General features: G+C 38.3%; 90 protein-coding genes, 3 rRNA genes and 4 pseudogenes (2 of these 97 only partly in view). 82 read left to right on the forward strand and 15 right to left on the reverse strand.

The genetic code is table 11. The features are described 5' to 3' along the window. The 13 genes from EHR_RS05720 to EHR_RS05780 all read left to right on the forward strand — a co-directional run. On the forward strand, nucleotides 1-1,083 hold the 3' portion of the coding sequence (locus EHR_RS05720; protein WP_010721013.1) for an ABC transporter substrate-binding protein. The gene continues 372 nt to the left of window position 1, outside the view; the window shows 1,083 of its 1,455 coding nt (coding positions 373-1,455); the start codon falls outside the window, past its left edge; the stop codon is at nucleotides 1,081-1,083. Between the two features lie 223 nt (nucleotides 1,084-1,306). Beyond that, a complete protein-coding gene (locus EHR_RS05725) occupies nucleotides 1,307-1,921 on the forward strand; it encodes a YesL family protein (protein ID WP_010721012.1) in 615 nt (204 codons plus the stop codon). Beyond that, the gene (locus EHR_RS05730; RefSeq protein WP_010736994.1) at nucleotides 1,914-3,641 is read left to right on the forward strand and encodes a sensor histidine kinase; all 1,728 of its coding nucleotides are present in this window, start codon (nucleotides 1,914-1,916) and stop codon (nucleotides 3,639-3,641) included. Before EHR_RS05725 ends, EHR_RS05730 begins: the two co-directional genes overlap by 8 nt. Nucleotides 3,642-3,645: 4 nt before the next feature. Further along, entirely contained in the window at nucleotides 3,646-5,094 is a 1,449-nt protein-coding gene (locus EHR_RS05735) for a response regulator transcription factor (protein ID WP_014834426.1), read from the forward strand. A 186-nt stretch (nucleotides 5,095-5,280) separates the two neighbouring features. Then, nucleotides 5,281-5,916 carry a DUF998 domain-containing protein gene (locus EHR_RS05740; protein ID WP_010721009.1) on the forward strand — a complete coding sequence of 212 codons (636 nt, stop codon included), beginning with the start codon at nucleotides 5,281-5,283 and terminating at the stop codon, nucleotides 5,914-5,916. Nucleotides 5,917-6,048: 132 nt separating this feature from the next. After that, entirely contained in the window at nucleotides 6,049-6,789 is a 741-nt protein-coding gene (gene truA, locus EHR_RS05745) for a tRNA pseudouridine(38-40) synthase TruA (RefSeq protein ID WP_025480461.1), read from the forward strand. 192 nt (nucleotides 6,790-6,981) lie between these two features. Continuing rightward, on the forward strand, nucleotides 6,982-7,794 hold the full coding sequence (gene msrA / locus EHR_RS05750) for a peptide-methionine (S)-S-oxide reductase MsrA (RefSeq protein ID WP_010736998.1): 813 nt from the start codon (nucleotides 6,982-6,984) through the stop codon (nucleotides 7,792-7,794). A gap of 241 nt (nucleotides 7,795-8,035) precedes the next feature. Then, nucleotides 8,036-9,028 (forward strand): aldo/keto reductase, encoded by a 993-nt coding sequence (locus EHR_RS05755; protein WP_014834427.1) that lies wholly within the window; start codon nucleotides 8,036-8,038, stop codon nucleotides 9,026-9,028. Nucleotides 9,029-9,194: 166 nt separating this feature from the next. Next, nucleotides 9,195-9,755 carry a DUF1003 domain-containing protein gene (locus EHR_RS05760; RefSeq protein WP_014834428.1) on the forward strand — a complete coding sequence of 187 codons (561 nt, stop codon included), beginning with the start codon at nucleotides 9,195-9,197 and terminating at the stop codon, nucleotides 9,753-9,755. A gap of 280 nt (nucleotides 9,756-10,035) precedes the next feature. Further along, complete coding sequence (locus tag EHR_RS05765; RefSeq protein WP_010721003.1) at nucleotides 10,036-10,356, forward strand: PTS sugar transporter subunit IIB; 321 nt, start codon at nucleotides 10,036-10,038, stop codon at nucleotides 10,354-10,356. A gap of 15 nt (nucleotides 10,357-10,371) precedes the next feature. Beyond that, nucleotides 10,372-10,689 carry a PTS lactose/cellobiose transporter subunit IIA gene (locus EHR_RS05770; protein ID WP_010721002.1) on the forward strand — a complete coding sequence of 106 codons (318 nt, stop codon included), beginning with the start codon at nucleotides 10,372-10,374 and terminating at the stop codon, nucleotides 10,687-10,689. Between the two features lie 34 nt (nucleotides 10,690-10,723). After that, nucleotides 10,724-11,977: a PTS sugar transporter subunit IIC gene (locus EHR_RS05775; RefSeq protein ID WP_010721001.1), complete on the forward strand. Its 1,254-nt coding sequence runs from the start codon at nucleotides 10,724-10,726 to the stop codon at nucleotides 11,975-11,977. A 271-nt stretch (nucleotides 11,978-12,248) separates the two neighbouring features. Next, nucleotides 12,249-12,716, forward strand: a complete 468-nt coding sequence (locus tag EHR_RS05780) for a GNAT family N-acetyltransferase (RefSeq protein WP_010737001.1) — start codon at nucleotides 12,249-12,251, stop codon at nucleotides 12,714-12,716. A gap of 297 nt (nucleotides 12,717-13,013) precedes the next feature. On the opposite strand, the gene EHR_RS05785 is transcribed toward EHR_RS05780, so the two are convergent. Beyond that, nucleotides 13,014-13,325: a YrhK family protein gene (locus tag EHR_RS05785; protein ID WP_014834429.1), complete on the reverse strand. Its 312-nt coding sequence runs from the start codon at nucleotides 13,323-13,325 to the stop codon at nucleotides 13,014-13,016. A gap of 27 nt (nucleotides 13,326-13,352) precedes the next feature. Then, nucleotides 13,353-14,486, reverse strand: a complete 1,134-nt coding sequence (locus EHR_RS05790) for an alcohol dehydrogenase catalytic domain-containing protein (RefSeq protein WP_010737002.1) — start codon at nucleotides 14,484-14,486, stop codon at nucleotides 13,353-13,355. Nucleotides 14,487-14,774: 288 nt separating this feature from the next. Here EHR_RS05790 and EHR_RS05795 point away from each other — a divergent pair, with 288 nt between their 5' ends. Continuing rightward, nucleotides 14,775-15,620 carry a hypothetical protein gene (locus EHR_RS05795; RefSeq protein WP_014834430.1) on the forward strand — a complete coding sequence of 282 codons (846 nt, stop codon included), beginning with the start codon at nucleotides 14,775-14,777 and terminating at the stop codon, nucleotides 15,618-15,620. 127 nt (nucleotides 15,621-15,747) lie between these two features. On the opposite strand, the gene EHR_RS05800 is transcribed toward EHR_RS05795, so the two are convergent. Both EHR_RS05800 and EHR_RS05805 read right to left on the reverse strand, forming a co-directional pair. Next, a complete protein-coding gene (locus EHR_RS05800) occupies nucleotides 15,748-17,442 on the reverse strand; it encodes an oleate hydratase (protein WP_010720996.1) in 1,695 nt (564 codons plus the stop codon). A 53-nt stretch (nucleotides 17,443-17,495) separates the two neighbouring features. Continuing rightward, nucleotides 17,496-17,624: a hypothetical protein gene (locus EHR_RS05805; protein WP_010720995.1), complete on the reverse strand. Its 129-nt coding sequence runs from the start codon at nucleotides 17,622-17,624 to the stop codon at nucleotides 17,496-17,498. Nucleotides 17,625-18,297: 673 nt separating this feature from the next. On the opposite strand from EHR_RS05805, the gene cas9 reads away from it, so the two are divergent. From cas9 to EHR_RS05835, 6 genes are all read left to right on the forward strand, one after another. After that, nucleotides 18,298-22,308: a type II CRISPR RNA-guided endonuclease Cas9 gene (cas9, locus tag EHR_RS05810; protein WP_010737004.1), complete on the forward strand. Its 4,011-nt coding sequence runs from the start codon at nucleotides 18,298-18,300 to the stop codon at nucleotides 22,306-22,308. Further along, entirely contained in the window at nucleotides 22,290-23,156 is an 867-nt protein-coding gene (cas1, locus tag EHR_RS05815) for a type II CRISPR-associated endonuclease Cas1 (RefSeq protein WP_010720993.1), read from the forward strand. Before cas9 ends, cas1 begins: the two co-directional genes overlap by 19 nt. Then, nucleotides 23,153-23,497, forward strand: coding sequence for a CRISPR-associated endonuclease Cas2 (gene cas2 / locus EHR_RS05820; protein ID WP_010720992.1), 345 nt, complete (start codon nucleotides 23,153-23,155; stop codon nucleotides 23,495-23,497). Before cas1 ends, cas2 begins: the two co-directional genes overlap by 4 nt. Then, on the forward strand, nucleotides 23,487-24,146 hold the full coding sequence (csn2, locus tag EHR_RS05825; RefSeq protein ID WP_010737005.1) for a type II-A CRISPR-associated protein Csn2: 660 nt from the start codon (nucleotides 23,487-23,489) through the stop codon (nucleotides 24,144-24,146). The genes cas2 and csn2 overlap by 11 nt, the downstream gene beginning before the upstream one ends. Before the next feature lie 618 nt (nucleotides 24,147-24,764). After that, nucleotides 24,765-25,136 (forward strand): DUF1622 domain-containing protein, encoded by a 372-nt coding sequence (locus EHR_RS05830; RefSeq protein WP_010720990.1) that lies wholly within the window; start codon nucleotides 24,765-24,767, stop codon nucleotides 25,134-25,136. Next, nucleotides 25,126-25,485: a DUF1622 domain-containing protein gene (locus EHR_RS05835; RefSeq protein WP_010737006.1), complete on the forward strand. Its 360-nt coding sequence runs from the start codon at nucleotides 25,126-25,128 to the stop codon at nucleotides 25,483-25,485. The genes EHR_RS05830 and EHR_RS05835 overlap by 11 nt, the downstream gene beginning before the upstream one ends. Before the next feature lie 234 nt (nucleotides 25,486-25,719). Here EHR_RS05835 and EHR_RS05840 read toward each other — a convergent pair. Continuing rightward, nucleotides 25,720-27,149: pseudogene (locus EHR_RS05840) on the reverse strand (helix-turn-helix domain-containing protein). 494 nt (nucleotides 27,150-27,643) lie between these two features. Here EHR_RS05840 and tdc point away from each other — a divergent pair. The 4 genes from tdc to EHR_RS05865 all read left to right on the forward strand — a co-directional run bounded on the left by tdc (nucleotide 27,644) and on the right by EHR_RS05865 (nucleotide 35,211). Then, a complete protein-coding gene (gene tdc / locus EHR_RS05850) occupies nucleotides 27,644-29,476 on the forward strand; it encodes a tyrosine decarboxylase (protein WP_010720987.1) in 1,833 nt (610 codons plus the stop codon). A 315-nt stretch (nucleotides 29,477-29,791) separates the two neighbouring features. Beyond that, nucleotides 29,792-31,222: an amino acid permease gene (locus tag EHR_RS05855; protein ID WP_010737008.1), complete on the forward strand. Its 1,431-nt coding sequence runs from the start codon at nucleotides 29,792-29,794 to the stop codon at nucleotides 31,220-31,222. Nucleotides 31,223-31,238: 16 nt separating this feature from the next. Next, the gene (locus EHR_RS05860; protein ID WP_010737009.1) at nucleotides 31,239-32,558 is read left to right on the forward strand and encodes an amino acid permease; all 1,320 of its coding nucleotides are present in this window, start codon (nucleotides 31,239-31,241) and stop codon (nucleotides 32,556-32,558) included. A gap of 109 nt (nucleotides 32,559-32,667) precedes the next feature. After that, a complete protein-coding gene (locus tag EHR_RS05865; RefSeq protein WP_010737010.1) occupies nucleotides 32,668-35,211 on the forward strand; it encodes an HAD-IC family P-type ATPase in 2,544 nt (847 codons plus the stop codon). A gap of 137 nt (nucleotides 35,212-35,348) precedes the next feature. Here EHR_RS05865 and EHR_RS05870 read toward each other — a convergent pair whose 3' ends face one another. After that, the gene (locus EHR_RS05870; protein ID WP_010737011.1) at nucleotides 35,349-36,803 is read right to left on the reverse strand and encodes a global transcriptional activator MafR; all 1,455 of its coding nucleotides are present in this window, start codon (nucleotides 36,801-36,803) and stop codon (nucleotides 35,349-35,351) included. 256 nt (nucleotides 36,804-37,059) lie between these two features. Between EHR_RS05870 and EHR_RS05875 the strand changes: the two genes are divergently transcribed. From EHR_RS05875 to EHR_RS05990, 23 genes and pseudogenes are all read left to right on the forward strand, one after another. Continuing rightward, nucleotides 37,060-37,659, forward strand: coding sequence for an NUDIX hydrolase (locus EHR_RS05875; protein ID WP_010737012.1), 600 nt, complete (start codon nucleotides 37,060-37,062; stop codon nucleotides 37,657-37,659). 95 nt (nucleotides 37,660-37,754) lie between these two features. Next, nucleotides 37,755-38,206 (forward strand): annotated as a pseudogene (locus EHR_RS05880) (MarR family winged helix-turn-helix transcriptional regulator). A gap of 13 nt (nucleotides 38,207-38,219) precedes the next feature. Continuing rightward, nucleotides 38,220-38,744 (forward strand): GNAT family N-acetyltransferase, encoded by a 525-nt coding sequence (locus tag EHR_RS05885; RefSeq protein WP_010737014.1) that lies wholly within the window; start codon nucleotides 38,220-38,222, stop codon nucleotides 38,742-38,744. A gap of 13 nt (nucleotides 38,745-38,757) precedes the next feature. Then, entirely contained in the window at nucleotides 38,758-39,468 is a 711-nt protein-coding gene (locus tag EHR_RS05890; protein WP_010737015.1) for a B3/B4 domain-containing protein, read from the forward strand. A 288-nt stretch (nucleotides 39,469-39,756) separates the two neighbouring features. After that, nucleotides 39,757-40,113, forward strand: coding sequence for a VOC family protein (locus EHR_RS05895; protein ID WP_010720978.1), 357 nt, complete (start codon nucleotides 39,757-39,759; stop codon nucleotides 40,111-40,113). A gap of 102 nt (nucleotides 40,114-40,215) precedes the next feature. Further along, nucleotides 40,216-40,476: a hypothetical protein gene (locus EHR_RS05900; protein WP_010737016.1), complete on the forward strand. Its 261-nt coding sequence runs from the start codon at nucleotides 40,216-40,218 to the stop codon at nucleotides 40,474-40,476. 229 nt (nucleotides 40,477-40,705) lie between these two features. Beyond that, nucleotides 40,706-42,019: an NCS2 family permease gene (locus EHR_RS05905; RefSeq protein WP_010737017.1), complete on the forward strand. Its 1,314-nt coding sequence runs from the start codon at nucleotides 40,706-40,708 to the stop codon at nucleotides 42,017-42,019. A 266-nt stretch (nucleotides 42,020-42,285) separates the two neighbouring features. Continuing rightward, nucleotides 42,286-43,911, forward strand: a complete 1,626-nt coding sequence (locus tag EHR_RS05910) for a glycoside hydrolase family 13 protein (RefSeq protein WP_010737018.1) — start codon at nucleotides 42,286-42,288, stop codon at nucleotides 43,909-43,911. A gap of 63 nt (nucleotides 43,912-43,974) precedes the next feature. Beyond that, nucleotides 43,975-44,439, forward strand: coding sequence for a LytTR family DNA-binding domain-containing protein (locus tag EHR_RS05915; RefSeq protein ID WP_014834434.1), 465 nt, complete (start codon nucleotides 43,975-43,977; stop codon nucleotides 44,437-44,439). Nucleotides 44,440-44,537: 98 nt separating this feature from the next. Then, the gene (locus tag EHR_RS05920) at nucleotides 44,538-44,954 is read left to right on the forward strand and encodes a DUF3021 family protein (RefSeq protein ID WP_010737020.1); all 417 of its coding nucleotides are present in this window, start codon (nucleotides 44,538-44,540) and stop codon (nucleotides 44,952-44,954) included. Nucleotides 44,955-44,957: 3 nt separating this feature from the next. Beyond that, nucleotides 44,958-45,395 carry a hypothetical protein gene (locus EHR_RS05925; RefSeq protein WP_010737021.1) on the forward strand — a complete coding sequence of 146 codons (438 nt, stop codon included), beginning with the start codon at nucleotides 44,958-44,960 and terminating at the stop codon, nucleotides 45,393-45,395. Between the two features lie 403 nt (nucleotides 45,396-45,798). Continuing rightward, on the forward strand, nucleotides 45,799-46,233 hold the full coding sequence (locus EHR_RS05930) for a MarR family winged helix-turn-helix transcriptional regulator (RefSeq protein ID WP_010720971.1): 435 nt from the start codon (nucleotides 45,799-45,801) through the stop codon (nucleotides 46,231-46,233). Nucleotides 46,234-46,312: 79 nt separating this feature from the next. Continuing rightward, nucleotides 46,313-47,419 carry an NADH-dependent flavin oxidoreductase gene (locus EHR_RS05935; RefSeq protein ID WP_010737022.1) on the forward strand — a complete coding sequence of 369 codons (1,107 nt, stop codon included), beginning with the start codon at nucleotides 46,313-46,315 and terminating at the stop codon, nucleotides 47,417-47,419. A gap of 35 nt (nucleotides 47,420-47,454) precedes the next feature. Beyond that, the gene (locus EHR_RS05940; protein WP_010737023.1) at nucleotides 47,455-48,132 is read left to right on the forward strand and encodes a type 1 glutamine amidotransferase domain-containing protein; all 678 of its coding nucleotides are present in this window, start codon (nucleotides 47,455-47,457) and stop codon (nucleotides 48,130-48,132) included. Nucleotides 48,133-48,477: 345 nt separating this feature from the next. Beyond that, nucleotides 48,478-49,299: a hypothetical protein gene (locus EHR_RS05945; RefSeq protein ID WP_010737024.1), complete on the forward strand. Its 822-nt coding sequence runs from the start codon at nucleotides 48,478-48,480 to the stop codon at nucleotides 49,297-49,299. Nucleotides 49,300-49,620: 321 nt separating this feature from the next. Then, entirely contained in the window at nucleotides 49,621-50,214 is a 594-nt protein-coding gene (locus EHR_RS05950) for a hypothetical protein (protein WP_010737025.1), read from the forward strand. 223 nt (nucleotides 50,215-50,437) lie between these two features. Continuing rightward, nucleotides 50,438-51,733, forward strand: coding sequence for an FAD-dependent oxidoreductase (locus EHR_RS05955; protein ID WP_010737026.1), 1,296 nt, complete (start codon nucleotides 50,438-50,440; stop codon nucleotides 51,731-51,733). Continuing rightward, nucleotides 51,723-53,183 (forward strand): helix-turn-helix domain-containing protein, encoded by a 1,461-nt coding sequence (locus EHR_RS05960; protein ID WP_010737027.1) that lies wholly within the window; start codon nucleotides 51,723-51,725, stop codon nucleotides 53,181-53,183. The genes EHR_RS05955 and EHR_RS05960 overlap by 11 nt, the downstream gene beginning before the upstream one ends. A gap of 112 nt (nucleotides 53,184-53,295) precedes the next feature. After that, on the forward strand, nucleotides 53,296-54,792 hold the full coding sequence (gene glpK, locus EHR_RS05965; RefSeq protein WP_010737028.1) for a glycerol kinase GlpK: 1,497 nt from the start codon (nucleotides 53,296-53,298) through the stop codon (nucleotides 54,790-54,792). Between the two features lie 14 nt (nucleotides 54,793-54,806). Continuing rightward, entirely contained in the window at nucleotides 54,807-56,630 is a 1,824-nt protein-coding gene (gene glpO / locus EHR_RS05970; protein ID WP_010737029.1) for a type 1 glycerol-3-phosphate oxidase, read from the forward strand. Further along, nucleotides 56,631-57,347 carry an MIP/aquaporin family protein gene (locus tag EHR_RS05975; protein WP_010720960.1) on the forward strand — a complete coding sequence of 239 codons (717 nt, stop codon included), beginning with the start codon at nucleotides 56,631-56,633 and terminating at the stop codon, nucleotides 57,345-57,347. It abuts the gene before it with no gap. Between the two features lie 511 nt (nucleotides 57,348-57,858). After that, nucleotides 57,859-59,757 (forward strand): endonuclease MutS2, encoded by a 1,899-nt coding sequence (locus EHR_RS05985; RefSeq protein ID WP_010737030.1) that lies wholly within the window; start codon nucleotides 57,859-57,861, stop codon nucleotides 59,755-59,757. A gap of 203 nt (nucleotides 59,758-59,960) precedes the next feature. Next, a complete protein-coding gene (locus EHR_RS05990) occupies nucleotides 59,961-60,509 on the forward strand; it encodes a CDP-alcohol phosphatidyltransferase family protein (protein ID WP_010737031.1) in 549 nt (182 codons plus the stop codon). Between the two features lie 141 nt (nucleotides 60,510-60,650). On the opposite strand, the gene EHR_RS05995 is transcribed toward EHR_RS05990, so the two are convergent. Together EHR_RS05995 and EHR_RS06000 are read right to left on the reverse strand one after the other, a co-directional pair. Continuing rightward, nucleotides 60,651-60,962, reverse strand: coding sequence for a DsrE family protein (locus tag EHR_RS05995; protein WP_010737032.1), 312 nt, complete (start codon nucleotides 60,960-60,962; stop codon nucleotides 60,651-60,653). Nucleotides 60,963-60,974: 12 nt separating this feature from the next. After that, nucleotides 60,975-61,235: a metal-sensitive transcriptional regulator gene (locus EHR_RS06000; RefSeq protein WP_010737033.1), complete on the reverse strand. Its 261-nt coding sequence runs from the start codon at nucleotides 61,233-61,235 to the stop codon at nucleotides 60,975-60,977. Between the two features lie 169 nt (nucleotides 61,236-61,404). On the opposite strand from EHR_RS06000, the gene EHR_RS06005 reads away from it, so the two are divergent. The 6 genes and pseudogenes from EHR_RS06005 (at nucleotide 61,405) to EHR_RS06030 (ending at nucleotide 69,743) form a co-directional block, all read left to right on the forward strand. Then, nucleotides 61,405-61,716, forward strand: a complete 312-nt coding sequence (locus EHR_RS06005; protein ID WP_010737034.1) for a rhodanese-like domain-containing protein — start codon at nucleotides 61,405-61,407, stop codon at nucleotides 61,714-61,716. Beyond that, complete coding sequence (locus tag EHR_RS06010) at nucleotides 61,717-63,372, forward strand: FAD-dependent oxidoreductase (RefSeq protein WP_010737035.1); 1,656 nt, start codon at nucleotides 61,717-61,719, stop codon at nucleotides 63,370-63,372. A 75-nt stretch (nucleotides 63,373-63,447) separates the two neighbouring features. After that, nucleotides 63,448-65,583, forward strand: coding sequence for a HelD family protein (locus EHR_RS06015; protein WP_010737036.1), 2,136 nt, complete (start codon nucleotides 63,448-63,450; stop codon nucleotides 65,581-65,583). Between the two features lie 292 nt (nucleotides 65,584-65,875). After that, nucleotides 65,876-66,385 (forward strand): hypothetical protein, encoded by a 510-nt coding sequence (locus tag EHR_RS06020; RefSeq protein WP_010737037.1) that lies wholly within the window; start codon nucleotides 65,876-65,878, stop codon nucleotides 66,383-66,385. Beyond that, a pseudogene (locus EHR_RS06025) lies at nucleotides 66,385-67,700 on the forward strand (glycosyltransferase family 2 protein). The gene EHR_RS06020 and the pseudogene EHR_RS06025 overlap by 1 nt, the downstream one beginning before the upstream one ends. Before the next feature lie 171 nt (nucleotides 67,701-67,871). Further along, a complete protein-coding gene (locus tag EHR_RS06030) occupies nucleotides 67,872-69,743 on the forward strand; it encodes a glycosyltransferase (RefSeq protein ID WP_010737040.1) in 1,872 nt (623 codons plus the stop codon). Between the two features lie 63 nt (nucleotides 69,744-69,806). Here the strand turns inward: EHR_RS06030 and EHR_RS06035 are convergent, their stop codons facing one another. Further along, nucleotides 69,807-70,685, reverse strand: a complete 879-nt coding sequence (locus EHR_RS06035; protein WP_010737041.1) for a cation diffusion facilitator family transporter — start codon at nucleotides 70,683-70,685, stop codon at nucleotides 69,807-69,809. A gap of 294 nt (nucleotides 70,686-70,979) precedes the next feature. Here EHR_RS06035 and EHR_RS06040 point away from each other — a divergent pair, with 294 nt between their 5' ends. Then, complete coding sequence (locus EHR_RS06040) at nucleotides 70,980-72,437, forward strand: NAD-dependent succinate-semialdehyde dehydrogenase (protein WP_010737042.1); 1,458 nt, start codon at nucleotides 70,980-70,982, stop codon at nucleotides 72,435-72,437. 75 nt (nucleotides 72,438-72,512) lie between these two features. On the opposite strand, the gene EHR_RS06045 is transcribed toward EHR_RS06040, so the two are convergent. After that, nucleotides 72,513-73,469, reverse strand: coding sequence for a glycosyltransferase family 2 protein (locus tag EHR_RS06045; RefSeq protein WP_002317103.1), 957 nt, complete (start codon nucleotides 73,467-73,469; stop codon nucleotides 72,513-72,515). A 171-nt stretch (nucleotides 73,470-73,640) separates the two neighbouring features. Further along, nucleotides 73,641-73,994, reverse strand: a complete 354-nt coding sequence (locus EHR_RS06050) for a PepSY domain-containing protein (RefSeq protein WP_002317104.1) — start codon at nucleotides 73,992-73,994, stop codon at nucleotides 73,641-73,643. A 198-nt stretch (nucleotides 73,995-74,192) separates the two neighbouring features. Here EHR_RS06050 and pepA point away from each other — a divergent pair, with 198 nt between their 5' ends. From pepA to ytpR, 4 genes are all read left to right on the forward strand, one after another. Then, nucleotides 74,193-75,272 carry a glutamyl aminopeptidase gene (gene pepA / locus EHR_RS06055; protein WP_010720947.1) on the forward strand — a complete coding sequence of 360 codons (1,080 nt, stop codon included), beginning with the start codon at nucleotides 74,193-74,195 and terminating at the stop codon, nucleotides 75,270-75,272. A gap of 415 nt (nucleotides 75,273-75,687) precedes the next feature. Beyond that, nucleotides 75,688-76,008 (forward strand): thioredoxin family protein, encoded by a 321-nt coding sequence (locus EHR_RS06060; protein WP_010737043.1) that lies wholly within the window; start codon nucleotides 75,688-75,690, stop codon nucleotides 76,006-76,008. 29 nt (nucleotides 76,009-76,037) lie between these two features. Further along, nucleotides 76,038-76,505 (forward strand): universal stress protein, encoded by a 468-nt coding sequence (locus EHR_RS06065; protein WP_002317107.1) that lies wholly within the window; start codon nucleotides 76,038-76,040, stop codon nucleotides 76,503-76,505. A 308-nt stretch (nucleotides 76,506-76,813) separates the two neighbouring features. Continuing rightward, the gene (ytpR, locus tag EHR_RS06070; protein ID WP_010737044.1) at nucleotides 76,814-77,419 is read left to right on the forward strand and encodes a YtpR family tRNA-binding protein; all 606 of its coding nucleotides are present in this window, start codon (nucleotides 76,814-76,816) and stop codon (nucleotides 77,417-77,419) included. A 57-nt stretch (nucleotides 77,420-77,476) separates the two neighbouring features. On the opposite strand, the gene EHR_RS06075 is transcribed toward ytpR, so the two are convergent. After that, complete coding sequence (locus EHR_RS06075) at nucleotides 77,477-78,763, reverse strand: S1C family serine protease (protein WP_010737045.1); 1,287 nt, start codon at nucleotides 78,761-78,763, stop codon at nucleotides 77,477-77,479. Nucleotides 78,764-79,215: 452 nt separating this feature from the next. On the opposite strand from EHR_RS06075, the gene rlmH reads away from it, so the two are divergent. The 15 genes and pseudogenes from rlmH to EHR_RS06150 all read left to right on the forward strand — a co-directional run bounded on the left by rlmH (nucleotide 79,216) and on the right by EHR_RS06150 (nucleotide 97,225). Further along, nucleotides 79,216-79,695, forward strand: coding sequence for a 23S rRNA (pseudouridine(1915)-N(3))-methyltransferase RlmH (gene rlmH, locus EHR_RS06080; protein WP_002317110.1), 480 nt, complete (start codon nucleotides 79,216-79,218; stop codon nucleotides 79,693-79,695). Nucleotides 79,696-79,744: 49 nt separating this feature from the next. After that, on the forward strand, nucleotides 79,745-80,593 hold the full coding sequence (locus EHR_RS06085) for an LEM-3-like GIY-YIG domain-containing protein (protein ID WP_010737046.1): 849 nt from the start codon (nucleotides 79,745-79,747) through the stop codon (nucleotides 80,591-80,593). An 875-nt stretch (nucleotides 80,594-81,468) separates the two neighbouring features. Beyond that, nucleotides 81,469-83,115, forward strand: coding sequence for a glycosyltransferase family protein (locus EHR_RS06090; RefSeq protein ID WP_010737047.1), 1,647 nt, complete (start codon nucleotides 81,469-81,471; stop codon nucleotides 83,113-83,115). 568 nt (nucleotides 83,116-83,683) lie between these two features. After that, nucleotides 83,684-84,379, forward strand: a complete 696-nt coding sequence (locus tag EHR_RS06095) for a DUF4767 domain-containing protein (protein ID WP_010737048.1) — start codon at nucleotides 83,684-83,686, stop codon at nucleotides 84,377-84,379. A 302-nt stretch (nucleotides 84,380-84,681) separates the two neighbouring features. Continuing rightward, nucleotides 84,682-86,322 (forward strand): glycosyltransferase family protein, encoded by a 1,641-nt coding sequence (locus tag EHR_RS06100; RefSeq protein ID WP_010737049.1) that lies wholly within the window; start codon nucleotides 84,682-84,684, stop codon nucleotides 86,320-86,322. A gap of 457 nt (nucleotides 86,323-86,779) precedes the next feature. Beyond that, nucleotides 86,780-87,523 (forward strand): annotated as a pseudogene (locus EHR_RS06105) (Tim44 domain-containing protein). A 361-nt stretch (nucleotides 87,524-87,884) separates the two neighbouring features. Beyond that, nucleotides 87,885-88,202 (forward strand): PTS sugar transporter subunit IIB, encoded by a 318-nt coding sequence (locus EHR_RS06110; protein ID WP_196763502.1) that lies wholly within the window; start codon nucleotides 87,885-87,887, stop codon nucleotides 88,200-88,202. A gap of 6 nt (nucleotides 88,203-88,208) precedes the next feature. After that, the gene (locus EHR_RS06115) at nucleotides 88,209-89,492 is read left to right on the forward strand and encodes a PTS sugar transporter subunit IIC (RefSeq protein WP_211213180.1); all 1,284 of its coding nucleotides are present in this window, start codon (nucleotides 88,209-88,211) and stop codon (nucleotides 89,490-89,492) included. A 14-nt stretch (nucleotides 89,493-89,506) separates the two neighbouring features. Beyond that, nucleotides 89,507-89,854 (forward strand): PTS sugar transporter subunit IIA, encoded by a 348-nt coding sequence (locus EHR_RS06120; RefSeq protein WP_010720932.1) that lies wholly within the window; start codon nucleotides 89,507-89,509, stop codon nucleotides 89,852-89,854. Between the two features lie 10 nt (nucleotides 89,855-89,864). Next, complete coding sequence (locus tag EHR_RS06125) at nucleotides 89,865-91,310, forward strand: glycoside hydrolase family 1 protein (protein ID WP_010737052.1); 1,446 nt, start codon at nucleotides 89,865-89,867, stop codon at nucleotides 91,308-91,310. Nucleotides 91,311-91,423: 113 nt separating this feature from the next. Beyond that, nucleotides 91,424-93,322, forward strand: coding sequence for a BglG family transcription antiterminator (locus tag EHR_RS06130; protein ID WP_010737053.1), 1,899 nt, complete (start codon nucleotides 91,424-91,426; stop codon nucleotides 93,320-93,322). A gap of 337 nt (nucleotides 93,323-93,659) precedes the next feature. Further along, entirely contained in the window at nucleotides 93,660-94,598 is a 939-nt protein-coding gene (locus EHR_RS06135; RefSeq protein ID WP_010720928.1) for a 2-dehydropantoate 2-reductase, read from the forward strand. A gap of 13 nt (nucleotides 94,599-94,611) precedes the next feature. Beyond that, complete coding sequence (locus EHR_RS06140) at nucleotides 94,612-95,664, forward strand: PTS sugar transporter subunit IIC (protein WP_010720927.1); 1,053 nt, start codon at nucleotides 94,612-94,614, stop codon at nucleotides 95,662-95,664. 262 nt (nucleotides 95,665-95,926) lie between these two features. Continuing rightward, entirely contained in the window at nucleotides 95,927-96,844 is a 918-nt protein-coding gene (locus EHR_RS06145; protein ID WP_010737054.1) for a hypothetical protein, read from the forward strand. Nucleotides 96,845-96,946: 102 nt separating this feature from the next. Further along, a complete protein-coding gene (locus EHR_RS06150) occupies nucleotides 96,947-97,225 on the forward strand; it encodes a hypothetical protein (RefSeq protein WP_014834436.1) in 279 nt (92 codons plus the stop codon). 59 nt (nucleotides 97,226-97,284) lie between these two features. Here EHR_RS06150 and EHR_RS06155 read toward each other — a convergent pair whose 3' ends face one another. Both EHR_RS06155 and EHR_RS06160 read right to left on the reverse strand, forming a co-directional pair. Beyond that, nucleotides 97,285-99,489, reverse strand: a complete 2,205-nt coding sequence (locus tag EHR_RS06155) for a GH92 family glycosyl hydrolase (protein WP_071859334.1) — start codon at nucleotides 99,487-99,489, stop codon at nucleotides 97,285-97,287. Next, the gene (locus EHR_RS06160) at nucleotides 99,437-100,483 is read right to left on the reverse strand and encodes a GntR family transcriptional regulator (protein WP_010737057.1); all 1,047 of its coding nucleotides are present in this window, start codon (nucleotides 100,481-100,483) and stop codon (nucleotides 99,437-99,439) included. The genes EHR_RS06155 and EHR_RS06160 overlap by 53 nt, the downstream gene beginning before the upstream one ends. 154 nt (nucleotides 100,484-100,637) lie before the next feature. Between EHR_RS06160 and EHR_RS06165 the strand changes: the two genes are divergently transcribed. From EHR_RS06165 to EHR_RS06175, 3 genes are read left to right on the forward strand one after another with little or no spacing between them, the layout of a single operon-like run. Then, on the forward strand, nucleotides 100,638-101,939 hold the full coding sequence (locus EHR_RS06165; RefSeq protein ID WP_010737058.1) for a glycoside hydrolase family 125 protein: 1,302 nt from the start codon (nucleotides 100,638-100,640) through the stop codon (nucleotides 101,937-101,939). Between the two features lie 10 nt (nucleotides 101,940-101,949). Next, nucleotides 101,950-104,631 (forward strand): alpha-mannosidase, encoded by a 2,682-nt coding sequence (locus EHR_RS06170; protein ID WP_010737059.1) that lies wholly within the window; start codon nucleotides 101,950-101,952, stop codon nucleotides 104,629-104,631. Nucleotides 104,632-104,634: 3 nt separating this feature from the next. Continuing rightward, entirely contained in the window at nucleotides 104,635-105,495 is an 861-nt protein-coding gene (locus tag EHR_RS06175; RefSeq protein ID WP_010737060.1) for an ROK family protein, read from the forward strand. Between the two features lie 102 nt (nucleotides 105,496-105,597). On the opposite strand, the gene EHR_RS06180 is transcribed toward EHR_RS06175, so the two are convergent. Beyond that, nucleotides 105,598-106,452, reverse strand: coding sequence for an RluA family pseudouridine synthase (locus EHR_RS06180; RefSeq protein WP_010737061.1), 855 nt, complete (start codon nucleotides 106,450-106,452; stop codon nucleotides 105,598-105,600). 207 nt (nucleotides 106,453-106,659) lie between these two features. On the opposite strand from EHR_RS06180, the gene EHR_RS06185 reads away from it, so the two are divergent. The 6 genes from EHR_RS06185 to rrf form a co-directional block, all read left to right on the forward strand. After that, entirely contained in the window at nucleotides 106,660-108,831 is a 2,172-nt protein-coding gene (locus EHR_RS06185) for a PBP1A family penicillin-binding protein (protein ID WP_010737062.1), read from the forward strand. 65 nt (nucleotides 108,832-108,896) lie between these two features. Continuing rightward, nucleotides 108,897-109,238, forward strand: a complete 342-nt coding sequence (locus EHR_RS06190; protein WP_010720913.1) for a YlbF/YmcA family competence regulator — start codon at nucleotides 108,897-108,899, stop codon at nucleotides 109,236-109,238. A 246-nt stretch (nucleotides 109,239-109,484) separates the two neighbouring features. Next, nucleotides 109,485-109,697 carry a hypothetical protein gene (locus tag EHR_RS06195; protein WP_010720912.1) on the forward strand — a complete coding sequence of 71 codons (213 nt, stop codon included), beginning with the start codon at nucleotides 109,485-109,487 and terminating at the stop codon, nucleotides 109,695-109,697. A 635-nt stretch (nucleotides 109,698-110,332) separates the two neighbouring features. Next, nucleotides 110,333-111,891, forward strand: a 16S ribosomal RNA gene (locus tag EHR_RS06200). A 346-nt stretch (nucleotides 111,892-112,237) separates the two neighbouring features. Further along, nucleotides 112,238-115,151: ribosomal RNA gene (locus EHR_RS06205) — 23S ribosomal RNA — on the forward strand. Between the two features lie 93 nt (nucleotides 115,152-115,244). Next, nucleotides 115,245-115,343 (forward strand): 5S ribosomal RNA (rrf, locus tag EHR_RS06210) (it continues 17 nt past the right edge of the window). Together the 16S, 23S and 5S rRNA genes form the textbook arrangement of a ribosomal RNA operon.

The raw sequence follows: 115,343 nt of genomic DNA on the forward strand, positions 1-115,343 counted from the left end.
GCGTATGATTCTTTAGATGAAGCGTATATCAAAGGAAATTTAGTTAACGGAAAATTGTATGCCTTTCCAGTAAATGGCAATGTGTTTGCCCAACAAGTGTTGACTTTCAACAAGCCGTTATTAGATAAATACAATTTATCGATTGATGGGATCGAATCTTATCAGGATGCGGAAAAAGTGTTACAAGAATTCCATAAAAAAGACCCAAATACAGCTGCTTTTGCGATTGGACAAGGATTTAAGGTCCAAGGAGATTTCGATTATCCATTAGGGAATACATTACCATTTGCGGTTGATTTGAACGGCGATGACACTAAGATCATCAATCAATACGACAACAAAACGTTTATCGAATTATTACGTACGATGCACAGCTGGTATAAACAAGGATTGATTCCTAGCGATGCTGCTACTAGTAATAAAGATTACCCACTTGAAGGGAATACTTGGTTAATGCGTGGCGAAACGCAAGGACCATACGATTATGGCGATACGATCTTGACTAATGCAGCGAAACAAGAATTGGTTTCAAAAGCAATCACTGTTCCATTGAAGTCAACTGGACAAGCACAAATGGCCAACTTTGTCGTATCAAATACCTCTAAAAACAAAGAAAAATCAGTTGAATTTTTAGGTTTATTAAATAGCGATCCAGAATTATTGAATGGTTTAGTTTGGGGTATCGAAGGCGAAGCATGGAAAAAAGATGGCGATGACAAGATCAAATTATTAGATGGGTACCAACCAAACATGCACATGTCTGCTTGGAATACCGGTAACAATGAAATCTTATACACACAAGATACGATCACAGATGAAATGATCGCTGAAAGAGATAAATCAATTGAAGAAGCAAAAACTTCTCCAATCTTAGGCTTTAGTTTCAATACAGATAGCGTAAAAACAGAACTAAGTAATATCTCAAATGTCATGAATCAATACCTAGATGGATTAAATACTGGGACAGTTGATCCTGATGAAACATTACCAAAACTAAAAGATGCTTTGAACAGAGCAGGTTATGACAAAGTATTAACAGAAATGCAAAAACAATATGATGCATTTCGTAAGGAAAGTAAATAATTCAAGAAACTGAATCAGTTTCTAGAAAGAAGCAGAACTTTTTCCGAAATTTGCATGTCGAATTTTTGGAGAGTTCTGCTTTTTGATTAGTGTCCGAAGAAATGAAAGATAAGCAACCAAGTAGCTAAAAGTTCATTAGGATTTTTATCAAACTGGTTCTTTTACTTTTTTACTACTCTTGTATAATGAAAGGGAATACAATATTTTTTATGGAGGGAATCGCATGTTAGGTAAAGCACTAGAAACATTATTTATCAGAGTGTGGGTGGTCATGAAATTAACTTTTTATTTTTGGATCTATACACTGATGGGAGCCATCGTATTAGGGATTGGACCTGCTTATAAAACAGTCAACGAATTGTTTTATCTTTATGGTTTTGAATATAAAGAGATTACGTTTAAGCGAGGGTGGGAAACATTTAAACAAACATTTGTCCGTGGGAATGTGTTGTTTGGTTTATTTTTAGCGGGGACATTTTTGCTTGGCTATAATTTATACTTATCTGTTCAAATTCAAGGAATCCTTTTTTTGATTACTGATTTTATCCTGATTTTTAGTTTACTTTATATTTACTCCACTTATCAGTATAGCTTGATTTTAGATAGTGAATACGAAATTTCGATTCCTAACCTACTTAAGTTAAGTTTTGTTTCAGGCTTTTCCAGTTTTTCGACCTTTTTGAAATTGTTGATTGGCGGAGGCATTATTTTTTGGCTAACTTGGAATTATAAAGGACTGATTCTCTTTGGTGTGATTGGCTTATTGACTGTTTGGAATGGGCTGGTAACCAAACAATGGCGGGAAAAACTGGATATGCAGTTAGAAAGCTATGAATAAATGGCGTATTTTATTTTCACAAGGAACACTTCTGAATCGTCTTTTCCGAAAATATGCGCTCGTCCTGATTTTATTAACAACGGTGGCGACTGCTATCATCAGTGTTCATACGTGGGTACAAACGCAAGAGCAAGCCAAGCGAACGACAAGTGAGGCGTTACAAAGTACCAGTCGTACACTGAACGATAAAACGACACTAAGTAAAATCATTAAAGACCAATTGTTGGGGAACTCTGATAAAATCGAGAATGCGACTACTTATCTGACAAAACCGATCAATGAATATTTGATGTACGCTTATGATCAACAACAAAAAACGACCGATTTTGTCTCTTTTCCTTATCTAATGAGAGATATTTATGTCAGCTATGAGGAAGTCAGCTCCGTCTATGTTGTTTTCAGTCAATTGCCTGAGTATCTGGAATCTTCTAGAGCAAATAAAGGAGGGGTGATTAAAAGTGGTACGCCTAAATTGACAGATGCTTTTTATATCAAAATGTCGATCACGCAAGGTGGAAGCGAAGTCGGGAGCATGTTTGTCGGTTTTGAAAAAGCGGAATTGGATGCGGCATTAAAGAGTTTGAATACCTTTAGCGGCTTATCATTGTATATGATCTCTGGTACCACCAACCGTTTATACACATTCCATGATCAAGGAATGACAAAGGATAAACTAGCAACCCAAGAACAATTGATTACAACCAGCCTTCAAGAAAATTCCACTTTGCCACTGATAAACCTTGAAAAAAATAATTTCATCCAGTACCAACAATTACCCGATGATTACCGGATATTGGCTACTTTAGATCGTTCGATGGTTAGACGAGCGGTTATCCAAGATTTAACACCATTGATTTTCGGTGTATTTCTATTAGATGTCAGTCTGCTATTCTTTTTATACCAAACCTTCAAGCGCTATTCGCAACAAGTAGATCTCGTGATGGATGCAATGAATGAAACGGCCAAAGGTAATTTGGAGACGCGGATCGATACCACCCAAACGGAATATGAATTAAAAGACCTTTCTATAGGGATCAATGAGATGTTGGATAGCATCAACCAATATGTTGAAGATATCTATAAATTGGAAATCAAACAGCAAGATGCCCACATGCGTGCATTACAAGCACAAATCAATCCTCATTTTCTCTATAACACGTTAGAGTATATTCGGATGTATGCGTTAAGTGAAGGCAGCGAAGAATTGGCAGATGTGGTGTATGCTTTTTCGGCCTTGTTGCGAAACAATACTAATCAAGAAAAGACGATCAGTTTAAAGGAAGAACTGGACTTTTGCGAAAAATATGTCTATTTATATCAGATGCGTTACCCCAACCGGATCGCCTATCATTTTTCCATTGATCCATCATTAGCAAGTATCGAAGTACCGAAGTTTGTGATTCAACCATTGATCGAAAATTATTTTAAACATGGGGTCGATTTTACACGTTTTGATAATGCCTTAAGCGTGAAAGTGTTTCGTGAAGGGCAACGAGTCCAGATTATTGTGAAGGATAACGGCAAAGGGATCACACCGGAACGCTTGGCAGAGATCGAATCAAGATTGGCGCATCCTAAAGTCGAATTGTACCAATCGATTGGATTGCAAAATGTGAATGAACGTTTGCGTGCTAGTTTTGGACATAGTTATCAGATGAAGCTAAGTACCAATCAAGAAGGAGGATTGTCTGTCACTATTACATTTAAAGAAAAGGGGTAGGAACATGTACCGAGTGTTATTAGTCGACGATGAATATATGATCTTGGCAGGGTTGCAAAAAATTGTTGATTGGGCAAGTTTGGGATTTCAGGTAGTCGCAACGGCAGAAAACGCGATGCAAGGATTGTCTGTTTTAGAAAATCAATCCATTGATTTAGTTATAACAGATGTCACGATGCCCGAAATGAATGGTTTAGAATTTATCGAGGCGGCTCAAAAGGAACATCATGCGTTTGAATTTATGATTCTTTCTGGTTATCAGGAATTTGATTATTTAAAAAGTGGGATGCAATTAGGGGCCATCAATTACTTGATGAAGCCAGTTAATAAAACCGAACTGATTGCTAGTTTAACCAAAGTGAAGCAGCAATTAGATCATCAAATTGAACAGAAAAACCAGCAAGAAATCTATCAAGAAGTCCTTTTTAGTCAGTGGCTCAATGAAGAATTAGATAAAGTGAGTGAAGAAGAGATTTTAGACAAAATCGGAGGGAAACAACGAAGAGTTTTACTCGCTCAAGTGTCTAGATCCGTCGGGAAATCAGTGAATCAGTGGCTGAAAAACCACCAAGAACTTTTTTATTATCAACGAAACTTTGGAGACATGGAACGCTTTACTTTGTTGCTGGAAGAAGCGTCAGTTTCTGCATTTTGCCGCTTCATTCAAGAGAAGAGTATGGAAGAAAACTGGTTGATCAGTATTGGAGATGAAACAGCAGATCCCGATAAGATCCCTGAGAGTTATCAATATGCCAAAGATAATTTACAACTGCATCAATTTTACGGTGAAAAAGATCAACATATCTTTTTTGCCGAACAAGAAGCAGCGAAAGAACAGGCAATTGATTTTTCTTCGTTTAATCGTGTGTTAAAAAGCGGGCAATTGGCTAGTGCCCAACAAATGATCACTCAATTTTTTGACCAATTCCAAACTGCTGTGATGACACCGGATGATATCCGTCATTTTAGTTTTTTGTTGTTTATGGATATCCACCGGGAATTGATTCGGCTAGAAGACGATGAATATTTAAAAGGGATTCAACAGATCAATCAAGCAAAAACAGTCCAAGAACTGCATCAACTCTTACTATCTTTGATCAAGGAACAGCAAAAACAAGTCCGATATAGCGAGAATGTCGAACGAGTGATGACGATCTTACACGAACACTACCGAGAACCTTTAACCTTGAAAGAAGTTTCAGAAAGCCTGCATTTGAATGTGATGTATTTGGGGCAATTATTCAAAAAAGAAACGAAAAAAAGTTTTTCAACTTATTTAAATCATCTCAGAATGGAACAAGCGAAATGGTTGCTGCTGCATAGCAATCAAAATATCAATGAAATTTCTAGTGAGATCGGCTACAACAAAACAACCTATTTTTCAAAGTTGTTCAAAAAAATCGTCGGCAAGTCACCAAAAGAATATCGTGAAAAGAATGGAATGATCGTATAAAATCAGCTACTGTGGTTCAGAGGAAAGTGCTCATTACCCTCATCAAGTAAATCCAAGGTGCTGCATGTCTTGAAGCTTGTTTAAATTAGTATAATTCGGTACAATTTTTCTAGATGATGTCTAGAATTTTGAAAGAAAGCGAGCATGAAACTTTCTTTTTTCTGGTTGGTGAAAAGAGGATGCAGGATGGATTTTTTACGTAAATATGGATTTTATTTTTTATTGTCAGGAGTAGTAAGTGATTTTCTGACGCCGTATGTTTTAGGGATTTTTTATCCCAAACTTAATCAAATGACTGCTGTGATCAGTCTTTTTGGGGATGTTGGTAGTCCCGTACGAAAAGCATTTTTGATTTGGTCGGTCATATCTGGCTGCTTGTATGTTTTGGCAATGCCAGCGTTATATCAAGCTTTTGTTACTACTTCAAAACCACTTGCTTTATTAGTGACAGCTGCCATCGGTCTATATGGTGTTACAGATTGTATTTTTACCGGGTTATTTAGTGTGGACACGAACGAAACTTCTTGGAATTTTTCGACTTGGATCCACAATCTTGGTTCAGGGATTGGGTATGGTGGATTTATTTTGTTCCCTTTATTTGTTTTCTTATTGTATCGCAAAATGGGCGATGCACAATTAACTCAATCGTTTTTTATTTTACTAGTTGCCAGCTTGGTTTTTGCAGGAATTTATGGCGCAGCACGTATTCCCGGATTAAATCAATTGCCGGTTTTGAATCAGTTAGGTTTTTGTCAACGGATCAGTTTCTTCTTTAATTATTTACCAATTGTGTGGTTAAGTATCTTACACATTAGGGCATAGCGGACTGTAGCCCTAACTAAATGCTGGAAATTCGTAAAACTGATTGAAACCACAGGACAAATGTGTCAGACTAAACCTTGACCGCACATCGTGATGTGCAAATGTATATCGTAGGGGAGTCTAATGAAAGACATGAGAAATATCAAATTAACGATCGAATATGATGGGAAACGTTACTCAGGCTGGCAACGTCTGGGAGATGACGATAAAACGATCCAAGGTAAAATCGAAGCAATCATCTCACAGATGACTGGAGAAAAAATTGAGATCATTGGATCGGGGCGCACGGATTCTGGGACACATGCCAGAGGACAAGTGGCAAACTTTAAAACGACTTCTCAAATGAGTCGTAATGAAATGCTAACTTTTCTCAACCGCTATTTACCAAGAGATATCGTGATCAAAAAAGTGGAAGAAATGCCTGAACGCTTTCATGCTCGATACAATGCGACAGGGAAAAAATATAGCTATTATGTGTGGAATAATCCCATTCCAACTGTTTTTGAACGAAATCATAGTTTCTATTTTCCGCAAGAACTAGACCTGGAAAAAATGAATGAAGCTTGTCAAAAACTAATGGGAAGTCATGATTTTATCGGGTTTTCTGCCTTGAAAAAATCAAAAAAATCAACAGTTCGTACAATTCATGAACTCTCAATCGAACAAGAAGGCGGCATGTTGCACTTTACCTTTGTGGGCAATGGCTTTTTGTATAAGATGGTTCGGATCTTGATGGGTACACTCTTGGAAATCGGTACAGGAAAGTTACCTGTTTCGGCGATTGATGATATTTTTGAGAATAAAGTAAGACAACAGGCAGGAGAAACCGTGCCGGCACATGGTTTATTTTTAGACGAAGTGTATTACCAATAAACATTCATATCAAATAGAACAAACTGAGAGAGTCGTTTGATTGCCTGTAGTAGGCAAAAGAATGGCTGTTTCAGTTTTTTTGAGTAGCCTACGCTCGCCCATGACTCCTCTAAGCGGTCTATTCGCAATTTCGCTAGTTTCGTGATACATTCAGGACGAATTTACATATTTGACCAAGAAGTGAGGGGAAAAGTGGTGGAGCAAGAGCTAGCAGAATTATACAATCTCATTTTAAACCCTAATACCCGTGAATGGGAACGGACATTGTTGATCCAAGCGAAAAACCAAGTAGGGGAAAGAAAACAAAGAAAAGAAATCCTTGAAATGATTGAAGTCTCTTTACGACCACTAGCACTTCGGGGGAATTTGACGCCTGACGTCATGGACTTTTATTTGAAGATCACCCATGATCCGATGGGACAAGTGTCTTACGACTTTGCGAAACACCAGATCATCGATGAAAGCTATCAAGAAAAAGCCGTCTTTGCCGGGGGCTGTTTCTGGTGCTTAGTCGAACCGTTTGAAACACGGCAAGGGATTATTTCCGTGTTGTCCGGATATACTGGCGGGGAGGTCGAACATCCTAACTATGACCAAGTTAGCAGTGGCACGACTGGGCATGTGGAAGCAGTGGAGATTATTTTTGATCGGCGAATGATAAACTATGAAGAACTATTAGCGATTTTTTGGCAAGTCACCGATCCAACAGATGCCTTTGGACAGTTTCAGGATCGTGGGAATCAATACCGCTCCATCATTTTTGTAGAAAATGAAGAACAAAAAATACTAGCAGAAAAATCCAAGCAACAAGTGATCGCTTCGCATCAGTTTGCGGAACCAATCGTCACACAGATCAAGCCAGCAACAACTTTTTGGCCTGCTGAAAATTATCATCAACAATTTTACAAAAAACAACAAAAACGTTATAAGAAGATCAAGAAGTCTCATCAACAATTTTTATTTTTTAAGCGGGCAAAGAAAAAATGGTCTGGAGGAGACGAATAAGTACACTTATTCATTAGCAGTCACCTGATTCCATTACTTTCTTAGGGACATTTTCCCAATGAGCCGACGATTTTTCTTGTGGCAAAAAAAGATTCCTGTTAGCAATTCACCATTGATAAGCGTATAATTCACATAGAACAATAGTTATCAACAACGAAATATCACATACGCAGATTAGGAAAAAGAAGTGGTAAACCATATTTTTTTGAAAGCGTATACTTTTTTAGGAGGAGAAGAATATATGTATGTAGCAAATCAGCAGCGATACGAAAAAATGACGTATCGAAAAACTGGAAAATCTGGGTTGAGATTGCCTTTGCTGTCTTTAGGATTATGGCAAAACTTTGGTGATTATGATCCTATAAGTAATCAACGGGAAATTTTACGTGGTGCCTTTGATATGGGGATCACACATTTTGATTTAGCCAATAACTATGGTGGTCCAGCAGGAGCAGCAGAGAAAAACTTTGGTCGGATCTTTAAAGAAGACTTTCAAACGTATCGTGATGAAATGATCATTTCAACCAAAGCAGGTTATTACATGTGGGAAGGACCTTATGGGGAATGGGGTTCCCGTAAATCGATCATTGCTAGTTGTGATCAAAGCCTCAAACGGATGGGGTTAGATTACGTAGATATCTTTTATCATCATCGTTCTGATCCAGATACACCTTTGGAAGAAACGGCAGAAGCGCTTATGCAATTAGTTCGTCAAGGGAAAACACTGTATATTGGGATCTCCAACTACAACGGGGAAGACACGAAGAAAATGTCTGCTATCTTACGTGAAATGAACGCTCCATTTATTATCCACCAAATGCGTTACAATATGTTTTCAAGAGAGTTATTAGAAGAAGATTTAGCACCTGTTTTAGAAGAGACAGGTCTGGGAGCTATTACTTTTAGTCCTTTAGCGCAAGGGTTATTAACTAAACGCTATTTACATGGGATTCCAGAAGATTCTCGAGCCCATCGTAAAGAAATTCCTTTTCTATCAGAAGATCAAGTGGCACCTACATTGGGTAAGATCAAGCAATTACAGGATTTAGCTGATTTGCGTGGACAGACATTAGCACAAATGGCTTTAGCATGGAATCTACGACAAGAGTCAGTGACCAGTGTGCTTGTAGGCGCTAGTCGACTTAGTCAATTAGAAGAAAGTGTTCGGATGATGGATAATCTTTCCTTCTCACCTGAAGAAGAACAGAAAATTGAACAAATCTTAGGACACTAATGAAAGCTGTTTTTTCCTTTTTCTCAGAAAAATAACGTAAAGGAGGAGTGGCCATGGCTCATCAAGATTACGTTCATCTGAAAACAATTGATACAGATATTCGTTCATTTATTTTACAAAAAATAAGAAACTGACCATAGAGTCCCAAATCCCTTTTATTACCTTTATGAATTATCATTTTGAGTATATAAAAGAAAAAATCATTCAAGACCAGAATGAAACAAAAAAAATTAATCAAGAAATGCTAGAGCAGTTGAAAAATAAGCAAATAATTAGTCAAAATTTAAATACAACGATCAATCAAAAAGCGACTTTTGGTCAAAAATCAGCAGATGCAATTGCCAAGTTTGGTGGTAGTTGGCCGTTTATATTTCTCTTTGTAGTGATTTTAGGTAGTTGGATCTTGTTGAATACGTTACATTTTTTGGGGCTATCATTTGATCGATATCCGTTCATTCTTTTGAACTTAGTGCTTTCTTGTTTAGCTGCTATCCAAGCACCGATCATTATGATGAGTCAAAACAGACAAGCAACTAGAGATCGGATAGCAGCCGACCATGATTATCAAACAAACCTAAAAGCTGAGTTAGAAATTAGTTTGTTGCATGAAAAAATCGATTATTTGATGTCACAGCAATGGCAACAAATGCTAGAATTACAACAATTACAAATTGAGTTATTAACCCAATTAAACAAAAAATTTCAAGAAACGACCAAAAGTGAATAGTAGGACAAGCAGATGAAAAATAAGCTGGAATTCGCTCAAAGGAGTCATTTTTGCGAAACTACGGCTTATTTTTTTGATACCATGAATTAGTTACACAAATTTATCAGAGAAATGATCAACGTTTGCACACTAATTTTAGTGTGCAAAGAAAAAAGAAGTGTGCATCTATACAGTGTCCTCTTGAAAGCGTTAGCACGACAAGGGATTAAAGCGCTTTAAAAGTTGGCACGGTAATTGCTTTATATAAAAGTGTAAGATACAAGAAAGGGAAGTGTAGAAAATGGAAAAGAAAACAATCATGCTTGTATGCTCAGCTGGAATGAGTACTAGTTTATTAGTAACAAAAATGCAAAAAGCGGCAGAAGAAAAAGGAATCGAGGCTGATATCTTTGCAGTATCTGCTTCAGATGCAGACAATCAATTAGAATCAAAAAATGTAGACGTTTTACTTTTAGGTCCACAAGTACGTTTTATGCAAAATCAATTTGCTGAAAAATTAGCACCAAAAGGAATTCCTCTAGATGTAATCAATATGCAAGATTACGGTATGATGAACGGTGCCAAAGTATTAGAACAAGCAGAATCATTAATCAATAAATAATGGAGGAAACCAACAATGCAAGAGCAAAAAAATCTTGAAGCAATCATGGGTTTGATCATGTTTGGCGGAAATGCAAAAAGCGATGCAATGGAAGCGATTGCTGCAGCGAAAAAAGGAGATTTTGAGTTAGCTGATGCAAAAATCAAAGATGCAGAAGAATCTTTAGTGCAAGCTCATCACTCTCAAACAGAAATGTTAACACAAGAAGCACAAGGTAATCATATGGAAGTGACTTTATTGACGGTTCACAGCCAAGATCATCTGATGACTTCGATTGCATTTACAGATTTAGCAAAAGAAATCATTGATTTATATCGACGTTTAGATGCTTAAAGTAAACTGGTGAAATAGAAAAGAGGAAAGAAACATGGATAAATTTGTTGCATTTATGGAGAAACATTTTATACCTGTGGCATCAAAAATTGGTGCTCAACGTCATTTAGTAGCGATTCGTGATTCATTTATGGTCAGTATGCCTTTGATGATTTTAGGTGCGTTAGCAGTAATGATCAATAACTTGCCTATTCCTGGTTTCCAAGAATTAATGAATAAAATTTTTGGTGGCGAAGCTTGGAAAGGATTTGGCGCAGCTGCTTGGAATGGTACATTTGCGATTCTTTCAGTTTTGATCGCCTTTCTACTTGCTTATCATTTGGCAAATGGTTATCGTAAAGACGGCGTTTCTGCTGGAGTAATTTCTTTAGGTTCATTCTTCGCATTAGGCGGAGCGTTGGGCATGAGCTCAAACGGTTTATTTATTGCAATTATTGTTGGGATTATTTCAACAGAAATCTTTGTTCGTTTAAGTGGAAATGAAAAATTAATCATCAAAATGCCTGATGGCGTGCCACCAGCTGTAGCTAAAGCCTTTGCTTCATTATTACCTGCAATGATCACGATCTCATTCTTTGCTTTGATTGCTGCGATCTTTGCTGCATTTGGTGTAGATGATATCGTAGGCGCGTTTTATACAATTGTCCAAGAACCATTCATGGGACTAGCCAATTCTTATCCTTCAGCTTTGTTGTTAGCATTCATTACACCATTCTTATGGTTCTTTGGATTACACGGAGCAAACATGGTAGACCCTTTGATGCAAACAATCAATGCACCAGCAATCGAAGCGAATGTTAATGCGATTGCTGCTGGTCATAGCGCACCATACATTGTAAACAAACCTTTCTTTGATAGCTTTGTCAACTTAGGTGGTACAGGGGCAACATTAGGTCTGTTGCTAGCAATTTATTTAGTGGGACGTAGAAATAAACCTTATATGGTTGTTACGAACTTGTCGATCGCACCAGGTGTTTTCAATATCAATGAACCAACAATGTTTGGTTTACCAATCGTATTGAACCCAATTATGTTTATTCCGTTTATTTTAACCCCAATGGTTTTAGTATCTGTTGCTTATTTTGCTACTGCTACCGGACTAGTTCCAGCTGCAACGGTGATGCCACCATGGGTAACACCACCAGTAATCGGTGGGGTATTAGCAACAAAAAGTATCGCTGGCGGTGTCTTAGCTGCTATCAACTTAATCTTATCTGTCTTGATTTACCTACCATTTGTGAAAGTAGCGACAGTTCAAGAAAAAAGAAAAGAAGCATTAAACGGCTAAAAGCACATAAAAGAAAGAAACAGCACATACAATCAAAAGTAGCTATTCTTTAGTGAAAAGATCTTGTTTCGTTTAATGAGCGATCAAAAAAAACAGTTGTCTGACAGAGGTCATGATAACTGTTTTTTTTGGATAAATGGCTCAAGGATAGCTTTCTTTTTTCTTAGTGAAAAAGAAGGATAAAAGGAGTTTTTTTTGGAGTTTAAAAAAAACCATTTCGATAACAAGCGTGCTATAATAGTGCAAATGTATAGGGGAGTGAAAGGACGAAATGAAAGGTTATGAGTTGGTTAAGATCAGAGAAAGACCTGAATGGTTGGAACAGGCAGCGCAATGGTTTACGTCAAAATGGCATCTTCCGCTTTCCTTTTACCAAGAGAGCATGGAAGATTCTCTTCAATCATCTAACGCTGTTCCTCAATGGTATATAGTCGTGACGTCAGAACAAAAAATTATCGCTGGAGCAGGGGTCATCGCGAATGATTTTCATGATCGTCCAGATTTGACTCCGAATGTTTGTGCGTTGTTTGTTGAAAAAGAATATCGTAATCAAGGAATTGCCAAAGAGATTTTATCATTTATTCGAAAGGATATGGGGGCGCTTGGGATTTCGCAGCTCTATGTAGCGACTGACCATACAGGTTTTTATGAAAGATATGAGTGGGAATATCTGACGACAGTGCAAGATAATGAAGGGATCCCGGTTTATTTATATCAACTAGCGATTTTTACAACGTGATCGGAGTTGATTACTCAAAAGGGTTCTTTGTCTGATCAGTAATCTTTTGTTTCTGGTGAGCAATGCCAAGAAAAATCGGAAATTGTTTTTTGATGCTATTTTTGTTGGTATATTGGTTATTCGAGTATTATTTAGTGGACGGTACTATTTTTTAGCTTCAAAAAAATTCCAGGAGCAATAGAAAGTTCTATCAGTCCTGGAATTTAGAATGGTTGATTTGTTGGAAAAGCATGAATGAGCTCGCTATCCTAAATAGGCGTTCCGTCTTTTTACCGAAAAATTAGGAAGCTTTCTTATTCATTCTTTTTTTCGCTCTTTTTTGTTTTTTTTCTCGTCATAGATGAAGACATTACGTACTATTTTCAAAATAGGTCGTGCAGTCAAAAAGATCGCTCCTACTAGATAACAATAGGTACTATAACGGTCTGGAATATCTGTTAACAACGCTACGCTTCCAAAAATATAAAAAATCCCTGTCAATAAATCAACTGCAAGAGACAATAATGTATAGCGGTTCTGGAAATAAAGACGAAAACGTTGTCCAGCAATTTCGATATCTTCTTCTTTCCCAATATCTATTTCATGGCTTTTTCGTTTTATTTCTGGCATCTCTCACTCACCTATCTGTGAACAAAGCTAAGGTTTCAAAACAACTTTGATATTTTTATCTTCTTTTTTGTCAAAAATCTCGTATGCTCGGGCAGCATCAGCTAAAGGCATCGCATGTGTGATGATTTGGGTTGGATCGAACAGACCCGCAGCAATCATCTCGTAAATTTTAGGCATCAAATGAACGATCGGTGCCTGACCATGCTTCACTGTGATATCTCTCATGAAAAATTCTTGTAGTGGGTACGAAGAAGCCGGGGTCATATAAACACCAGTGATTTGTACGGTTCCAAATTTTTTGACAGCTTGCGCAGCCATTTGGATCGGTGAAATCGTCCCGCTTTGCAAACTAACGAGATTCTTAGCTTTTTCTTTCACTGGTTCCAAGCCATCCATCCCTACACAATCAATGATGACATCAGCGCCACCTTTTGCTAATTCGTAAAGTTCTTTCCCAGCAGACTGAGTATCTTCTAACAAATAAGTTTCTACATGATTGTAACGAGCGGCTTTATCAATACGATGTTGGACCGGATCGACAGCAATCACGCGCTCTGCTCCTGCCATAGCGGCAAATTTTTGTGCAAACAATCCAACTGGTCCTGAACCTAAGACCACTACAGTGTCGCCTTTTTTTACGTTGGCATTTTGAACGCTCCAATAAGCAGTTGGAAGGATATCCGATAAGAAAAGGACTTTTTCGTCTGCAAGATCATTGTCAGGTACGATAAACGAAGTGCTATCAGCAAATGGTACCCGAAGATACTCAGCTTGACCACCCCAATGGTTCCCGTTTAAACGGCCAAAGCCAAATAAACCACCATAAAGTTGATCTGGATTTGAGCGATCACATTGACTTTCCATCTCATGGGTACAGAAATGACAATGCCCACAACTAATATTAAAAGGAATAACGACCCGCTGACCCTTTTTTAGTTTTTTTACTGCAGGACCTACTTCTTCAACAATCCCCATTGGTTCATGACCAACGACATATCCTTTTTCTAAGACAGCCTCCCCATGATGATAGAGGTGAAGATCCGAGCCGCAAATCGCAGTAGCGGTAATTCGAATAATAGCATCTGTCGGTTCCACGATTTTTGGATCATCTACGTTTCTGATTTCCATTTTTTGGTTTCCTTGCCAGGTAACAGCTTTCATGAAATAAAACTCCTTTCTTCAAACCCTATAACATGTCATTTTTTGAACGAACAGCTAATTTCATTCTAAAGGAGGAGCTGGCTTTTGAGTAGTGAAACGCTTTTAGTAAAGGGAAAATCGTTTTAAAATAACTTGTGTATTATTTGGTTTACATTGAGAAGCTTTATAGTTAGAAGTATAATTAAATTATGTTGATTTCTTAGGTTAAGTAAATAACAGATTAAAAAATAGATCAAAAGGGAGGTTATTTGTGATAAAAGAAAAAAGGGAGAACAAATCAGAAAACTGATGGTCACATTTGCTTGTTCAGTGACTTTGTTTGTGATTATTTCCGTAGGAATCATTCAAGTGACGTTTTTTGATCAGGCGTATTTACTCGGTCAAATCGAAAAAACAAAGTATAGCGAATTGGTCCTCGCAGAAGCTGCTCAGAATTTTCGGAAAGAAAACACAGAAGAAAGTGAATTTTCAGAGGTCGTTGCAACGGCACTTTCACCACGTTTTGTCGAAGAAGCCCTTCGACCATTTATCCAACATACATATGAAGAAACAAATTATGAGCTAAGAGACAGCAATGAGGTGAGTGAGATAATTGCTCAAGCGGTGGCTACAGTTGCAACAAAAAAACAACTGACTATCGATAAAGAGGAGAAAAATAAAATCGAGACAATGATCTTTATTTACATGTATCACTTCCAAAGTGCATTAGGTGATCGATACTTGACTATTTTTATCGAAAACATCGTGTCTGCTCGAAAAATAGTGGTACCTCTTTTTTACATCTGTCTGGGTCTATTGGCGTTTTGGCTAGTCTATTTATATCGGTTAATTAACAAAACACCCTTTTCTTTCCTACGTTATGGTATGTTTATTTTGGGAACAACTGGAAGTATGTTTTGCGTTTTAGCAGGATTGCTTTATATACAAGACGTTTTACATAATATAGCTTTTCATTCACAAGCGACTTTACAATTAATGACACATTACGTGCAAGATCTACTGCTGTATCCAGCGATTATTGGGGGCATTCTTTTGTTTTGTGCTGTATTATTCGGTGGGGGAAGTAAGCTTCTGCAGAAACGGCAAAATAAAAAGTGGCTGAAAACTGGAAGTAGTACCTTAAAAAAAGCCTGAGATAATAGCTAAATAAAAATCATTCGTTGAATGATGAAATACTAAAAAACGACTGTCACTCCCGTTACTAGGAAGTGACAGTCATTTTTTGTTGCGGTTGTTCCTTGTTGCTACCTTATTGCATCGATCATTCAAACATTTTCTTAGCAGCACGCATCAATGTAGGAATATCTTTGTCATATCTTGGAGTTTTAACAAGACGTGACATTGGAATACCAGCAAAATGGAAAGCAGCGATCTCGCCAGAGCGTACGGCACTTTGTTCCGTAAAGATCATTTGATAAGGTTGTTCGACAAATTCTCCAGTAAATGCCAAGTTCGTTGAGTGTTGAGGAATCACTTTTGGTCGGTCGCTTTTTGCTCGATTATTAAATAATGCAGAAGCATAAGGCATATACACAGGAATATTATTCACAACGCTATCAAAAATCTCGGTTTCCTTCGTTCGAATATTTTCAGGACCAGGATCGACTTTCGAAAGTTGTCCGATCAATTCTTCTAACATTTCTTTCCCAGTCATCTTGATATATTGCTTATCCACAAATTCTCCACGACGTCGAGGGTATAAGAAATATCCCCAAATGACGGTTTCGTTTGGTTTTTGTGAAGTAAAATGTGGTTGGTGATGAACGACGATCGACATATTGACATCTTTTTGTCCGAGTGGTGTGATTGGTGTAGTGGAGATAAATGAATTCAATGCATTACCAGGGACTTGTGTCGTGATCCGAGTAATTTCATTTAAAAGCAAATGGTCCTTAGTTGTTAAAGTGAAACTGACCCATTCGCTGGCATCACGATCGGCAAAAAATTTGTCAGGGTTACCTAAATTATAGAAACGTTCACTGGCTTTCTTCCACAAGCTAGAAGCAGCACCATAATCCATATTTTCAACAGCTGGTGTATCGTAGTCACCTAGTGTAGCCGAATCAGTAATTGATCCGTTAGTGAAAAGCACACCCGTATCACCATCAACCACGACGTGTTCTTCCTCATTGGTTAACGTGTTGATCATTTTTAAGCCAGTCACTGTAATTTCATCTTGCATCGGAGTTTCTTTGAATTCCCAATCGACTACGCGGCGGTTCAAAATGATTTGACATCCTTGGTCTTTTAAATAATTGATCAATGGCAACATGATACTTTCATACTGATTGTAGCGAGTTCGGTTTACTCCTACCAAATGTTCGATTTGTGTAAATTCATAAATCATTTGATGCATATAGCGACGAAGTTCTTGGGCAGAACTACGAGTACGAAAAGCAAAAGTTGTTTCCCACATAAACCAAAAGTTTGTCTCAAAGAAGTGAGGATCATCTTTGAAGTATTCTTCAATTGTGACATTATCTAATTTTTCTTCTTCTGAATCAGGCATGGCGATCAGCTTAGTCAATAACAAACGATCTTTATTGTTAAATCCTAGTTTGCCACCGTCAATAATCCCTTTTCCGCCTTCCATCAAACGTGCTTTATCAAATGTTCGGTGTTTTGCATCAAAATCTCTAGTATCTTCAGCCGCAGTCATTCCTGGTTCGGTGACAGAGGGGATTCGGCTTAAGAGATCCATCAAATCCACGTATGTTCGATAATTGAGCATACGTCCACCACGGGCGATATAGCCCTTTTTGTTTTCTAAGGGATGATTTTTATTCCAATATTCATCGACAACGGTATCCGTTGGGGCACCATCATTGGAGCCATGGTCATCTAAAGAATAAAACGTAATCTGATCACCACGCCAGTTTCCTTCTTGAATCAAATAAACAGCAGCTGCCATATTGGCGATTCCAGCGCCAATCATTATTGCTTTACTTTTTCTCATTGTGATTCCTCCAGTATTTTACAAGTGAACAGTCTGACGATTCGTTTCTTTGACTAGATCGATTCAAATTCATCATACAAATGACGATCATCTTCTAACAAGCCTGTCTTTTTACCAAGATAAACAGCACCCAATGTTAATATGCCTAGTCCAATACCTAGTTTGATCCATTTTTTACTCATAAGATGTTCCTCCTTTGTTTTTTCTCTCGTCCTTCTATGTAAAAGGATAGAACCTTTCATTCTAATTGCCAAATGATAGGGTAATCAAATATCCAAACTTTGGACAGATTGAACAGAGTGTCTAATTTTGAGCAAAAGTAAGTCAATGGAATCGAAAAGTTGGTCAGCTGAAAAAATGGAAAGCTTGGGAAGAAAATAAAGATTGGCAGAAAATCTGGAAAGAATGGTTTGCCAGATAGCAATGAAAGGATATGTAAGAGGTTTGTGTTATTTTATATCTGATGAATCATTAGGTAATTAGAATTATTTTTTAAAAAAAGTTTCATTAGATTTGATTTTAAAATCAAAATTCTAAATAAAATGCTTTCAAAAATAAAAATCGCATAAAAATTTTGTGTTATAGTAAAACTGTTAAAAATTCTATATATAACAAAAAAGGCAAAATAAAAAAGCACCGAGACAGTGCTTGCTTTAAAAGCTGATAACGGACAATGCCTTATTTTAACTCGCTATGTTGATTTGAATGCTACCAACAAATTGATTATAGCATAATACCAAAGAGTTACAAGTAGAAAAAGAAAATCACTTTGTCTAACTATTCATGATGGTTGGCAATTGTAAAGAAGACAACTTGCTAAGTTGTGTAAATGTTAAAAGAAGGGATGGATAGTGAATGACAAAGGACTATACGATTGGTTTAGATATAGGAACCAATTCTGTGGGCTGGGCGGTACTAACAGATGATTATCAATTAATGAAAAGGAAAATGAGCGTTCACGGAAATACTGAAAAAAAGAAAATCAAAAAAAATTTTTGGGGCGCACGATTATTTGATGAAGGTCAAACAGCGGAGTTTAGAAGAACTAAGCGAACGAATCGCCGAAGATTGGCTCGCAGAAAATATCGACTCAGCAAATTACAAGATCTTTTTGCTGAAGAACTCTGCAAACAAGATGATTGCTTTTTTGTACGTTTGGAAGAAAGCTTCTTAGTTCCAGAAGAAAAACAATACAAACCAGCATCGATTTTCCCCACGTTAGAGGAAGAAAAAGAATATTATCAAAAATATCCGACAATCTATCATTTGCGCCAAAAGTTAGTCGATTCAACGGAAAAAGAAGATCTCCGTTTGGTTTATCTGGCATTGGCTCATCTATTGAAATATCGTGGTCATTTTTTGTTTGAAGGAGACTTGGATACGGAGAATACCTCTATTGAAGAAAGTTTTCGTGTTTTTTTAGAACAGTATAGCAAACAATCAGATCAACCACTGATCGTTCACCAACCCGTTTTAACTATTTTGACAGATAAATTATCGAAGACGAAAAAAGTGGAAGAAATCCTCAAATATTATCCTACAGAAAAAATCAACAGCTTTTTTGCTCAATGTTTAAAATTGATCGTTGGGAATCAAGCGAACTTTAAACGTATATTTGATTTGGAAGCAGAAGTAAAACTCCAATTTTCAAAGGAAACCTATGAAGAAGATCTGGAGTCTTTGTTAGAAAAAATCGGTGATGAGTACCTAGATATCTTTTTGCAAGCAAAGAAAGTCCATGATGCGATCTTATTATCAGAGATTATTTCTTCAACTGTCAAACATACGAAAGCAAAACTATCTTCAGGGATGGTCGAACGGTATGAACGGCATAAAGCTGATTTGGCAAAATTCAAACAATTCGTGAAAGAAAACGTACCGCAAAAAGCAACGGTTTTTTTCAAAGATACCACCAAAAATGGTTATGCTGGTTATATCAAAGGAAAAACAACTCAAGAAGAATTTTATAAATTCGTCAAAAAAGAGCTAAGTGGGGTAGTAGGAAGTGAGCCTTTTCTAGAAAAAATCGATCAAGAAACCTTTTTATTGAAACAACGTACTTATACCAATGGGGTTATTCCTCATCAAGTACATCTAATAGAATTGAAAGCGATCATTGATCAACAAAAACAACATTATCCATTTCTAGAAGAAGCAGGACCAAAAATCATTGCGTTATTCAAATTTCGAATCCCTTATTATGTCGGTCCTTTGGCAAAAGAACAAGAGGCTAGTTCTTTTGCTTGGATCGAGCGGAAAACAGCTGAAAAAATCAATCCGTGGAATTTTTCAGAAGTCGTAGATATCGAAAAATCAGCGATGCGTTTTATTCAAAGAATGACAAAGCAAGATACGTATTTACCGACAGAAAAAGTACTTCCTAAAAATAGCTTACTTTATCAAAAATATATGATTTTCAATGAACTAACCAAAGTGAGCTATAAAGATGAACGAGGTGTGAAACAGTATTTTTCAGGTGATGAGAAACAGCAGATTTTTAAACAGTTGTTTCAAAAAGAGCGAGGAAAAATCACTGTCAAAAAATTACAAAACTTTTTGTATACGCATTACCATATTGAAAATGCCCAGATTTTTGGTATTGAAAAAGCATTTAATGCTTCGTATAGCACGTATCATGATTTTATGAAATTAGCAAAAACAAACCAAAAAGCCATGCAAGAGTGGTTGGAACAGCCCGAAATGGAACCGATTTTTGAGGATATCGTAAAAATACTCACCATTTTTGAAGACCGTCAAATGATTAAACATCAATTAAGTAAGTATCAAGAGGTCTTCGGTGAAAAGTTGCTCAAAGAATTTGCAAGAAAACATTACACTGGCTGGGGAAGATTCTCAGCTAAATTGATCCATGGCATCAGAGATCGAAAAACGAATAAAACGATCCTTGATTATCTAATCAACGATGATGACGTTCCGGCTAACCGTAACCGTAATTTGATGCAGCTGATCAATGATGAGCATTTATCTTTTAAAGAAGAAATTGCAAAAGCAACGGTGTTTTCTAAACATAAATCATTAGTTGACGTCATACAAGACTTACCAGGAAGTCCGGCGATCAAAAAAGGAATTTGGCAAAGTCTTAAAATCGTGGAAGAACTGATTGCGATCATTGGATACAAACCAAAGAATATCGTGATCGAAATGGCAAGAGAAAACCAAAAAACGCATCGGACGAGCCCACGTCTTAAAGCTTTAGAAAATGGGTTGAAACAGATAGGAAGCACGTTATTAAAAGAACAGCCAACAGATAACAAAGCGCTCCAAAAAGAACGGTTGTACCTGTACTATTTGCAAAATGGCAGAGATATGTATACGGGAGAACCGCTAGAAATCGAGAATCTTCACCAATACGAAGTGGATCATATAATACCGAGAAGTTTTATTGTGGATAATTCTATTGATAACAAGGTGTTAGTTGCTAGTAAACAAAATCAAAAGAAGCGCGACGATGTGCCGAAAAAACAAATAGTCAACGAGCAACGGATCTTTTGGAATCAACTGAAAGAAGCCAAATTGATTAGTCCAAAAAAATATGCGTATTTAACCAAAATTGAACTGACACCAGAGGATAAAGCCCGTTTTATTCAGCGGCAATTAGTCGAAACGAGACAAATCACGAAACATGTTGCGAATATTTTACATCAATCGTTTAATCAGGAAGAGGAAGGAACAGATTGTGATGGGGTACAGATTATTACGCTAAAAGCAACATTGACGAGCCAATTCAGACAAACTTTTGGGCTTTATAAAGTACGTGAGATCAATCCACATCATCATGCGCATGATGCGTATTTAAATGGTTTTATTGCGAATGTTTTGTTAAAACGGTACCCTAAATTAGCACCTGAATTTGTCTATGGAAAGTATGTCAAATATAGTTTAGCAAGAGAAAATAAAGCTACCGCTAAAAAAGAATTTTATTCCAATATTTTAAAGTTCCTTGAATCAGACGAACCGTTTTGCGATGAAAATGGGGAAATTTATTGGGAAAAAAGCCATCATCTCCCACGGATCAAAAAAGTTCTTAGCTCCCATCAAGTGAATGTAGTGAAAAAAGTCGAACAACAAAAAGGTGGTTTCTATAAGGAAACGGTCAATTCAAAAGAAAAACCTGATAAACTGATCGAACGGAAAAATAATTGGGATGTGACGAAGTACGGTGGTTTTGGAAGTCCAGTCATTGCCTATGCCATTGCGTTTGTTTATGCCAAAGGGAAGACACAAAAGAAAACCAGGGCAATTGAAGGAATTACCATCATGGAACAAGCGGCTTTTGAAAAAGATCCGACTACATTTTTAAAAGAAAAAGGCTTTCCTCAGGTGACAGAGTTTATCAAATTGCCAAAATATACCTTGTTTGAGTTTGATAATGGGCGCAGAAGATTCCTGGCAAGTCACAAGGAGTCGCAAAAAGGGAATCCTTTCATCTTATCGGACCAATTAGTAACCTTGTTATACCATGCGCAACATTATGACAAAATCACCTATCAAGAAAGTTTTGATTACGTCAATACTCATCTTTCTGATTTCTCAGCCATCTTAACCGAAGTTCTCGCTTTTGCAGAAAAGTATACACTTGCGGATAAAAATATAGAGCGAATTCAAGAACTCTATGAAGAAAACAAATATGGAGAGACTTCGATGATCGCACAATCCTTTTTGCAGTTGTTACAGTTCAATGCGATAGGTGCTCCAGCAGACTTTAAATTTTTCGGAGTAACGATCCCTCGAAAACGTTATACCAGCTTAACGGAGATTTGGGATGCTACGATCATTTACCAGTCGGTCACTGGTTTATACGAAACGAGGATAAGGATGGGTGACTTATGGGCTGGCGAACAGTAGTAATCAATACCCATTCTAAACTGACTTATGCAAATAATCATCTGGTGTTTAAAAATGCGCAACAAACGGAAAAAATCCATTTGTCTGAGATCGATATCCTTATTTTAGAAACAACCGATATCACGATCACGACAATGTTGTTGAAGCGTTTAACAGATGAAAAAATCTTAGTGATATTTTGCGATGACAAGCGATTGCCGTCATCGCAATTATTTTCCTATTATGGGCGACATGATAGTAGTTTGCAGTTATCTAAACAAATTCAGTGGGAATCGGACTTGAAGGGCGTAGTTTGGACAACGATCATTGCCCAAAAGATCCATAACCAATGTCGTTTTTTACAAGAAAATGATTTTGTTGAAAAGGCATCTGCGCTTTCCAAATTATCAGAAGAATTGGAAACATTTGATCCGACGAATCGTGAAGGGCATGCGGCAAGAATCTACTTTCAAACGTTGTTTGGTAATCAATTCACGCGGGAGGAGTCGAATGAAATCAATGCGGGGTTAGATTATGGTTATACGCTGCTAATGAGTTTGTTTGCAAGAGAAATCGTTAAAAATGGTTGTATGACACAATTCGGTTTAAAACATGCGAACCAATTTAATGATTTTAATCTAGCAAGTGACTTGATGGAACCATTTCGTCCGCTAGTTGATCAAATTGTTTATACATATCGTGATCAACCTTTCCCAATTATCAAAAGAAGGCTGTTTGATTTGTTTTCACAAAAGTATTTATATGGGAAAAAAGAAATGTTCTTAACGAATATCGTGACGGATTACACCAATAAAACGATTAAAACATTGAATAATGAAGGGAAAGGAGTTCCTTATTTCGGAATATGAGTTATCGTTACATGAGAATGTTATTAATGTTTGATCTGCCGACAGAGACGAGCGATGATCGAAAAGTTTATCGAAGGTTCAGAAAGTTTTTACTGAGTGAAGGCTTTATCATGCATCAATTTTCAGTATATAGTAAGTTGTTGTTGAACGGTACTGCTAATCAAGCGATGCTCGGTCGATTAAAAGCCCATCATCCTAAAAAGGGCTTAGTTACCTTACTAACGGTCACTGAAAAACAATTTTCACGAATGGTTTATTTGTGTGGGGAAAAAGACCTGAGTCCAGCTAATTCAGACGAACGAGTCATTTTTTTAGGAGAGGATGTGGAGGATGAACCTTAACTTTTCTTTATTAGAACAACCGATAAGCTTTGAAAAAGCGCTGATTTTTGTAATTGAAGATGTGGAAGTTTTTTCAAAAGTCGTTCATGGAGTTTACCAGTATGGTGAAAATAGCATGTTAAAGTTTTTCAATGATAAATTACAGCTACTCAAACCATCAGAATTGATAGTTGTGACGGATATCTTAAGTTTTGATAGCCAAGCTCCGACTACATTGAAGCTGATCTATGCTGACTTAGAGCAACAATTAAATGAAAACATCGAACTAAAATCAAGGATTGATCAATTAACCACCAAGGTTCAGGAATGGATTAGTGAGGAACTCTTAGAACATGAATTAGATTTAGTCTGTGAAGAAATGAGTATGGTTGAGCTATTCAAAGCATTAAAAATAAGAATTACGACGCAACCAGAATCAATCTTTCAAAAAATAATGGAGATTTTACAGATTTATAAGTATCTAGTGAAAAAGAAATGCTTGGTTTTTATCAATGTTGGAGCGTACTTAACAACCACAGAAATGGCTGAACTACAGGAATATATTTCTTTGTGTCATATGCCTGTCCTTTTTATCGAACCAGGAAAAATAAAAGGATTGAAGCAAACTGTTTTAGATCAAGACTATTTTTTGTGTGAAGAAATGTGGTAAAATAAGAACAATCAAAATAACAAAAAACAGCATGAATGAGCATTCAAGACGAAAGTTTTGCTATGGACGAGTAGCGCGATTACGAGATTTCGTGAGAAAAAAATTTTTCTGCGAGGTTTTAGAGCTATGTTGTTTTGAATGCTTCCAAAACTTTCGCAAGCTCTAACCACTCGTCGTCGTTGTTTTAGAGCTATGTTGTTTTGAATGTTTCCAAAATGTAGAAGCGTTGTGCTTTACTCGATCGCTGTTTTAGTTTTGTGTTATTTTGAGTGCTGACCTCATCAACTATGATAAGAGGTAGCTTTAGAGTTATGTTGTTTTGAATGAATGAAGATGCCTACTTTATCATGAAAAGTAGGCTCTTTTTTTACTTATATATAGGAAAGTGTCTTCAGTTGTTGAATCTGCTAAGTTTTGATCATTGAAAGGGGGAATCGTGCCTTTTAAAAATGAATGGGTATGTTTACGGAACAGGACACAATTGTTCAGTCTTATCAACATTGAAACGAATTCATTTTCTCAAAGAAAAGATGAGTTGCTAATTTCGTGCTTTTTCTCTATCATCAAACAGTAGGCATTTGTTCGTGAACTAAAATGAATGTGAGAGGGGACAGTGAGATGTTTGATACAAATTTGATAACTTATTTGGACTGGTTGATCGCAATTTTGAATATTGCTTCAATCATTATTTTGCTGGTAGGGATTTTTTTAGTCTTAAAAAATCTTTTTGACTGGCACCCACTGAAAAAAGACTACGAACAGCGTAATTTCCGAAATGCGGAAGTACGCAAATTATTGGCTAGTTATATTTTGCTGAGTCTAGAGGTGCTAGTGGTAGCAGATATCATTGAATCAGTTATCAAACCAACTTGGACAGATATTTTAAAATTAGCAGTGATCATCATTATTCGAACGATTATTTCCTATTTCTTGAATTTAGAAACACAAGATAAAAAGCAAGTAAAGGTAGGAACACATAATGGAAATTAATTTGATCGAGAAACTTGCCCCTTATTTGGAACAATTAGTCATCATATTAGACGTTTTTGCTATTTTAATCATTCTCTGGGGTGCCTGGTTAGCTATCAAAGATTTTCTCTACTTTTCTTTTACGGAACGAAGAATCAAAGCAGAGCGGATTAACCAAAACAATGCAATCAAAAAAATGTTAGGTGGCTATATCTTGTTGAGTTTAGAAGTCCTGATCTCAGCTGGTATCATTGAGTCCATTATCAAACCAACCTTGGAAGATGTCTTCCAGTTAGCTGCTTTGGTTGTGATCCGAACGATCATTTCGTTCTTTTTAAATAAAGAAATCGGCTCGGATGCACGACAATAAGTTATAAGTATCACTCAATTAGTTTATTATGGCGCGCCAACGTAGAAACATTTGCAATATAGAAAAAATCTCAAAACGACTTTCCATGTTTTGAGATTTTTTGTTTTGCTTTTTAATTGCCTAACATCAGCCATTTTACAGAACGAACGTTATTAAACAGTTGTTCTAACAACTTGGTTTCTTCACTGGAAGCTGGCTTTCAGCGAAGCATACGCCGTTTTTTCCCAACACGGCTTATCGAACTGCTTGAACTGCCCAGACAATCGATTTTTCAATTGTGTCTACGGAAACGGGAACAATTGTCGGAAACTGTTCTGCTTCTGGCGTATAGAGAGTTTTTTCACATAAAATCCGAGTGTTTTCTTGTTGTGCAGCACTTTTTATCGCTTCGTCTAAGTGCTGATAAACAACGGGATCGACTTCCATATCGAAAGTAGTGACGGACTCTAAGGCTTCTCGGTAAATCAGATATTTTACGTCTGAGTTGGTAACGATACGGACGTGGAGTTTTGTTTTATTAATGCGTAAAATGCCACTTAATTCAATAACGAAAGCGTCCAAACAATTGATTTTAAGTCGTAGTCTATAAGGTAATTGGGCTAACCATTGGTTGAATAAAGGCTGTATTTCGGCTAATAAGGATTGCTGTTCTGGGGACAGAAGATAAAATTTTTCAGGTACAAAGAGTTGATAATTATCCCATGCGGTGCGCATCAAACGAATTAAAGCGCGTTCGAATGCTCGGTTACCGATGAATTTTCGATTGAAATAGCTTTCAAACTGGGTAATCAGTTGCTTGATTGATTGGCTATCTTCAATGAAAACTTGATGGAGGTGACAGAAGTCTTCTTCGATTGCTTGGTAAGAATTGAAGCCATAATCACTGAGATTAAATAAGATCAAAGCAAAGTATACTTCATTTTCTTGATAATAATGTTTTAGTTTAGTTGTATGCCATGCATCCATCACATATTGATAAATGGGGCGTTTTTGAAGTTCGGATATAAAATCTTGTTCAATCGATAAGGGATGCTTTTTTTGAGACAAATAGCTGATCAACAATCCAATACGTAAGATCTCACGGTTGTCTTTATCGTAGATACGCCTACTATTAAAGGTTACCGATTCGATAAATTCATCTATTGCCAGGAAGTAGTCTGCTGGAAGTGTTGGGATCTTCAAGGTGCCCGTTCGATAAGTCACATTCAATAATAATAAACGACGTTCGATCTCCGTAAATCGTGGAGAGTGGTGTTGGATTTGAATGTCACAATCTTCAAAATAAGCAAGTACTTGTTTTTTAATGAATACGCTTTGCTAACAGAAATATACTCGATTTCAGTCAGTTGGAGATAATCAGGTTCATTTTCAAGATATAACTGACAAGTTTTAAGAAATAAAGAAGGGCGTGCTAATTTTTGTATCAGGCGAAAACGAGGGATCGTAGGATCAAAATACAAGGAACAAGTATCTTTTTCTCGGTGGCTATAGATGATCTCATCCTTGAGTTCAGTTCGAATCGCTTTGATGTCATTGAGTAACGTTGTTTTGCAGACTTGTAATAAATGGGATAGTTCGTCTAAATCGATTTCTTTTTTGTGATAGAATTGACCGCAAAGAAATAACTGGCGTAAAATATTTTTTTCCAAATAGTCTTCAAACATTAAAACTCCTCCGCTTTGTAGATGGTTGAACAATGTATTATTCATTATGCCATGATTTAAAGTTTAAAACACCTTTATTTTTTTCATATGAATGAAAAAGCTTGTGATGACAAGCTTTTTTGTTATAAAACGATGTTTTATAAAAATATAAAGAGAAAAAATTCTTGTGAAAAAAATACAATAAAAGTAAAAAATGGATGAGTAAACGGATAAATAAAATAATTATTTTTTTAATATACGTATTTATTTTTAAACACACTTAAGAAACGACAGTTTTTTATCTCATGTTTTTATAAAATATTCGTTATTATGAGTAGAAAATTCTGAAAAATCAGACTTTCTTTATTTTTTTCTAAAAAAAGGGGTTATTTTACAATGTTATAAAAAAAATTATCTCATTTTTTGTTCTATAGTCAGTAGTGTGATACAGATGGATGGTTTCATCTGCAGTTACAAAATCGTTGGCCAACGAGAACAATATGGAGGTAATAGACATGAAAGATATGGATATCAAAGCCGTCTTTATTGGCGACAAATCAGAAAATGGCGCATTTTACAAAATGCAATTGAACAAGATGGTCGATGAACATTTAGGTTGGAGAGAGAATTATCTTCCTGGTGACGTTGCAGCCATTAGTGAAGCCGACAAACAAGCACCTCGATATATCGCCACTCGTGAGCATATGGTGGAAGTTTTGGATGAAGTCAGTCAACGGATGCGTGCAGGATCGATCCCTTGGCATTCTGCTGGGCGTTATTGGGGTCAAATGAACGCTGAGACATTGATGCCTGCCTTGCTTGCTTATAACTTTGCTATGCTTTGGAATCCGAATAATGTGGCATTGGAATCTTCTATGGCAACTTCACAAATGGAGGCAGAAGTAGGACAAGATTTTGCTGATTTATTCAATATGACCGGTGGCTGGGGCCATATTACAGCAGATGGCTCGATCGCAAACCTTGAAGGTCTTTGGTATGCACGTTGTATCAAATCTATTCCCCTTGCAGTGAAGGAAGTTTATCCTGAAAAAGTCAAAGATAAAACAGATTGGGAACTATTGAATCTTTCTGTCGAAGAAATCTTAGAAATGGTTGGAACCTTCAGTGATGAAGAATTAGATGCTGTCAAAGCAGCTTCATCTCGTAGTGGGAAACACCTCCAAGAACTTGGCAAATGGTTAGTGCCACAAACGAAGCATTATTCATGGATGAAAGCTTTAGACATTTGCGGGATTGGGTTAGATCAAATGATCGCTATCCCAGTTCAAGAAGATTATCGTATGGATGTTGCTATTTTAGAAAAAACGATCCGTGAATTAGCCGCACAAAAAATTCCAGTCCTAGGTGTGGTAGCGGTCGTTGGGACTACGGAAGAAGGCCAAGTGGATAGTGTAGATAAAATCGTCGAATTGCGAGAAAAATTATACAAAGAAGGAATTTATTTCTATCTTCACGTTGACGCAGCTTATGGCGGATATGCACGTGCATTGTTCTTAAATGAAGCAGGCGAGTTTGTACCTTATGAATCTCTGCCAGACTTTTTTGAAGAACATCATGTATTTAATTATGATGTTTCCATTGATCAAAGTGTTTACGATGGGTTCAAAGCAATCTCTGAGGCAGATTCGGTCACGATCGATCCGCATAAAATGGGCTATGTTCCTTATGCTGCTGGAGGTATCGTAATCAAACACAAAGAAATGCGTAACATTATTTCCTATTTTGCTCCTTATGTTTTTGAAAAATCAGTAAAAGCACCGGACATGTTAGGCGCCTATATTTTAGAAGGATCAAAAGCCGGGGCAACGGCTGCTGCTGTTTGGACTGCTCATCGTGTATTGCCATTGAACATTACTGGTTATGGTCAATTGATTGGTGCCTCGATTGAAGCAGCTCAACGATTCCGAGCATTTTTAGAACAATTGAGCTTTACCATCAAAGGGAAAACGATTGAAGTTTATCCTTTGAATCATCCAGATTTTAATATGGTCAATTGGGTATTTAAAGTCAAAGGATGCACGGATTTAAAAACGATCAATGAATTGAATGAAAAAATGTTCAATCGTTCTTCTTATATGGAAGGGGATGTTTATAGTGAACATTTCATTACTTCACATACGACCTTTATGAAAGAAGAATATGGAGATTCCCCACTTCCTTTCATTGAACGGATAGGTCTTTCGAAAGAAGAATGGCAAAAAGAACAAAAAGTGACATTGCTAAGAGCGGCAATTATGACACCATATCTTAATGATGACAAGATTTTCGAGTTCTATACGCAAGGCATTACCAAAGCCATGGAAAAAACACTCAATGAAATCTTATAACAATAAAAATTAACCGATAAACTGTCTAGTGAAGAACGGTGTTACAGGAAGCTATGATCAAAGAAGATAGATGATGCACGTTGAATTGTTGTATTCAGAGTAGAAAGAGTGGATGTTCAAACGCTTTTCCGATTCAAGATATCAAGATTATGTCAAACTCAGATAGTTGAAGACTAGTGAGTAATCGGGTAAACGCAAGCAGTTCTTTTTCAAAATGAAGTACTGCCATTAATTTTTTTCGTTCATAGCTTTTCCCCCCTGTAACGTTCAAATTAGATAGTTTATTCTGTGTTGATGGAAAGAAGGAAAATAACAATGACAGATTCGAAAACTTCACAAATCACTACACTGACATTCATCGGTATGACTTGTGCCTTAGTTGCTAGTGTTCGGAACATTCCTGATGTTGCAGCCACGGGTTGGACGATGCTTTTCTATATGCTTGTAGCGGTATTATTTTATGCTTTTCCTATTTCGTTGATCTCAGGTGAATTTGCTGGGATGTTTCCCCAAAAAGGTGGACCAGAACTCTGGGTCTCAAATTCTTTAGGACGAAAATGGGGCTTTGTTGTCTCATGGCTTTTATGGGTCCAAATGTTTCCAGGGATGGTGATGGTCGCTTCAGCGCTAGCACCTTTATTGGGTAATATGATTGATAACGTTCCTTTAGGGTTGAACAGTAAATTTACTTTGATCGTTATTCTAGTCGTGTATTGGATCATTACATTATTAAATTTGAAATTTGATATGGCTAAAATTGGTGGGAAGATCGGTGTTTGGTTAGGTCTATATATTCCATTAGCAATTATGCTTCTTTTAGGTATTTTTTCATGGATCAAAGTCGGTATCCAACCACATGCAACATTAGGTCATTTTTCTTGGGCTAAATTGATCCCTGATGCAGAAACAGCGAAATCATTCGTTTACTTTGCACCAATCATGTTTATCTTTACGGGGATCGAGATGTCATCTGTCTACATCACCCGTTTGAAAAATCCTGTAAAAACTTATACTAAAGGGATCTTTGCTGCATTGATTTTTCTCTTCTTTGTGAATACGTTGAATGCGTTAGTCGTAGCAAATGTGGTACCTAAAGGCCAAATGGAGTTGAATAATATTGCGCAATCCATTTCAATCTATTGTCAGATTCTAGGATTACCACATATCATCGTTAATATTTTCAGTCTATTAGTCTTTGTAGGTGTAGCTGTCCAATTATCTGCATGGGCTTCAGGACCAGCCAAAACAGTCACTGCAAGTGCGAGAAAAGGAGCATATCCACCAAAATTCAATTTTTGGAAAACGAACCAATTTGATGTGTCAAAATCAGTAATCTTAACACAATCAACGATTATTTCGATCTTTGCTTTGTTTTATTTGTTGATACCAGGTGTCAATCAGGCATTTCTGATGTTAGTGAACTCCACGACAGTGATTTATTGTATTGTATATGTCATTATGGGGATTGCTATTTTGAAATTAAGAAAAGCCAAACCTGAACTTGCCCGACCATTTAGAATCGGTAAAAAAGGTGGTAAGGGTGATTTAGGTGCATGGATCGTTGTACTTGTTCTTTTTGCAGCAATTGGCTGTTCGGTAGGTTTGACGATGCAAGCTGGAACGTTGATCAACTTTTTCGCAGTAACGGTGATTAGTTTGATCTTATTCATTGCCCCATTATGTATTGATAAAATCAGAAAACCATCATGGGAACAAGAAGTCCAACAAAAATTGAATCAAGAATAAAGAAAAGGTGAGTAAGATGGAAAGAACCACAATGAAGAAAACTTTGACGAACCGGAATATCCAGATGATTGCGCTAGGAGGTGCGATCGGGACTGGACTATTCTTAGGTTCTGCCAAAGCAATCAAGTTGGCGGGACCTGCTGTCTTGCTTACTTATTTTGTTTGCGGCCTCGCTATTTATGGGTTGATGTATGCGATGGGTGAGCTCTTTTTATCCAATAATGAGTTTCAATCGATCGGCGATTTCATCCAATACTATTTAGGCGAACGATGGGCATTTTTAGTCAACTGGACGTATTGGTTATGTTGGATGGGTGCTGGATTGACCGAATTGACAGCGATTGGTTTATATATCCGCTTTTGGTTACCAGCACTCTCTCCCTTAATCAGTGGGATCTTCGCACTTATTGCCTTAGTGATCATTAACGTAGTTGCGGTTCGTTGGTTTGGTGAGTTGGAATCCTTGTTTTCAACTATCAAGATTTTTGGGATTTTATTATTTATTCTTTTAGGGATTGGCGTTTGCTTTTTGTACTTCAAGTCACCAAGAATTGGTGTCAGAGAAAATTTTGATCAGCTCCAAACCATTTTTCCATTTGGACTAACCGGCTTAGTTGCTGCTTTTCCAATGGTTTTATTTAGTTTTGCCGGAGTTGAAATGATCGGTTTAACGGTGGGCGAAACAGCAGATCCACAGAAAAACCTTAAAAAAGCGATCCAATGTTTACCCGCACGTATCCTCTTTTTCTATATTGGAACGATCGTGGCGATTTTGTTAGTCGTTCCTTGGCAATCTTTAGATTTAAAAGAAAGTCCGTTGGTCACGATGTTACAGTTCATTCATTGTAGCAAAGGGGCAGGAGTCATCAACTTGATCATCTTGGTTGCTTCCCTTTCTTCCACGAATAGTGCCATTTATAGTACGAGTCGTATCTTATATAATACGGCAAAAGAAAAAAATCTTTCCAAATGGTTTCTAACATTATCTTCTCGAGGTGTGCCCTTGCACGGTATCTTATTTACTGGAGGCATGTTTTTATTAGGACTTTGTTTACACTTTTTTGTATCAGATAGTCGGATTTTATTTCAATTACTTGCAGGCATGACCACGATTTCGTTCTTATTTGTCTGGTCAGCTATTTTATTTGCCCATCTAAAATTAACGAAAAGTCAGTTGAAAAAATGGAAAGATCGACTCATTCTATGTTTTTTTGGTTTGGTAGGAATCAGTTTGTTTTTTGAACCAACTACTCGTGTGATTCCCGTAGTTTCCGTTGTTTGGTTTGGTGCCTTGAACTTGATCTATCAACGGATTCGTCAGACCTCTCCAAAATGATTCGATATTTTTCCCCTATTTTTTTCAGGGCCCTCTGAAATAATTGACGTTAAATCAAGTCTCTCCTACCTATAATAAAAGTATCACAACCGAAAGAGGAGGGATTGCGATGGTCTGGTATAAAGAAACAGCCCAAGAAGTGATGAAGACACTCAAAACGACTCCAGATGGGCTAAACCAAGATGAGCGTATCAGTCGTTTAAAAGAAAACGGCTATAATCATATAGAAGTAAAAAAGAAAGTTAGTCCATTACGAAAGTTTTTGAAGCATTTGACAGAATTATTGATGATTATCTTATTGGTTGCTTCTTTGTTAAAATTTTTTACAGGAGAAGTGATTGAAGGCAGTATTATTCTGGCAGTCGTTCTCGTCAATAGTTTTGTTGGTTATTGGCAAGAGCGAAAGGCTGAGGAAGCGTTAAACGGCTTAGAAAAACTTTTAGGACAGAACGCGGTGATTTTCACAGAAGGGATCAAAGAATTGGTTCCAGCTAAGGAATTAGTACCAGGTGATTTGTTAGCGTTGAAAGCAGGCGATGTTATACCTGCAGACGTTCGCTTGATTGAGGTCCATGACTTCATGGTAGAAGAAGCCGCATTGACGGGGGAGTCGGAAGCAGTTGAAAAGACTAGCGAACGATTGACGACAACTGTCTCAACCGGAGATCAGAAGAATCTGGCATTTTCTGGTACCTTAGTTCAAACAGGGACTGCGATTGGTGTGGTCATCGAAACGGGAGATACCACTGAAATCGGGAAAATCAATCAGGCACTACAATCAGTCCAACAACAAACTACACCACTCGTTAAAAAGATCAACCAACTAAACAAGCAGATCTTTCGTGGGATTCTTTTCCTTAGCTTGTTCTTACTCTTTTTCACGACATTTAGATATGGCTTGGAAATGAACTTCTTATTTTCAACGATTATTGCTTTGATCGTTTCGATGATCCCGGAAGGTTTACCAGCAGTACTCACGATGATCCTTTCTTTAGGTGTGAACGAAATGGCTAAAGAGCAAGCGATCATTAAAGGCTTGCCTTCTGTGGAAACTCTTGGCTCTATGACCGTGATTTGTTCGGATAAAACAGGAACCCTGACAAAAAACGAAATGAGTGTTGTCGAAACAGTGACGGATCAAGAAGAAACCATGTTGGCAATCATGAAAAACTGCCAAGAGATCCAAACCAAAGCAAATCAAAACGTGACCGAATTAACAGGAAACCCGACCGAACTTGCTTTACTACGTTACACGGCAAAAGCATCACTACCTTTGGAGCCAGTCAAAGGAAAAATCCCATTTAGTTCAAGCTATAAATACATGGCAACAATGCATGACAAACAGGAACATGCGATTGTTTATGTCAAAGGGGCACCAGAAGTATTACTAGCAAAAGCGAACTTGACACCGAAACAAGTCGGAAAATGGCAAGAGGAAGCGATGAAACTCGCCCAAAAAGGACAACGAGTCTTAGGCTTTGCTTATAAGACACTTGCTCCTGATCAAGAATTGGGACATGATCAATTGAATGAACTGACCTTTGTAGGGATTGCAGGAATTATCGATCCACCAAAAGAGAGTGCGATCCGAGCAGTCAAAGAATGTCAAAATGCAGGGATCTCGGTGAAAATGATCACAGGAGACCATAAAGACACTGCGCAGGCAATTGCTGAACAAATCGGTCTCAAACACACAAAAAACGTGTTAGAAGGAATTGACATTGATCGTTTATCCGATGAAGAACTAGCGAAACAAGTGAAATCAGTAGATGTATTTGCCCGAACGACACCGGAACACAAGTTACGGATCGTGGATGCTCTTCAAAAAAATGAAGAAATCGTTGGAATGACGGGTGACGGTGTGAATGATGCGCCAGCTTTGAAGCGTGCTGATGTAGGAATCGCTATGGGAATCAAAGGGAGTGAAGTGAGCAAGCAGGCAGCGGACAGGGTACTGGGTGATGATAATTTCCATACGATCGCTAAAGCGGTCAAAGAAGGGCGGAGGATTCTCGACAATCTTCAAAAAACAATCAATTTTTTCTTACCAACAGCTTTAGCCCAAGGACTGGTCATTATTTGGGCACTACTCGTTAACCAGCCGTTACCACTGACACCTGTCCAAATTTTATGGGTGAACATGGTTACTACGATCACGTTATCCTATGCTTTAGGATTTGAAAAAGCTGGTAAGGACACGATGAGTCGCTCACCGAGAGATCCAAAGCAAGGGATTCTCACCCGCTACAGTGTGTTCCGAATCTTTTATGTGTCATTGCTGATCATGATTCCTGCTTATTTACTAGCAATGAGCTTTGAAGGACAAGCGCTCCAACAAACCATGCTCTTACAAAATATCGTAGCTGCTCAAGCTGTGTATATGATCAATTGCCGCGAGTTACTTGATCCTTCATTGAATCGTAGTTTATTTGAAAACAAAGCGTTGTTCTTGTCACTCGGGATGTTGGTCCTCTTGCAAGCAGGAGTGATTTACTTACCGATCGCACAACAGCTAATTGGGACAACAAGTCTTTCCCTGACAGAGCAACTACCGATCTTACTAAATATTCTAATACTTTTTGTAATCGTTGAGATCGAAAAGCGGATCAGTAAGATGATCGCCAAAAAAAGAAATGCTGAGTTACCCACGTAAAAAGTACCACCACAAACAGGAAATAAAAGCTTATAAACGTACTCTTTGGCCATTACCAAATAGACATTTATAAGCTTTTGTTAGTTACTTGATCATTGATCGATGTTAAGACAGAGCATAAAAAAACTAAGTGTGAGTTACAAATACGATCGCAACGATAAGTCACTTAAACGATCCAATTCATTTTTTGTCGGGATCGTTGAAAGATAAATGACAGGCATTGGCGGTGTATCGATCGGAATATTTGAAACTAATAAATCATTTTTCTTGATAGTGATATCTGACAATTGACTCAATTCAATGGGTTCCAAGATCACTCGTTTGCCTAAATAAGCATTTAATTCTTGTTGCAAAAAAGCTTTCCATGAAGGTTCCCCTTGAAAAATAAAATAAATCGTTGCTTGATACGGCTGCACGGCTAAAAGTGTCTGTTGGATCAATAAAGAAAGTAAATAAAAGAAATAAGTCTCATTGGTGACCTTTTTGACCATGCTCGTCGATTCTTTAACTTGTTGCAACAAAGCGAATTTATGAGGATATAACTCTGGGTATTCTTGTTCATATTCTTTTAAATAATAGTGATATTGTTTGGTTGTTTGTTCGATCAATAACGGTGATTCATAGTATTTCAGGAGTAGTAAAATCAAATTTTCCGGTAAGTTTGTTTGTTCTAACTCTTTGATAGCTAAGCTTTCTGATAGACGATTTACAAATTCACGAATGTTTGTTTCTGCAGGGTGACGGTGTAAAATATCCAAGATCATAGGCGGGTAAGAGTTGTTATAGTTCCAACTGTCAAGAAAACAGGAAAAAGCAAACGCTGCTTCTTTATCTTTAAGATAGACCCCTTCAGTTCGGTACAGTTTTTCTAATTCAGGAGCATAGAGTAAAAATAATTGATCCTGGGTAGAAAACAATGAAGTCGGGATTCGACAACCAGCTTTGATCCGAATCGTGTTGATAAAAAACCAACAAATCCCGAATACCTCTTCGGTATCAACAGCTAACTCAGCTTGTCGTAAACGTTTGAGAAATCGGAAGTAGTGTGATTCATGGATCGAGTAATCCTCGAAAAAATAGTTGTTATGGGTAAACGGCATAAGTAACCGATGATAAAATAGCCGAATGGTTTCTTCTTCACCTGAAAACGACAAACGGTGGCGGTTTTGTTCGATCTGTAATTCATAGACGACTAATTGTTGATTCAATTTTTTGACATGACGATTCAATGTTTCGTAAGACAAGCCGTTACGTGCTAAAAAGGTGGGGGTAGCGACTTCTTTAATCGTTAATAATTCTTTCAATAATTGGACACTGATCGACTGTGTCAGAAAAATTTCCCACAGTTCATTTGTCAGGAGATTCTGTTCGTTTTTTAGTTGAATCCCTGATTGGTCACTATTGATTAGCCAGCCTTTAGGTAATTGGGTTTTGATTGTTTGAAGATCAGAAAAAATCGTACGCTCTGTGGTATTGACAACTTCGGCCAATTCGTTCACAGTTATTTGCGAGTGATTCAGTAATAGTTCCACTAAAGAGACTTGGCGTTTGATATCTTTTTCAGTAATGATTTTTTTCATTAAAGAATACATCGGATCAACCTTTCTTTGTTAAGTATGACAAGTGAGGAAGACACTCGTTTCGCCGCATCTTCATAATGAAACCTGATTATTTTAGATAGCGCTTACCATTAGTATAATGAAAAAAGGCACAATATCAAATAAAGGATGAGTTTTTTGGATTTTTTTACTTCAATCAGCCTTCGTTTATTTAAAGTAGAAGTTAGCTAAAAAATTTGACTTATACTAAAATAAGTAAAAAGATAGTCATGTGAGAGGAGTGAGTAGAATGGAAAACAGACTAAACGATTATCGCCGCTTACTAGCGATTGCTCAAGCTGGATTGCTTTATGGGAAAGACGTGTTTGACAAAGAACGATATGAAGAGCTGCAAGAAATCTCGTTGAAGCTGCTGAGTGAAGTGGGATTGGAAACAAAGGAAGAATGGACAAGCCTAATAGAAGCTCATGAAGGATATCCAACACCAAAAGTTGACGTACGTGCATGGATCAAACAAGACGAGAAGATTCTATTGATCGAAGATACAAAAACACAAGAATGGTCATTACCAGGAGGATTTGCAGAAGTTGGTTTGTCTCCTAAAGAAAATATACGTAAAGAAGTCAAAGAAGAAACTGGATTAGAGGTAGAAGTAGGTCAATTATTAGCGATATTTGATACGAATCTGCGCACAGACATCCCTCAAGCCTTTCAGTATTATAAAATTGTTTTTTCTTGCGCTATCTTGTCAGGTACGTTTGTGGCAAACCATGAAACTTCTAATATGAAATTCTTCCACTTAAATGATTTACCAAAACTCTCGCTGAAACGTACGACCAAAGAGCAACTATTGATTTTAGAAAAAGCTACCTTGCCTTATTGTGATTGATCAGGGAAGGTAGTTTTTTATTTTTAGTGATTTTTTGTTGCAAATGCAATAAAAAAGAGTAAAATCATACTAAAGCTAGGTAAGGGAGGGCTAAAATGGACGAAATCATTCGAGAGATTGGAGCAATTGCCCGTGCCTTGGACTCGATTAGTAACATTGAGTTTCAAGAAGTTGATTTGACAAGAGGACAATATCTGTATTTAGTACGAATCTGTGAACATCCTGGCATTATTCAAGAAAAGTTAGCTGAGATGATCAACGTTGACCGAACAACAACGGCACGTGCGGTGAAAAAATTGATAGCAAAAGACCTGATAAAAAGCATGCCAGATAAAAAAATAAAAAGATAAAAAAACTTTACCCAACGGATCGTGGAAAAAAAGTCTATCCGTTTATCCTTCGAGAGCATCATTATTCCAATCAAGTAGCTGTCAAAGGGTTATCCCAGCAAGAAGTTTTGCAATTACACACACTTTTGCAAAAAGTTCGGAAAAATGTGAGTGAAGATTGGCATTATATAAAAAAAGGAAACAAAAGAATTTATTGAAAGGACTGGAGCGGTGAAAACAATCGAAATCGTAGGGATCAAAGAAACGGAAGTAGAAAAATTACAGGCAATTAGTATCGAGACCTATCAAGCTACCTTTGGTGAACACAACAGTGAAGAATTGATGACGACCTATTTGGATGAAGCTTATGCGCTCGATAAATTGAGGCGAGAACTACAAGAGGAACAGTCAGAATTTTATTGGGCAGTACTAGATGACCGGATTGCTGGCTATCTAAAATTAAATATAGGGCAAGCACAAACAGAAGCAATGGGAGAAGGATTTTTAGAGATCGAACGTATTTATGTCCGATCGCCATTTAAATCTAAAGGGATTGGATCTAGATTGATCGAATTTGCTGTGCAAAAAGCGCAAGAAAAACAAAAAGAGGCGATTTGGTTAGGGGTATGGGAACATAACTATCCTGCCTTAGCTTTTTATAGAAAACATGGATTCCAACATCATAGCCAACATATTTTTTATATGGGAGATGATGCTCAGACAGATTATCTATATGTCAAAAATTTACAGAAATAAAAGGAGTAGAAACATGGAAAAAATCATCGCAGAACAAAATTTTTGGGAAGTCTTTCCAGAAGCAACAATTGAAGTTTTGGTAGTCGAAGGTATCGATAATCATGTAGATAAAGCCAAAGAAGAACAATTCCATCAACTATTGAATGATGCAGCGAAAGAAGCAAGAGGATATTTGACAGAAGAAACATTCAGTCAAAATGAAGTCATTGCCCAATGGCGTCAAGCTTTTTCACGTTTTAAAACCAAAAAAGGAGCCCGTTCATCGATTGAAGCGTTATTAAAAAGAGCTAGCCAAGAACGTGAATTTTTCCCTATCAACCCATTAGTCGATATCTATAACAGTATTTCTCTAACATTTGGTGTGCCATGTGGAGGAGAAGATCAAGAAAAAATCAAAGGGGATCTTCATCTAGGAAAAGCTCATGGTGGTGAAAGTTTCTTACCTCTAGGAGCAGAAGCTGATGCACCAGCTTTACCAGAAGAAATCATTTATTACGATAACGAAGGAGCAATCTGTCGCAGTTTCAACTGGCGAGAAGCGCAACGGACAATGTTGACGGAAGACACGACTAAAGCCATTTTGGTTATTGAATCAGTCACAAAAGAGCAAGCATCACGTGGCGCAAAAGCAATGACAGAATTGAAAAAACGCGTGGAACAAACATTTGGCGTAGAAGGGAAAACATTTACGCTAACGAAGGAACATCCAGAAATGAACATTTGAAGTAGGAGCGAAACGTAGGAAGAAAAAGTAGCTCAACCAATAAGATCACATAGAAAAACGAGGGATTTTTCTATGTGATCTTGTTTTCTCTAACGAGTGTAGTTTTGAATGGTTTCGTTTCACTGTTGTGCCATCAAATCTTATCAAAACAAGACAAACTTACAAAGAATCGTCACAGTCTGTCAAATCTTGTCGGATTTTTCGATTCTTAAACCGAGAATTCTTTGATTATCCGCTTTCATGATATACTTAATGAAAAGGATCAACACCATCAAAGGAGGATCAGAGATGATCGGTAAAACCAGAGTCATGCTTTATGCAGAAAATGTTGAAGTGCTTAGTCAATTTTTTGTCGAAACTCTAGGCGCAACAGTTAGTGAAACGATTGAGTTACCAGAAGAATTTCAAAGTACGATCGTGCAACTTTCACCAGAATTTGAATTAGGGATTTTTCCAAAAGTTTTTGTCCAACGATTTTCGCCAGAAGTGTTAGGTACGACTCCTTCGATCATTTTCTTTACGGATCAATTTGAGGAGATCTATCAAAAAATAGAGAATGCTGGTGAAATCATGGAGAACAATGGCGTAGAGACGTTCAACTTTTCTGATCCAGAAGGAAACTATTTTGTGATCGGTAAGTTGTAATGTTTGAAATCAGAAGAGGTACTGGTGTTTGAAAATGAGATGCACAGGACAAGGAATTTAAATAAATGAATAACAAATTTTTGAAGGAAAGGAGAGACTGTCATGAATCTAATCGCAAAAATGGAAGAATATTCACAGAGACGACGAGAAGAAAAAAGTGAAAAAATCCGTATGAAAAACTTGAAGACAGGGAAAAAGCCAACAAAAGGTTGGGGGAAAATGGTAGATACAGGATATGGCGGCTTGAATTCGTTGACTAATTCTAGTGAAATTAGTAAATATTTTTCGGCAGAAAGTGACATCAAGGGATTCATTGCTGAAGAACAAAAACGCATCGGAAAAGAGCAGCTAAAAAATAGCTAAAGCAAACCGATTTGGTACGCTATTTTGTTTGAAATGCTCCTTTTCTATTAAAAAAACTGTTAAATCAGTTCATAACGATCAAAAAAACTTAAAGTTCGGATTTTGCTTGAAATCCGACTTTTTTGTTTACTTATGTTCTGATTTAGTATATGATTAAACACGTTGTTTTTAAATAATTCAAAATTTTGAGGGACTTTTTTATAAATGTTCGGTTTTAGGGGGATGAAAGATGAAGGAAAAACTACTTTCCTACTTCGAGATTGAAAAATTAGGTACCACCGTCAGAAGAGAAATACTTGCAGGCTTTACAACATTTATCTCAATGGCATATATCTTATTTGTCAATCCAACAGTTTTAGGCGCATCAGGAATGGACGAAGGTGCGGTGTTTACGGCTACAGCATTAGCAAGTGCGATCGGCTGTATTTTAATGGGGGTCTTAGCACGTTACCCGATTGGTACTGCGCCAGCATTAGGGATTAATGCCTTTTTTGCTTATTCCGTTTGTTTGGGAATGGGGATTCCTTGGGAAACAGCTTTAGCAGGCGTGTTCGTTGCTTCTTTGATTTTTATTTTAATCACGATTTTCAAATTACGTGAAATGATCATTGATGCAATTCCAGCTGATTTAAAATATGCGATCTCAGGTGGGATTGGCTTATTTATTGCTTTCCTTGGCTTGAATGAAGGAGGAGTCATCGTTTCAAATGAATCCACATTAGTGGGGTTAGGATCACTAAGCGTAGGTTCAACATGGTTGACGATTTTTGGGTTAGTTGTGACAGCAATCTTATTGATAAGACGTGTTCCAGGAGGTATTTTTATTGGGATGGTAGCTAGCACAATTCTTGGATTAGTGACTGGACTTATTCCTATGCCTTCTCAATTAGTTTCAGCTGCACCAAGTTTAAAGCCAACATTCTTAGTTGCATTGAAACATATCGGAGACATCAACTCACTACAAATGTGGGTAGTCGTATTAACCTTTTTATTAGTTACATTCTTTGATACAGCAGGAACGTTAGTCGGTTTAGCTAATCAAGCTGGTTTTATGAAAGATAACAAAATGCCTCGTGTTGGGAAAGCGTTGGCTTCTGATTCAACAGCCATGCTTGCAGGTTCTTTATTAGGAACTTCACCAGTTGGGGCTTTCGTTGAATCTTCTGCCGGAATCGCTGTTGGTGGCCGTTCTGGGATTACTGCAGTAACGACCGGGATCTTATTCCTATTCGGTTTATTCTTTTCACCTTTGCTATCAGTAGTGACTTCACAAGTAACAGCACCAGCACTGATCATTGTCGGTGTATTGATGGCACAATCGTTGCGTCAAATCGAATGGGGCAAGTTAGAGATCGCCATTCCAGCTTTCTTGATCTTGATCGGTATGCCGTTAACTTACAGTATTTCTGATGGGATCGCATTAGGATTTATCTTCTATCCAATTACTATGATCGCAGCAAAACGCGGAAAAGAAGTATCACCGATCATGTATCTGTTATTCTTTGTCTTTATTGGCTTCATGTGGATACTGAACATTAGTTAACTTGATTTAGTTGATTAATTTTTATGATGTGTGACAAGTAAAAAAACCTTGGCAAATGGAGATCTCGCTATTGTTAGCGAGAAAACAAATGCCAGGGTTCTTTTTTGGAAAAAATTGTTATCGGTAACAACTGAAAGTAAAAGACGATAGCATCAAGGTTTAGGCGTGGTGAAAGAAATAAGGAGAATAATGGCTATTTACTCTCGTTTTTGAAAGCGTTACAATTTTTTCGAGGGATCAATAATCTTTAACCAATGGAGGAAAGTATGGAGAAAAAATGGTGGCATCAATCAGTTGTCTATCAAGTATATCCTCATAGTTTTCAAGATACGAATGGGGATGGAGTCGGGGATTTACAAGGAGTGATCACTCGATTGGATTATCTGCATTATTTAGGGATCGATACGATATGGTTATCTCCCGTATATGAATCTCCTAACGACGATAATGGTTACGATATCAGTGATTATCAAGCAATCATGGCCGAATTTGGCACGATGGCTGATATGGAGGAACTGATTGCAGAAGCAAAGAAACGTGAAATAAAAATCATTATGGATCTCGTCGTCAACCACACGTCAGATGAACATGCTTGGTTTATCGAAGCTCGTCAAAGTAAAGAAAATCCGTATCGGGATTATTACATTTGGCGTGACCCAATCAATGGAAATGAGCCTAATCAATTACGGTCGATATTCAGTGGCTCCGCTTGGCAGTTTGATGAAACAACTAGTCAGTATTATTTACATCTTTATAGTAAAAAGCAACCAGATTTAAACTGGGAAAATCCCCATTTACGTCAAGAGATCTATCAGATGATGAACTTTTGGATCGACAAGGGAATCGGTGGTTTCCGAATGGACGTGATCGATACGATTGGGAAGTTACCTGATCAAGAAATAACAAGTAATGGTCCCAAACTTCATGACTATTTACAAGAGATGAATCAAGCTACTTTTGGAAACAAAGATCTGATGACAGTGGGCGAAACTTGGGGAGCAACCACGGACATTGCCAAGCTTTATTCTGATCCCAAGAGAAATGAACTATCGATGATCTTTCAATTTGAACATGTCGGTTTGGATCAACAGGCAGGAAAAGACAAATGGGATTTAAAACCATTAAGTATTCCTGAGTTGAAACAGGTATTATCAAAATGGCAAACTTCTTTAGGGAATGAAGGATGGAACAGTCTATTTTGGAATAACCATGATTTGCCAAGGATCATCTCACGTTGGGGGAATGATCAAGATTATCGAGAAGAAAGTGGTAAAATGTTTGCGATTTTGCTTCATATGATGAAAGGGACACCTTATATTTATCAAGGAGAAGAAATCGGGATGACAAACTACCCGATCAAGGATATTTCTGAAGCGCAAGATATTGAAACGATCAACATGTATCATGAACGGTTAACTTTAGGATTTACTCCGGAAGAAATCTTGTGTTCGATCAATGCAAAAGGGCGTGACAATGCGCGTACACCGATGCAATGGGATAATAGTGAACATGCTGGATTTACCACAGGAACTCCTTGGCTACACGTCAATCCAAACTACCAAACGATCAATGTGAAAACAGCCTTAGCAAAGAAAGATTCTATTTTTTATACGTATAAGCAATTGATCGAGTTACGGAAAAACAATGAACTCATCGTCTGGGGAGATTATCAGTTGGTAACAGATACGCCCGATGACGTATTTGCCTATTATCGGACGTTGAATAATGAACAATGGTTAGTCGTTTGCAATATGTCTGAAAAAAATCAGCCATACACATTGGCTGATCAAGCGATGACACTAGTCATTTCAAACTATCCACAAAAACAGATACCAACAGGCAAACTGAATTTACGTCCTTATGAAGCTTTTGTTTTGAAGACGAGCAAATAAATGACTTGTCCGAACACCTCAAAAAAGAGTATGATAAAAGAAATTTAGACAAGTGTGAGGACCATGATGAAAGTATTGTTTGATTTGATTCCAAAAAAACAAGAGGAGATGGTACTTTTTCAAGTTCATGAAAAGGTACCATTTTTAACTTCGATTGCTGATATTTTAGAGAAATACAAAGTGGAAACTATTTTAGTGAGAGACTATAAAAAAGAAAGAGATGTCTATTTAGATTTATTCTCGATTTTTTATATCGAATACCTTGATCGCAAATGTTTCTTTTATACGGAAAATGAAGTGTATGAGCGAAGATTGACACTAGCTCAGTTAATGAAAGAACTCCCAGAACCATTTATCCAAATATCGAAAACGACTATTTTAAATATCTATATGGTTAAAGAAATCAATTCGTCGCTTTTAAATGGAAATCTCTATGTCACATTACAAAATACAGAAGAGTTACTCGTTAGCCGTTATTTTTCCAAAGCATTAAAAGAAAAAATCGATCAGACTTTTCGCAACAAGTGACAAGAAAAATGCAAGAAATGACAATCAAACTAGCTTCAAGAAGGAAACCTTGTAGAATAAATGTACCTGATAGCTGGTAAGATGAAAAGGAGAGCCCGATGAAATTGATACAACGTATGATGAGAAGTATTGGTATTGGAAGCTTTGCTTTCTTGCTGTTCAAATTAGTTTCACAAACCCATGAGATCACGAGAAATGAGATTCTTTTTGTCTTCTTTCTCTCGGCTTTTATTGGCGTAGTATCGCTGATCGAGCGAATTGAGAAGCTTAATTATCTTCAGATTATACTGCTGCATTTTATTAGTACGTATGCCTTTAGTTATTTCTTGTTGGTGCTGTTAAATGGAAGAGTGTCTGTTCATCTTGAGAGATACACGCTAACCTTTGTGAGTATCTATTTCATTGTGTGGCTTTGTTTGATCATCAGGAACTTTTTACGAGCCCGATTGTTAAATAAACGAATCCAAATAATCAATACACGGCATTCAGGAATTTCAGGAAAGAAAGAAGAATAAAACGTGGAACATCTACAAAATTATCTCATTGTGTTAGTATTGATTCTCTTTATTTTACAGAGATTACTTAAAGAAAGAGCAATCAAAGACACGATGAAAAGTGAAATCATCATTGTATTAGTTGGACTTTATTTAATCATAAGCAACTGGCAAGAAATCATTAAGACTAACCATACCCTTATCCTTATTGTTTTGTCTGTTTTGCTGGGGTTCATCTTTGGCGTGTTACGTGCCCAAACTGTAAAAATCTATCAAAGACAAAGTGACCAGCAATGGGTAAAAAAGGGAACTTGGCTGACCGTCCTTGTATTTATCATAGGGGTCATCATCAATCGTGTCAGCGTATTGCCTTTTGGTGAAAGCGTACCTGCAGTTGCTGAAACTTTGCATATCGGTGTCTCATTATTAGGTGCCAAAGTAGTTTATCTGAAAAAAGTATAAACCAATCAGTCGCATTTTTTTCTTATTCGGCGGTACCTAGTGACAATTTTTTTGAATCATTCTTTTATGAATGGAATAAGACCTCTCTTCAACAAGGAGAGCATGTGAAAAGATAACAGTATGAAACATCAAGAAAGTAAGAAGACTTCAAAAATGATAAAAAATACCAAGACAATTTTTTGCCGTATCTGTTCTCTACTTATCTTATTTCAAATTTTTGGTGCAGCCCATTGTTTGAAGGTGCTTGAATCTTGTTTCTGCGTTTTTATATCCCCTAAAACAGGTTATATTATTCTTTCTAGGAATTTTACATGCTCTTGTTTTCCCTTGTTACTACAGCCTTTTTTGACAAATAACAAAAATCATACTATGATATGTTACGCGGATATTAGGGGGAGAAAACATGGGAAAACCGATTGAACAAGCGTTAAATGATTGTCTGTTTTTTAGTGTGAAAAAATTAGATCGCCTGTTGAATAAAATGGCAGATGAAGCATTTAAGAAAACGGGTTTGACACCGACATATGGGTTTATTTTATTGATTTTAAAAGAAAAAGATGGGTTACCACAAAAGGATATCGCCCAATTACTTTGTTCTGCACCTTCAACGATTGCTCGTTTTGTCGAAAAATTGGAATACAAAGGCTATATCAAAACAGTCAGTGATGGACGCTTGTCATTAGTTTATCTGACGGATCAAGGACGGGAATTTGTAAAAGAAATCGATAGTAGTTGGGAAGAACTACATCATGCATATCAAGAGATTCTAGGATCTGTAGAAAGTGAATGTTTATCTAAAGCAATCAATTCAGCCACTGAAAAACTACAAAAAAAATAAATTTTTTTAATCTCGTTAGTTGTATGCGCAACTAATTATGTGTTTTAATAAACGAAGAGAACTGAATGGAGGAATCACCATGGCAAATTTTAACGAAACAATCACTTTTCCTTCTGGTGTGACATTACCTAACCGTTTGATGATGGCACCTATGACCACCCAGTTAAGTTTTTATAATGGTGTGATTACGGAAGATGAGATCACGTATTACCAAGAACGTTCGAAGGGACTAGGCGCTGTTATTACAGGGGCTGCGAATGTGCAAGATATAGGAAAAGGCTGGCCCGGTGAACTTAGCATAGCGCATGATGAAATGATACCTAGGCTCAGTGACTTGGCAAAGGCAATCAAAGAAAATGGGGCAAAAGCGATCGTACAAATCTTCCATGGCGGACGTATGACGAGTCGAGCAACGTTATCAGGCGAACAAACTGTTTCGGCTAGCGCAATCCCTGCAGAACGACCTAATGCGGAAACACCACGTGCCTTGTCAGAAGACGAAATCTTAGAAACAATCAAGGCTTTTGGTGAAGCAACTAGAAGAGCGATCGAAGCTGGATTTGATGGTGTAGAATTACACGGTGCTAATACGTATTTGATCCAACAATTCTTTTCGCCACATTCTAATCGTCGTGAAGATCAATGGGGCGGAAGCTTAGAAAATCGCTATCGCTTTATTGATGAAGTAGTGAAAAGTGTGTTTCAAGCTGTCGAAACATACGCAACAAAGCCTTTTATCGTAGGTTATCGCTTTTCACCAGAAGAATTTGAAACGCCTGGTATCCGTTTTGAAGATACCATATGGTTAATGGAAAAATTACGTGAAACAAAATTGGATTACCTTCATGTTTCATTAAGTACGTATGATCGTGTTGCTCGTTCTGAGAAATACAATGAGCAATCGATGCTTCACTATCTCCATGAAACAGTGCAAGGAAAAATACCATTAGTGGGTGTAGGGAATGTCCGTAATCGCCAAGATGTTGAAGCCGTTTTATCTGATGCAGAACTTGTTGCAGTCGGTCAGCAACTATTAGTTGACCCCGAATGGGCGGTCAAATTAATGGAAAATCGCGATACAGAACTTGTGACCAAACCATTTGCAAAAGCATATCAAGAACTCTATTTACCTAATCCATTGTATAATTTTTTACAGATCCGTTATCAATCAAATACTAATAGATAAGTGAAGATTTATTAGTAAAGAAAGAAGAGAGAACAATGAAAGTATTGATCGTCTTAACGAATGTGGAAAGATATAAAGGAACCGACCGTCCAACAGGGCTGTGGCTGAGTGAACTGACTCATTTTTATGATGCTTTAGTCAAAAATAATATCTCAGCTGATTTTGTCAGTCCTAAAGGTGGGTATGTTCCTTTGGAGCCGAAGAGTCTGGAAGCGATGGATGAAATCGATTGGAACTATTATCAGGACGAAGATTTCCGTAACCGAGCGTTAGGAAGCACCTTGAGTCCAGCTGAAGTCGACCCAAACGAGTATCGTGCGATTTATTATACCGGTGGACACGGAACCATGTGGGACTTTCCTGAAGCAACGGATCTAGGAAAAATTGCTTCATCGATCTACCAAAATGACGGAATCGTTTCAGCTGTTTGTCATGGTGTAGTCGGGTTACTTCCTGTAGTTGACGTTTCTGGTCAACCGATTTTAGCGGGGAAAACGGTCACTGGTTTTAGTAACGAAGAAGAAACAGCGAATGGAACAACGGACAAAGTACCTTTTCTAACAGAAGATGCCTTGAAAGAAAAAGGAGCAAACTATCAAGCAGGACCAGCTTTTACAGCGGTCGTACATGCAGATGGACAGTTGTTGACCGGACAGAATCCTCAATCTGCCCATCAATTAGGAATCAAAGTCGTTGAATCTTTGAAGAAGTAAGTTGTTAAGGGAAAAAGTTAAGCAAAAAACGAAAATAAACAGTTCCGACGTAGGCCTTCTTATTACAGCATTATAGTAAGTCTGCCAAAAAACAATCCAATTTAACAATAGAAGAAAACTTTATAAAGTAGAGGGTGGAATCTGAAACGTCCTCCAAAATTTAGATTTTTTAGTCTAACTGTTTGGAGTCGCTTCAGATTTTGCCCTCTATTTCTATAAAAAAATAAAAAGAATGTACAACGTAAGTCTAAAAATTGATTTTTTTATGGAGTATGAGAGGTAAAAAAACATGGTAAAATAAAAGCGGATACATAGAAAGTAACTAAGGAAGAAAGGAATGATGAAATGGAATTGCTAGAAAAAGAAACGTTCTATTATAAGTATAACGATCATTTAATTGAACCCGTCCATTGTGCTTTTTTTAAAGAAGACAATAACCAAGGGATTACGAGTCATCAAGAAGCAGTACTGGCCTTTCTCACGTATTTTAATCGGGTATGGTGCATTTGGACACCAAAATTTGTGCCTGGATTAACTCAAAAATTTTCCGAAGTGCCAAAAGTTGAGGTCACACTAACCCCAGAAGTCGAAGCAAGAATAGAAGCTGAGGTAGATGCCCAAATAAAAGGAGATATACAAGGAGAGATCAAATATCTTCAAGCCGTCGGACGAAAAGTAGATCTCAAAAAGCTACAAATTGATCATGAAGAACGCAAACAAGAGCGTTACCAAATGATAAAAGAGCTTAGAAAAGAGCGTGAAGCATTATTGATCAGATTTCCACAACTCTACGAGCGAACTGAAGAAGTAACGCTTACTTATATGGAAGAAACCTCATTTGATACTTATGACGGCTTTCCCATACGGGTCAATCCCGAAATGATGAAAGCTGATGAAATCAGTTCTACCACTTTTTTTGCCAAGGGTGGGGAATACCAAATTGCTTTTTGTAGTTATCTCCAGACCCATCGAACAATCGAAGATTTCCGACGAGTCAATCAACTTCTGTTTCCTGATCGAAGTGAGTTAGTCATTTATCAATGGCATACTGATTTTACTAACTTTTATAATGAAGGTAGAAGAGATGATGGAGCGTATCTATGGTCGATCTATGATAAGAAACAAAAACGATTTACGGTCATTGATATTGAACTGTTTATCCCGTAGATGATACAAAATGATTAAAAAAGGAGAGTCAAGGGTAGAACTTCCTTGGCTCTCTTTTCTTTAAGGGGAAATCAACAAAATCAAGTACATATTGTAGTTCGATTACTCCATACTACACTATTATTCATAGAGCAAAGTATTTGTTTCTTCTTTATATCTTTTTAGATCTGGAAAAGCAGTGACAATGTAATACTTATGATTTTTTCGAAGTTCGTTCTTCCTTTTTTTGTGAAAAAGTAGTTTTAAATAATTTTATAATTAAAAAGGTTTTATGATGGAATTAAAGGAAAATAGTATGGGGAAGTATAGGAGAGTGATGAAATGGAATTATTAGAAGAAGAAACATGGAATTTCAGAAAAAAAAGGTTTTGCTATGAATTATGCTTTTTTTATGAAGAGAATTATCAAAAGATAATAAGTCATCAAGAAGTTGCATTAGCTTTTCTTAATTACAAAAATAGACTGTGGGCGCTTAGAATTTGGGCGATTAAAACAAAAGATGGAAAGTTTACTAGTAGGGAATATGAAAAGAAGTATCAGGACACAAGAGAGGAAAAGATTATTTACACTAATTTGCGTTCATTTGATGAAATCAAAGGTTATCCTATCCAAGTAAATCCAGAGTTAATGAATAGCAAAAAAATATCTGTCGAAGAATTTTTTGAAGAAAAAGGAACATATGAACATGCGTTTATGGATAATCCTCAAAATTTATATGGGAAAAAGGAAGATTTTATTGAAATAAACCAGCAACTTTTTCCAGAAAAAAAAAGGTTGGAAATCTATCTTTGGAATACTGAATTTACCCAATATTATAATGGGGGGCGAGAAGGACTTGGAGCATATTTATGGACAATCTATGATGTGGAGTACAAAAAGTTTATTGTAATTGATGCTTCGTTAATAATAGATTAATGAGACTGGGACGATAGTTCTTTCTCAAAAAGAAGATAAGTTCGATTTTGATTTTTATTGTCAAAATCGAACTTATTTTTTTATTCTGCAAAAGTTGCCTACTTGATCTAACACCACGGCTGTTCTTATGATCGAAGATTTGCTTCGTTTTTGAGTACATTTTTTGAAACATTAACGGTTACATGATACTCTTCAAATAGGCTATTGGAAAAGAGGGAAATGGATGAGGATCGTGATCATTGGTGGTTCTTTTGCGGGGATCTATGCAGCAATTTCTTTGCGAAAAAGTTGTCCTGACAGTGAGATCATACTTTTGGAAAAACAAGACAAGATTGGGTTTATACCGAGTGGACTCAATTTACTGTTAAAAAAGCAACTCACAAGTAAAGAGCAACTTTATTGGTTGACTAAGGAAGAATTGCAAGCGCTATACGCAATTGATGTGCAAGTACGCACGGAAGTCGTTTCACTTGAAATAGCCACGAAGACTGTGTTTATCCAAAATGGGCGACAGCTTACTTTTGATACATTGGTGATTGCAACGGGTTCGAGTCAGCAATTCAAAAATGGAAACAAAAGTACGCAGATCCGCTCTGTTAAAGATATCCACTTAAAAGAATCTTTGGAACAAAGTCTTGCGAAAGCACAAAAAATTGCTGTGATTGGTGCGGGACAAGTAGGACTTGAATTAGCAGAAGGGTTATATCATCAGCAAAAAGAAATCCATCTCTATGAAAGTCGACCAACATTGTTGTTCCGTTATTTCGATCCCGAAATGGTTGAACCGTTAACACATGAGTTATTGCAACGGCATATCCAATTGTTTTTGAATGAACAAGTACAAACGCTCGAAGAAAACGAGCAAGTGGCCGTAGTGACGGATCAAAAAACAGAAAGCTATGATTTAGTTCTGCTAGCGAATCACACGCGTCCAGACCATCATCTCTGGCAAGATCAGTTGAAGCTAAATGAAGATGGTACGATTTGGGTCGATGAGTATTTGCAAACGTCAGCGAAGGATATTTATGCAATCGGTGATGCGATCCAAGTGACGTTCCAACCGACTCAAGAAAAAATGTATGTCTCTTTGGTCAATAATGCACTACGTACGGCACAAGTGGTCAGTCAAACGATTAGTGGCAAACGTACGAAAGATCCGGGAACCTACCGAGCAATTGGAAATCATTGGTTTGGCTATTTTCTAGGAAGTGTCGGGCTAACGGAAGAAGAAAGTATTTTTTATCCGCAGACTGTCCGTAAAACATATTTGCTTGCCCGCTTAGCTGCGACCAATAGTGAAACGGCGAAAATCAAAGTGATGTGCAATGAAAAGGGACAATTACTTGGTGCGCAGTTGCGAAGTCGAGAGGAGATATTCGATTTATTGGATCGATTCACTCTCGCTATTGAGGAAGGCTGGACGTTAGAGAAATTATTCGAACGGGAGTTATTCTTCCAGCCAGAATATCGGTTGCCGCTTCAATTGATAAAGGTGGTTGATACGCTCGATGAAGATTGAACAATTACTAGAGAAAAAAGAGCAGTTGCAAGTGCTGATTCTTAGGGACATGGTGTTGCATGGTGGAACTGTAGGCACGAATCAATTAAGGGAACAAGTCAATCTTTCTAAAACATCATTTGATCAATATATAGCAGAAATCCCAATGATCGGTAGGATGATGGGGAAGAAAGTAGCAATCAAAAGAAATGAATTTCAAGTCACATTAGAGTTGGCTGAAGATGTCAGCTTAGAAAAAATCATTCTATTCTTAGTTCAACAAAGCTTGAAATTCAATCTGCTTGTTTATTTATTAGAACATCACCAAGCATCGATCGTTCGTCTAGCGACAGCGTTTAATATCAGTGAATCTTCTGTCTTTCGTAAGATCAAAGAATTGAATCAGTTACTGCAAGAATTTTCTCTACAAATCAAAAATGGCCAACTCTATGGTGAGGAATTGCAAGTTCGTTATTTCTACTATGTGTTATTCCAATTTATCTCTGAATCACAACGTCCCCTTTTCTTACAACAGACGCCTGATAAAGCGCCACTTATTTTAGGATTGGAGCGAGCCTTAGAAACGACATTCTCTCAAGAGTCAGCTAGTAAAATCGCCTGCTGGCTGGGGATCACTCGTAAACGGCTATTGAGTGAAAAAACGACGTTTGCTACATTGAAAGAAAAGAAAATACTTTACCAAAAGGATCGTTTGTATCAAGCACTTGATCCGGTCATTTCACTTTATTTAAGTCGGACAGCTGCTGAGATCAGTGGCTATGAGCCTTTAATGTTTTACAGTTTTTTTGTCTCGTTTGCTGTGTTATCAGAAGAACATTTTTATCAATATGATTTAACCCGAAGCAAAAAATTACCAACAGCTGTATTAGATACGTACATTAGAGAAACGATGTTGTGGCACTATCGTCCACGAAAGTTGAAGATCAAGGAAGAAAAAGCAGTCGGTTATCAATTAGCTCAAATCGATAATGAGTTTTATTTTTTTCGAGGAGTCATGATGATCTATGAGCCAGAGCATCTCCTGCAACAACAGAAAAAGATGTTAGGCCGCTCCCTTAGTCAATTACTCGAACGATTGAAAGAAACAACGCTGACACAACTACCTGCTAAACAAGGTGAAGAAGCTGCTTTAAGTTATCTCATGATTCAGTATGCCAATATTCTTATGATGATCGATTTTTATATTGCGAAATCGGTCACTATCGGAATCGATATTGAAACATTACCGATTTATCGAGTGGCATTTCAACAATTTTTGTTAAGAGAACTAAAAGGAATCAGTGGAATTGAGATTGAAAATCGACGACCAGGAAAAAAGTATGATTTAGTGATTACATTTAATCAAGAAGATCCTCATCAAAATTATTATTATTTATCAGAGTTTGCTTCAAGCTATGATATCGCAAGGTTAAAGCAAAAAATCGAAGAAGAAAAAAAAGCAAAAAATTAAAAACTGTCAAAAAAACAGAAAATAAATGTTTTTTTGGCAGTTTCTAAAAAATGAATCGGTGTAAGATAAAGATAAATTTAGAAAGCGTTTGCAGATAATGGAGGAGATCAGAATGACAGAATCAACATACATCATGGCGATTGACCAAGGAACGACAAGTTCACGAGCAATTATTTATGACAAAAAAGGTAGACATATCGGTAGTTCGCAAAAAGAATTCACGCAATATTTTCCTAAAGAGAGCTGGGTGGAACATGATGCGAATGAAATCTGGAACTCCGTACAGTCGGTCATTGCAGGAGCATTTATTGAATCTGGGATCAAACTGAATCAAATCGCAGGCATCGGGATCACTAACCAACGTGAAACGACGGTGATCTGGGAAAAAGATACTGGACGTCCGATTTATCATGCTGTGGTCTGGCAATCTCGTCAATCCGCATCAATTGCTGATAATTTAAAAAAGGAAGGCTACCAAGACTTTTTCCATAAAAAAACAGGTTTAGTGATTGATGCCTATTTTTCTGCTACAAAAATACGTTGGATTCTTGACCATGTAGAGGGAGCGCAAGAACGTGCTGAAAAAGGCGAATTGCTTTTTGGTACGATCGATTCATGGCTGGTATGGAAATTAACAGACGGTCAAGCACATGTGACGGATTATTCCAATGCAAGTCGGACGATGTTGTTTAATATTCACGATCTTGATTGGGATCAGGAAATCCTTGATCTCTTGAACATTCCTCGAGCAATGCTGCCAAAACCGACTTCTAATTCAGAAATTTATGGTTATACACAAGGGTATCATTTCTATGGAAGTGAAGTGCCGATTTCTGGGATGGCTGGTGACCAGCAAGCTGCTTTGTTTGGACAAATGGCTTTTGAACCTGGAATGGTCAAAAATACGTATGGTACAGGATCATTTATCGTCATGAATACTGGGGAAGAACCACAACTATCCAAGAACAATCTATTAACGACGATTGGTTATGGAATCAATGGCAAGGTTTACTATGCACTGGAAGGGAGCATTTTCGTAGCAGGTTCTTCCATCCAATGGTTGCGAGATGGGTTGCAAATGTTACAAAAAGCAAGTGATTCCGAAGAGGCAGCAAAACGTTCCACAAGTGAGGATGAAGTCTATGTCGTGCCAGCATTTGTTGGGTTAGGGGCACCTTATTGGGATCAAGCTGCGAGAGGTTCGATGTTTGGGTTGACACGTGGGACGACCAAAGAAGACATTATCAAAGCAACCTTACAATCGATTGCATACCAAGTAAGAGATATCATTGATACGATGCAAGAAGACACAGGGATCAAAATACCAGTCTTGAAGGTCGATGGTGGAGCAGCGAATAATGAATATTTGATGCAATTTCAGACAGATATTTTAAATATTCCGATCCAACGAGCAGAAAATCTGGAAACTACGGCATTAGGTGCGGCATTTCTAGCTGGTTTAGCGGTTGGTTTTTGGAAAGATACAGATGAAATCAGAGAATTTTATGAAGCGGGCAAGATGTTTGAAGTAGAGATGCCTGAAGAGCGTAGAGAAAAATTATATGGCGGTTGGAAAAAAGCGGTAGTAGCAACACAAGCATTTGAGTAAAGGGAGGGAATGTCATGTTTTCAAGAGGAACAAGACAAGAAAGTATTGAAAAAATGCAACACGAAAAGTTGGATCTGCTGATTATTGGTGGCGGTATCACAGGGGCTGGTGTGGCGCTTCAAGCCGCTGCATCAGGAATTAAAACGGGGCTAATCGAGATGCAAGACTTTGCAGAAGGTACTTCTTCACGCTCCACAAAATTAGTACACGGAGGGATTCGTTATCTTAAAACTTTTGACGTCGAAGTTGTAGCAGATACTGTAGGCGAACGAGCGGTGGTCCAAGGTATTGCGCCACACATTCCAAAACCTGATCCAATGTTACTACCGATCTATGAAGATGAGGGGGCAACGACGTTTAATATGTTTTCAGTCAAAGTGGCAATGGATCTCTACGATAAATTGGCAAATGTGACTGGAACAAAATATGAAAACTATACGCTGACACCAGAAGAAGTGTTAGAACGAGAACCATTTTTGAAAAAAGAAGGGTTAAAGGGCGCTGGTGTTTATCTAGATTTTCGGAACAATGATTCACGTTTAGTGATCGATAACATCAAAAAAGCAGCAGAAGATGGCGCTTACCTAGTAAGTAAAATGAAAGCGATTGGCTTTTTATATGAAGGAGATCAAATCGTGGGTGTCAAAGCACGTGATCTGCTAACGGATCAAGTCGTGGAAATCCACGCAAAAATAGTGATCAACACAAGTGGTCCATGGGTCGATAAAATCCGTAACTTGAATTTCAAACGTGCGGTATCACCTAAGATGCGACCAACCAAAGGTGTTCATCTAGTCGTAGATGCTAAAAAACTGCCTGTTCCACAACCAACATATTTTGACACGGGCAAACAAGATGGCCGAATGGTTTTTGCCATTCCACGAGAAAATAAAACGTATTTTGGAACGACAGATACGGACTATCAAGGGGACTATACGGATCCAAAAGTAACGCAAGAAGATGTGGACTATTTATTAGATGTCATCAATCATCGTTACCCAGATGCAAACATCACCCTCGCAGACATCGAATCAAGTTGGGCAGGGTTACGCCCATTATTGATCGGTAATTCTGGTTCTGACTATAACGGTGGTGACAACGGCTCTATTTCAGATAAAAGCTTTAGCAAAGTCGTTGATACGGTTACTGAATATAAAGAAAACAAGGCTTCTCGGTTAGAAGTAGAGGATGTATTGAATCATTTAGAAAACAGCCGTGATGAAAAAGCCCCTTCTTCGATTTCTCGAGGTAGCTCATTAGAACGTGAATCGGATGGTTTGGTGACACTATCAGGTGGGAAGATCACAGACTACCGTAAGATGGCGGAGGGAGCACTAAAATTAATCCGCCAGTTGTTGAAAGATGACTACCGGATGTCAGTAAAAGAAATCGATTCGAAACATTATCCCGTTTCTGGAGGAGATTTTGATCCAACAAAACTGGAAGAAACTGTGGAAGAATTGACAAAAATCGGAGTTGAATCTGGTTTAGCAGAAGCTGATGCAAAATACATTGCAGATTTTTATGGAACCAATGCGAAAAAGATTTTTGCTTTGGCAAAAGAAATGACACCGTATGAAGGACTAAGTTTAGCTGAATCTGCTCGTTTACGTTATGGGTTAGAAGAAGAAATGGTATTAGCACCAGGCGACTACTTGATTCGCCGCACGAATCACTTGTTGTTTGAACGTGATCAACTTGATGCAATCAAACAACCGATCATTGATGCCATTGCGTCTTACTTCGCTTGGTCAGCAGAAGAGAAGAAGCGTCAAGAAGCTCATTTAGAAGAATTGATCGCAGAGTCGGATCTACGTGAATTGAAGGGGGAAAAATAGATGAGTGCAGAAATGACGCAGATCATGGGAGAATTTATTGGTACGATGATTTTAGTTTTACTTGGTGATGGGGTATGTGCTGCGGTTAACTTGAACAAGAGTAAAGCCCAAGCTTCTGGTTGGATCGTGATTGCTTTCGGTTGGGGACTAGCCGTTACAATGGCTGTCTATATTTCCGGATTTATGGGACCTGCTCATTTGAATCCAGCCGTATCTTTAGCGATGGCGATGACCGGTGCAATTGGCTGGAACCTAGTGATTCCGTTTATTATTGCGCAAATGTTAGGTGCGATCGTCGGTGCTGTTTTAGTTTGGTTGACGTATTTACCACATTGGAGTGTGACAAAAGACCAAGGCGCAATTTTAGGTACATTTGCGACAGGTCCTGCCATTCGAAATTATCCAGCGAACTTTATCACCGAGTTGATCGGTACTTTCGTTTTAGTACTAGGACTATTAGCGTTTGGACAAAACTCATTTGCCGATGGTACGAATGTCTTTGCTGTCGGAGGTTTGATCTTAGCAATCGGTCTTTCCCTAGGAGGACCAACTGGCTATGCGATCAACCCAGCTCGTGACCTAGGTCCACGTCTGACCCATGCGATTCTACCAATTGCAAACAAAGGAAACTCAGACTGGGGCTATTCATGGATACCAGTAGTAGCGCCAATGGTCGGAGCTGTCGTGGCTGTGGGCATGTATATGTTGATGGTATAAAAAGGCGGTAAAGTGTGTTATTCATTAATAAATAATCTAAAAAACGGTAAAATAGTTCTTCTATTTTATCGTTTTTTAGCACTTGACAAAGAACAGCATTTTAAAAATGGGTTATTGAAGATCGCAAAATCAACGGGGTGCTTTGCTGACAACCAGAAAATTTTTTTAGATTTGTTCATGGGTCTTGATTGAACTAACCAGAGTGAAATAAAGGGCTTTCGTTTTTGATTGACAGTGACAGCTAAACTTGCTATAGTGAATTTGAAAATAAATAAAACCTAGATGAATGAGGTATTTTGATGAGTGTAGCAGGTATCTAACGTAGTAAGTTGAATAGCCAATAGAGCCGTAAGCTTATTTGGCATGCTTATAGATGATACCTGTCATTTCATAACCAACAATTCTATTAATGAGGGATGGGGCGCGTCTTATTTGAGATGTTCCTCATCTTTTTATTTTTCCTAGGTCTTATTTATTTTAGGACAGGTATCTCTTCAAAAAAGGAGAGAATATGAAACAAACAATCGATAAATTACAATTTAATCAAATCAAAGAAGAAGTGAAAAAACGAGCTATTGGACAATATAGCAAAAAGCGTATCGAAGAAATGACCCCGCAAACTAATCTACAGACAGTCAAAAATCGCCAAGAAGAAACAAAAGAAGCGCGACAAATCTTAGAAAGTCAGCAACACGTTCCCTTTATGGGATTGACACGGATTGATGCGTTGACTTCCCAAGTGAAAAAAGGCTTTTTACTGACACCAACTGAATTGATCGAGTATGCAGACTTTTTAAGAAGTAGTCGAATGATCCGTCGTTTTTTTGAAAAAAATCAATATCAAACACCCTTGTTGCATGTGTATAGTAAGAATATGCCTGATTTGTCGATGGTCGAAGAGTTGATCTATCAACAAATCAAGAACCAAAAAGTGAGTGATGAAGCCTCACGAAATTTACGGAAAGTACGAAAACAATTACAATTAACAGAAAAAGAAATCCAGGATCGTCTTTTAAAGTTTCTAAGACATCCGCATAACAAAGAAATGATCCAAGAAGCAATGATTGTTCAAAAAGGCGATCACTATACGATCCCAATCAAAGCTAGTTATAAAAATAAAGTGCCAGGCACGATTATTGAACAGTCAAATAAAGGGACGACCGTCTTTATTGAACCAACGGCTGTGGAAAAAGCGAGTATGAATTATCAATTGTTAAAAGCAGAAGAAATAGCAGAAGAATATCAAGTTTTAGCTTATTTGACTGGTGCTTTAGCAGAACAAGAACAAGCAATCGATTTGATTATCGAAACGATTACTAGATTAGATATCATTTTCGCCAGAGGGAAGTATAGTCGAGAAATACATGGTGTGACACCACGGATCAATCAATCAGAATACATCAAGATCAAACAAGGAAGGCATCCACTGATCCAAGGGAAGGCTGTTCCGTTAGACTTTGAACTTGGTAAAGACTATCGAGGATTAGTGATCACTGGAGCGAATGCAGGTGGTAAGACTGTCGTATTAAAGACAGTGGGGTTATTGACGTTGATGGCGATGTTTGGTTTACAGGTTCCGGCAGCCGAAGGAACAGAGCTAGCTGTTTTCGATGAGATTTTTGTGGATATTGGCGATCAGCAAACGATCGAGAATGCGTTAAGTACGTTTTCTGGTCATATGCAAAATATTGCTGAGATGTTACGCAAGGTGAGTAGAAATACCCTTGTATTACTTGATGAGATCGGCAGTGGCACAGAACCTAATGAAGGAGCGGCGCTAGCAGTTGCTATCATGGAAGCCATGTATGAACAAGGGGCATTGATCGTTGCAACTACTCATTATGGCGAAATCAAAAAATTTGCGAATGATCATGAAGATTTTATTCCAGCCGCAATGGCATTTGATAAAGAAGCATTGAAACCTAAATACCTTCTTCAAGTGGGGGAAACAGGAGAAAGCCAAGCGCTATGGATCGCTCAAAAAATGAACATGTCGCAAACCTTGATCGAACAAGCCCAATATTATATCCAGCATAAAGCTTATCGGACAACCAAAAAAGTGTTTCAGACAACGAAAGTAAACGTGCCTAGGACGAAGACACAAGTGCAGCAATTTTCGAAAGGGGATCGGGTATATTCTGCGGTCCACCAACAAGAAGCCTTAGTTTATGAAGATACAGCAGAAGAAACGGTTACGATTTTCTTGGATAAAGAGTTAATCAATGTCCCACGAAAACGTCTCACGTTAAAGATGTCAGCAGAAAAGTTATATCCAGTCGGTTATGAATTAGACCATTTGTTTACAGACTTTCAAACTAGAAAATGGCAAAGAGATCTAGCGCGAGGATCGAAAAAAGCGCATAAAAAATTAGCCAAAGAAGCTAAAGAACGACGAGAAAAAAGAGACTAGGGGTTAAATGAAGACATTGTTTTAAAGAGGAATAGCCAATAGCTCTCGTCTTTTTTTGACAGTCGTTCCAGTAGTTTTTACGATCCAAGTATGTGAATAGCTAAATTGGAGAGTTACTCATGACTTTAGACAACGGGAAAAAATTGGCACTTTTACCGATTTAGGTTAAAATGGAACAAAGTTTATTTAGGGAGATGTCATGGATGAAACTGACTTCGAATTGGCGAAAAGAAATAGGAACGATCCCTAATCTCTTATCAATTTTTCGTGTGGTTCTTTTGCCGTTTTATTTTTACTTTGTTTTAGAGCAATCGTTTATGCTTGCCGGTATCTTGATTGCTCTATCAGGAATCACTGACTTTTTAGATGGATTTATTGCTCGTAAGTTCAACCAAATCACGGAATTGGGGAAATTATTAGATCCAGTGGCAGACAAGTTGACGCAACTGGTCTTGATCCTTTCCATGGATTGGTATCGACCGATGATTTGGTGGATATTCGGTTTATTTCTGATCAAAGAAGGGTTCATGTTTTTTGCTGGTATCATTGGATTGAGAAAAAATGTGAAATTAGATGGGGCAAAATGGTATGGGAAATTAGCAACTGCGGTCATTTACGCAGGCATGGTGCTTTTACTGTTGTTTCCCGAACTTCCTGCGATCTGGGTCAATTGGATCTTTGGATTGATCACTTATAGCTTGCTTCAATCCTTCGTTTTGTATATCCGTGAATATCATAAACTATTGAATTAAGAGAGTAATGTCTCAAATACAAATAAAAGAACTCAAGCCAAGGAAGTGGTTTGAGTTCTTTTACTTGATGAGGGGATGGATTTCCGCTCATTGTTTTATTTTCCATAGGAGAACCTTGCTTAACTCTCGAAGCTAGTAGTCTTAAGGTTTGATATAAGCATAGCCTTTTTCTTGTAATTCAATGAGGTCTAAAATACCAGCTGGTACCACGATGACCTTTTCAGGCAAGGATTCTGTACTGATGTGATTGCCACGTAGCGCATTAGCACAAGCGTGGAAGGTAACCCCTAAAGCAAGAAATTCTTCATTTGCTGGATCAAGGTAGCCGGTGATGCCTTCACCGTTGACACTAACCACAATCGTCGTTTCAGGAGCGATTTTCAATAGGTTCTTGACGTTATTCATCGTTTCATGCCACTTTCTCGTTTCATCGATATGAAAAACAACTCTCATTTGAGTCTCTCCTTATTTTTTGATGATCAAGTTGATTGCTTGTTCCATTTTTTTGGCTTGCTCTTCTGCGCTGTTTTCTGGATGCTCCAAACAGTCTTTTAAGTTTTCTGCCACGATCATTCCCATGACACGATCAATGCTAGAACGAACGGCACTTAATTGTGTGATAATTGCCATACAGTCTTTCTCTTCTTCAATCATCTTTTGGATGCCGCGAATTTGTCCTTCTGTTCGTTTTAGTCGATTGATGATGTTCTTGTCATTGATTTCCATTTGAAAACCTCCTTTATGCTTCTAGTGAGATGATACCCTATGTAGGTATATTTTGTAAATAATTATGTCGATTTGAAAAAGCTAGAATTTGAATAGTTGACAATTCTCTCTTTTTTGTGTTGAATATACCCCATAAGGTATTTACAAAAATAAAAAGGTGGAAATCAAGATGTCACTATTTCAAACAGTCAAATCAATCTCAACAGCGGAATTAAAAGAAAAATTGAATGGTTCTATTCAGTTGCTCGATGTAAGAACACCAGCAGAATACCGAGGGGGGCATATCAGACAAGCGAAAAATATTCCACTTCAACGTATTCTAAGTTTTAAAGGAAAACAAGAAGCGCCTGTCTATGTCATCTGTCAATCGGGAATGCGGAGCAAACAAGCTACGAAAGAGTTGAAGAAAATGGGGTATGATGTTATCAATGTACGTGGTGGGATGAATCAATGGTTTGAACCAACAGTAGGAGGGAAATAAATGAAAATTGTTATTGTCGGCGGGGTAGCAGGGGGGATGTCTGCTGCCACTAGATTACGTCGTTTAAAAGAAGATGCTGAAATTGTCGTGTTTGAAAAAGGACCGTATGTCTCATTTGCCAATTGCGGGTTACCTTATTATCTCTCTGGTGAGATCAGTGAGAGAGAGAATCTTTTGGTACAAACACCAGAATCATTGGCTGCTCGTTTTCAATTAGATGTGCGTCCCAATCATGAAGTCACAGCCGTTTATCCAGATGAAAAGAAAGTTGAAGTTTTATCTGACGGGAAAAAATGGCAGGAGAGTTATGATGTATTGCTTCTTTCCCCAGGGGCAAAACCAGTCAGACCAGCTATTTCAGGATTAGCAGAAGCCAAAAATGTTTATACTGTTAGAAATGTACCGGATATTGATATGGTAATGAATGCTCTTGAAGAACAACCCAAAAAAGCTGTCGTAGTAGGGGCAGGATTTATCGGATTGGAAATGGCAGAGAATTTAAAAAAACGTGGACTGGCAGTTTCAATTGTAGAACTGGCACCACATGTCCTGCCTTCTTTAGATGAAGAAATGGCGGTGCATATCCAAAATGAACTCATTAAACAAGGCGTCCATGTCCAAACAAAACGTTCTGTCACTGCTTTTGAACATGGTGGCAAGCAGTTACGATTAGATGATGGCACAACGATCGATTCTGATTTAACGATCCTCTCAGTAGGCGTTCAGCCAGACAGTACATTGGCAAAAATGGCTGGACTTGAAACAGGGCTGCGTGGTGGGATCGTAGTCAATGAACACTACCAAACAAGTGATCCTTCCATCTATGCGGTGGGAGATGCCATCGTTGTCAAACAACAAATTACAGGTGCCGATGCGTTGATTTCTCTTGCTTCTCCTGCTAACCGTCAAGGGCGACAAGCAGCAGATAATATAGCGGGAATCGTTCGTAACAATCGAGGAAGTCTTGGTACGTCAATTGTGCGGGTCTTTGACCTTGCTGCCGCTTCTACTGGATTAACAGAAAGAATGGCCCAACAAGCCAACTTACCTTTCTCAGTAGTCCATGTTTCTGGGAAAGACCATGCTAGTTACTATCCTGAAGCTACAGATATTTTGTTAAAACTGATCTTTCATCCTAAGACAGGTGAAATCTATGGTGCACAAGGAGTCGGTGCCAAAGGTGTTGATAAACGAATCGATAGTTTAGCCACAGCCATCAAAGGACAACTAACGATTTTTGATTTACCGGAATTAGAATTTACCTATGCGCCACCTTTTGGTTCTGCGAAAGATCCAGTGAACATGTTGGGATATGTGGCCATGAATGTCGCAGAAGGGCTAAGCGAGACGATCCAATGGCATGAATTGCCAGAAGCACTTGCACAAGGAAAAATCTTACTCGATGTTCGTAATGAAGGCGAGTTGCAAAACGGTGCTTTTAAAGATGCGCTGAATATTCCTTTAAATGATTTACGCTGTCGATTGGCGGAATTAGACCGTGAGAAAGAATACATTGTCAGCTGTCATAGTGGACTTCGTAGTTACTTAGCAGAACGTATCTTGAAACAAGCAGGCTTTCATGTCCAAAATCTCGATGGCGCCTTTGCTTTGTATCACGCTGTTCGTCCAGAAGACTTGATTTATCCAGAAAAATAGAGCTTTGCCTTGCATTCTTAGTAAAATGGCGCTAGACTGGTTAGTTCTACTACTTCGAATCAAAGGAGAATGTGTATGGTCAACACACGAAATTTAGAAGAAGCCTATCTAGCGTCAGTTTATCGGCAATTACTAGAAAAGCAGGAAGAGTATCAGCAACTATTACAAGAAACCAGTGCGTACGGTCGGGACTCTCTACAAACGATGTCTGAAGATATTCGGATCAATTTTGAAAGTTATTTAGACAATCTTGATACGTATTCACTGATCGAGATGAAAAATCGCGAAATCGATCAATTGAATCTCAAGATTCAATCAGCTAATGAGACTTTGAAAAAAATCGAACGGCTATTGATGAGTCCCTATTTTGGGAAGATCGAAATTGATTTTTTAGAGGAAGAAGCACAAGGAAAAAACAGTCACGAAGCTTTTTATATTGGGACGGCTAACTTTACCAATGATGAAGATGAAACCTTGGTTTATGATTGGCGTTCGCCGATTGCTTCTCTTTTTTATAACAACGATTTAGGTCATTCTTCTTATTTAGTGAATCAAAACCAAATTGAGGTAATGATCCATGAGCGACGTCAATTTATCATCAAAAAAGATCAATTGCTCCACTTTTTTGACACCTCGGTAGCAATCCAAGATGATGTCTTACTTGATGCTTTAGAACAAAGTGAGACGTCAGAGATGAAGGCAATCACGGCTACGATCCAATCCGAACAAAATACGATCATCCGAGACACTACAAGCCAAAATATCTTAGTCAATGGCGTTGCAGGCAGTGGGAAAACCTCAACGATCATGCAACGAATTGCTTATTTGCTTTATCAATACCGAAACCAACTTTCTGCGGATGATTTGCTGATTTTGTCACCGAACCATCAATTTATTGATTATATCGGTAAGGTATTACCTTCGTTAGGTGAAAATAATCCGTTGAATGTCACGATGATTCAGTTGGTGGATCAACTTTTTTTAGGGAATGTTGAGTCAGAAAAAGCTTATTTTCAACGGATTACGCAGACGGATGTGGATGACCAGACAGCAGTTCTCAGAAGTCAGGCATTTATGAAGCAGATCGAGCAAGCGACTTCCTTGTTTACTAAACAGGCTGATTTCTTTTTAGCCATCAAAAAGAAGGAAAAAATCGTGATCTCAAAAGAAGTGATCAAAAAAATCTATGATAGCACGCCCGATTACCCGAATCTAAGAGAAAAACTTCAAGCGACTAAAGACCGATTGTTGCGCTACTGGGAAAAGCAATTGCTGAAACAAGCAGGTAGTGACGCCATTAAAGATCAATTATTATCCTTACCAGAAGAGATGCAACAACAGTATTTCCAACAGTTGATCACCGATGAATCGCCAGAAAAATTAGTCAGTTATGGCAAACAATTGCTTCAAAGAAAATATCGAACAGTAACGAAACAAATCAAACAGATGGCATGGGTCGATGAACAATTTTTATTTGAGGAGATTTATCAAAGTTACACTGGGAATAAGTATCAGCGAACAACTCCTTGTACATTAGATGAAGCCGTCGCACGTTTGCATGTGCGCCATCTGCTGATCGAAAAAATCACCCAAGTCAAAAAGTTCGTGTTGATCGATGAGGTGCAAGACTATACAAGTGCGCAACTTTTGCTCTTGTTAAACATCTTCCCCAACGCTCGCTTTACACTCGTAGGAGATGAAAATCAGGGGATTTTTAATTCCACGACTTCTTTTGAAGCAATTGAAAGCTATTTTTCAACGGCTGGACGATCTGTGACGAGATATGATTTATTGAATAGTTATCGTTCAAGCGGGGCAATCACGACTCTCTTTACCCAATATTCAGGGGAAAAAGAAAAGATCGCTATTGTTCCCGTTCGTCCTTATGGGGAAGAGCCGGAATTTGTGACTGCAGCGACTTTTGATCAGTGGCTCAGTCAGGTCAATGAACGACAACAGCACACAGGTGAACAATTAACAGTTATTACGTTGGAAGAACAGCAAGCCGCAATGATACAACAAAAAGTAGAGCGGAACAATCAGCTGAACATCCAAGTACGCCCATTGAGTCTTTCTAAAGGACTCGAATTTGATCACGTACTGATTTATCTAACAGCTGAACCGAATACCCCACGTGAAAGAAGGCAAATGTACACGGCTATATCTCGAGCAATGAAAACTGTCGTTATTTCTTTGGTAACAGATCAATAGAGAAAAAACAAGTTATCTTTAGTGAGACTCGCTAAGATAACTTGTTTTATATTTTTATTATTTTAGTTATTTTAATTTATTAAGAAAACCTTAACGTCAAGATCAAATCTCATACATATTTCAAGAAACAAGCTACTATTAAATAAACAAAATTAAATAAACACAATAAAAGTAAAGTATAAGTAAAGGGTAGTTGGTCATTTGATGAATTGTTCGTCTAGCTGTCATCATCAAAAAATGTAAAGGTTTTTATAAAAGGGGACTAAATTTATTTTTTAAAGGTGGGAGAAAAATGAATACTCGAATAAAACGTGAAGAAGTAGCAACTCTTTTGATTAAGGATAAGTTTTTTGCCAAAGGAAATCGACGGTTAAAAATCAAGCAATGGATTGTTGCGATTCTAGGATGGTGTGGCGTGATTTTTCCATTTATTTGGGTAACTATTTCGTTTCGGGCTTCAATGAAAGGGAGAGGATTACAATGGCATTCGTTTCCGGAAGAACGAAAAACGTTTTCTTTTTTGTTGCTATTTTTAGCGGTTGCTTTTTTAGGCTTTGTTCTTTTATTCTTATTCATGACTCGTTGGAATAATCGTCGTTACCAAACGATGCTAAGAAGTGAAAAAATGTATGATGAAGAAAAATTAGAAAAGCGTCGAGATATTTTAGAAACGGAATTCAGCATGCGCTTTGGACCTAAGGAAGAGCGTGAAGCGGTTTGCTATTACGTAGTATCAGAAGAGCAAAATCTTGAAAAAGATTTGATCGAAAACCTCTACAAAAACGAGGGGGTCGAACTCTAATGGTCAGAGTCATTCATACAGGTAATGAACTACTGGATTTTGTAGCTACGATCATTTATTTTATCCTTGTTTCTTACCCAATCCTTGGTAGTTTTGCATGGTTTATTGGGGTATTATGCTATTCGTTTTTATTTAAATATAAGCACATTGATTGGGCGGAGATTCCGACAGAGGTCGAACCGTTTATCACGATCATGGTACCGGCCCACAATGAAGAAGTGGTGAAGAAGTGGTGATTGAAGACACAATCGATTATTTAATGACAAAAATCAATTATGGGAATTATGAAGTGTTAGTGACAGATGATGGTTCAACGGACGAAACCCCGGCAATATTAGCTCGTTTACAAAAAAAATACCCCAAATTACGAGTGATCCGCATTGATAAAAATAAGGGGAAAGCTCACGCATTTGATATTGGGATGGCTTTTGCCAAAGGTCGGTTGATCTTAAGCAATGATGCGGATACGGTACCTGAACCAGATGCTTTGTCAAATTATGTGAATTACTTTATTCGCCCTGGTGGTAGAAATATCTCTGCTGTTACTGCCAATATGGACGTGAAAAATCGTACGTCTTTACTTGGAAAATCCCAGACTGTTGAATTTTCGAGCATCGTAGGGATCATCAAACGAACACAAGCAGGTGTACTTGGCGGTCTTTATGCGTACAGTGGGGCAAATACCATGTATCGAAAAGACGCATTGATCGATGTTGGCGGCTTTCGTCAAGATCGGGCGACAGAAGATATCAGTATTGCGTGGGATCATCAGCTGAATGGCTGGATCTCGGTGTTTGCGCCAACCATCATATTTTTTATGGAAGTTCCAGTAAGTTTGCCGATGCTTTATCGTCAGAGAAAACGTTGGGCAAAAGGGGGGACGGAAGTCTGGTTGACGAATTTTAAAAAAGTCCTCTTCCATCCTTTTGAAAATATCGGCAGGACGTTCATGTTTATTGATCAAACTTTTAGTATTATTTGGTCGTTGTTCTTTTGTATTTCATTTTTCGTTTTTATTATTTTAATGGGTATTTATCTTTATCAAGGAAATTTTGAACAAATCTATCGGACATTGACGATTAGTTTTCTGTTTGTTTGCTTCGAAATGATCTCAGGCATCATTCAACTGATTGCATCTTTGGTGGTAGACGATCAAGGAAGAAAATTGAAATATATGTTATTTGCCCCATTGTATATGTTGTTATTCTGGATGGTCAATGCGATCACCATCATGACGACCTTTATCCCAGCAATCAAAACGATTTTAGGATACGGAAGCGGCACATGGAAAAGTCCAGAACGAAAAAGTGAATGATGCAACTGAAAAGGACTAGCAAACAAGTGACTGTAGCAGAAGACGAAAGCCGTCTTTTACTACAGTCTTTTTGGTTACATAACTAACTAAATGATTCAGAGAAACCGTTTACTAACTGTTTTTTATAATAACCATTATAATGTTTAATATAAACATAAAGGAGGAGATAATGTGGAATTGTACTATCTGACGGGGGTGTTTTTAATAATTATATTGTTGTATTTGTTGGCAAAAAAATATGATTTTGTCAAACAACTTTTTTCAAAGATCACGATTACTTTTTTAGTTGTTTATTTGATATGGCGCTTGTTTTATACCATACCAATAGATAGTTCTGTTTCTTTAATATTTGGGATCATTCTTTACATTGCAGAATTTATCGGGTTATTTGTCTACGGTTTTTTTATTTACCTATTTTCGAATAAATTGTCAAATGAACATCTCTATGAGGCCTATGACGAGAGTTTTCAACCAAGTGTTGCGGCGTTTATTTGTACGTATAACGAAAATAGTAAATTAGTGATCGCCACGGCTTTGGCTGTCAAAGCGTTACGATATCCCAATAAAAAAATATATATTTGCGATGATGGTCATCGTGAGGAATTAAAAGAGATGGCAGAACGTTTTTCCATCGGTTATTTATCACGAGAGGGCAATGAGCATGCGAAAGCTGGCAACATCAACTATGCACTCTCACAAACGACTAGTGACCTCGTACTACTATTGGATGCAGATTTTATTGTCAAAAAAAATATCATTTTTGAAGCCGTTAATTATTTCAAAAATCCTAAAATGGCACTCGTTCAATATCCTCAAACCTTCTATAATAAAGATCCATTTCAGCTTTTAAGAAATTCCTTTTATAATGAGCAAGAATTATTTATGCGTTTTTTGGAGCCAGCTCTTTCTCGAGAAAACGCCCTGATCCATATCGGGACAAATGCAATTATTAGAAGAAGTGCTTTAGAAGAAATCGGTGGGGTTCCAACGAATAGTATTACAGAAGACATTGCGACAGGGATGTTGTTACAAAATGCCGGCTACGAGACCCTCTTTATCAACAAGGCTTATGCATTGGGAATTACCCCTTATACAGCGAAAGAACTAGCTTCCCAACGCTCGCGTTGGGCACAAGGTACGAAGCAGATTTTTGACCACTTCAAGCCACGAAAGTTAAAAGGGTTGTCATTGATGCAAAAATTATGTTATTACAACTCTTATTTGTATTGGTTTACTTCTTTCCAGAAAATTATTTTTTTATTAGCGCCTACGCTGTTTATGGTTTTTGATATTTTTCTTGTTAGAAGTAACAACCATCAATTGTTACTATTCTTTTTACTGCCGTTTGTTATGATCACCTTATCCTTTAGGTTATACGTGCCTAAAATAAGAAATCTAACGAGTTCTCACATTTATGACTGCTTTGTGGCACCGATCCACACAGGAGCATTATTAAAAGAATTTTTCAAACCACAAAAGAAATTCAACGTAACGAAAAAAGAAATTGTCGGGAGTAACGCATTTGATTGGCGTACGGTGTTCCCGCATATCGTTCTTTTTTGCTGGATTCTTTTTGCTTGTATCATTGCTCTTTATCGATTGATTCGTGGGGAAGGCTATGAATTTGGTTATATTGTTACGTTAGTATGGTCAGTCTATAATCTTTATGGCTTGTTTTATGCCATCACGATCGGTAAAAACCGAGATATCGAAAGTGACAGTGAAGCATTAAGTATTACAGTCAATCGTCAGTTATCCTATGATTCGAAAATTTTTGAGATGTATCAAATGAGTTTTAATGGCTTTCGGATCAGAACTGGTGGGGAATCATTCATTCCGGGAGAAAACTATATGTTTGTTGATCAACAACAAGGGTTGCAGATTACTTCAGTGTGTCGAGAAACACAGGAAGCTTACACCACTTTCTCATTTGAAGATTTGACCCCACAATCAGCGGAAGAACTAGCGAGTTATTATAGTGACCAGCTGAATGCTGCCAAACAACTAGAATTTGATATGGAAGATGATTTAGTAGAAAGCTAAAAAAGAAGAATCACTCGCTTTTCAAAAAAGCGAATGATTCTTTTTTCATTTTTTATCAGCTATTCAAGACTTCTCCACAGGCTCGACATGTACATCTGTTTCGTGGACTTGGAATTGTTCAAATAAAGTGTGTTCGATCAAATCAGAAATATCATGACTTTCTTTGACAGTCAAATTAGGGTCCATGGTAACAGTGATATCTACATAGGTATTTGAACCATAAGTACGCCCTTTGATACTCTTCACGCTTTGGACTTCCGGGATGTTATTGACTGCTTGTTTGTAGCGCTCTAATTTTTGTTGGTCAAAGCCATCAGATAAAGAAAAGGAGCTTTCTCTAAAGATATCAACCGCTGTTTTTAAAATCAATAAACCCACGACGATTGCAGCGGCACTATCCAACCAACCCAAATTGAAGGAGGCCGCAAACACTGCCACGGCCGTACCGATACTTGTCCACGCGTCACTAAGATTGTCTTTCGCAGCAGCTAGTAAACCAGGACTGTTGACTTTTGTGGCTAGTTTTTTATTAAAGAGATAAACCCCGTACATGATCAGCGCTGAGACAATCCCAACAATGGCTGCGGTCATATCGGGTGATTCCATTTTTTTGTCAGTAATCGAGAGAATCGAAGAGTACAAGACTTCCAGACCAACCAATAACATAATAAACGAAGTGATTAAACTTGCAATATTTTCGGCTTTCCAGTGACCATAGCGATGTTCAGTGTCTGCAGGTTTGCGTGAGATTCTCAAACCGATCAATACAGCAACTGAAGCTAGGATATCCGTAAAATTGTTTAAGCCATCTGCTCTTAACGCTTCAGAATTTGCGAGATTCCCGATAGTCAACTTCAGTATCGAGACTACGATATAAGCGACAATACTGATGATTGCACCTAATTCTGCTTGTTTCAATTGTTTATATCTGTCTTTGTTCACACATTTTTACTCCAACATAAAGTATTTTATTATCTTATAATATTTTCGAATAAAATCACTAAAAGTGTGGAAAATATAATGGTTTTGGATAGGCGAAATTTGGAACTATCCCGAGCTTAACTGAATCGATAGGAGCAGCGAATCAAAGGGGATCAGCTATGATGACACCTGCAGTAGATTCAGAAATCAGCTAAAAACAAAAAGCAGGAAAGTCATCTGATGCGTATGCTTTGAGCTTTAAATTTAACCGTGTTAGGGTAGATTTGTACCGAATAAGAAGGAGGAAAGAGACACATGGCAAAAAGAGATTTACCAAAAGTCGAAACTCGTCTTTATATCAATGGCAAATGGCAGACAGGAACAGAAGGTACCTTCGAGGTGATCAACCCTGCAACAGGTGAAACCTTAGCGAATGTTCAAAAAGGTGGAGAAAGTGAAACACATGAAGCAATCAAAGCCGCTAAGAAAGCATTTGAAGAGTGGTCAAAAACTTCTCCTGCTCAACGGGCAAAATTAATGAACAAGATGGCAGATCTAGTGGAAGAAGACAGTGAACGTTTAGCTACGATCATGACGATGGAACAAGGAAAGCCACTCAAACAAGCTGCTTCAGAAATCAACACGAATGTTGAAAATTTGCGGTGGAATGCTGCCGAAGGGCAAAGAATCTTAGGCGAGATCATTCCTTCTCCGGCAACCAATGAATGGCAAGTACGTAAAGAACCAGTTGGAGTAGTAGGTGCAATCACTCCTTGGAACTTTCCATCCAATATGATTATCCGTAAGATATCTCCAGCAATCGCGGCTGGCTGCACGGTTATCTTAAAACCAGCAAAAGCGACACCGCTTTCTGCATTGGCGTTAATGGAGCTTTTTGATCAAGCTGGCTTTCCTCCAGGGGTCGTTAATATCGTGACTGGAGACTCCTCAACGATCGGTAAAATTCTAACCGAATCAGAAGACGTGCAAAAAATCACTTTCACTGGTTCGACAGAAGTAGGTCAAATCTTAAATAAACAAGCAGCATCAACGTTGAAAAAAGTTTCCATGGAACTAGGCGGACATGCGCCGTTGATTATTTTTCCAGATGCAGATTTAGAATTAGCAACGGATCAATTGATCAAAACAAAATTCATCAATAACGGACAAGTATGTACGTCGCCTAATCGAATTTTTCTTCATGAAGCAATCAAAGAAGAAGCTACGAAATTGATCGTCGAAAAAATCAAACAAGTATCCGTTGGTAATGGCTTAGATGATCCAACGACAGGTCCTTTGATTAATCAAGAAGGTGTAGAAAAGGTAGAAGAACAAATCAAAGATGCCGTAGATAAAGGAGCCAAGATTTTAGCAGGTGGGCAACGACTGACAGAAGGCGAGTATGCGCATGGTTATTTCTTTGAACCCACTGTTTTGGATGGTGTAACGAAGGAAATGGACATCTTTTATCAAGAAACCTTTGGACCAGTGATTCCGTTGATTGCTTTTAAGGAAGAAGAGGAAGTGATCAAAGACGCCAATGATACCATCTTTGGGTTAGCTTCTTACTTCTTCGCAACGAATATCCACACGATCGCGAATGTTAGCCAAAAACTCCAATATGGGATGGTCGGTGTCAATGATACAGCTATTTCAAATTCAGCTACGCCATTTGGAGGGGTCAAGCATTCAGGCTTTGGTCGGGAAAATGGAACTTACGGTGTGGAAGAATATGTAGTAGCGAAGTTTGTGACGATTCGGACAGCTAAATAACTAGCGTATCAAAAAGCAAAAAAATAACCAAAGAAGCTAGATTCTTCCCAGCTAGTTTCTTTGGTTATTTCTACGTTATTTCTGTTGTTCTTGCTTTCGACATTCATGATAGACATGATAGAGATTTAGTTCATATTCTTTTTTGGCATTCGTTACAACAGTATCTAAAATCAACCCAGTAACTAATGAAAGTAAGGCAAGGATCATCAATCCGGTACTTAAAATAGCAGAAGGTACCCGTGTGATAAAGTGAGTCAGCATATACTCTCGGATCACTGGAACACCGGCAAATAAGCCGAATACAAAAAAGAAAAAGGTCCAGATGCCAAAAAACATCAATGGTTTGTAGTCTTTCCACATTTTAACGATCATCATGATCACTTTAAATCCATCAGAAAATGTATTCAGTTTCGATTCACTGCCTTCTGGACGGTCTCGGTAATCGATCGGCAATTCGACCAATTTGAATTTTTTGTCTAAGGCATGGATCGTCAGTTCAGTTTCGATTTGGAATCCGGAACTCATGATCGGGAAACTTTTGACAAAAATACGATTAAATCCTCGATAGCCTGTCATGACGTCTCGTATTTTTGTTTTATATAATCGTGTGATTGTGTTTTTCACTAAATTATTCCCAAAATCATGAAACGGACGTTTGTTTTCGTCAAAGTAAGTCCCATTTGAAAGTCGGTCACCAATTACCATATCCGCTTCACCTGAGCGAAGTTTATCCAGTAATCCATGCACCGCTTCGGCAGGATAGGTATCATCACCATCCACCATGAGATAGTAATCTGCATCAATATCAAAAAACATTTGCCGAATGACATTTCCTTTCCCTTGTCTTGGTTCTTTTTTGACGATTGCCCCACACGCCACGGCAAGTTCATAGGTGGTGTCAGTCGAATTGTTGTCATATACGTAAATCTCTGCTTCCGGTAATTCTCGTCTAAAGTCTGCAATGACTGTTGAAATCGTCGCTTCTTCATTATAACAAGGAATCAGAACAGCAATTTTCTCTTGTTGTTCCATTTTTCACTCTCCTTAAATCATAGAAAACAAAATCTCTATTAAGAATACTGTATCAAATTCTTAAATGCTAGTACCTAGAGAGAATTTTCACTTCTTTTTGTTTCCATTGTAAAAAGCCCCGTATAAAACCACTATTTTTATATTAATGGTGATGGCTGAGGCTTCGCTTTATTAAATCAATTCATTCTTTTTTCTTGAAATCTCTAACACGGTGCCGGTATACGCATCCGCTAAAAATTCGTAGCAAATGATTTCGCCATCTTCCAGGCGGGAAATCCCTCCACGATAAGCTTTGGAATGGATCGCAAATTTTCTAGTCGGTTCTTTTTCAAATGAGATCCAAGACCCCTCGATGGAGCCTTCTTTTAAGAATGATTCTTTGACTTGTTCTAAGACTTGATCAGCTGATAACGTTTTCTTACGTTGATACAAAACCATTGAAGTGATGCCACTGATTAAACCAAGTCCGATACCTATAGCAAGACCGTTTTTAAAATTATTTGACTCACATTCTTCAGAATACATACGTCTTACCTCCTTCTTTGTCCAAAAAGATTATCTTCATTTATTCTACCATACTCTGTGTTTTTCTTAGAAATAAATAACCGCTATCAATTAAAATAAGCTATAATAAATGTGAGTGATTGACTAAGAGCAATACAAATTAGTCAGTCAACTATAAATTTGAGAGGAGCATAGTCTGAATCTTAGGCGAACTTTATTATGGATGAAAAAACATTTCAACGAATCAAAGAGTTAACAGAACTTCAAGGAACAAGTGGTTTTGAACAAGACATTCGTGCGTATATGGAAGCGCACATGGAACCCTTAGTGGACGAATTACAACTAGATGGTTTAGGTGGAATCTTTGGCTTACGCCAACATGAAGAGGCAGATGCCCCACGTGTGATGGTTGCGGCTCATATGGATGAAGTAGGATTTATGCTAACCCAAATCCAGGACAACGGTTTATTCAAAGTTGTACCTTTAGGTGGCTGGAATCCGTATGTGGTTTCTGCTCAACGCTACACATTGAAGACTTCTTCTGGCAAAAATTACCCATGTATTTCTTCTTCTGTTCCACCACATTTATTACGTGGAACAAGCGGCCAAAAATCAGTGGAAGTGACAGATATCTTATTTGATGCTGGTTTTGAATCACGTGAAGAAGCAATGAGCTTTGGCGTATTGCCAGGCGATACGATCGTACCATTCGCTGAAACCATCAAAACGGCTAATGGCAAAAATATCATCAGTAAATCATGGGATAACCGCTATGGTTGTACAATGGTGTTAGAAGCGTTAGAAGCGCTGCAAAATGAAAAACTAGGTCATACATTGATCGCAGGAGCAAATGTGCAAGAAGAAGTTGGCTTACGTGGATCAAAAGCTTCTGTCAACAAATTCAAACCTGATTTATTCTTTGCAGTCGATTGCTCAGCAGCAGACGATACGGTAACGAAAAAAGGGACATTCGGACATCTAGGTGAAGGAACGTTGATGCGTATCCAAGACCCAGGATTGATCATGTTACCACGCTTGCGTGAATACTTATTAGACGTGGCTGAAACAAACAACATTCCTTACCAATACTTTGTCTCAAAAGGCGGCACAGATGCAGGTGCGGCACATACACAAAACGAAGGAATCCCAAGTACGGTGATCGGAGTCGTAGGACGCTACATTCATACACATCAAACAATGTTTAGCATTCGTGACTTTGAAGCAGCAAGAGAGATGTTAATCCAAACATTAAAAGGATTAGACAAATCGACTGTCAATACGATCGTTTACGGAAAATAAGAATACATCCTTTAAACGAAGTGAAACGAGAACCATGGATCGTGGAACAGAGATAAGCGAAGGATAGTATAAATAGTTAAGAAGAGGCTGTGAAAGAAGCGTTTAGCTCCGAGCGAATAAGAGAGGATTTTTTAAAATAGCTCCTCATATTTTAGAAAATCATCGCTTATTGTTGAGGAGTTGCTTCTTGAACACCGTTTATTCGTTTTTAGAGATACTAGAAGAGACTGAGACAAGTTTTGTCTCGGCCTCTTCTTGTTTTGACGTCAGTCAGTAAATACGGGGGAAATCGGTGAATCGTTTTTTTGGTTGAAGCACCTGAATTTTTTGAATACAAAAGTGAGGACTGGTTAGGAGTTGGTGACTTTTAAAGAAAGGTGTATAATTTAAATATAAGAAGAAAAGAGGGACAGCAATGATTATTCCAAAAAACTTAGAAGAATTAGCAGGTTACGTTGAAAAAGGGAACAGTGTCTTTTTCTTTACCGCAGATTGGTGTGGCGATTGTCGCTTTATCAAGCCTCAAATGCCAGAAATAGAAAATGATTTTGCCGCATGGCGTTTTATTGAAGTCGATCGTGACAAATACATAGATGTAGCCGCTGAGTGGAACATTTTTGGAATCCCAAGTTTTGTAGTGATCAAAGACGGTAAAGAATTAGGTCGTCTAGTGAATAAAGATCGGAAAACAAAACAAGAAATCGAGGATTTTTTAAATCGTGTGACGAACGGCTAACATCTGGATATTTGTTAGGAGGGATCAGGATGGAACAAGAATATAAAAATATTTTGGTCGGGATCGATGGAAGTGAGCAAGCACTTTCTGCCTTTAAAAAAGCAGTTGAGGTTGCTCGAAGAAACGACGGAACCGTCTATGTAGCAAATGTGATCGACCAACAATTTTATAATTTCATGGGCTATGTCCCAATAGATCAAACGCTAGTTGACCAACAAACAGAAGCAGCGAAACAAATGATCGAAGACTGCAAAGCTTATGGAAAAACAGTTGACTATCAAAAAATCGAAGGAATCGTCGCTTATGGTTCTGTTAGAGAATCAATGGCAGTCAACTTACCAAAAAAATATGCGATCGATTTGATCATGGTCGGTCAATCAGGATTAAATGCGGTTGAACGATTTATGACAGGTAGTGTTTCCAGCTATGTCATCCGCCGAGCACCATGTGATGTCTTGATTGTCTCTGATGAAGTGGAGAACAACACCGACAATTAAATACGTTAACTAAGAGATAGTGAAATGCCTAGCTCTAAGAAATAAGCCGGAGAATCCGAAAATAGTTCCTCCTATTTTTGGGATTCTCCGGCAAATTTTCTGATAGAGTGACTTTTTGCATGCTGTTTACTCGTTTTTAGAGTGAAGGGCAAGATATCTTTCACAGGCTCGTTGCTATTGAAAATTCTTGCGATTCCATAACTAAGAAAATAGTTGTTCGCACTTTTTTTGAAGAATGAAAAAAAGCATGCACAAAAACTTTTTTTTTGTTAAGATAAATGTCAGCAAAGGATAATGGAGGAAAAAACATGATTTTTGCTTATAATAAAGCGCACGTGGGAGATACCTTGATGGTCATCGTCTCAAATGACAATGGAACCGAAAATACGGTCATCCGTAAATGGAATGTTGCTCAAATCAAAGATGAAACAGGACAAATCGTTGGCTGGAATTTTTTCCATATCTCCGACCATCTTACGATCGAAGGTAACGGACAAGTCAAACTAACAGAAGAACAAATTGCACAGTTGAACCGCTTGATCAAAGAAGCTGGTTTTGAAGAAACGTTAACAGAAGAAAATGAACCAAAAATCGTTGTTGGCTACGTCAAAACTTGCGTACCACATCCTGATTCTGATCACTTATCGATCACTGAAACACAAGTAGGAAAAGAGGAAGTCTTACAAATCGTTTGTGGCGCTCCGAACATTGAAGCAGGACAAAAAGTCGTTGTTGCCAAACCAGGAGCTATGATGCCTGATGGAATGATGATTTGGCCAGGAACATTACGTGGGGTTGAAAGTCACGGAATGATTTGTTCGGCAAAAGAATTACAATTACCAGATGCACCGAAAGAAAAAGGGATCCTTGTTTTACCAGAAGATGCAGTGATTGGCGAAGCATTTCCAAAATAAGCAAAAAACAGCACAGTTGCCGAGCAACCGTGCTGTTTTTGTATAGGAAATTAGTTATTAGTTACCAGAGTTCTCTGATTGGCTTTGTTTTAATGCGGATTGATCAATTGTTAATTGAATTGTTGTTGTTTTCTTTTCTTTTCCGCGATAGTAAGTGACCTTCACTGAATCGCCGACTTTTTTCTGATACAAGACAGATTGTAATTCTACACCAGAAGAAACATCAGTATCATCGATTTTTGTAATGACATCATATTGTTTCAAGCCAGCTTTTTCTGCAGGTGTCGCCGGTTGAACGCTGGTAACAATCACACCATTTGTCACAGATTCAGGAATTTTCAAGATTTGTTCTTGTTGTTGGGTTGAAACGGCTGAAAGGTCAACCATTGTGATCCCTAGAGCAGGACGGGTTACTTTTCCATCTTTTTCAAGTTGGTTGATAATATTTACTACATCGTTACTTGGGATCGCAAAGCCCATTCCTTCCACGCTTACACCTGATGAAGAAGCAGAAGTACTTGCAATTTTACTTGAATTGATCCCGATCACTTGACCTTCGATATTAACTAATGGACCACCAGAATTACCAGGGTTGATCGCAGCATCTGTTTGGATCGCATTGATATTGACCGTTTGATTTGACTCGTTCGTGCTGGTTACTTGGCGATTCAATGAAGAGATAATCCCCGAAGTCACAGAGTTGGCATATTCAGAACCTAAAGGAGAACCAATTGCGATCGCCGGTTCACCTACTTTCAATGAATTAGAGTCACCAAATGAAGCAACTTTGTTCACTTTATCTGCACTGATTTTCAAAACGGCTAAGTCAGAATAAGCATCCGTCCCGACTAATTCAGCTTTGACTTTTGTTCCATCTTTTAATAAAACTTCTAATCCTTGTTGGCCTTCCACTACGTGATTATTCGTTACGATATAAGCGGAATTACCACTTTTTTTGTAGATGACACCACTACCTTCACTAGAAGCCTCTAGGTTGCTATCATCAGAACTTTCTTGTTGTTGTTGGCCAAACAGTTGCCCAAAGCCGTTGGTCCCTTGATTTTGGCTTTGAAGATTGATAACAGATACCACCGCATCTTGGACTTTATCGACCGCATTCGTAATATCTGAATCGACATTGACTTTGACATTCTCAACGACAGTTTCGCCCGCTGAATTTTGATGACCACCCGAATTTGACGCTGCGTTTCCAGAACCCATGACAGCATAAAAAATACCAGCCGTTACCAAGCCCCCAATAATTCCACCGACTAAGCCTAGACCCAGCTTACGCCAGATTCCATTATTCTTTTTCATTTTTGGTGTCACATCTTTTCTCTCCATGTGATCTGCCTCCATTTATCATTTTCTTCTATCTCTAAGTATAGACTTATTTGTTAAGATTAGTCTACTTGGAGACTATGAACTTTTTATGAAAAACTTTAGGAAAAATCATTGCGTTCAGATGAAAAAATAAGAAAAAAGTTTTCCACAAATCCTGTGTAGAAATCAGCGGAAAACTCGCAGAAAAACAATACCCTTTTTTATCCACAAGATGTGGACAACGTGGATAAATCAGTGCAAAACATACGTTTGCTTAAGAAATACTTATAAAATAAGCCAAAATCATCGTCTTTTCTGTGGATAAACCTGTGGATGATGTGTATAACTATGTGGGAATCTTTAAATAAATAAAAAATAACTCGCTTTTTCTTTTAGCAAACATTTCGTTATAATAGAAAAGAAGGAAATACGAACAACGAACAATGAAAAAGACAAATGAAGGAGTAAAGCAATTGAATATCAAAATCATTTCAGTCGGTAAACTAAAAGAGAAATACTTGATTCAAGGAATCAATGAATACGTCAAAAGGCTGCAAGCATACGCTAAAATCGAACGAATCGAAGTCCCCGATGAAAAAGCACCTGAGAACTTGAGTGAAGCTCAAATGCGCCAAGTCAAAGAAAAAGAAGGCGAGCGGATCTTGAGCAAAATCAAAGAACAAGAATACGTCTACGCACTAGCGATCGAAGGGAAAAATCCAACCAGTGAAGCTTTCGCCAAAGAAATCGACCAACTAGGAATCCAAGGGAAAAGCCAGATCACTTTTGTCATCGGTGGTTCACTCGGCTTAAGCGAAGCCGTCATGAAACGCAGCAACGCCCAAATCTCATTTGGTAAAATGACCTATCCCCACCAACTCATGCGCTTGATCCTCGTCGAACAAATCTACCGCGCTTTTCGGATCAATGCGGGTGCGCCTTATCATAAATAATGATATTTTTTCTGAGACAGGGAAAAAATAGTGAAACAGAGGAGTATAAATGAGTGAACTTAAAAAATTTTCTACATCTACTTTAGCTGAGTTGCAAAAAGATGAAAAACATCCTTACTATGTTTACTGTTTGGTTGATCCTAGAAACAACCAGACTTTTTATATTGGGAAAGGAAAAGGAAATCGTATTTTTGCCCATCGTCAAGCGGCACTGAATATGCTAAGAAAATCAGATTTACTTGAAGAAAATGAGACAGTTAGAACATTAAAAATAAAAACAATTCAAGAAATAAATGGGATGAAACTGAAAATATCGAGCTATATACTTAGCTATGGCTTAACGGAGAGTGAAGCTTATGCAAGCGAAAATGCATTGATCAATTATGCTCAATTGATCCAAGGTCTTTCGTTAACGAATTTAGTAAAAGGACATGGATCTAAGGCGATGTCAGTTGAAGAAATCGAAGACCGATATGGGTTTCAACCGATGTCTATAAATGAAATAGCGACGAATGAGTTGATTCTAGCAGTAAAAGTAAGAGATGCGTTCAATCTTTCTAAAGATGAGTCACAAGAATATCCAATCGATGACAGATTTCGTGATGATAATAATTTAAAATCCCGTACGCTAGGTAACTGGGTAATCGGTCGTGATAAGATACATCGGATTCGCTATGTTATAGCTGTTAATACAGGAGCAGATAATGCGGTTGTTGCAGCATATAAAGTTTCTTCTCAATATTCTGAATCGAAGAAATTTGAAAATGGTCGAACACGCTATGCGTTTCAGGCATTATCGAATAGAGAAGATACTTTGCGAGAACTTAATTTATATAAACGATCTTTACCAGATATCAAATTTGGTAGTGGGAGTGCAATTGCATATATTAACAATTAGAACGATGATTATTATAATCATTTCCAATGGTATTTTTGGTAGTAGTTACCTGAAATAAATATAATTTTAAATATATATTATATCCATGAAGAGAGTGGGACAATAGTCAGAAAAAATCTGATTATTGTCCCATTTTTTGATTTTAAGGTACACAAAAATCAAAAAAATTTGTATGATTATAAATCCGTTTTTTACTCATATTCCAACATCTTAATAAATGTTTTTTACGTTTTTTTGAAAGAAAGTACGTTACTTAATGAAATTTGGCACGATAAAGTCTATCAATGAATGTCTAGAGATAGGGATCTATTTTTTGTTGGTTTCGGCTTATTTCAAGGGGCTACTGCTTAAACAGCGCTTTAGAGTGAATGATAAGATTGAGGTTCCAAATAAATCTTTAAATAAAAATAACGATATTTTGAATCATCAACTCGATGAAGCCTTTTCATGTCTATGTTATAGGTTATTAAATGACAAAACTAGTTGTTTTTTGATAAAATCACATACGTTATAAATTGAAATCTGTCAGTTGTTTAGAAGGGAGAAGGGATCAATGAAACCATCTATTCGTCAATGGATAGCTTAGGATTTAATAATGGATCTTGAGGTAACTAACTCATATGTTGAAAATAATCACACCTTTTCATTATTCAAAAGATGAAAAAAATAATGAATGAGTGAGAGAATAGAAAAAATATTTTCTTGCTGATTAGGTATAGTGTATTTCATGTTAGTTAAGAAAAATAAGTATGTCATAAACATAACTAGCAAGCTCTTTTAATATGAAATGATAAAAATGAGAGTGATTCACCCAATGAATAATCACTGAGTCATTTCAAATAGAGTAACGTATGAAAGGAGAAATAAAAATTGTTATGAGATTCAATCGAAAAATCATTTTGTTTGTTCTGCTAATAGCTATTGCAAGCACTTATTCCTTTATCTTTTTTAATAATACAGAAAAGATCGCAACGACAGGAGATATTGCTTTTCATTTTTCCAGGATCAAAGGATTGGCTTCTGTATTTTCGGGTCCGATCAATTTTACTACATTCAATAGTTATGGTGGTGGGGTCAACTTTTTTTATCCTTATCTAACCCTGTTTCCAGCTGTAATCTTTTACTGGATTACCCATAATTTGATCTTAAGTTATATGTTATATGTTTGGGTACTGAATGTGTGTACAATCCTCATCACCTTCTATTACGGACGGAAATTTTTTAAACGTGTAGATGCGGCATTTTTATTTAGTTGTTTCTATACTTTTTACGGGTATCGAATGATCGATATTTACCAACGTTCAGCGATTTCAGAATCAATTGCTCTGACGATTATGCCAGTAGTCCTCTACTACACGTATAGACTTCTTTTTGAAAAGAAGAATTGTGTGATTCCTTTAGCTGTTAGTATGAGTTTGCTTATTTATACGCATGCTCTTTTTACGTTTATGAGCGTAATAGTTATTGGGCTTTTGTTTATCGGTTCACTTTTGGCTAAACGAAAAAAGAAAGAAAATGTTTTGGACTTGTTTGTTGGAATGACAAAAGCTGTCGGCTGGACGACTCTTTTAACAGCGTATGTTTGGTACCCAATGCTGCAGCAAGTCCTGCATCAAAGCATCAATCGTCCTTTCCGCACAAACCTTCAGGAGCGGGGAGTGAACATTTTTGAAAGTTTGTTTGGTGCGATGACTAATGATTTGACGACATTTACAATGGGAACGATTGGTGTCGTGTCATTAGTCCTCCCGCTTTTCTTTTTGAAAAGATTTGAACGAAGAGAAAGAGTCATTTATTTTTGTGCAGTAGCTACGTGGTTTTTATCGACGAATGTTTTTCCATGGTTTCTTTTACAAAATACACCTATCCAATTGATTCAATTTCCTTGGAGAATCTTAGGATTTCAAGTGCTTTTCGGATCATTGATCTTGGTGATGGTCTTTTTGAAATGCAGACCAGATCAGAAAAAAAGTATATGGTGGATTGGCGGAATCGTCCTCCTGCTTTTGACACTAACAGTAGTAACGAAAATAAATTATACGCAAAAGATCCAATCCTATAACGGTCGTCTGATTATGACAAAAAAAGAGATTAAGCATTACACGACTTCAGGGACAGGGGGACTTTATGATTATGCACCGTCTGATGCGCTGAAATACAAAAATCAGTTGAAAAAACATGAAGTAAAAGTTGGGAATGAATGGAAAAGTAGTTCTCATAAAGCGTATGATTCAAAAATCATTTATACAGTGGAAGATGCGCAAGGGCAAAAAATCACGTTACCTGTGTTTGATTATTGGGGAACCGTTGCGAAAGTAAATGGTCAAACGACTAGCATAGAAAATGATGACGGGTTAGTAGCGGTTAAAGGAAAAGAAGGAACGACTACGATTGAGGTTTCCTCTACCTATCCGCCAACGATGATTCTTGCATTACTAACAAGCGTTGGAACTTTTTTATTTATCTTTATTCGATATTTACTGAGAAGAAAAAATTTAGTAAATAGTAAAATGGTGCTCTGATGAAGGGATCTAAAGTGAATGGCAGTGCAGAACAAACGTGAAATTGAATAAAGAAAATTTATAGAGTTTTCTTTTATTTTGTGGATGAATAAGTTATCTATTAGAGACACCATTTTCAGCCATTTTTGAAATAGCAACCAATGATCGTATTCCTCAACGATACCGCTAGAAACAAGGCGGGCGTTGAGGATTTTTTTGTTAATTGTATCAGTCTATTTGTTTTAGCTGTTTCTCTTGTGCCTAATGGTTTAAGTTTTGTATATTTACAGCAATTACGGAGAATATCTGAACAAAGAGTTAGATGTATTTGATACTAGTCATAATTGATAAATGAGGGATTGCGTTTTTCCGTGTCTCTTTATAGTTGATCAGTATTTTCTATGGCAAACTACTCCTTAGAAATCTACATAAACCTTTTTTTGAGTATCTGATTCTGATTTCGTAACAGTTAAACCAATTTTCTAGTTTGCAGATGAGGGATTGGTTAGAAATAATTTTTCAAATTTTCGGCATAATCTCAAGTTTGGTTTGTTAGAATGAGTGAAACAATCAAGGAGGAGTTTTATTAATGAAAAAGGGGATATTGTTGGCTGTGGGGTTGTTGTTTGTACTAGCTGGTTGCGGAACGGATCAGGCAAAAGATGTTTCAAGTAAATCGACAGACACTATTGTTACAAAAACAAGTAAGACAGGTTCAACAACGACGAAAGAATCTGATAAGACTGAATCATCCAGCTCATCAGAAACAAAGGTAAAAACAGAGTCCACGGCGACGAGTACATCAGAGTCAACTCAAACTACAACGGCTGAGTCTGCGACACCAAGTAGTCAGCCAGTTGAAAAAAATAGTTGGGATGCGAGTAAGGCGACTGAATTAGCTACGTTTATGTCAACTTGGGGTCAGGAAATGGGACAACAGTATAGAAGCTACAATGATCATGTGAATGCTAATTATTATGGATTGCAAGTACCACAATACATTTTTGATGGGCAATGGTCTATGGTGATTGATCAAACACCGGTTACCGTAGAATGGTCAGAAAATGGCAGAGGACAAGCGGGATTTGAATTAGTGGCGATCTACTCTGATATCGATCATCCAAAACCGTCTGGAGCTCATTTGTATTTCTTTGGTTTCCAACAAAATCAACCTAAGGTAATGGTGACTCAGCAAAATCAAGGAAACCCAAACAATTATTTGTATTTCAAAGAGACTGAGAATAATGAATTGAAGAACGGTTTCGAGCGGATTGTGAATAGCTAGAAGAGACGTCCTTCCAAACTTAGAAAGAAAATTTCTTGGAAAAGAAGTTGTGAAAGCATTGGTTAGCTCCGATAATAAGAAGAAAAAATTTTTAGAAACAGCTTCTCGTGTTTTTGAAAAATTTAGGCTTATTTCAAGGAGCTGATGCTTGAACACCATTTATCTGTTTCCAGAGCAAAGAGTGATGTCTCAGTCTTTTTTTCTGTTTCTAAAAGGATAGTTTACTAAATAAAACAGAAAAATTTATGAAAAATTCCAAGAATTACGTTATACTTATTATGATTTTTTGAAAGGAGTTACTAATGAAAACAAAGAAAAAATTGCTCTTATTTGTTATATTAATACTTATTGCGGGTCTTTATTCTGTGAATTATTTTAGGCATGCACAAACGATTTCTACGACAGGAGATATCGCATTTCATCTTTCCAGAATTAAAGGATTATCCTCTATATTATCAGGACCAATCAATTTTACGACTTTTAATAGTTATGGCAGCGGTGTGAACTATTTTTACCCCTACTTGACCCTTTTTCCATCGGTAATTTTTTATTGGATTACCAATAATTTGATCGTAAGTTATATTTTATACGTATGGGTGTTGAATGTTTGTACCATCCTATTGATGTTTTATTATGGTCAAAAATTTTTAAAGCGAGTAGATGCTGCCTTTTTATTTAGCTGTCTGTATACATTTTATAGTTATCGAACGATTGATATTTACCATCGTTCAGCGATTGCAGAAGCGATTGCACTGACGATTATGCCTGTAGTTTTGTATTATGCTTACAAAATGATCTATGAGAAAGCAACGGCTGCGATCCCGTTAGCAATCAGTATGAGTTTGCTTGTTTATACGCATGTTCTCTCTACTTTCATGTGTGCGTTTTTCATTGGAATGATGATCATAGGCAAACTGATTGTGAATAAACTAAATAAGGAAGAAACCATTCGCTTGGTGTTGGAGATGTCAAAAGCTGTGGGAATGACGATTCTTTTAACGGCCTATTTTTGGTATCCTATGTTCAAGCAAACCATGTATCAATCCATCAATCAGCCAGGAAAAACAGATCTGCAAAATCAAGCGATCAATGTATCTGATAGTTTGATTGGGGCCATGAATAATGATTTGGCCTCCTTTACAATCGGGATTATCGGGATTGTTTCTTTGATTCTTCCGCTTGTGTATTTTAAAAAGCTAACGAGCAAGGAAAAAGTGATTTACCTGATTGCAGTAGCTACTTGGTTATTATCAACTAAGCTGGTCCCATGGGCACTATTGCAAAATACACCCGTTCGATTGCTTCAATTTCCTTGGCGGATATTAGGATTTCAGGTACTTTTTGGCTCATTAATTTTATCCATTGTTTTTAATAGGATGGTATTTGGACAGAAAAAAAGAATACTTGGTATTGCAGCGATTGTTTGTTTTATGTTTGTTGTTTCGGCAGCCACTAAAGCCAATTATAATCACAAAGTGCCAACACTAGGTGACCATTTAGAGGTGAATAAAGACACTCTAGGTAGTTACATCACTGTAGGTGTTGGAGGGGTCTTTGACTATGCACCACTAGAAGCCATGAAATATAAGGAGCATGTGCAAAAGCATGAAATAAGAGTAGACAATGAATGGCAAACAGCAGCATATAAAGCTTCTGATTCCAAAATAGTCTATACAGTCAAAGGTGCTAAAGATAAAAAAATCACGTTACCCGTGTTTGATTACTGGGGAACTACAGCAAAAGTGAATGGGCAAAATACCAAGATTGAAAACAATGAAGGATTAGCAACATTTGAAGGAAAAGCAGGAACAACGGTAATTGAAGTTTCTTCTAAGTATCCCTTTACAATGATTCTTGCTTTTATTGTCAGTCTAGGAAGCTATCTTTTTGTTTTTATTCGTTTCTTGATCGGCAAATGTTTCGTTTCGAAAAAAATTGCGTAACATAAATATTCGTACTAGGAAAAAAACTGAAAGATTCGTTAACATCTAGTGAGATCACTAGGTGTTTTTTTATTCTTATTTAGTTCATGATGAATTTCATCAATGATTATTGGATAAGGCAATCTTTCAGATTCGACAGAGATCCTACGCTTATAAGCATTCTTTTTCACCCAGTCAATAGTTAATACAGAATTTGAATAGATCATTATCTAGCAGTCTTGCTTTTAATGCATTGATTAACACTTAACAAGCAGAACCCCAGATTCAACATTCATTTGTTCGTTTATTAATTTTTTTTCATAACTAAGTTATTGCTAGTCAATTTATTGTAAAGTAACGTATGAAATAAATGGACTGATAACGTAGCTTCTGAAATTGCTGTTTGAGCTAGTAGTGTAGCAATGAGGGATTTCAGCGTTAGATTGTTGCTAACAGAAGATGAATGGGGTGGGGGAACATGAAGAAACATTATTTGGCTTGTTTGTTGTGTCTGTTCTTTTTATTTGCTTTGCCAGTACAGGGCTTTGCAGTAGCGGGTGGACATGGAGGTGGCTCAACGAGAAGCGGTGGATCTGGCGGAAGTTTTGGTGGTAGTTCGGTCGGACATCATTTTTATGACGATCGGCCAATTATCGGAAGATCACGAGGGTATTATCGATCAAGTTCATACGGTGACGTAGAGGACTATGTATTAATGGGGGCGTCTGTTGGTGGTTTTGCGGCGTTTGCTTTATTTAAAAGGAAGAAAGAACAGCACAGTGTGACCAGAGAGCTATTTTCTCGTATGCCTGGGAAAAAGAAAGCGAAGAAAAGATTGCTTTCAGAGATCGAAACCAGCTTCTTTGCGATTCAAAACGCTTGGGAACATGAAAAAATGGAAAAAGCCTCGCGCTATTATACGAAAAAATTATTTTTGGAGCATCAACAAGTCTTACAAAAGAATCAAGCAGAAGGTATTAAAAATCATACTAAAAAAATCGTACTGCAACAGTTGGGGAACTATCGTCAAATAGAGGAAGACAGTTTCTCGATCTGAATTGATTTTAGTTGCTATGATTATACGATTGATCGAAAAAATAACCTGCTCTTATCAGGGTACAAGCATCAGCGACAATATTTTTCTCAGATCTGGTATTTCAATTATTCAGACAAAGAACAAAAATGGCAGGTAGATTATATTCAACCGATTTCATTGGGGTAAGGTAACGGTAGGAATGATTAGTGGATACTGAGTTTATTGATAACAAAGCATAAATCAAAAAATGGCATAGAGGGGGGAGCCGTGATCAGAATGAATCTGGTCGGCTCTCTTTTTTTGTGGGAATGTTTTTCTTTTTTAGTGAAGTACGGGGATATTCACAGGAATGTTAGCCAGCTGATGATATGAGCCTAACTATCAGGATTCGTTTTTCAACAGAACTGGTGGAGTAACTAAGAGGAGTATACCCTATAATAGCTAAAAGAGAACCTCACGTTAATTAATTTCCGCTACCTAGGAAAAAAGTAAGTTTGAAAGCGCATACCTCGGTAGCTAAACTAAACGTGTAAGAAAAAAAGGGGAGATGGTAAAGATGGCAAAAAATATTTTGTTGATTTGTGGTTCGGGTGCTTCTAGTGGATTTATGGCGGCTGCTATTCGAAAAGCAGCGAAAAAAAGAGGGGAAGAAGTAACTGTGAAAGCGGCTAGTGAGTCGCAATTGGATGAACGGATCAATGAGATCAATTATCTGTTGATTGGTCCGCATTTGTCTTATATGTTGGCAGATCTCAAAGCACAAATTGAAGGAAAGAACGTGAAAGTAGCAGTCATTCCACAAGCAACCTATGGCACTTTAAATGGAGATAAGGCACTAGATCTGATTTTAAGTATGGAGGGCTAACGAATGATGAATAAAATTATGGACTTCATGACGAACAAATTTGCGCCAAAAGTAAATAAAATTGTCAAGAATCCTTGGGTCTCGGCGATCCAAGATTCGATCATGGCGGCTTTACCGTTAGTTTTTGTTGGTTCTTTAGTTACAGTGGTTTCTCTGCTAAAAAATATTTTTGCAGGTTTACCTGATTTTTCAATGATTAGTAATTTTTCTTTTGGGATGTTTGGTTTGATTGTTTCTTTTTTGATTCCTTATTATCTCATGGAAAAAAAGGGAAACAGCGGTCAAAAGCTGATTTCAGGTGCTACCGGATTAGTGTTATTCATGATGTTACTATTTCCCACAGTATCTGCTGAAGGAAATGCTACGTTTATTCTTTCTCGGTTTGGCGCTACAGGCATGTTTCTTGCGATTATTTCTGGTCTTTTTGTTGCCTGTGTGATGAATTTTGCTGCTAAAAGATCATTTTTCGATGAAGATACACCGATCCCTGATTTCGTGGTGGGGTGGTTTAATAGTTTATTGCCGATTACGTTTATCTTGATCGTTGGTTGGTTTATCACGGTACAAATGAATGTTGATTTCTTTGAAGTGGTCGTTTGGGCATTCAGTCCATTGGCAAAAATCGTGCAATCTTACCCAGGTTTTGTCTTATCCGTTTTTATCCCAGTCTTTTTATATACGTTCGGTATTTCAGGTTGGGTGATGATGCCGGCTATCTATCCTGTATATATGGCTGGATTAGCTGCTAATGCTGAGGCTGTTGCAAATGGTGGACAAGCAATGAACATTGCTACTCAAGAAACTTGTTATGCTTTTTCATCAATGGGTGGTGTGGGGACTACCTTGGCCTTGTCTGTGATGATGTTGCTGCTAAGTAAATCAGCACAATTAAAAGCGATTGGTAAAGCGGTCTTTATTCCTTCGATCTTTAATATTAATGAACCGTTGGTTTTTGGGGCACCGATTGCTTTTAATCCTTACTTGATGATTCCTATGTGGATCAACGCACTGATCGTACCAACGATTTCTTATGTTGTGATGAATATGGGCTTCGTGAATATTCCTAGTCAATCATTCTTGTTGTGGTACATGCCATATCCATTTACATCTTATTTAGCCACTCAAGATTTCCGTGCGGTCATCGTCTGTCTGTTGATCTTTGTTATCACATGGTTTATCTTCTTACCATTTTTTAAAGCATATGATAGTTCATTATTAAAACAAGAAAAAATTGCTGAAGAACAAGAAGCGGCGCAAGCAAAAGCAATGCAAGCTTCAACGGCTCAATAATTGGAGGTAGTAGTATGTCACAACAGTTTGTGGAAGAAACAGATAGCCTAAACGAATTATCGATGAATATTTTGATCCATGCAGGTAATGCTCGTGAATTACTGGTAAAAGGTCTGAATGCACTGGAGGAAATGGCGTTCGATGAAGCAGAAGAATTGATTCAATCGGCACATAAAGAAGTGGTGATTGCTCACGGCTTGCAAACAGATACGTTACAAATGGAAGCTTCAGGAGAGCAGATCCGCTATTCTACGTTGTTCTGTCATGCGCAAGATACGTTGATGACAGCACAAAGTGAGATATTGATTGGTGAACATATGGTTCGGTTATTTCGGAACTTTTCAAAAAAATTAACTAAATAGGAGGTATTTCATGTTTAAAGAATACAAAATGCCAAAAGATTTTCTTTGGGGAGGGGCGATTGCTGCCAACCAAGCAGAAGGGGCTTATCAAGTTGATGGTAAGGGCATCAGCCTCGCTGATTTACATGTTTTCCATGCGGATAAAACAAATGCAGAAATTGCGGAAGAGCAACATAAAGGAATGTCTTTGGCTCAGTTGAAGGCGAATATGACAGATGAACAAGGCTATTATCCTAAACGCCATGGGATCGATTTTTATCATACCTATCCTGAAGATTTAGCGCTATTAGCAGAGATGGGCTTTAAAACGTTTCGGACGTCGATTGATTGGTCGAGGATTTTTCCTACGGGCGATGAAACGGAACCGAATGAAGCGGGTTTGGCTTATTATGATGCGTTGATTGATAAGATCCGTGAGTTAGGGATGGAGCCGATTATTACGATGCTTCATTATGAAACACCGGTAGACATTACTTTAAACTACGGGGGTTGGCATAATCGGAAAGTGATCGATCTATTTGTAAAATATGGAAAAACAATTTTAGATCGTTACAAAGATAAAGTGAAGTATTGGATCGTCATCAATCAGATCAACTTGATCCAATTTGAACCATTCAATTCAACTGCTATTCCTTATGATACGGTGGATCATTACGAAGAAGCTAGCTATCAAGCGATCCATAATCAGTTCGTTGCCAGTGCTAAAATCTATGAATATGGGAAAAAGCTCAACCCTGAAATGCAAATTGGAACGATGGTTGCAGATTGCACCGCCTATCCATTTTCTTGCGATCCAGATGATATCATTTTGGCTTTACGTCGTAATCGGATGGAGTATTTCTATACAGATGTGCAATTTCGAGGGGAATATCCTCAGTATGCGTTGAATTATTTTGCTGAAAATAATATCCATCTCGAGATCACTGAAGAAGACAAAGCCATTTTACAAGCGAATACGATGGATTATCTGGCTATTTCTTATTATTATTCGCAAATGGTCGACTCCAAGAAAAACGATATGAACCCTGCATCGGTGACACCTAACCCGAACTTGAAAGCTAATCCATGGGGGTGGGCAGTGGATCCTAAAGGGTTGTATCATTCACTGTCGCAATATTGGGATCGTTATGGTAAAGCGATTATTATTGCAGAAAATGGCTTTGGAATGTACGACCAGTTGGAAAACGGCAAGATTCATGATGATTATCGGATCGATTATCTGGCTAGTCACATTGAAGAAATGAAACGTGCGATGTATGATGGAGTCAATGTGATTGCTTATTGTGCATGGGGGCCGATTGACATTATCAGCTGTTCATCTGCTCAAATGGAAAAACGTTATGGATTTATCTATGTGGATCTGGATAATGAAGGAAAAGGTAGTGGTGATCGGATCAAAAAAGATAGTTTTTACTGGTACAAAAATGTGATTGAATCGAATGGAGAAAATTTGTAAAGTCGCCAGTTTAAAGAATAGGTGTGATGCGAGACATGGATTTCGTATCCACCTTTTTTTGAGATAGTGTGGCAAATCAATGGATAGCAACACATGTGTGGGGGAGATAGAAAGTGGCAACGAAAAGGCAAAGAGAGATTATCGCATATCTTGCAAAACGACAGCAGCATTGGGTCACTGCGACGGAACTAGCAACATTTTGTAACTGTACGACTCGAACCATTCGTAATCAAATCACAAAGATCAATGAGACGGAGCAACAAATTATTTCTAGTAATCAAGGGTATCGGATCAAACAACCTACCCAGGATAATCAAGTGATCCAAGCAACGAATGACCGGCAATCACAGTTGTTTCTGACGTTGTTAAAAAGCAATCATGGCATTGATCTCTATGATCTGGCAGACACGATGTTTCTCTCTGAGTCAACGTTAAAAAATGACATCCAGCTTTTGCGTAACGAGATTCAAAACAAACAATTGAAATTAACGATCAAAGCCAATCAAATTTATTTAGAAGGATCAGAAAGTGATAAAAGGCGTTACATGATTTCGCTATTGTATGAGGAAGGCGATTATCAGGAAAAACTAAAGTATCATGTCCAAGATATGATTGGCACGCTTTCGCTTATTGATCTAGAGCGAACCATCCATGATGTCTTGGCTTCACACAAAATCAAAATCAATCGTTATTCGATGAACAATATTGTGCTTCATTTTGCGATTAGTATTGAACGGATTCGCCAAGGAAATGATCTGAAAAGCGTGAAGGACTTTCCATTAAGAAATGATGCAACGGAATTTCAATTGTGTGTGGAGATTACTGAACTTCTTTCAAATACTTATCACATTCATTTTTCTGATGCTGAAGTCAAACAGTTATCCTTACTTTTTATTGGATTACAAAATGAATATCTTACGAATCGCAAAGAGCTATCCTTGTCCAAAATTGTTGAAGCTCGAGTGATCGAAACACTAAATGAAGTTTTAGAGAAAGTCAAAGAAACCTATTTGATTGATTTACAAGATGAAGCTTTTTTCAATAAATTAGCTATCCATCTGCAAAATCTTTATGACCGCTCTCAATATGAACGGTTCACTCGGAATAGCAGCCTTTTAGATATTAAAACAGCCTATCCGTTAACGTATGACATTGCGGTTTACTTGTCGATGTTGGTACAGGAAAAATTAGCGATTTGGTTTAATGAGGATGAGATTTCTTTTATCGCTTTACACATCGGGGCTTACTTAGAAAGCAAAAAAGAAAAAAGACCAAAGTTGCGAGTGCTAGTTGATCACAACAATTACCATGATTTTGAAGAAACAAACGTTCAAAATATTCGTAGTATGCTAGGGGAAGATGTGGAGATCGTGGCGGTTGATCATCATGAGGTAAGCGTACAAGAAAATGACGTGTATGTCTCTTCTGACCGTGACAGAGTGACTGAAATCAATGGCGCAGTATATGTCCATCCTATTTTGACACGTAAAGATTTTGCAAAGATCCAAAAACGGGTGACTGCCAAGCGAAAAAGTAATTGGCGAAAACAGATGTTTCATTTGATTGATCGGTTTATTATTGAAGATCTCTATTTTAATCAATTTGATCCGACCGATCAGACACCTAAAATGATTCGGGAAAAATTGTTTGATCGATTGTTAGTGACAGGGTATGTGGAGGAAGAATTTTCCCAGAGGATGGAAAAACGAGAAGCGATGTCATCGACCAGTTTCCCATCAGGTATCGCAGTACCCCACTCGCTGGAACAACAGGCGAAAAAAAGTGCCCTTTCGATTATGACCTTGCAAGAAACCCTAAAATGGGACGAATATCCTGTTCAAATCGTAGCTTTAGTTGCCATCTCACAAGATGAAGCCAAAGAATTTAATGATTTTTTTGAAATGTTTATCGAAATCGTTTCTGATCCGATCAATGTGCGATTGTTAGCGGGTGCAGAAAATTTTACAGAATTCATCTTAAAAATGAAAATGTTGGTCGAAACGGAAGAATGATCCGTGAATGTTGAGGGCGTTGGTTTTATTCTTGTATGAGAGGAACGCTCGCTTTTGTCTTAGGGATCACTGCTAATCGATCATTGTCAAAGTAGCCGAAAGCTTTCTAGTGATTTTTGGTTACTTTGTTTTTTTGTGCTTGCAGTGATGGAAGGAAGTAATTTAAAACATCTTTCTGCTAACTTCCAATTGAACGGAGAAGTTTAGGATTGCCCGTTTTTCTCTTAGGCAAGCTGATTTCACGTAAAGTGGTGGAAAAAGAAGAGCAACCTATAGAATAAAATTGTGTAATAAATCTTAGATAGGTATAATGTAAGGCAAAAGGGAGGAATAAAACATGAAAATTGCAATTGCAGGAGCTGGAGCGATGGGAAGTCGTTTCGGTCTGATGTTACATCAAGGTGGAAACGAAGTACTATTGATCGACGGTTGGGCAGATCATGTTCAACAAATCAAAGAGCATGGGTTAAAAGCAGATTTTAATGGCGAAGAAGTAGTTGAGAAGTTACCAGTCGTTCTTCAATCAGAAGTAGGCGAAGAAGATCAGGTAGATTTGATCATTTTATTTACTAAAGCGATGCAATTAGAAAAAATGCTAACAGATATCCGTCCATTGATCAAAGAAGAAACGGAAGTATTATGCTTATTGAATGGTATCGGACATGAAGATATCATTGAAAAATTTGTTCCAATGGCAAACATTTATATTGGTAACACCATGTGGACGGCGGGCTTAGAAGGACCTGGAAAAGTCAAACTGTTTGGAAGTGGTTCAATTGAGCTGCAAAATCTTGGAGAAGGCAAAGAAGAACAAGCGAAAGCACTAGCTGAAAAATTATCAGAATCAGGCTTACATGCGAAATTCTCTGATAACATCCATTATTCCATTTACCGTAAAGCTTGTGTGAATGGCACGATGAATGGGTTATGCACGATTTTGGATGTGAACATGGCAGGGTTAGGTCAAACTTCGACTGCGCATAAGATGGTGGAAACGATTGTTCGTGAATTTGCGGCAGTGGCAGAAGCTGAAAATATCCACTTAGATATCCCAGAAGTGATCGCTCATTGTGAATCTTGTTTCGATCCAGAAACGATCGGATTACATTATCCATCCATGTATCAAGATTTGATCAAGAATCACCGCTTGACGGAAATCGACTACATCAACGGTGCGGTTTCAAGAAAAGGGAAGAAATATGGTATTGCAACACCTTATTGTGACTTCTTAACAGAATTGATCCATGCGAAAGAAGATAGCTTGCAGGTAAAATAAAGGGGGATAATTGATGGAACAGACACAAAGCATGTCACCAAAGATTTTTCTGAACAAAGTACTAGCTGGTACAGCAACGGGGATTATCATCGGATTGATTCCTAACGCAGTATTAGGGGCGATTTTAAGATACTTTAGTGGTTCTTCTTTTGCGATGGCTGTTGCTCAAATGGCGGTCATCTTCCAATTAGCGACACCGTTGATTATCGGTGGATTGATAGCTTTGCAATTTGGTTTTGCACCGATGAAGATGATGGTGGTGGCTGGTGCCGCATTTGTCGGGTCAGGGGTGGTGAAGTTTACTCCTGAGCTTGGTGAAACAGGTGTGTATGTTGGTGCTGGCACAGGCGATATCATCAATACGATGATCACTGCTTCTATCGCAGTTGGGTTGATTTATCTGATTGGTGAACGGTTTGGTTCGGTAGCGATTGTGTTGACTCCGATCGTTGTTGGTGTCGGCGCAGGGGTGATCGGGTTTTATCTCTATCCTTATGTGGCAGATATTACCTCAGCTATCGGGACGGTCATCAATAACTTCACGACACTACAACCTTTACTGATGTCGATCTTGATTGGCTGTTCTTTTGCCTTCTTGATCATTTCACCGATTTCCACCGTAGCAATCGGAGTGGCGATCCAACTAGATGGTGTTTCAGCAGGAGCGGCAGCAATGGGTGTCGCAGCAACGACTTTCGTTTTGATCGTGAACTCGTGGAAAGTCAATAAATCAGGAGTGACGATCGCCATTACGTTAGGAGCGATGAAGATGATGATGCCTAATCTGTTTCGCAGACCGGTTATTCTCGTTCCTTGTCTGATCAGTGCAGTGATTACAGCTATTCCAGTTGCTTTGTTGTCTATTTCAGGAACCCCTGCCTCGGCTGGTTTTGGGATCGTTGGTTTAGTTGGTCCTTTAGCTTCTTTAGATGCAGGTCTAAATCCGGCTCTTGTTGTTTTGAGCTGGTTAGTCGTCCCAGTTGCGGCAGCATTGTTCACTCAGTTTTTATGTGAGAAAGTATTGAAACTATATGATCGAGCAGATGTGTTTGAATTCTTAGGCTAGTGAAACGGCTGATTTTTTGGCTGAGTCTGCTCCTTTGATAGTGAGACAAATCATGTCAAATAAAAAAAGCTTGAATTTTTAATTCCTTTTTTCGAAGGAGATTAAAAGTTCAGGCTTTTTTAATATAAAAAACGAAATTTTTTGTGGATATAGATCAGTGTAGGTATTTTTTTGCTTCTTAGTAGCATTATTTAGTAATATTGATAGTATTTATTTTTCATTAAGCGGTATAATGTTTTTGAATATAATGGAGGGGCGTAATATGGAGATAATGCAAGCGGGTATCAGAGTTCCAAAAAACCAATTGGTAGAAAAAGTGAAGGAATTACATTTTTCAGAAAAGATTGTTAAACATTTAAATGGGGCAATAGTGACGAGTGGTACCGTCATGGAAATTATAAATAAAGGAGAATACGTATTAGATATTCCACCGGAAATATTAAAGGGACTAAAAAATGGAACGTATCGTTTTGTCTCTGGGAAAGATGGAGTATATGCACAGATTGCTGATAAAAAAAGTGGCGAATTTGTTAAAAATTTGACATTAAAAAATGGAACAAGCGTTTGTTCAGCTTTAGGTCCTGCGGCAATAGTAGTAGGAGTCATGTTAGAACTTAAAAAAATCGAAGACAAATTAGATGATCTTAATTTGAAAATAGACGAAGTAATCAAAAATTTTGAAAATGATCGTTACGCAGGTGTAGTTTCTGCTAAAGAGAAATATGAACAATCAGTGTTAATAAAAGATCCTCAAATAAAAAAACAGTTATTAGTTAATGTGCTAAATGATATCACTACTGTGAAATATCAATTGTTAAAACAGTTAGAAGGAAAGGTAATCAGTTACCGAAAAAACCGTATGAAATTTGGTGATAAAGAAAAGTCAGCAAATGATATTTTGCAAAATATTTTATTTATAAATGAGAGTTTTAATATCCAAGTAAATTGCCTTTCAGATTTAGATGAATATGTTGCTTTGAACTATAGCTTAAATCTCCATAAAAAAGATTTGGAAAGCATTTTGACTAGAGAAATGGCGTTAAAATTAGATGAGTATTTTCAAAAATCAACCAATCCAATAACAGAAGCAATTGATGATATTCATACGTTGATTCATACTATCTCTGATATGATCGAAGCGGATCCTGAGTATATTTTAAGTGGATATGTAACGGACTAATGGGGGGAAAGCAATGTATAAATGTACAAATTGTGGACGAGAAATATCTGAACCTAAAAAACTATGTGCATATTGTAAAAAAGAAAAAATAGGATAACGAATGTGAGTAAACGAGCGTTAAAAAAGACAGTAGAATTTACGAATGAAAAGACAGAAGTAATCGGCAACAAGTTCTCTTCTTTGAAAATAAAACAATTGAAGTCATCAATAAAAATAAATACAAGCATGAAAGAAACAGGTACTAAAGTCAAAACAGAGGTCACTGATACACTAGCCAAAGTTACTGAACAACTAGTAAAAAAAGGAAATAGCCAAAAGAAAAAAATAAAAAATAATCTTATCGAAAAATTCATTCTAAATCTATCAAAACACCTTCTTTGAGACTAAGAAATTCAAAGAAGGTGTTTTGTCTTATAGAATAACCAAATAAGTCAGCTTGTTTATTTGGTCAAAGAAAAAGGGAAGTCTTCAGCGTCGTGTTTTGTAGGATTAGGAACAATCCCCAACTGATAAGCAATCGTGCCACCAGTCAACAAGTCTTCATGTGTAAAGAAGAGTTTGCGATAGCTAGTTTCATTTCTTGTGATCTCATGGATAAATTGTTGTTGTGGGTGATTAGGGCTTGTTTCGATTGTTAGATGTTCACCATTAGACAACGTAAGCACAGCTTTGTCGATTAAAGGCATCCCGATGACATATTCACCTGTTCCTGGCGTGACAGGATAAAAGCCTAAACTATTAAAGATATACCAACCTGCCATGCTCCCATTGTCTTCATCTCCTGGATAACCGGTCGGGGTATCATCAAATGTTTGTGTCAGCAATTGTTTGATCAATGGTTGTGCCATTTCGGGTTTACCAATATAACTGAATAAATAAGGATAGTGGAAGCTTGGTTGATTGGAGATGGCAACTTGTCCAAACTCGATCGCTGCCATTTCACTCATTTCATGGATCTCAAAACCATAACCGCCAACTTCAAAAGTCGGTGCTTGGTTACATAATTCAATCAGTTTTTCTTCAAATTGATCTGGTCCACCGTGAGCATTGATCAAACCAGCAAAATCATGGTAAACAGCAAAACTACTTTGCCAAGCGCTACCTTCTGCATAATCCTGACCCCAACGTGTGGAAGAAAACGGAGTACGGAATCTTCCTTCGGGATCTTTGGAACGCATGAAGCCAGTTTCCGGATCAAAGACATTTTGATAATTGAAAGATTGCTTTTGATAGTGTTGTGCGGTTGCTGCTTCATTCAAACCGGTGGCTACTTGGCTGATACAAAAGTCACTATAAGCGTAATCAAGGGTGTGGTTGATTGATTCGTGGTAAGTATTTGGTACATAACCATATTTTAGATAATCAGTCGTTCCTTGACGTCCGTAATTTTGTTTTTCACTTTGGATCGTAGCACCTTTTTTCATTGCTTTGAGAAATTCAGCCATTAAATCTTTACGGATTCCCTTAACCGAGGCATCAGCGATCACTGCATCAATCAATGTTCCTGGCATGAGTCCACGCTCATCTGGCGAAAGCCATTTTGGTAAAAAGCCAGTTTCACGATAGCTGTTCAAAAAGCCTTCAAGCATCTCTTCATATTTTTCGACAGCAATCAAAGAGTAAAGTGGATACACTGTTTTATAAGTATCCCAAAAACCATTATTGGTATAAAGTACACCTGGTTTTACACTTCGACTAGTGGTATCATAATGGATTTTTTGTCCGGTCGAGTCGATTTCATAGAACGTTTGTGGGAATAAAAATACACGGTAGAGATTGTGGTAAAACGTCCGTAACTGTTGCGGATCATGATGCTCGACTTTGATTCGGTCAAAATAGTTTTGCCATTGTTGTGAACTATTCAGCAAATAGTCATCAGGTGTTTGATGTAACTCTTGTTCTAGATTAAATAAAGCTTGTTCAGAACTGATGAAGGAAGTACCGAAACGAATGACTTGTTTTTTTACGTCGCCAAAATAAATCGGAATCGACCCAGCGTCATCGGCTGCTAACTGTGACAATTCCTTTGATTGGATTGGCTGTTCAAAATGTAAGACAAAATAGAACGTAAAATCAGGATCTTCGGCGCCTGCAAAATGAGTGACTTGTCCTTCAATCGTATAGGGATCTTTTAGAACTAATTGATGTTTACCAGGAAACGACAAAAGTAAACCGCTCTCATTTTTGTAGTAATCAATGGTTAGGACACCACCGTACATGCTAGGGATCAACGTGGAGCGAATACCATCACGTAATTGGTTGATCGTTAAATGAGTTGGACAGAATGTGCTTTCTTCTGGACGATACGAACTTTGTGCATGGAACAGGGTATTTTCAGGTAATAACCCATTGATCGGAGTGAAGACAAAATAGCTGAAGTCACCCATCCATGGACTTGGCTGATGAGTCAAACGGTAGCCTTGGAAGGTGTGATCGTCAGGATGGAACCACCAGCTACCTTTTTGATCAGTTGTCTGTGGGGCAAAGTAATTCATCCCAAAAGGAACACCAGTATAAGGCTGGCAGTTCCCATTTGAGAAGTTCGCTTGATTGGCTGTACCGTGACGAGTATCAATATGTTGAATGTTCATGTTAAATCTCCTTTGTTGAGTGTCGTTTAATAAATGAGACTGGTTGGCTCGTATCTTCGGGAATGTTATTTGTTTTGAGCCAAGTGATCAAAGCATTTCCTGCAAGTTCCCCTAGTTGGTGGAAATCTTGAGCAATCGTTGTTAATGGTGGATCAACTAAAGCGGCTGCTTGGATATCATCGAATCCAACGATCGAAAAATCATCTGGGATACGATAGCCTTGTTGTTTTAAATGATTCATCGTTTGAATAGCTACCAGATCGTTTTCGCAGACAAACGCAGTGACCTGATGTTCATTGATGTAGGTCAGTAACGTTTCAATCGTAGTGCCTTTTGCATCTAAAGTTGTATGAAACGGCAAATTGGCTTTGTCCAAAGCTTCCAGGTAACCCAAGTATCGTTGTCGGACAGATTGTGGATGCGCCTGTTCACCAAAAAGATAGGCAATCTTTTTATGCCCTTTTGAAATCAAATGAGCCGTAGCCAAAGAACCACCTTGGAAATTATCTGAAAGGACAGTTGGAAAAGGAAGTTCATAGATTTTTTTATCTAAAACAACAACTGGGAATTGTTTCAATGATAATTCAAAGAGCAGATCCAGATGTTGATCGGTCGCAAACGCATAATAAATCATTCCGTCAAATTCTTGCATGATTTCCTTCGCCGTTTTGTTTGCAAGAAAATCAACAGTCGTCATCATGACTTCTAACTGATTTTCTTGCATCACTGGATTTAGTCCTTTTGTAAAATCTCCGACAGAAAGGTCAGATAAAAAGGGAAGTAGGAACAGGATGCGACTATTTTTAATCACATCGTTTCTATTAAGATCACTAGTCGTTGCTTTGACAAAACTGCCTTTTCCTCTGACACGATAAATCAGACCTAATTGTTCTAATTCAGTTAATGCACGTTTAGAAGTGATTCGACTCACTTGATACTTGGCGGACAATTCCTTTTCGGTAGGTACCTGGCTGTCAACAGGTAACGATCCATCAGCAATTGCTTGTTGTAAGTCATGAAAGATTTGTTGGTATAGTGGTTGATTCATAAAAGCACCTTCTTATAAGATATATCATATAAAGATCATAGCATAAAACCACTAAAAGTAAATAAGAAAAATCTCATTTTGAAAGCGTAGACAATTGCAAAGCGACGAGATATAATCCTCTTATGATATATCAATAAAGAAAAGAGGAAAATAAATGGCATATAAAGATATACCGAAGTCAGTTCAACAGTTTATGGATGAAATTACTGCAAAATGTGGGGAAGAGCATGCAGATTGGGCAACGAATTTCTCTGCTGCCTTTGCTAATACATTGTTAACGACAGTCAAAAGGCATGAAGACGGGACGACTTTCTTATTAACTGGTGATATTCCAGCGATGTGGTTGCGTGACTCCACCGCTCAAGTCCGTCCATATTTAGTCATTGCAAAAGAAGATGAAGACTTAGCTTCGATGATTAGTGGGCTTGTCAAAAAACAATTTGAATATATCAACATCGATCCATATGCAAACGCATTCAATGAAGAAGCAAATGGAGCGGGGCATCAAAGTGACCATACTGAAATGAATGATTGGATCTGGGAGCGTAAATATGAAATCGATTCCTTATGTTATCCTATCCAATTAGCTTACTTATTATATAAGAACACTGGTCGAACGGACCAATTGAATGATTCGTTTGTTGAAGGAATCAAAAAAGCCTTACATGTCTTCAAAACCGAACAAGATCACAATCAATCTCCTTATACTTTCGAAAGAGATACGACGAGGAAAGAAGATACCTTAGTCAACGACGGGCGTGGAAGTACAGTTGCACCAACTGGAATGACTTGGTCTGGTTTTCGTCCAAGCGATGATGCGTGTCAATATGGCTACCTCGTTCCTTCAAATATGTTTGCTGTAGTAGTGCTGGGTTATATTGAAGAAATCTTTACGAACATTCTCACGGAAGAAACAAGTAGTAAAGCAATCCTTGAAGAAGCCAAACGTTTAAAAGAAGATATCCAAAAAGGAATCGAAGACCATGCGTTGACTAAAAACCAACAAGGAGAAACCATCTATGCTTATGAAGTTGATGGATTAGGAAACGCTTCTATTATGGATGACAGTAATGTACCTAATTTGATTGCTGCTCCGTATTTAGGTTACTGTTCTACCACAGATGAACAATATTTGGCAACGAGAAAAACGTTACTAAGTAAAGAGAACCCTTACTTCTATGAAGGGAAATATGCAAAAGGGATCGGATCATCTCACACTCCAGAAAATTACATCTGGCCGATTGCATTAGCGATGGAAGGGATGACCACTGAAGATAAAGAAGAGAAAAAGCGGATTTTAGATTTATTAGTTGCGACAGATGCTGGTACACATTTGATGCACGAGGGGTTTGATGTCGATGATCCAAACAACTACACCAGAGAATGGTTCTCTTGGGCGAACATGATGTTTTGTGAATTAGTGATGGATTACTTTGATATTCGAGTAGCGAAATAGGAGGAATAAAATGAAAAAGAAAGTATATATCATTTCACACAGTCATTGGGATCGTGAATGGTACATGGCTTATGAACAGCATCATATGCGTTTAGTCGAATTGATGGATGATCTTTTGGAATTATTTGAAACCGATCCAGATTTCAATAGTTTCCATTTAGATGGACAAACGATTATCTTAGATGATTATTTACAAGTACGTCCAGAAAAGAAAGAAGCGGTGCAACGAGCAATTGATGCGGGTAAATTAAGGATCGGTCCTTTTTATATTTTACAAGATGATTTCTTGATCAGTTCAGAAGCGAATGTCCGTAATATGTTGATTGGAATGGAAGAAAGTAAGAAGTGGGGAACGCCTGTGATGCTCGGTTATTTCCCGGATACTTTTGGAAATATGGGGCAAACACCACAAATGATGAAACAAGCAGGACTTTCAGCTGCTGCTTTTGGACGAGGCGTAAAACCAATTGGCTTTGATAATCAAGTCTTGGAAGCAGAAAATTATTCTTCTCAATATTCTGAAATGTGGTGGAAAGGACCAGATAGCACAGAAATCTTTGGGTTACTGTTTGCCAATTGGTACAGTAATGGAAATGAGATCCCGGCTGAAAAAGAGAAAGCAAGAGCCTTTTGGGACCAAAAGCTGGCAGATGCAGAGCAATACGCATCAACCGATCATCTGTTGATGATGAATGGAGTGGATCATCAACCGGTTCAAAAGGATGTAACAGCAGCAATCAAATTAGCGAATGAATTATATCCAGAGTATGAATTTATCCATTCCAATTTTGTCGATTATCTTGCAGCGGTGCAAAAGGACTTGCCAGAAGAACTTGGTTCCGTTGAGGGAGAGTTGACCAGTCAGGAAACAGATGGCTGGTATACGTTAGCGAATACTGCTTCAGCACGTGTCTATTTAAAACAATGGAATACTAAAGTTCAAAGACAAATTGAAAATATTGCTGAGCCATTAGCAACGATGGCTTATGAAGTTACTGGTAAATACCCCCATGATCAATTAGATTATGCGTGGAAAACGTTGATGCAAAATCATCCACATGACAGTATTTGCGGGTGTTCGGTTGATTCTGTCCATCGAGAAATGATGACACGTTTTGAAAAAGCAGATGAAGTAGGGAAGTATTTAGCAGAAGAAGCGATCAAACAACTTGCCCAAGCGATCGACACTAGCAGCTTACCAGCAAAAAGCTATCCTTTCTTAGTTATGAACACGGCTGGATCAGCAAAGACTGGTGAAGCAGAAATAACGATTGAGTTAGAAAGAAAATGTTTTGCAGAAGGAATACCTGAGAAATTATATGAAGAATTAGAAAAGCAACCACCAAAAAGCTATCATGTAGAAACATCCAATGGTGAAGAAGTCCCTGCATCACTATCAGAAACATTTGTGACGTTTGATTATGATCTGCCAAAAGATCGGTTTAGGATTCCTTACATGGCGAGAAAAATCACGGTCACTTTACCAGTGAGCGAAATGCCAGCTTTTTCTTGGAACACGTATGTATTAATAGAAGGAAAAGCTAAAGAAGAAAAAGAGACGATGATCCAAAACGATGGACGAGTATTAGAAAATCAACAAGTTCGGCTAGAGATCAAATCGAATGGCACCTTGACGTTGAAAGACAAATCAACGGGCAAACAACTAGATGAATTATTGACATTCGAAGATGTTGGGGATATTGGAAATGAATATATCTTCAAACAGCCTGAAAATGACCAACCTATTTTATCAAAGGAAATTGATCAAAGTACCGTAGAAGTCGTAACTGATACGAGTGAATTAGCACAAGTAAAAGTTACCCAGGAATTATTGATCCCAGTAGCTGCGGATGAACGTTTAGCAAAAGAACAACAGATGGTCATTGAGTTTCGTCACCGTAAAGCAGGTCGTTCAAAAGAAAAGCGTGTGTTAGAAGTAACAACTGTTATCACTTTAAGAAAAGACAGCAAAAAAATCGACTTTGAAACAAAAGTGAATAATCAAATGGATGATCATCGCTTACGTGTGTTGTTCCCAACAAAGTTACATGTGAAACAACATCAAGCTGATAGTATTTTTGAAGTGGTTACCCGTCCCAATGATGTATCAAGTAGTTGGGAAAATCCAACAAATCCACAGCATCAACAGGCGTTCGTTCATTTAGAAGGAAACGATTATGGCGTAACAGTTGGCAATTATGGATTAAATGAATATGAAGTGATCGATGACAGTGTGATTGCGGTGACTTTACTACGTTGTGTAGGGGAATTAGGAGATTGGGGATATTTTCCAACACCAGAAGCCCAATGTCATGGGGTACATTGCTTTAACTACAGTATCGAAGTGCATCAGCCAGAAGAAAAATTTGCTAGTTACCATCATGCTTATAGCGCACAGATTCCTTTTTCTACCACGCAAATGGCGATTCAAACAGGAACCTTGCCAGCTGAAAACAGCTATTTAACTTGCGAAGGGGAAACGTTTGCAATTACTGCTTTGAAACGAAGTAAATTTAGTGATAAAGTAGTGGTGCGTGGGTTTAATCTGTCCGGTCTTGATTCACCATTACAAATCACTAAAAATGGGAAACAAGGGGAATTATTGAATCTGCTAGAAGAAACAGTTGAGCAAACGATTGCTCCGACCGTTAGACCTTATGAAATTCGGACAATCGGATTCGAGGAGGAATAAGCAATGTATGGTGGAATAGAAGCAGGGGGAACAAAATTCATCTGTGCCGTTTCAAATGAAGGCGTTATCGTAGAAAGAGTAAGTATTCCTACAACTACACCTGAAAAAACACTAAAGCAAGTATTTGATTTTTTTGATCAATATGAACTAGAGGCGTTAGGGATCGGTTCGTTTGGTCCGATCGGTATTGATAAAAATGCCGATAATTATGGGTATGTTTTGGCAACACCTAAACCTGGATGGGGAAACTACAATTTTTTAGGCAGCATCCAAGAACGTTACGGGATTCCGATGGCTTGGACGACAGATGTGAATGCAGCAGCTTACGGCGAATTGCTAAAAGGAGCCGCACAAGGGAAAAAGAGTTGTATTTATTTGACTGTCGGTACAGGGATCGGTGCCGGTGTGGTCCTTGAAGGAGATATTTTTTCTGGACTTGCCCACCCAGAAATGGGGCATATATGGGTAAAACGTCATCCAGAGGATACCTATGAAGGAACATGTCCTTACCACAAAGATTGTTTGGAGGGGTTAGCGGCTGGACCTTCAATTGAGGCACGAACTGGAATCAAAGGCCAAGAACTTCCTCAAGATCATCCAATATGGGACATCCAAGCCTATTATATTGCTCAAGCATTGATCAATTATACGTTGACGTTAGCTCCTGAAAAAATCATTTTAGGTGGCGGAGTGATGAATCAAGACCATTTGTTGCATAAAATTCGACAACAATTCGTTGAGTTAATGGGTGGGTACATGGAAACGCCACAAGTAGATGAGTACATTGTACGCTGGGGTCTGCCGAATGAGAGTGGAATTATTGGCAGCTTGCTTTTAGCAGAAAAAGAACATGGTAAGCAATAAGGTGTATATATTCTATATATAGTAATAAAAAACGGCTAGAGGTGTATCCCTAGCCGTTTTTTGATTGTGATCAGTAGTGGATCGCTCCTCACAATAGTGTCTTTACCATAAACCAGGGAGGGCTTTTGCTACAATGGTTTCTTGCGTGAAAGGATGAGACATGTGTAATTCTAACGCATGGAGCATGAGACGGTTCGCAGGCCGTGTTTGGTAAAGTGGATCCCCGACGATGGGATGACCAATGTGAGAGAGATGGACCCTGATTTGATGGGTACGTCCGGTTTCCAAGACACAGTAAACCTGAGTCTGACCATTCAATACTTGATCAACGGAAACATGTGTGAGAGCCGTTTGACCTTTATAAGGATCTACCACCCGTTTTCTGCGATCGTGCCGATCACGACCGATTTTATCTTTTAAAATCAAATCCTCTTTGATTGTTCCCCAGACAAGTGCTTGGTATCGTCGATAAATCTTCTTTTGTTCCAACATTCTGCCTAGGATAGGTAAAACAAAGGGATTTTTAGCAAATAAAATTGCACCACTTGTTTCTTTGTCCAATCGATGCACGACATAAGGGCGTTGCTCTTTTTTCTTTAAATACGCAGCTAAGTGATTCAATAAAGTATCATTTTCGGTTGGTTCATTCGGATGAGTTTTCATGCCGGCGGGTTTATTGACAATGAGTAAATGATCGTCTTCATATAATGGTTGGACAAAGGAAGCTTTACCCAATTGGACTTCTTGGTATTGATAATCAGTTTCTTCAAAACGTAACGTAATATGATCACCAGCGTGGACTTCAAAATGAAACAAGGCAGGTTCTTGATTGATCCACACATTTTTTCTTATACGTAAAAAGTGGCGGACTTTTCTTGGAACGAGCCATTCTTGTTCTAATAATTCTCGAATGGTGGTTGTTGGCTGAGTGTCAGGTAACGTGATCGTGATTTCCATAAAAATACTCCTTTTAGCAAAAATGCAGCTCTATTGTACCATTTTTAAAACTTATTTAAGAAAAAAGTGACTAATTTCTGATACTTCTTATGCTAAACTATCGTCAAAACTTAAAAAAACAGTTTGCCTACATCTCAAGCAGGAAGAATGAAGAACGTACCTGTGGTAGAATAAGGCGATTCAATCAAATAGACAGGAGAAGAATAAATGGATTTTCAAAGCATTTTAAGTAAAATAAAAGCTGCTTTGATCAGTTTTTGGCATTGGATTAAACCTTATTTAGGGCGATTCCATCGATGGCGAAAACGTATATGGAAAAAGTATCATATCAATAAACTGATCCTATTGATTGGCTTGATCTGTGTATTGATCGTCAGTATCTATCTTTTTATTTTAGCAAAACAGGCAAATGTCTCCACATTAAAATCGGGGCTAAGTCAGTCTACCGTTATCTATGATAAAAAGAATGAAGAAGCAGGCACCCTTTATGCTCAAAAAGGGACTTATGTGGAATTGAATGCAATCTCTCCAGATATCCAAAATGCGGTTATCTCAACTGAAGATCGCAATTTTTATCAGCATCATGGATTTGATATCAAAGGGATCGCTCGGGCAGCAGTTCGGATGGTCCTTTCAGGTGGCACTTCTGGTGGAGGTGGGAGTACAATTACCCAACAATTAGCTAAAAATGCTTATTTGACACTTGATCAAACTTTTGACCGTAAAGCAAAAGAATTATTTTTAGCCATTGAAATTGAAAAGAAATACAGCAAAGAAGAGATTTTGACCATGTATCTCAACAATGCTTATTTTGGAAATGGGGTATGGGGCGTACAAGATGCTTCAAGGAAATACTTTGGGGTAGATGCTAATCAGGTTAATTTAGCAGAAGCGGCAACGTTAGCTGGGATGCTTAAAGGTCCGGGTATCTATAATCCGATCGATCATCCAGAAAATGCAAACAATCGAAAAAACACCGTATTGAGTGTCATGGAAGAAAACGGCAAGATCACGAAACAACAATACCAAACGGAAAGCAAAGTGGATATCAAACAATACGTGAAAGATACGTATGATAATTCGGAATCAGGCTATCGCTATCCTTATTACTTTGATGCCGTGATTGATGAAGCAGTCAATGATTATGGTTTAGATGAAGAAGATGTGATGAACAAAGGATACAAAATCTATACATCACTTGATCAAAATTATCAAAAACAATTAGAAACAACGTATCAAAACAATGCACTATTTCCGGCAAATGCTGCGGATGGGGCGATGGTTCAATCCGCATCAGTCGCATTAGATCCTAAAACTGGTGGAGTTGAGGCGCTGGTAGGGCGACGTGGGGAACATGTTTTCCGAGGATTTAGTTTTGCAACACAAATGAAACGTTCTCCTGGCTCAACGATCAAACCATTGAGTGTGTATGCACCAGCGTTAGAAGCGGGATACACCCCAGCAAGTATTTTGAAAGATGAACCATTATCTTATTATAAAGCTCATAATTACGACGGAACGTACCGTGGTGAAGTACCGATGTATCAGGCGGTTGCTGAAAGTTTGAATCTTCCTGCTGTATGGTTGCTTCATGAAATCGGTCTTCAAAAAGGTTATGATAAAGCAGAAGAATTTGGATTGCCTCTATCGAAATCAGATAAGTATTATGGTTTAGCATTAGGTGGTTTAGCTAAGGGAGTTTCGCCGTTAACGATGGCTGGAGCTTACAGTGCATTTGCTAACGCTGGTAAAATGTATAAACCACATCTGATTACTAAAATCGTGGATTCAACGGGTGCAGTAATTGTTGATAAGATCAATGAAAAACCTAAACAAGTCATTTCAGAAGAAACAGCTAATCAAATGACTTCAATGCTGCTTGGGACTTTTTCTAATGGGACGGCCGTTGCAGCTAAACCGGCTGGTTACACAGTCGCAGGGAAAACAGGAACGACTGAAACCAATTTTGATCCTACCAAAGCTAACGATCAATGGATTGTTGGCTATACACCTAATGTCGTGATTTCAACTTGGATGGGATATGAAGAGTCTAGTGAATTGCATTATTTAGCAGGAACAAGTGGGAATGTGGTTGGTAAAGTCTTCAAATCGGCCGCAGAAGGCATTCTTCCTTATACCGAGCAAGAGCCTTTCCCAGTAGCAGATGCATATGCGACTGGCGGAAAAGTAGTCCCTGCTGATCAAGTCAATAATAATACGCAAACCAATGAGAACTCAGAACAATGGAAAGAAAATCTGAATAAATACGGGGAACAAGCTAAAGATGGGCTGAAAAATATCGGTGATATGGTAAAAGAAGGCGTAAGAGGTTTAGGTGAAGCTGCGAAAGATCTCTGGCGGAAATATCAAGGACAGTAATCCTATGAAAAACGATAAACAAATGGTACAATAAAACTAAACGATCTATAGAAAAGAGGCTAACTATGTCAAATATTTATGATAGCGCAAATCAAATCGAACGCGAGATTCGCGAATTGCAAGAATTCAAAGCTTTAGAAGAAGCCTATGCAAAAGTTAAAGCAAATGAAGAAGCACATCGTCTATTCAAAGATTTCCAAGCGATGCAAATCGAATTGCAAGAAAAACAAATGAGCGGGCAAGAATTTAGCGATGAAGATGCAATGAAAGCGCAAGAAATGGCAATGAAAATTCAATCAGAAGAAGTGATCAATGATTTGATGCAAAAAGAACAACAATTTAGCACGATCATCAATGACTTGAATCGCATCATCATGACACCAGTTAGAGATTTATACAGCGAATAATTAACGTTGTAGAAAATAATTTAGCCAGAACAAGCAAAAGCAACGTAAAACAAAATTGTTTTGCGTTGCTTTTTTAGTATGAAGAAATCAGACGGGGATAACTCATAGAAAATTAGCTTATTTTTCATTGTTTAATAAATAATTATTGTTAACCTAGCTATAATAGCTGATTTTGTCTATTATAGAAGCGTAGAAATGTCTATTCAAGTAGTGAATTTCTCTCATATAAAGCAAGGAGGTGGAGCGATGAAACACAAAAAATTTTCTTGGAAAGATTTTTGGGAAATCAGTGGCTCGTATCTTTTCACGATTATTTTGCTACCCGCATTTTATTCTTTAACTACAAATCAGCCATTAACAAATGTTTTTAGCGACCAATATCTGATCGATATTCTTCTCTTGTTTCTTTTTGTGATCTTGCCATTAGCTATTTATAAAGGTGTGCGGTATCGAAAGTAAGATATGAGAGATATTTGATGATTGAGCATGAAAATAGCTAGCCATTGCAGTAATCGTCTGAAGTACCGATGAGTCTAAATAAGAAGATAGGCAACTAAAGTAGGTTAGACCAATAGAGAGAAATAAAGTAAGGTGCTGCTAAAATTAATTTTTAGCTTGACCATTCTTTTTTTATGGTAAAGTAATTGACGTTGCTGAAAAAGAGAAAAAGATCGTGGAATTTATTTAGAAAAATTCATTGACATTTACTTTTTAAGGTGATAAGATAACTAAGTCGTTAAAAAGCGACAGCTTACGAAGCTTGATTCTATCGAAAAAAACTTCAAAAAAGTTGTTGACAAATAACAAATGACGAGTTATGATAAATGAGTTGCTGAAACACTTCTGAAAAACGAAGTCGAAAAAACTTTTAAAAAAGAGTTGACAAACAAACGTCACTTTGATATGATATAAAAGTTGCTACGGCAATCTCAAATGATTAGCTTTTAATCAAGTAGACCTTTGAAAACTGAACAAAGCAAAGACAAACCAAATGTGTAGGGCGTCTTGATTGATTCAAGACAACAAACATTTTTAACAAGCAAGCAATATGCTAGCAAACAATTGAGCTTAACAATCGCAAGATTGTTCGAACTTTTTATGAGAGTTTGATCCTGGCTCAGGACGAACGCTGGCGGCGTGCCTAATACATGCAAGTCGAACGCTTCTTTTTCCACCGGAGCTTGCTCCACCGGAAAAAGAGGAGTGGCGAACGGGTGAGTAACACGTGGGTAACCTGCCCATCAGAAGGGGATAACACTTGGAAACAGGTGCTAATACCGTATAACAATCGAAACCGCATGGTTTCGATTTGAAAGGCGCTTTCGGGTGTCGCTGATGGATGGACCCGCGGTGCATTAGCTAGTTGGTGAGGTAACGGCTCACCAAGGCGACGATGCATAGCCGACCTGAGAGGGTGATCGGCCACATTGGGACTGAGACACGGCCCAAACTCCTACGGGAGGCAGCAGTAGGGAATCTTCGGCAATGGACGAAAGTCTGACCGAGCAACGCCGCGTGAGTGAAGAAGGTTTTCGGATCGTAAAACTCTGTTGTTAGAGAAGAACAAGGATGAGAGTAACTGTTCATCCCTTGACGGTATCTAACCAGAAAGCCACGGCTAACTACGTGCCAGCAGCCGCGGTAATACGTAGGTGGCAAGCGTTGTCCGGATTTATTGGGCGTAAAGCGAGCGCAGGCGGTTTCTTAAGTCTGATGTGAAAGCCCCCGGCTCAACCGGGGAGGTCATTGGAAACTGGGAGACTTGAGTGCAGAAGAGGAGAGTGGAATTCCATGTGTAGCGGTGAAATGCGTAGATATATGGAGGAACACCAGTGGCGAAGGCGGCTCTCTGGGTCTGTAACTGACGCTGAGGCTCGAAAGCGTGGGAGCMAACAGGATTAGATACCCTGGTAGTCCACGCCGTAAACGATGAGTGCTAAGTGTTGGAGGGTTTCCGCCCTTCAGTGCTGCAGCTAACGCATTAAGCACTCCGCCTGGGGAGTACGACCGCAAGGTTGAAACTCAAAGGAATTGACGGGGGCCCGCACAAGCGGTGGAGCATGTGGTTTAATTCGAAGCAACGCGAAGAACCTTACCAGGTCTTGACATCCTTTGACCACTCTAGAGATAGAGCTTCCCCTTCGGGGGCAAAGTGACAGGTGGTGCATGGTTGTCGTCAGCTCGTGTCGTGAGATGTTGGGTTAAGTCCCGCAACGAGCGCAACCCTTATTGTTAGTTGCCATCATTTAGTTGGGCACTCTAGCAAGACTGCCGGTGACAAACCGGAGGAAGGTGGGGATGACGTCAAATCATCATGCCCCTTATGACCTGGGCTACACACGTGCTACAATGGGAAGTACAACGAGTCGCAAAGTCGCGAGGCTAAGCTAATCTCTTAAAGCTTCTCTCAGTTCGGATTGTAGGCTGCAACTCGCCTACATGAAGCCGGAATCGCTAGTAATCGCGGATCAGCACGCCGCGGTGAATACGTTCCCGGGCCTTGTACACACCGCCCGTCACACCACGAGAGTTTGTAACACCCGAAGTCGGTGAGGTAACCTTTTGGAGCCAGCCGCCTAAGGTGGGATAGATGATTGGGGTGAAGTCGTAACAAGGTAGCCGTATCGGAAGGTGCGGCTGGATCACCTCCTTTCTAAGGAATATTACGGAGACTACACTGTTTGTTTTTCACTTTGTTCAGTTTTGAGAGGTTTACTCTCAAAGATATATTTTTGTTCATTGAAAACTGGATATTTGAAGTAAATTAGTAATACAAACCGAGAACACCGCGTTGAATTTGAAAGCTAAACAAATCGTTTAGCCTCAAGCAAAATAGGCGGACGGCAATGAAATCTTGATTTCATTAGACGGTCGATCTTTTTGCCGAAGAGGCTGATTTGTGAGCTGGATAGAGTTTTTTAATAAGTTCAATTGCTTATTTTCTTGATCGGACTTCTATCGCTAGAAGAAAGATCAAAACCCAACCGTAAGGTTGATAAGGTTAAGTGAATAAGGGCGCACGGTGGATGCCTTGGCACTAGGAGCCGATGAAGGACGGGACTAACACCGATATGCTTTGGGGAGCTGTACGTAAGCTATGATCCAGAGATTTCCGAATGGGGGAACCCAGCATCTTTTATAGGATGTTACGTTTGCGTGAATACATAGCGCATTCGAGGTAGACGCAGAGAACTGAAACATCTAAGTACCTGCAGGAAGAGAAAGAAAATTCGATTCCCTGAGTAGCGGCGAGCGAAACGGGAAAAGCCCAAACCAATGAGCTTGCTCATTGGGGTTGTAGGACTCCAATATGGTAGTTCTTTCAGATAGTCGAATGACTTGGAAAAGTCAGTCAAAGAGGGTAAAAACCCCGTAGATGAAATTTGGAAGGCACCTAGGAGGATCCTGAGTACGGCGGAACACGAGGAATTCCGTCGGAATCCGGGAGGACCATCTCCCAAGGCTAAATACTCCCTAGTGACCGATAGTGAACCAGTACCGTGAGGGAAAGGTGAAAAGCACCCCGGAAGGGGAGTGAAATAGAACCTGAAACCGTGTGCCTACAACAAGTCAAAGCCCGTTAATGGGTGATGGCGTGCCTTTTGTAGAATGAACCGGCGAGTTACGATTGCATGCGAGGTTAAGTTGAAGAGACGGAGCCGCAGCGAAAGCGAGTCTGAATAGGGCGTTTGAGTATGTAGTCGTAGACCCGAAACCATGTGATCTACCCATGTCCAGGTTGAAGGTGCGGTAAAACGCACTGGAGGACCGAACCCACGTACGTTGAAAAGTGCGGGGATGAGGTGTGGGTAGCGGAGAAATTCCAAACGAACTTGGAGATAGCTGGTTCTCTCCGAAATAGCTTTAGGGCTAGCCTCGGAATTGAGAATGATGGAGGTAGAGCACTGTTTGGACTAGGGGCCCATCTCGGGTTACCGAATTCAGATAAACTCCGAATGCCATTCATTCATATCCGGGAGTCAGACTGTGAGTGATAAGATCCATAGTCGAAAGGGAAACAGCCCAGACCACCAGCTAAGGTCCCAAAATATATGTTAAGTGGAAAAGGATGTGGGGTTGCACAGACAACTAGGATGTTGGCTTAGAAGCAGCCACCATTTAAAGAGTGCGTAATAGCTCACTAGTCGAGTGACCCTGCGCCGAAAATGTACCGGGGCTAAACATATTACCGAAGCTGTGGAGTACACCTTTAGGTGTATTGGTAGGAGAGCGTTCTAAGGGCGTTGAAGGCAGATCGTGAGGACTGCTGGAGCGCTTAGAAGTGAGAATGCCGGTATGAGTAGCGAAAGACAGGTGAGAATCCTGTCCACCGAATGACTAAGGTTTCCTGGGGAAGGCTCGTCCGCCCAGGGTTAGTCGGGACCTAAGCCGAGGCCGACAGGCGTAGGCGATGGACAACAGGTTGATATTCCTGTACTCGTTGTTTTTGTTTGAGCAATGGAGGGACGCAGGAGGCTAAGGAATGCAGACGATTGGAAATGTCTGTCTAAGCAGTAAGTCTTGATAGGAGTCAAATGCTTCTGTCTGTACGGACAAGCTGTGATGGGGAGGGAAATAATAGTACCGAAGTTCCTGATGTCACACTGCCGAGAAAAGCTTCTAGTGAGAAAACAACGACCCGTACCGCAAACCGACACAGGTAGTCGAGGAGAGAATCCTAAGGTGAGCGAGAGAACTCTCGTTAAGGAACTCGGCAAAATGACCCCGTAACTTCGGGAGAAGGGGTGCTGATCTAAGATCAGCCGCAGTGAATAGGCCCAAGCGACTGTTTATCAAAAACACAGGTCTCTGCAAAATCGTAAGATGAAGTATAGGGGCTGACGCCTGCCCGGTGCTGGAAGGTTAAGAGGAGTGCTTAGCGTATGCGAAGGTACGAATTGAAGCCCCAGTAAACGGCGGCCGTAACTATAACGGTCCTAAGGTAGCGAAATTCCTTGTCGGGTAAGTTCCGACCCGCACGAAAGGCGTAACGATTTGGGCACTGTCTCAACGAGAGACTCGGTGAAATTTTAGTACCTGTGAAGATGCAGGTTACCCGCGACAGGACGGAAAGACCCCATGGAGCTTTACTGTAGTTTGATATTGAGTGTCTGTACCGCATGTACAGGATAGGTAGGAGCCGTAGAAATCGGAACGCTAGTTTCGATGGAGGCGCTGGTGGGATACTACCCCTGCGTTATGGCCACTCTAACCCGCACCACTGATCGTGGTGGGAGACAGTGTCAGATGGGCAGTTTGACTGGGGCGGTCGCCTCCTAAAAGGTAACGGAGGCGCCCAAAGGTTCCCTCAGAATGGTTGGAAATCATTCGAAGAGTGTAAAGGCAGAAGGGAGCTTGACTGCGAGACCAACAAGTCGAGCAGGGACGAAAGTCGGGCTTAGTGATCCGGTGGTTCCGCATGGAAGGGCCATCGCTCAACGGATAAAAGCTACCCTGGGGATAACAGGCTTATCTCCCCCAAGAGTCCACATCGACGGGGAGGTTTGGCACCTCGATGTCGGCTCGTCGCATCCTGGGGCTGTAGTCGGTCCCAAGGGTTGGGCTGTTCGCCCATTAAAGCGGCACGCGAGCTGGGTTCAGAACGTCGTGAGACAGTTCGGTCCCTATCCGTCGCGGGCGTTGGAAATTTGAGAGGAGCTGTCCTTAGTACGAGAGGACCGGGATGGACTTACCGCTGGTGTACCAGTTGTTCTGCCAAGGGCATTGCTGGGTAGCTATGTAGGGAAGGGATAAACGCTGAAAGCATCTAAGTGTGAAGCCCACCTCAAGATGAGATTTCCCATTTCTTTAAGAAAGTAAGATCCCTGAGAGATGATCAGGTAGATAGGTCAGGAGTGGAAGTACAGTGATGTATGGAGCGGACTGATACTAATCGATCGAGGACTTAACCACATTGGTAAAGAAAAAAACTCGGTAGAGTTTACGAAATACTTCAAATCCAGTTTTGAGTGAGCAAAAGCAAACTCAATAATGATAACACCACAGTGTGGTGGCGATAGCGAGAAGGATACACCTGTAACCATGCCGAACACAGAAGTTAAGCTTCTTAGCGCCGATTGTAGTGAGGGGTTGCCCCTTGTGAGA

The organism is Enterococcus hirae ATCC 9790, from assembly GCF_000271405.2.
GTDB classification, from domain to species: domain Bacteria; phylum Bacillota; class Bacilli; order Lactobacillales; family Enterococcaceae; genus Enterococcus_B; species Enterococcus_B hirae.

Excerpts from the sequence above, each read along its gene's own strand:
- EHR_RS05755 (WP_014834427.1), top strand. The coding sequence starts at position 8,036 with ATGTATGTAGCAAATCAGCAGCGATACGAAAAAATGACGTATCGAAAA.
- EHR_RS06180 (WP_010737061.1), bottom strand. The coding sequence starts at position 106,452 with ATGGAAATCACGATCACGTTACCTGACACTCAGCCAACAACCACCATT.
- cas1 (WP_010720993.1), top strand. The coding sequence starts at position 22,290 with ATGGGCTGGCGAACAGTAGTAATCAATACCCATTCTAAACTGACTTAT.
- pepA (WP_010720947.1), top strand. The coding sequence starts at position 74,193 with ATGGATGAAAAAACATTTCAACGAATCAAAGAGTTAACAGAACTTCAA.
- EHR_RS06185 (WP_010737062.1), top strand. The coding sequence starts at position 106,660 with ATGGATTTTCAAAGCATTTTAAGTAAAATAAAAGCTGCTTTGATCAGT.
- cas9 (WP_010737004.1), top strand. The coding sequence starts at position 18,298 with ATGACAAAGGACTATACGATTGGTTTAGATATAGGAACCAATTCTGTG.
- EHR_RS06020 (WP_010737037.1), top strand. The coding sequence starts at position 65,876 with ATGAATACTCGAATAAAACGTGAAGAAGTAGCAACTCTTTTGATTAAG.
- EHR_RS06050 (WP_002317104.1), bottom strand. The coding sequence starts at position 73,994 with ATGTATTCTGAAGAATGTGAGTCAAATAATTTTAAAAACGGTCTTGCT.
- EHR_RS06065 (WP_002317107.1), top strand. The coding sequence starts at position 76,038 with ATGGAACAAGAATATAAAAATATTTTGGTCGGGATCGATGGAAGTGAG.
- EHR_RS05780 (WP_010737001.1), top strand. The coding sequence starts at position 12,249 with ATGAAAGGTTATGAGTTGGTTAAGATCAGAGAAAGACCTGAATGGTTG.
- EHR_RS05735 (WP_014834426.1), top strand. The coding sequence starts at position 3,646 with ATGTACCGAGTGTTATTAGTCGACGATGAATATATGATCTTGGCAGGG.
- EHR_RS05830 (WP_010720990.1), top strand. The coding sequence starts at position 24,765 with ATGTTTGATACAAATTTGATAACTTATTTGGACTGGTTGATCGCAATT.
- EHR_RS05930 (WP_010720971.1), top strand. The coding sequence starts at position 45,799 with ATGGGAAAACCGATTGAACAAGCGTTAAATGATTGTCTGTTTTTTAGT.
- EHR_RS05905 (WP_010737017.1), top strand. The coding sequence starts at position 40,706 with ATGAAGGAAAAACTACTTTCCTACTTCGAGATTGAAAAATTAGGTACC.
- cas2 (WP_010720992.1), top strand. The coding sequence starts at position 23,153 with ATGAGTTATCGTTACATGAGAATGTTATTAATGTTTGATCTGCCGACA.
- EHR_RS06040 (WP_010737042.1), top strand. The coding sequence starts at position 70,980 with ATGGCAAAAAGAGATTTACCAAAAGTCGAAACTCGTCTTTATATCAAT.
- EHR_RS05800 (WP_010720996.1), bottom strand. The coding sequence starts at position 17,442 with ATGAGAAAAAGTAAAGCAATAATGATTGGCGCTGGAATCGCCAATATG.
- EHR_RS05865 (WP_010737010.1), top strand. The coding sequence starts at position 32,668 with ATGGTCTGGTATAAAGAAACAGCCCAAGAAGTGATGAAGACACTCAAA.
- EHR_RS05990 (WP_010737031.1), top strand. The coding sequence starts at position 59,961 with ATGAAACTGACTTCGAATTGGCGAAAAGAAATAGGAACGATCCCTAAT.
- EHR_RS05790 (WP_010737002.1), bottom strand. The coding sequence starts at position 14,486 with ATGAAAGCTGTTACCTGGCAAGGAAACCAAAAAATGGAAATCAGAAAC.
- EHR_RS06115 (WP_211213180.1), top strand. The coding sequence starts at position 88,209 with ATGAATAAAATTATGGACTTCATGACGAACAAATTTGCGCCAAAAGTA.
- EHR_RS05910 (WP_010737018.1), top strand. The coding sequence starts at position 42,286 with ATGGAGAAAAAATGGTGGCATCAATCAGTTGTCTATCAAGTATATCCT.
- EHR_RS05955 (WP_010737026.1), top strand. The coding sequence starts at position 50,438 with ATGAGGATCGTGATCATTGGTGGTTCTTTTGCGGGGATCTATGCAGCA.
- EHR_RS06015 (WP_010737036.1), top strand. The coding sequence starts at position 63,448 with ATGGTCAACACACGAAATTTAGAAGAAGCCTATCTAGCGTCAGTTTAT.
- EHR_RS05935 (WP_010737022.1), top strand. The coding sequence starts at position 46,313 with ATGGCAAATTTTAACGAAACAATCACTTTTCCTTCTGGTGTGACATTA.
- EHR_RS06165 (WP_010737058.1), top strand. The coding sequence starts at position 100,638 with ATGGCATATAAAGATATACCGAAGTCAGTTCAACAGTTTATGGATGAA.
- EHR_RS05835 (WP_010737006.1), top strand. The coding sequence starts at position 25,126 with ATGGAAATTAATTTGATCGAGAAACTTGCCCCTTATTTGGAACAATTA.
- EHR_RS06135 (WP_010720928.1), top strand. The coding sequence starts at position 93,660 with ATGAAAATTGCAATTGCAGGAGCTGGAGCGATGGGAAGTCGTTTCGGT.
- EHR_RS05760 (WP_014834428.1), top strand. The coding sequence starts at position 9,195 with ATGAATTATCATTTTGAGTATATAAAAGAAAAAATCATTCAAGACCAG.
- csn2 (WP_010737005.1), top strand. The coding sequence starts at position 23,487 with ATGAACCTTAACTTTTCTTTATTAGAACAACCGATAAGCTTTGAAAAA.
- ytpR (WP_010737044.1), top strand. The coding sequence starts at position 76,814 with ATGATTTTTGCTTATAATAAAGCGCACGTGGGAGATACCTTGATGGTC.
- EHR_RS05940 (WP_010737023.1), top strand. The coding sequence starts at position 47,455 with ATGAAAGTATTGATCGTCTTAACGAATGTGGAAAGATATAAAGGAACC.
- EHR_RS05775 (WP_010721001.1), top strand. The coding sequence starts at position 10,724 with ATGGATAAATTTGTTGCATTTATGGAGAAACATTTTATACCTGTGGCA.
- EHR_RS05895 (WP_010720978.1), top strand. The coding sequence starts at position 39,757 with ATGATCGGTAAAACCAGAGTCATGCTTTATGCAGAAAATGTTGAAGTG.
- EHR_RS06045 (WP_002317103.1), bottom strand. The coding sequence starts at position 73,469 with ATGGAACAACAAGAGAAAATTGCTGTTCTGATTCCTTGTTATAATGAA.
- EHR_RS05730 (WP_010736994.1), top strand. The coding sequence starts at position 1,914 with ATGAATAAATGGCGTATTTTATTTTCACAAGGAACACTTCTGAATCGT.
- EHR_RS06075 (WP_010737045.1), bottom strand. The coding sequence starts at position 78,763 with ATGGAGAGAAAAGATGTGACACCAAAAATGAAAAAGAATAATGGAATC.
- EHR_RS05765 (WP_010721003.1), top strand. The coding sequence starts at position 10,036 with ATGGAAAAGAAAACAATCATGCTTGTATGCTCAGCTGGAATGAGTACT.
- glpO (WP_010737029.1), top strand. The coding sequence starts at position 54,807 with ATGTTTTCAAGAGGAACAAGACAAGAAAGTATTGAAAAAATGCAACAC.
- EHR_RS05725 (WP_010721012.1), top strand. The coding sequence starts at position 1,307 with ATGTTAGGTAAAGCACTAGAAACATTATTTATCAGAGTGTGGGTGGTC.
- EHR_RS06140 (WP_010720927.1), top strand. The coding sequence starts at position 94,612 with ATGGAACAGACACAAAGCATGTCACCAAAGATTTTTCTGAACAAAGTA.
- EHR_RS05945 (WP_010737024.1), top strand. The coding sequence starts at position 48,478 with ATGGAATTGCTAGAAAAAGAAACGTTCTATTATAAGTATAACGATCAT.
- EHR_RS06010 (WP_010737035.1), top strand. The coding sequence starts at position 61,717 with ATGAAAATTGTTATTGTCGGCGGGGTAGCAGGGGGGATGTCTGCTGCC.
- EHR_RS06145 (WP_010737054.1), top strand. The coding sequence starts at position 95,927 with ATGGAGATAATGCAAGCGGGTATCAGAGTTCCAAAAAACCAATTGGTA.
- EHR_RS06170 (WP_010737059.1), top strand. The coding sequence starts at position 101,950 with ATGAAAAAGAAAGTATATATCATTTCACACAGTCATTGGGATCGTGAA.
- EHR_RS06160 (WP_010737057.1), bottom strand. The coding sequence starts at position 100,483 with ATGAATCAACCACTATACCAACAAATCTTTCATGACTTACAACAAGCA.
- EHR_RS05950 (WP_010737025.1), top strand. The coding sequence starts at position 49,621 with ATGGAATTATTAGAAGAAGAAACATGGAATTTCAGAAAAAAAAGGTTT.
- EHR_RS06195 (WP_010720912.1), top strand. The coding sequence starts at position 109,485 with ATGAAACACAAAAAATTTTCTTGGAAAGATTTTTGGGAAATCAGTGGC.
- EHR_RS05960 (WP_010737027.1), top strand. The coding sequence starts at position 51,723 with ATGAAGATTGAACAATTACTAGAGAAAAAAGAGCAGTTGCAAGTGCTG.
- EHR_RS06175 (WP_010737060.1), top strand. The coding sequence starts at position 104,635 with ATGTATGGTGGAATAGAAGCAGGGGGAACAAAATTCATCTGTGCCGTT.
- EHR_RS06190 (WP_010720913.1), top strand. The coding sequence starts at position 108,897 with ATGTCAAATATTTATGATAGCGCAAATCAAATCGAACGCGAGATTCGC.
- EHR_RS05900 (WP_010737016.1), top strand. The coding sequence starts at position 40,216 with ATGAATCTAATCGCAAAAATGGAAGAATATTCACAGAGACGACGAGAA.
- EHR_RS05785 (WP_014834429.1), bottom strand. The coding sequence starts at position 13,325 with ATGCCAGAAATAAAACGAAAAAGCCATGAAATAGATATTGGGAAAGAA.
- EHR_RS05805 (WP_010720995.1), bottom strand. The coding sequence starts at position 17,624 with ATGAGTAAAAAATGGATCAAACTAGGTATTGGACTAGGCATATTAACA.
- EHR_RS06085 (WP_010737046.1), top strand. The coding sequence starts at position 79,745 with ATGAGTGAACTTAAAAAATTTTCTACATCTACTTTAGCTGAGTTGCAA.
- EHR_RS06090 (WP_010737047.1), top strand. The coding sequence starts at position 81,469 with ATGAGATTCAATCGAAAAATCATTTTGTTTGTTCTGCTAATAGCTATT.
- EHR_RS05795 (WP_014834430.1), top strand. The coding sequence starts at position 14,775 with ATGGTCACATTTGCTTGTTCAGTGACTTTGTTTGTGATTATTTCCGTA.
- EHR_RS05985 (WP_010737030.1), top strand. The coding sequence starts at position 57,859 with ATGAAACAAACAATCGATAAATTACAATTTAATCAAATCAAAGAAGAA.
- EHR_RS05870 (WP_010737011.1), bottom strand. The coding sequence starts at position 36,803 with ATGTATTCTTTAATGAAAAAAATCATTACTGAAAAAGATATCAAACGC.
- EHR_RS05975 (WP_010720960.1), top strand. The coding sequence starts at position 56,631 with ATGAGTGCAGAAATGACGCAGATCATGGGAGAATTTATTGGTACGATG.
- EHR_RS06110 (WP_196763502.1), top strand. The coding sequence starts at position 87,885 with ATGGTAAAGATGGCAAAAAATATTTTGTTGATTTGTGGTTCGGGTGCT.
- EHR_RS06120 (WP_010720932.1), top strand. The coding sequence starts at position 89,507 with ATGTCACAACAGTTTGTGGAAGAAACAGATAGCCTAAACGAATTATCG.
- EHR_RS06005 (WP_010737034.1), top strand. The coding sequence starts at position 61,405 with ATGTCACTATTTCAAACAGTCAAATCAATCTCAACAGCGGAATTAAAA.
- EHR_RS06095 (WP_010737048.1), top strand. The coding sequence starts at position 83,684 with ATGAAAAAGGGGATATTGTTGGCTGTGGGGTTGTTGTTTGTACTAGCT.
- EHR_RS05860 (WP_010737009.1), top strand. The coding sequence starts at position 31,239 with ATGGAAAGAACCACAATGAAGAAAACTTTGACGAACCGGAATATCCAG.
- glpK (WP_010737028.1), top strand. The coding sequence starts at position 53,296 with ATGACAGAATCAACATACATCATGGCGATTGACCAAGGAACGACAAGT.
- EHR_RS05770 (WP_010721002.1), top strand. The coding sequence starts at position 10,372 with ATGCAAGAGCAAAAAAATCTTGAAGCAATCATGGGTTTGATCATGTTT.
- EHR_RS05740 (WP_010721009.1), top strand. The coding sequence starts at position 5,281 with ATGGATTTTTTACGTAAATATGGATTTTATTTTTTATTGTCAGGAGTA.
- EHR_RS05855 (WP_010737008.1), top strand. The coding sequence starts at position 29,792 with ATGACAGATTCGAAAACTTCACAAATCACTACACTGACATTCATCGGT.
- EHR_RS05915 (WP_014834434.1), top strand. The coding sequence starts at position 43,975 with ATGATGAAAGTATTGTTTGATTTGATTCCAAAAAAACAAGAGGAGATG.
- EHR_RS05920 (WP_010737020.1), top strand. The coding sequence starts at position 44,538 with ATGAAATTGATACAACGTATGATGAGAAGTATTGGTATTGGAAGCTTT.
- EHR_RS05890 (WP_010737015.1), top strand. The coding sequence starts at position 38,758 with ATGGAAAAAATCATCGCAGAACAAAATTTTTGGGAAGTCTTTCCAGAA.
- EHR_RS05995 (WP_010737032.1), bottom strand. The coding sequence starts at position 60,962 with ATGAGAGTTGTTTTTCATATCGATGAAACGAGAAAGTGGCATGAAACG.
- tdc (WP_010720987.1), top strand. The coding sequence starts at position 27,644 with ATGAAAGATATGGATATCAAAGCCGTCTTTATTGGCGACAAATCAGAA.
- EHR_RS06000 (WP_010737033.1), bottom strand. The coding sequence starts at position 61,235 with ATGGAAATCAATGACAAGAACATCATCAATCGACTAAAACGAACAGAA.
- EHR_RS05875 (WP_010737012.1), top strand. The coding sequence starts at position 37,060 with ATGGAAAACAGACTAAACGATTATCGCCGCTTACTAGCGATTGCTCAA.
- truA (WP_025480461.1), top strand. The coding sequence starts at position 6,049 with ATGAGAAATATCAAATTAACGATCGAATATGATGGGAAACGTTACTCA.
- EHR_RS06060 (WP_010737043.1), top strand. The coding sequence starts at position 75,688 with ATGATTATTCCAAAAAACTTAGAAGAATTAGCAGGTTACGTTGAAAAA.
- EHR_RS06100 (WP_010737049.1), top strand. The coding sequence starts at position 84,682 with ATGAAAACAAAGAAAAAATTGCTCTTATTTGTTATATTAATACTTATT.
- EHR_RS06125 (WP_010737052.1), top strand. The coding sequence starts at position 89,865 with ATGTTTAAAGAATACAAAATGCCAAAAGATTTTCTTTGGGGAGGGGCG.